Here is a 113138-nt window from a genome sequence, read left to right on the forward strand (position 1 = left end):
ACGGGACCCTCAACCCGTCCGGCACCGCAGCCCGGAGTTTGCCCGGCCGTCGGGTGTGCGGTCCCGCGGCCGTGGGGAGGACTCGGCGCAGTCAGGGCAGAGAGCGCCGGGTACCTCGATCCGCCCTCCTGTGCGGGGAGGGCGGAGGCTTCACTTGTGGCATTGTGGACTAGACCAATCTGGTCTGTCCATCGGTCTGCGATCGATAATCCATCGCCCATACTCCCTCACCCACCGGCAGAACACCAGGTGCGGGAGCGCGGGTACGCTCGCACCTGTGCCCTCCATGAACGACCTCGTACGCCAGCACACCGCTCTGAGTGAGTCCGACCTCGAGTGGCTCCACCTGCTGGTCTCGGAGTGGCAGCTGCTCTCCGACCTCTCCTTCGCCGACCTGGTGCTGTGGGTGCCCACCCTCGACGGCACCCGGTACGTCTCCGTCGCCCAGATGCGGCCCAACACCGGCCCCACCTCCTACCAGGACGACATGGTCGGCCACCTCGTGCCGCGGGGCCGCCGCCCGCTGCTCGACGCCGCCCTCGACGAGGGCCGGATCGTGCGCGAGGGCGACCCGGAGTGGCGCGAGGAGGTGCCGGTGCGCGTCGAGTCCATCCCCGTACGCCGCGAGGGCCGTGTACTGGGAGTGATCGCCCGCAACACCAACCTGCTCACCGTGCGCACCCCCAGCCGGCTGGAGCTGACCTACCTCCAGTCCGCCTCCGACCTGGCGCAGATGATCGCGGCCGGCTCCTTCCCCTTCCCCGGTCAACAAGTCGACATGGACGCCTCACCGCGCGCCGGTGACGGACTGATCCGCCTCGACGCGGACGGTGTCGTCCAGTACGCCTCGCCCAACGCCCTCTCCGCCTACCACCGCCTGGGCCTCGCCGCCGACCTGGTCGGCCAGCACCTCGGCCAGATCACCGCCGAACTGGCCCCCTCCCGGGGCCCCGTGGACGAGGCCCTGGTCAAGCTGGCCAGCGGGTACGCACCCCGCGAGGCGGAGGTCGAGGGCAACGGCGGCGTCATCCAGCTGCGCGCCATCCCGCTCAAGCCCAAGGGCACCCGGATCGGTTCCCTGGTCCTGCTGCGGGACGTCACGGAACTGCGTCGCCGCGAGCGCGAGTTGATCACCAAGGACGCCACCATCCGGGAGATCCACCACCGGGTGAAGAACAACCTCCAGACCGTCGCCGCCCTGTTGCGCCTCCAGGCCCGCCGGATGGACTCCGACCGGGGCCGCGAGGCGCTCGACGAGGCCGTGCGCCGCGTCGGCTCGATCGCCATCGTGCACGAGACGCTCTCTCAGAACCTGGACGAGCGCGTCGAGTTCGACGAGATCGCCGACCGGGTGATCTCGATGGTCGCCGAGATCTCGCCCGGCAAGGTCGTCTGCCGCCGCAACGGCCGCTTCGGCATCCTCGACGCCGAGGTCGCCACACCGCTGTCGATGGTGCTCACCGAAATCCTCCAGAACGCCCTGGAGCACGCCTTCGGCCCGGCCGAGCAGGGCACCGTGGAGGTGTCGGCGGTGCGCGGGGGCACCCGCGCCGACGACGCCCGGCTGCTGATCACCGTCCAGGACGACGGCCGGGGACTTCCCGAGGGCTTCGACCCCCAGCGGGCCGGCAACCTCGGGCTGCAGATCGTGCGGACGCTGGTGGAGGGGGAGTTGGGCGGCACGTTCGACATGCAGCCCGCTCCGGGGCGCGGCACGCGTGTGGTGCTCGACGTCCCCGTACGCGCGCAGAAGTGACCGCGGCGCGGGGACGCGGGCACAGCAGCGAGCCCCGGACCGTGGAAGACGGTCCGGGGCTCGAACGCTTGGGGTTACTGCTGCGCGCTGCGGCTCGGGAGGCGGGTCAGTGCGTACTCGCTGTACGCGCCGCCTGGCTCTGGCTCGTAGCGGGTGGCGTCGCTCAGGCGCTGGCGTTACGCGCCCGGTTGCGGGCGGCGCGGCGCTTCATGGCGCGACGCTCGTCCTCGCTGAGGCCACCCCAGACGCCGGAGTCCTGGCCGGACTCGAGCGCCCACTGCAGGCACTGCTCCATGACGGGGCAGCGTCGGCAGACAGCCTTGGCTTCCTCGATCTGCAGCAGCGCAGGACCGGTGTTGCCGATGGGGAAGAACAGCTCGGGGTCTTCCTCACGACAAACGGCGTTGTGACGCCAGTCCATGGCTGCTACCTCTCCTTGGTGTTGCATGCACGTTGCTTGTGAATGTGAACGCTTTCACGAATCCCTCAACAAGTGAAGGGCCGAACGCCAGATGAACTGGTGTGGTCCTGGATTTGAGGAGGGGTTCTGGCTCTCACTGGAGGCCGGTCTTGCGGGCCGTCCCGATCGCCATGTAGAGATTCGCAAACCTCGGCGGCGGATACAACCCCTTCTGGAAAGTTTTTTTTGATTCCTCGGTGTCGGCTAGGTCACAGCCGTACTTCTATGGGGTGGACCCTGGCCCATACGTTCGAGATAAAGGACCAAGGGCCCTTCCACTCACACAATCACACGCAGTGCACGACGAACGCCTGTGAACGTCACGCTGCTGCGCAGACCGAGGTGGTCTCCGTCCATCTGGAAGGGGAGCGGCACCTTCGAATGCAAGGCGAAGTCCGTCAGGTCGTGCAGGGAGACGGCGTGCTTGCCGTGGGGGCCGCGCTCCGGGCTGGAGGTCAGCAACTGGGTCGCCGCGCGGGCCACCGAAGCGGTCGTCAGCCGGCTGAGCGCGAGCACGTCCAGCGCGGTGTCGAAGGAAGCCCCCGGGGACGCGTACACCGGGCGATTGCCCAGGTAGGTCCAGGGGGAGGTGTTGCAGACTATCGACAGCGAGAGGTCGTGGACCGGGTCGTGACCCGGGCGCTCCAGCGTGATCGCCCCCCGGCCCCGGCGCGGCTCGCCCAGGAACTGGCGGACGGCCTGGCGGATGTACAGCGCGTGCGTCGATCTCTTCCCGCGCTCGCGCTGCTGTTCGACCCGGCCGATCACCCCCGCGTCGAACCCGAAACCGGCACAGAACGTGAACCACCGGGCCGGAACCGACTCGTCCTCCGTGCCGGGCGTACCCGCCGCGAGGCCCAGGCCCACGGTCCGGTCGCGCTTCTCGCGCAGCGCGTCCAGCAGCGCGCCCGTCGCCTCCACGGCGTCGTTCGGCAGGCCGAGCGCGCGGGCGAAGACATTGGTGGACCCGCCCGGCACGACCGCGAGGTGCGGGAGCCGGTCGGGGTCGGGGCCCCGGTGCAGCAGACCGTTGACGACCTCGTTGACGGTGCCGTCACCCCCGAGGGCCACCACGAGCTCGACGTCCTCGGACTCGGCGGCCCGCCGGGCCAGGTCACGGGCGTGGCCCCGGTACCCGGTCGTGACGGCCTCCAGCTTCATCTCGCTGGCCAGCGCGTGGATCAGCACGTCACGGGTGCGCGCACTGGTGGTGGTGGCTGCCGGATTGACCACGAGGAGTGCGCGCATGCCCGCCAGGTTACCTACCGCGCGGTACCGGGCCCAGCGGCTCCCCGCTCCGTCCACGGGCTGGACGCCCCCGCCGGCCGCCCGGCGGTTACGCTGCCGGGGTGAGCAGTACGGAGCAGACACCCGCCACCCCCTCCCCTTCCGCCCCGCGCCCGGCGAGGCTGACCGCCGCCGCGGCGGTGGCCGGACTGGAGGCGCTCGCCCTGATCGCCGGCGGTGTCTACCTGCTGGTGACGAGTCTCACGGGCCGGCCCGACGACCTGACTCAGGCCATGACCGGCGGCGTCACTCTCGTCGCGCTGGGTCTCATCCCGCTGCTGGCCGCGCGCGGGCTGCTGCGCCGCCGCAGCTGGAGCCGGGGCCCAGCGATCATCACGCAGCTGATGGCCCTGCCCGTGGCCTGGACGCTCCTGCGGGCGTCCGGCGCGGCGGTTCCGGCCGGCATCGTCCTGGCCGCCGCCGCCGTGACGGGGCTCGTCCTGCTGTTGCACCCGGCGACCGCGACGGCCCTGGGCGTACGCGGGCGGGCCTGAGGGCCGGAGCCGAAGGGGCCCGGCGCCCGAGGACCGGAGGGCCTGACGCCGGGAGGCCCCGGGGCCCGTCGGCGCGCGGGTCACGGGAGCACGGGCCGGCGAGTGCGGGCTGCGCGGGCCGGGGGCCCGGGACTCCGATGCCCACGACTCCGATGCCCACCGGCCCGGTGCCGGGCCCGGGTGTCCGCCGGCCCGGGTGTCCGGTTCAACTCCTCCACGAGGAGCTTCTCGCGCAGCTGCGCCAGCGTGCGGGCCAGCAGGCGCGAGACGTGCATCTGCGAGATGCCGACCTCCTGGGCGATCTGCGACTGGGTCATGTTCCCGAAGAAGCGCAGCAGCAGGATGCGCTTCTCGCGCGGCGGCAGGTCCTCCAGCAACGGCTTGAGGGACTCGCGGTACTCGACGCCCTCCAGCGCCTCGTCCTCCGCGCCGAGCGTGTCGGCGACCGCCGGGGACTCGTCGTCCGTGTCCGGGACGTCCAGCGACAGCGTGGAGTACGCGTTGGCCGACTCCAGGCCCTCCAGGACCTCCTCCTCCGAGATGCCGAGGCGCTCGGCGAGCTCGTGCACGGTCGGGGAGCGGCCGTGCAGCTGGGAGAGCTCGGCGGTGGCCGTGGTCAGGGAGAGGCGCAGCTCCTGGAGGCGGCGGGGCACCCGCACCGCCCAGCCCTTGTCACGGAAATGGCGCTTGATCTCGCCGACGACCGTGGGGGTCGCGTACGTGGAGAACTCCACGCCCCGGTCGGGGTCGAAGCGGTCGACGGACTTGATCAGACCGATGGTGGCGACCTGTGTCAGGTCGTCCAGCGGCTCCCCGCGGTTGCGGAAACGGCGCGCGAGGTGCTCGACCAGCGGCAGGTGCATCCGCACCAGCCGGTTGCGCAGCTCGGCCCGCTCCGGCGAACCGTCGGGCAGCGTGCGCAACTGGATGAACAGTGCCTTCGCGCCACTGCGGTCGTTCGGATCGTGGTGATGGTGGTGCTGCTGCTCGTTCATCCGGTCCGCCCGCTCATCCAAAAGACCGTCCACCGGGTGCGGCCGCGCCTGCTGTTCCGGGATCGAGCTCAGTGCCCGCGGGCCGCGCTCCTCGTCTCGCACCGGACCGTCCCCGTTCCTCACGCCGGCCCGGGTCCCGCGCCGCGCTGTTTGTACAGGCTGATGGAGACCGTCCGGTCGTCGGCGACGGACGAGTCGACCTTGCCGGCCAGTGCCGAGAGCACCGTCCAGGCGAACGTGTCGCGCTCCGGGGCCCTGCCGTCGGTGGTGGGCGCCGAGACCGTGACGTCCAGGGAGTCGTCGATGAGACGGAACACGCAGCTCAGGACCGAGCCGGGCACCGCTTGCTGGAGCAGGATCGCGCACGCCTCGTCGACGGCGATGCGCAGGTCCTCGATCTCATCGAGGGTGAAGTCCAAACGCGCCGCCAGGCCGGCCGTGGCCGTACGCAGCACGGACAGGTAGGCACCCGCAGCGGGCAGCCGGACTTCCACGAAGTCCTGGGTCCCGGGCTCGCCTGCGATCTGGGACACCCTCACCTCCAAGGTGGCACAAGCTCTTTCGGGGCTCCGGGAGGGCTGATCCTCCGCGGAACCGTGCGGTACGCAGGTATGCGCAGTCCGCCGTGACGCTATCGCGATAGGTGGTGCCGTGTCGCCGGGACCCCTCTTCCGGCGCCTGTCACTCATGGTAAGCACATGGGTACGCTCAGTGGCTAGAGGTCTGCGGGGCCCAATCGCGAGAAACCGGCGGAGGGTTGACGTACCCAGACCTCACACGATCGAACCGTCCACGAAGCACCAACGCCAGTTCTCCCCGGGCTCGAAGGTCCGCATCACCGGGTGCCCGGTGTCCTTGAAGTGCTTCGTGGCGTGCTGTCCCACGGAGGAGTCGCAGCACCCGACGTGCCCGCACCGCAGGCACAGCCGCAGCTGTACGGGGTGGGTCCCGTCGGCCGCGCACTCCGGGCAGGTCTCCGAGAGCGGGGCGGGCTCGGGCTGTGGCAGTTCGGCCAGGTGCAGGCACTCGCGCATGATGGCCAGGTTACGAGGTGCCGTCCCGGTGGCGCACCCGGGCCGAGGCAGCGGGGCGGTGAGCGCCCCGGACCGGTTCCACGCGGAGTGGGGAGACGATGGACGCACTGTCATTGGTGGCGTTGGTGGCGGTGAGCGCCGTCATCGCGGGGGCGGCCCGCAGGACGCCCGTACCGGCACCGCTGCTCCTGGTGGCGGCCGGGCTGGCCGCCTCCTACGTACCGGGGGTGCCGGACTACACCCTGGACCCGCACATCGTGCTGCCGCTGGTGCTGCCGCCGCTGCTCCACACGGCCGCGCTGGAGTCCTCCTACCTGGACCTGCGGGCCAATCTGCGGCCGGTCGCGCTGCTGTCGGTCGGCTATGTGCTCTTCGCGACGCTCGCCGTCGGGTACCTCGCCCACCTGATGGTGCCGGACCTGCCGCTGACCGCCGCCCTGGTGCTGGGAGCGGTGATCGCGCCGCCGGACGCGGTGGCCGCCACCGCCATCGCCCGGCGCCTCGGGCTGCCCGGCCGGATCACCACGATCCTCCAGGGAGAGTCGCTGGTGAACGACGCGACCGCGATCACCGCGTACAAGGTGGCGCTCGCCGCGGCGGTCGGTGAAGGGATCGGCTGGGCCGGCGGGCTCGCCGAGTTCGCGGTCGCGGCGCTCGGCGGGATCGGCGTCGGCCTGGTGCTGATGGTGCCCATCCACTGGCTGCGCCGCTCGCTGCGCGAACCGCTGCTCCAGAACACCCTGTCGCTGCTCATCCCGTTCGTCGCCTACGCGGCGGCCGAGCGCGTCCACGCCTCCGGTGTCCTCGCGGTCGTCGTGGTCGCCCTGTACCTGGGGCACCGCTCCTGGCAGGTCGACTTCGCCACCCGCCTCCAGGAGGAGGCCGTGTGGAAGATGGTCGCCTTCGTGCTGGAGACGTCGGTCTTCGCGCTGATCGGGCTCCAGCTGCCCCACGTGGTGCGGGAGCTCGGTACGTACGGGACCGGCGAGGCCATCCTGTACGCGGCCGGGGTGTTCGTCGCGGTGGTCGTCGTCCGGTTCGTCTGGGTCCTCCCGGCCACCTACCTGCCGCGGGCGCTGTCGCGCCGGGTGCGGGAGCGGGAGCCGGGCGTGGGCCTGGCCTCGCCGGTGATCGTGGGCTGGGCGGGGATGCGGGGCGTCGTGTCGCTGGCGATCGCCTTCTCGATCCCGGTGGCCGGCGCGGGCGAGGCGTTCCCGGCGCGGAACCTGGTGCTGTTCCTGACGTTCACCACGGTGATCGGCACCCTGGTGGTGCAGGGCCTGACCCTGCCGCCGCTGATCCGGGCGCTGAAGCTGCCCGGCCGCGACCCGCGGGCCGAGACGCTGGCCGAGGCGCAGGCGCAGAGCGAGGCGTCGCGGGCCGCCGAGCAGCGCCTGGAGGAACTGCTCGCCGACGAGCGCAACGCCCTGCCCCAGCCGCTCGCCGACCGGCTGCGCACGGTCCTGGAGCGGCGGCGCAACGCCGTGTGGGAGCGGCTGGGCGCGGCCAACCCGGTCACCGGGGAGTCGGCGGACGACACCTACCGCAGGCTCGCGCGGGCGATGATCGAGTCGGAGCGCGAGGTGTTCGTGAGGCTGCGCGACGAGCGCCGCATCGACGACGAGATGATGCGCACCCTGCTGCGCCGGCTCGACCTGGAGGAGGCGGCGGCCTACCGGGAGGCCGCCGACGGCTGACCGGGGTCCGGACGCCCGGTGATCACCGCGGCGAGGGTCGTCCCGGCCGGGAACGCGCCCTCCTCGGCCAGCGCGACGAGCCCGTACAGCAATTTGGCGACATATATGCGCTCGATGGCGAGTCCATGCCGTGCCTCGAAATCTTCGGCGAACGCCTCCAGATCGGGCGCGGTACGGGCGTAGCCGCCGAAGTGGAACCGTTCGTCCAGGCGCCAGTCGCCTGCCGGGCCGCCGAACGCCGCCTCCTGGAGCGCCCGTATCTCCCCGCCCAGGAAGCCGCCCTTGAGGACCGGCACGCCGACCGCCCGGCGTCCGCCGCCCAGCCCGGCGGCCAGCCCGGCGAGCGTGCCGCCCGTCCCGCAGGCGACCGCCGCCACGTCCACACCCCCGTCGCGCAGCTCGCGCCCCAGCTCCGCGCAGCCGCGCACCGCCTCGGCGTTGCTGCCGCCCTCGGGGACGACGAACGTGTCCGGGGGAGCGTGACGCAGCAGGCGCGCCAGCACCTCCGGCTCGCCCTTGGCGCGGTACGTGGCGCGGTCCGCGAACAGCAGCCGCATGCCGTCCGCCGCGCACCGGGCGAGGGACGGGTTCAGCGCCCGCCCGGCGAGCTCGTCGCCGCGTACGACCCCGGTCGTGGGGAAGCCCAGCAGGCGTCCGGCGGCGGCCGTGGCGCGCAGGTGGTTGGAGTAGGCGCCGCCGAAGGTGAGCACCGGGCGCCCGGCCGCCGCGGCCAGGTTCGGCGCGAGCTTGCGCCACTTGTTGCCCGGCAGGTCCGGGTGGATCAGGTCGTCGCGCTTGAGCAGCAGCCGCACGCCGTGCCGGGTGAAGCGCTCGTCCTCGACCGGCTCCAGGGGGGAGGGGAGGAGCGGGTCGAGGGAGGAGAGGGCGAGCGCGTTCACCCGGCCATTGTCACTTCAGCCGTTCCGCGACGCGTGCCCGCATCGTCTTCATGGAGAAGCCGCGCGGGTCGACCTTGCCCGGCTGCCACTCCAGGTGGCCGATGACCGAGCGGGCGGTCCACCCGTGCCGGCGGCAGATCGCGGCGGCGGCCTTCTCGATGGCCAGCAGTTGCGCCTCGGGCCACGGGTCCTTGCCGTTGCCGAGGTTCTCGCACTCGAACCCGTAGAAATGGGTGTTCCCGTCGACGTTCGCCTGGTTGTCGTGCGGCAGCGCCTTCTCGGCGATGACCGCGCGCAGTACGTCGCGGTCGCCCTGGCCGGCGTGGTTGGCGCGACCGTACCCGACCAGGTGGACGTGGCCGTCCTTGGTGATCACGCCGTGGCAGAGCGGGCCGGGCAGGCCGGGGCGGCCGTCCCGGCAGAGGCGGACGGTGTTGTCCCGGCCCTGGGTCACGGTGTGGTGGATCATCACACCGTGGACGGGCCCCCAGGGGCCCTTGTGGTCGCGGTTGTGGGTGCGCCAGTCGCCGACCTCGACGACGGTGAGGCCTTCGTCGCGCAGCGCGTCGAGAAAGCCGTTCGCGGACATGGGTGGGGCCATGCCGCCTCCTTCGGTTCGTTCCTGTGCGGGTCCTACCCGTGGGGTACGGAAGCGGCGCGCGGCGGACTCACCGTTCGGATGGCGTGCGAGCCGATCCGGACAATCGCTCCTGGGGCTGAAGTGGCGTGGGGAACGCAAGTCATGCCCAGTGAGTGGAGATCCATTCTCGCTCGTTTGTGTAATGGCGCCGGCACGTTGCGTGCTGAAAGGCTTTTCCTCAGAAGGTCAGACCATGATCGAGAGGGATGTTCATGTCGGTTGGTCCGGTTGGCGAGGAGATCCGTTCGGAGCAGGAGGCGCCGCAGCAGAGTCTCGGTACCGCCGCCGCGCGGAACCTGGCGACCACCACCAAGTCGGTTCCGCAGATGCAGGAGATCACCTCGCGGTGGCTGTTGCGGATGCTTCCGTGGGTGCAGGTGCAGGGTGGTACCTACCGGGTGAACCGGCGGCTCAGCTACTCGGTGGGCGACGGGCGCGTGACATTCGTGCAGACCGGCCCGCGGGTCGCGGTGATCCCGAACGAGCTGCGGGAGCTGCCGGCCCTGCGCTCGTACGAGGACGACGCGGCGCTCGCGGAGCTGGCCCAGCGGTGCGCGCAGCGGGAGTTCGCGGCGGGTGAGGTGATCGCCGAGGCGGGCACCCCCACCGACCGGGTGTTCCTGCTGGCGCACGGCCGCGTCGAGCAGGTCGGCACCGGCCCGTACGGGGACGAGGCGGTCCTCGGCTTCCTCGCCGACGGCGCGTACTTCGGCGACGGCTGCCTGACCGACCGCGACGCCACCTGGGACTGGACGGCCCGCGCCGCGACCGCCTGCACGGTGCTGGAGCTCACCCGCGCCGACGTGACGAACCTCGCGGAGCGCGCCGAGTCGCTGGCCGGACACCTGGCCGCCCTGGCGTCCCTGCCGCACCAGCGCACGAACAAGTACGGCGAGAAGGCCATCGACCTGTCGGCGGGGCACGTGGGCGAGGCGGTCGTCCCGCACACCTACGTCGACTACGAGGCATGCCCGCGCGAGTACGAACTGAGCGTCGCGCAGACCGTGCTGAAGGTCCACAGCCGGGTCGCCGACCTCTACAACCAGCCGATGAATCAGACCGAGCAGCAGTTGCGGCTCACCGTCGAGGCGTTGCGGGAGCGCCAGGAGCACGAGCTCATCAACAACCCGGAGTTCGGGCTGCTGTCCAACTGCGACTACGGCCAGCGCCTCCAGCCGCACGACGGCGTGCCCGGCCCGGACGACATGGACGAGCTGCTCTCCCGGCGCCGGGGCAACAAGCTGTTCCTCGCGCACCCTCGCGCCATCGCCGCGTTCGGCCGCGAATGCAACAGGCGGGGCCTGGTGCCCGGCTCGGTCGACGTGGCGGGCCACCAGATCCCGGCGTGGCGCGGGGTGCCGATCTTCCCGTGCAACAAGATCCCGATCTCCGACGCCCGGACGACCTCCATCCTCTGCATGCGTACGGGCGAGGCGGACCAGGGCGTCATCGGTCTGCACCAGACGGGCATCCCCGACGAGATCGAGCCGAGCCTGTCGGTCCGGTTCATGGGCATCAACGAGCAGGCGATCATCTCCTACCTGGTCACCGCGTACTACTCGGCGGCCATCCTCGTCCCGGACGCGCTCGGTGTCCTGGAGAACGTGGAGGTCGGCCGCTGGCACTGACGCCCGGCCGCGGCGCCCCCGCCGGCGCCGTACGGGTGCGGGGCCGGACCCGCGCGGGTCCGGCCCCGGCCTCACGCCCGCTCCCGGTCCTGCGCGGGGCCGGCGTACTCCGGTCCCGGTCCTGCGCGGGCGTCGAGCCGTGTCGGTTCGGGACCCGCGCGGGGCCGGCCCGTGCCGGCTCAGGACCCGCGGGGTCGGCGAACCCCGCTCCCGGGCCCGCGCGGGCCGGCGTACCCCTACTGCTCGCTGTGCGTTCTGCTGCCCGAAGGAAGTGATCGTGACCAGCACGGATACCGCGACGGCCGAGAGCCGGGGGGCCGCGGTGCTCCTCGACCGGACCCGGACGGTCGTCACCCCCCAGTTGCGCGCCACGGTGGAGACGCTGCCCGGCTCCATACGGCGCGTGGCGATGTACCACTTCGGCTGGGAGGACCCCGACGGCAGGCCCACCGCCGGGCAGGCCGGCAAGGCGATCCGGCCCGCACTGGTGCTCGCCGCCGCGCGGGCCCTCGGGGGCGAGCCGCACACCGCCGTCCGGGCGGCCGCCGCCGTGGAGCTCGCGCACAACTTCACGCTCCTGCACGACGACATCGTCGACGAGGACCCCACGCGCCGCAGCAGGCCCACCGCCTGGACCGTCTTCGGCATGCCGGACGCACTGATCGCCGGGGACGCCATGCTCGCCCTCGCGCTGCGGCTGCTCGCCGAGGACCGGCACCCGGCGGCGGCCGCGGCCTCCGCGCGGCTCGCCGCCTGCGTGATCGAGCTGTGCGCCGGCCAGCAGGCGGACTGCGCCTTCGAGGCCCGGGGGCCGCACGAGGTGTCGCTGGACGAGTGCCTCGCCATGGCCACCGCCAAGACGGGCGCGCTCCTCGGCTGCGCCTGCGCCCTGGGCGCGCTGTACGCGGGCGCCGGCGAGGAGGAGGTCGCCGCGATGGACGCGTTCGGGCGTGAGGCGGGCCTGGCGTTCCAGCTGATCGACGACCTGATCGGCATCTGGGGCGACCCGGAGCGCACGGGCAAGCCCGCCGGGGCGGACCTGGCCGCGCACAAGAAGTCGCTGCCCGTGGTGGCGGCCCTCGGCTCCGGCACGCCCGCCGGCGCCGAGCTCGCGGAGCTGTACGGACGGCCCGGCCTCGACGCCGCCGGCGTGCGGCGGGCGGCGGACGCGGTGGAGCGCGCGGGCGGGCGTGACTGGGCGCAGGCGGAGGCCGCGGACCGGATGGCGCGGGCGGTGCAGCAACTGTCGCGGGCGGTGCCGGACCTGACGGCGGCCGGTGACCTGCTGGCCCTCGCGGAGTTCGTCACCCGCCGCACCCGCTGAGCCGCCGCACCCGCCGACCCGGGCCCCGCGCGGTGTCCCGCCGGGCCGGGGCCGGTCGGCCCGCGCCGTCCCGGGCGCGCCCCGCCCCGGCCGGGGCCCGTCCCCGGCGTACCCCGGTAGCCCCGTCGCCGTAGCCCCGCCGCCCCCGTCGGGGCGCCGCCCGGTGGTGTCCGCCGCGACGGCCGGCGCGGCCGTACCCGGACGTACCGGATACGGCAGCGCACCGGCGCGACGGCCCACGGCGCCGGGCGTGCGCTGCTCGTGCCCGCCCGGGGCCCCGCGGCTACCGGACGCCGGCGGGCACGATCGCGTTCACCACCGTCTCCACGACCCGGTCCAGCTCCTCCTCGGACACCACCCCGGGCAGGGTGAAGTGCTCCAGCAGCAGGCCCGTCATGGCCAGATACAGCACCAGCACGGTGTCCGCGTCGCCCGGCAGCCCCGCGTCCTGGTGGAAGCGGACGTTCTCCTCCAGGTCGGCGCGGACCGCCCGGGTCAGCTCGGCCCGGAGGGCGGGCCGCCGGGTGGCCTCCAGCCGGAGCTCCAGCATCGCGAGGTACCCGGTGCGTTCCTCCGCGATACGCCGTACCAGCCACCGCATCAGCTCGGTCACCAGCTCGCGGCTGGGCTCGGGCCGCATCGCCGCGTCGACCGTCTCCGGCGCGGGCACCATGCGCGCGTGGATGCGCGTCCCCGCCTGGGTGAGCAGGTCGTCGCGGTCGGCGAAGTAGTTGGACGACGTGCCCGCCGGGACCCCCGCCCCGGCGTCCACCGCCCGGAAGGTCAGCCCGCGCGCACCGTCCCGCGCCAGGACGTCGATGGCGGCGTCCAGCAGCGCCGTTCTGCGTTCCGGGTTCCTCGCCATGCGGCGGCCTCCTGAAAAAATGCCCTTGCGCAACCACTACGTTTGGAGCACTATATCCGTCGTGGTCGCATCGCGGTCACGGCTTCCATCAGGTACACCACGGGGGACATCCGTATGCGCAAGCTCACCTACTTCGTCGCGTGCTCGATCGACGGGTTCATCGGCGATCCCGGCGGTGACGCCTCCTCGATGTTCCAGTTCGTCGGGGACGACTACCTGGCCTGGCTCTCCTCCGAGTACCCCGACACCATCTTCGGCCCGGGGCGGGAGGCGATGGGCATCGCCGATGTGGAGAACAGGCACTTCGACACCGTGATCCAGGGGCGCGGCAGCTATCAGCTGGGCCTGGACGCCGGTGTTCCCAGCCCCTACGGACACCTGCGGGAGATCGTGGTCTCGCGCAGCCTGGAGAGCTCCCCCCACCCCCACGTGGAGATCGTCTCCGACGACGTCGTCGGCCGGGTCCGCGAACTCAAGGCGGAGGACGGCGACCTGGGGATCTGGCTCTGCGGCGGCTCGCTCGTCGCGGGCGAGCTGCTCGACGAGGTCGACGAGCTGGTGATCAAGACCTATCCGCAGGTGTACGGCGCGGGCATGCCGATGTTCGGCGGCCGCGACTTCTCCGTGTCCGACTTCGCCCTGGACGCGGTGCGGTCCTTCGACAACGGCGTCGTGGTCCGCTGGTACACCCGCAAGCGGTGACCCGCCCGGCCGCCGCGGCCTGTCCGGTTCGCCCGCGGTGTCATATCCTGGGCGTATGGCCGGCGAAGAAGGCCGCACCGTACGCGGTCCCCAGGCCGGGCAGCGTGTGTGCCCCGCCTGCGGACGGCCCGTCGGTACGGCGGTGAGGCGACGCAAGATCCTCGGCGTGTGGGCGCCCGTCTGGGAAGCCCGGCCGTGCCGCCATCCCGGCTGCGTCCGGTACGCCGCCGGGGAAGCCGCGGCGGACGAGCCGGGCAAGAGTGCCGAGACCGGATGAAGTCCGGCTCCGGGGGTGACCGGCCGCACGCCGTGTGCGTCCTAGCGCTACAGTCCGCGCCATGTCATCGGAGTCGACGGAAGTCTGGACCGGCTGGTACCGGGACCGCCGTGGTGCGGAAGCGATCGTGATCAGGGCGGACGGGCGGCGGATCGCCACCCGCATCAGGGGCGTGGAGTACGCGGGCCCGAGCTTTGACGGGCTGCGTGCGGCGGAGGAGAACGGTGGCCTGCCCTTGGCCGGCTGCGTACTGGAGTGGGACCTGCCGCTGCCGGTCATCACCGACGGCACCGGCCAACAGGCCACGCTCAGCTGCCTGTTGGCGCTGGGCGAAGCCCTGTCCGACGGCTCACCCGAGCGAGTGGATCTTCAGCTGACCCTGCACTGCGGGGGAGCGGCGTACGAATCGGGCCTGGCCGGCGGCGACTTCGACCACGCCCTGGACCGCATCCTCCGCCAGCTGCCGCCCGGCACCCGGTTCGGCCGCTCGTTCCCGCAGGGCGCGGGGGCCGCCGCCTGAGATCCGGACCGGGTGACGCGGCGTTCCGGTGCTCCGGCGATGCGGCGTCACCGGTCCTTCGCCGTCTCCGGTGACTCCGGTGTCGCCGGCGCCTCCGGCGGGCAGGGCGGCACGGCTCGCCGTCCCGCCCTGCCAGCCTGGCACCCGTGTGCCGCTAGGAGACCCTGGCCAGGGCCGCCGCCAGGCCGTTGCGCCACAGGTAGTCGACGCGGGCGCGCTCCTGGGTGTTGGGCTGGGCGTTCTGGCACGACGGACCGGGACCGCCACCGGACATCAGCTCGCTGCACGGCCCGGAGTAGTGGTCGGGAAGGCCCAGGACGTGCCCGGTCTCGTGGGCGGTGACCCGGGTGGAGTTGTAGGTCTGGTTCTGCCGGTAGTCGAGGAAGATGTAGCCCCGCCCGTGGCCGTCGGTGCTGGCGTACGAGCCGCGTGAGTCGTTGCCCTCGTAGTACCGGAAGTCCGGGTTGCTGCCCTCCTGCAGCTTCACGTTGCTGACGGAGCTGTTCCAGATCTGGGTGGAGCGGGCTATCTGGGTGCGGAAGGTCGGGGCGCCCGTCGCCGAGTAGACGACGGTGACGGCCAGGGCGCCGGGGTTCGCGGCGCGCTTCTCGGCGACCGACTCCATGACCGCCTCGAAGAAGGCCCGGTTCGCCTTGGCGTCCTCGGCGGAACCGGCGTACGCCGCGTAGGAGGCGGGCGCCGGGGCGGCAGCCGCCGCGGGGCTCGCGGGGGCGGGGGCCGCCGCGGCGGGGGCGGCGGTCGCGGCCGGGACGGCCGCCAGGGCGGCGGCCAGGCTCAGGGCGGCGGCCAGCGAGGTCTTGGGGTGACGCATGGGGGGCTCCTCGTGTCCGGAACGGCTGGGTGGGCCGTTCGGTTGGGGAGAGTGTCGGGGAGCCCGAGGCCCGCGCGGATGATGCCAACGGGCGATAGCCCCGGCGCATCACCCGGCCCCCGACTCCCTTGCCGTCTCTGGTGGTACACCCGTCAACCGCCCTACTCTCGGGGCATGGAGCTGGAGGTGAGGCACCTGCGGGCGCTGTGCGCCATCGCCGACACGGGCAGCGTGCACAAGGCGGCGCGCCTGCTCGGCGTCAGCCAGCCGTCCCTGACGACCCAGCTGCGGCGCATCGAACACGCCCTGGGCGCCGAGCTGTTCGCCCGCGAGCGGACCGGCTGCCGGCCCACCCCGCTGGGCCACGCCGTCCTCAGCCGCGCCCGCCCCCTGGTGGCCCAGATGGCGCTGCTGGTCACCGAGACCAGGGCGGCCGCCGCCCGTGCCGACGGCGCCCGGCTGCGCGTGGGCTCCACCGCCAGCAGGGCACTGGCGGGCTGGCTGCGCCGGCTGCGGGACCGGCTGCCCGGCACCGACATCACGCTGCACATGGACGTCTCCGCGGGCGCCCTGCTGCGAGCCCTGGCGGCCGGTCAGCTCGACGTGGCCTTCGTGCACGAGGTGGAGGGCTGCCCGCTGCGCGTACCGGACGGGCTGGAGCGGCGCGTCCTGGTCGAGCGGGAGCCGCAGTTCATCTCCATGGCACGGGACCACCCGGCCGCCGCCGCGCCCGTCGTGGACCTCGCCGACCTGGCCGGCGACCGCTGGATGGTCGACCCGACCGTGGACGGCGAGTGGGACGGGCTGCGCCGGGTGCTCGGCGCGGCCGGGATCGACCCGCCCGTCCTGCACGGCGACTACCACACGGCGGCGTCGCTCATCGTGGCGGGCGAGGTGGTGGCGCCGTGCCAGCCGACCTCCGGGCCACGCGACGACATGGCGATCCGGCCGTTACGGGGCGACCCGCTGGCGGTCCGCCTGCTGCTGTACAGCCGCCCCGGGACGGACACCGACGCGGGCCACGCCGAACCGGCGTACGCGGACCTCGTGGCCGCCTACCGCGAGGCGGCGCTGCGCACCTCGGCCTACCGGCAGTGGCTGCTGCGCCACGGGAGCCCGCTCGCACGAGCGGCCTGACGGCGCCGCGGAAAGGCACCCCATGCGCCCCCTCACCCTCACCGACGGCCATGTCGTCCTGCGCGAGTGGACGGACGCGGACGTCCCCGCCATGAGCGAGCTGTTCGACGAACCCGCCGTCGCGTACCGCACCCCCCTCGCCTCCCCCTTCGACGAGGCCGCGGCGACCGCCTACCTGGCGGCCGTCCGCCGCGCCCGCGCCGACGGCACCCGTCTCCACCTGGCCATCACCCGGGACGGCGGTGCTCCGCTCGGCGAGGTCCTGCTCGGCGTCGCCGAGGGTGCCCTCGGGTACGCCGTCGGCGCCGCCCACCGCGGCCGGGGCCTCGCCAGCCGCGCCACCCGCCTGCTGACCGGCCACGCCCACGACGTACTGGGCCTGCGGCGGGTGGTGCTGCGGATCGAGCCGGGCAACGCCGCGAGCGAGGCCGTCGCCCACGCGGCCGGTTTCCGCCTCACCGACGAGCCGCCCGAGACGGTACGCGGCAAGGGCCGCACGCACACGCTCCTGACCTGGGCCCACGAAACCCCCGCCGCCCCCTGAGCCGGCCCCTCACCGGCCCCCGCGCCGCGCCCTGAGCCCCCGGGCCCCCGCCCCGCTCCGGCCCCGGGTGCCGTCCGTCCGGCAACGGCCGCGACTGCCCCGTCCAGCACCGCCGTTGCGCGGGGCGACGGCGCAACGCCACCGGCCGGGCCCGGCGTTGCGGTACGGACGCCCGGCCCGACCCGTCCGGGCATGGCGCGCCGGCGGTGCTGACGCACGAGGGGCGGACGCACGAGGGGCGGACGCACGAAGGGGCGGACGCACGACGGCCCGGCCGTGGCGTATGCCGCCGGGCCGGGCCGTCGCTCCGTTCCGCTTCGCTGCTCCTGATGAGCAGATCAAGCCTTCTTCGTCTCCTAGTAATAGGCCAGGTCGGTGACCTGCGGGGATGGCTGCCGCAGGTCGCTGACCTGGCCTTTTGGTGTTGGGTAGCGATGGGGTGCGACGGTCTCGATCGAGTGTCCTGCGGACTGTGTGCGGACCGAACGGTGTGGTGCTGCGACTTACAAGCTGTCTCAATTGGCCGGGCCAGCAGGAGTCCGACGTCGCCGCTTGATCGGGAGGCTCCTCGCGGACAGACTGCTCTCCATGGGATCAGTGGGCAGGGCCACCAAGGCGCGGATCGGGAAGCGGCGATGAGTGCCGGCCTGCCCTTCTTCCGCTATCACCCAGACCCCCTCGCGAGCGGGTCCATCCGCGCGGCCACCGAGACGTGCGCCTGCTGCGAGCGCAGCAGAGGCTGGATCTATACGGCGTCCTTCTACACCGCCCAGGACGGCACCGGACGTTTCTGCCCGTGGTGCATCGCAGACGGGAGAGCGGCAGAACGCTTCGCCGGGGAATTCACCGACTCCTACGGGCTCGATGGTGTCAGCGAGGACGTTTTGCGTGAGGTCACCTGCCGCACCCCTGGCTTCCATGCCTGGCAGGATCCGCACTGGCTCGTCCACTGCCAGGACGCGGCTGCCTTCGTGGGCGAAGTCGGACATACCGAGCTGGCGGCGCATCCCGAAGCCCTCGACCAGCTGCGGACCGACATGCGCCTCGACGGCTGGCACGACGAAGACCGGCTTGAGCACTTCCTGGCGAGCCTTGGCGAGGGGGCGACTGCCATGCTCTTCCGCTGCACCGTCTGCGGTGCCCACCTCGCCTACGCCGACGCATCTTAAGGATCGTCTGTCCTCACGAGTCTGCTGTAGCAGATGGGGGTGCAGGCGATGCTGGTGAAGGCCAGGAAGCGGCTGACCGTCATGCAGGTTCATGCCGGAGATGTCGACGGAGAGGGACAGACCGGTCTGCTTGTCGATCAGCTGGATCTTTGAGTCGCTGCTGCCACGTACAGCACTTCCCGATCACCGTGCCGGCAGGCTATCGAACTAGCCAAATAAGATGAGTTGTTAGACCCATGGCACAGCGGCAACGTCGCCGACCCAGCCACGGGTTTGTCTTAGGTCCCGGTACGGGCCGCAGTAGCCCAGCGAGTTGAGGATCAACAACACGAGGTAGTGCCGTGTCATCAACCACACCTCTGTTGTCAGGCCGTCCAGCCGGTAGACGGTTTCCTGAGCACCCTTCGGGTGGACGAGCCGATTGCGGATCTGCGTAACCACGTCTGCGCCGTCGAGGATCCTGCCTTGGCGATCAGGAGCAGCCTCGTCGGCCACGAATTTCGTCGTGACTGGCGAGAGTTTGGCGTCTATATCGATGGAGATACTCGCTTCCGTCAACACCTTGCGGAGCCGGTCGTGATTCCGGAGCATGGTGCCGTTATACGGCTGTCGGCCCTCGTATTGATTCTTTGTCATTTGGCCGCCGAGTACGAGGAGTTGCCACATGATGTGTTCCAGGCCGGCGGTACCCATCGTGATCCGCTGCTCTACAAAACCTCGATCGCTGATTGCCGTGATAGCGAACATCATTTGCAGCCGCAGGGAGGTGAGTCGATCGGGGTCCGAGAATGCCGGGATCACGTGATCCAGGAATTCTTCGAGGGGGCCACTGTCACGCTCGTGCCACCATCCGGGACTGATGCTCCGGGCAGGATCGCAGTGGTACGAACCCCAATCCTCCCATGCCACGTTCCCACTCGCGTCCACGCCAACAGGCAACATGGGAGCAGCCCAGCGCCCCAGGGCAAACGAAATGCCCACGTGCAAGGCAGTCAGCACCGGCTGAGCCTCGGTCGCCGTAAAGGTTCCGCCATCCATGCGGGTAAGTTCCATCACATGCGTCATCACATAGACGTGCGAACTGTGTAGGTCGGTCCAGATCCGGCTGTGATCCGGGCGAGCGTCCAGACGGATCCTCCATCCGTCGACCTCGTGAAGCCATCGATCCCGCGTCCTTGGTGGCTTGCCGCTGTTTGTGCCCGTCAGCAGGTCGATCGAGCCACGCCACCGTGGAAGGTTGAACCAATGCGCGATAACTCGCTTCAATGGAACTTCGCGATCGCCGAAGGTGCCACCGTTCGACCATCCTCCGCTCATCCCATGCGGCACTGCATGGACATGCATATCGCCGTCAGGCCGGCGAAGCTCCAAGCTCAATTCCGAGTGGTTTGCGAAATTGGGAGGCGTATCGGGGGAGACTCTCCAGTCGAAACTCAGTCCGGACGTGCAGGACAGTTCCATGACGCCAGCCACATCACCGGCGGCCAGCCCACCGATCAGTCCGTCGTGTAGCGCAATGGGCTGCCCGGGCTCGTTGAAGTCGTAAATTGGAGAGATCGGCGCCTCTGCCGTTGATCGGGATGTGTTTGACATGATTCCACTCTATGGCAGAGAGAGCAGCCGGGCCCTTGGTGTTGTTATTATCGTGCCGGTGTCGGGGGGTGATTGGTAGAATTCCCTCTTCAAGGTCTGCGCATGCCGAATGCGAGTGACCAAGGGGCCGCCAGTGCATCCGGTGGCGCCGCAGTTGATGCCCCTATTGCCAGCCATCCAGGGAGACCTGCGGACCGCCTCCGAGGTAGCGGTGGAGGGCGCTTGAGGTGGTGTCCACGAAGTTCTCGGGGATTGCGTCGGCGTCGACCCAGCGGACCTGGGAGTGCTTGTGCGGTTCGCGGTTTTCGGGTTCGCCGGTCCAGTCGTGGGCGGCGAAGACGACGGTGAGGAAGCCGTTGGGGGCTTCGACGCCCCAGGCGCCGTGGATGATGTGGGCGACCTTGAGGGACTCGGGCTTCACCGTGAGGCCGGTCTCCTCGTAGAGCTCGCGTGCGGCGGTCTCGGTGATCGGTTCGCCCGGCTCGCTCTTGCCGACGGGGAGGTCCCACATTCCCTGGGCGAACTTGGCGTTCTCGCTGCGCTGGAGGAGGACGACGCGGTTGGTGGCCGTGTCGTGGACGATGACGGCGGCGACCAGCAGGGTCATGGACTCCCGGGCCGGCTTGAGGGCCTTCGGCTGCTCGTCGGTCTGCTGGGCCACGGTGTTCCCTTCGTCGGGCGGGTTGTTGGGCATGTTAGGCGAGGGCCTCGCGCGCGCGGCGGGCGAGATCGGCCGCACCGGGCACTTTGCGGCGCTGGTAGACCGCGAGGGTGGAGCGGATCGACGTGATCGCCTTGCGGGTGCGGTCGGAGGTCATGCCCTCCATGAGGACCAGGGCCTGGGTCCAAGCGGCGACGGCCTCGTCGGCGCGGGCCTGGGCGGCGAGGCTGTCGCCGAGGTCTGCGTGGGTGAGGGCATGGACGCGCTTGTACGTCGCAGGGTCCCAGCGGGTGAGGGCGTCTCGGTGCTGCTGTTCGGTGCCGATGTGGTCCGCGAGGTCGGTCAGGGTGCGGGCGGTGTGGCTGGCCACGGTGCCGGCGGCGGGGCCGCTGACGCGGGAGTAGCTGGGCTGAGGACCGTCGTCCCGTAGGAGGGCGTCCTCGGCGGCGAGCAGGGCGCGTGCGGCCGACGAGTTCTCGTCGGTGGCGGCGTAGGCGCGGGCGTGGGTGATGTGGAGGAGTGCTTCCGTCTGGCCGTCGACGTGGCCGAGGCCGCGCTTCAGGGCCCCTTCGACGAGGTCGACGCAGTGGTGGGGCTGTTTGAGGCTGAGGGCCTGGTGGGCGAGGGCGCGCATCATCCAGGCGGCGTGGCCGTGGGGGTCGGCTTCGCACGCGAGCTTGTAGCCGACCTGGTAGTAGCGCTGGGCGGCGCCTTCCTGGCCGAGGTCGTGGTGCTTCCACCCTGCGAGGTAGGCGAGTTCGGCGACGGCACCGAAGGCGGCCCGGCGTAAGGCTTCGCTGGGGAAGCGTCCGCGCAGCATGGGGGCGGCTGTGTCGGCGAGGTACGCGGTGACGGTGGTCAGGCCGTGCCCGCCGCCAAGGCGCTCGTCGGCCGCGCTGAAGGCCGCGGTGATCTGCCGGACGACGTCCACGTCCTCCGCGCCGACCAGGGACGTGCCGGTGCGAGCGCGGAGCATGCGGGCGGTGGCTTCGTGGTCGTATCCGAGAGGCATGGCGACGCCGGCGGTGGTGAAGGCCGCGATGGCGAGGAAGCGGCGGCGCTCGACGTCGGCCCGGCCCAGGTCGGTGACCGCGAGGACGGGGTCGGATTCCGCCGGCTCTTCGTCATCACCGACGTGAAGGCCGATCTCGGTCTGGGTGATCGTACGCCCCGCCCGCCGGGACAGCGCCTCGGCCAGGTACTGACCTACCCGGCCCGACGGGGCACGGGTGCCGTTCACCCAATGCGAGATGGCCGACTTGTTGGTCTGGAGAATCTCGCCGTTCTCGGCGGCGATGCGCCGCACGTCTCTGGCGAGGCCCTCGTAGGTGCAGTCGACCGCCGCGATGACGTCACGCAGACGGAAGTTGGGTTCTCTCGGCGCCGCCACGATCGCCTCCGCCCTGGAGCTGTAAACCGCGTATACCGTTTCAACTGCCTTCCACCGTACCCACTAAGCGTGACCGCCGGTTCACTTATCAGCAGCCGCCCGGAACGGCGCGACCGTGATCCAGGCTCCCCCTTGGTCCGGGCGGCACCCCGAAGTTCCGTACGCCCACACCGGGCTCGGGCATTCCTGTGCCCGAACCCGGCCGATCAGAGACGGAGACACGGTGACCACCATCGACACCAAGGCCATCACGGTTGAGCTGCCCGAGGCGTTCGACCCGCGCTGGAGCCGCCTGCCCGGCATCCAGGTCGACGGCCGACGCATCACGATCGACCCGGCCGAGTACTTCTTCCGCTTCGAGTCGAGCACCTGGCTCGTCGCCGACTGGGAGCTGGTCAAGACCCAGCTCCTGGACGTGGACGAGACGACCGAGAGTGCGGTCGAGCAGCTCGCGCTCGACTTCATCAAGCAGCACGGCGAGTCCACGTCCGACGCGGCCCGTGTCCTGGCCACCGCGTACGAGGTGTACGCGTACCTCTTCCGTGACGAGCACCTGGCCGGCCTCGGCCTGCCGCAGATCACCGCCGACCACCTGCGGATGCTCCGCGAGGCCGCCACGCTCATGGCGCTCAACAAGGTCGAGCTGGACGGGCGCATCTCCAACGTCGGCCCGTGCTGGTTCTTCCCCGCCGCCACGTCCGTCGTCTTCGACCTGGACGACGACATGGGCGGGATGCTCGACGAGGTCTACCACGGCGGCTGGTTCAACGAGCACCGCCGAATCGAGTCCATCAAGGCTCACGCCGCCCTCGGCGGCCGGCTCGTGCACGGCTGCCAGTCCGTGCCGGACCAGTCCGGCGGCGTGGTCGCGCCCTACGGTGCCTCGATGGCGAACTTCCGTGACGACCTCGCCGCGTTCAAGGCGGGCTGGATCGAGCAGGTCTATGCCCACCGCGTGAACCCCGCCGCGTAACCCACCCGATCAGGCTCCGGGGCGGGCCGGCATCCCTCGCCCGCCCCGGACGCCACCACCCCTCCCCGGAGCCCTCACGTGACCACGAACCCCAGCGCCGAACTCCTGGACAACCTGCTCACCGCGACCGGACAGACCACCGCCGTACGGGAGGAGGTACGCGTGTGGTCCATGTCCGGCGTCGAGCGCGTGACCTTCCCCGACGGCTCCACGGCCATCTTCAAGTACGCCAAGAAGCCCTTCGACAGCGAGGACCAGGCCCTCCGCCTGGCCCACACCCTCGGCGTACCCGTCCCCCAGGTCCACGCCTCCGCCGTCCTGGACGGCTGGCTCGGCATGCTCATGGAGGACCTCGGATCCTCCGTACGCGAAGCCGACGACCTCGACGGCGTGGCCGCGGCCGTGGTTCTGCACCGCACCCGTACGGCTCCTCCCTTGCCGGTCCTCGACCAGGAGCGGCTGCGCACGCTGCCCACCCGGGCGCTGGAGCATCTCGAACGGCTGCACAAGGCCGACCGGTGGCAGGACGCCGACGGCGTCGAGGACGCGCTCGACCGTATCGCCCAGGCCGCCGAGGCCCGCTCGGCCGGAGCGACGCTGGAACCGTTCGGATGGGTGCACTCCGAGTTCCACCCCACCAGCCTCCACATCGGGGAGCGCGGCTGGCGGCTGCTCGACTTCGCCCGCGCCTTCACCGGCCCCGGTCTGCTCGACCTCGCCAGTTGGCACGGCACCATCGAGCCCCCGCACCCCGTGCGCCTCCGCGTCTTCCTTGAGCAGTACGTCACCGCCGGCGGCACCCCCGACGCCCTCGCCCCGCGCGGCGGGCTCACCGCCGAACACTGGGCCCTGGGCTGGCACCGCATGTGGGCCGTCGAGTGGTTCATGGAGCAGGCCATGCGCTGGATCAACGACCCGGCCACCGACCCTGCCTACATCAAGGCGGTCCGTCGCCACCTCACCGACGTCCTCCACCTCCTGGAGATCTGACGTGCTCGCCCAGGCATCCCCCTGGCACGCCCACGCCGCCCAGCGCACCGCCGCCGGCCTCGCCGAACCCCTGTCCGTACCCGCACGGATGGAATGGACCACGAGACCCGGCCAAGGTCCCGGCGCCGACGCCCTCGGCCCCGACCTGCGCGCCAAGCGACTCCTGGAACTCGGCTGCGGCCCCGGCCACAACGCCGCCCACCTCGCCACCCGCCACGGCGCCCACGTCACCGGCGTCGACCTGGTCGGCCTCCAGGTCCGCCGCGCCCGCTCCCACTACGGACGGCTCAACAACGTTTCCTTCGTCGCCGGCCACGCCCTGCACTACCTACACGCCACCGACGAGCAGTTCGACGCGATCTACTCCGTCTTCGGAGCCATCGGCCTCGTCGCCACCGAGCTCCTTCTCCCGGCCATCGCCCAACGCCTCACGCCCGGACGAGTGCTGGCCTTCTCTGTCCCCCACCCGCAGCGCGGCGGCCGCAGCCCCTCCGGCGACGACCGGCCCCGCCGCGACTACGTCACCCTTCCCGACCGCACCCGGCTCCCCATCGCCCGATGGGAGTTCGATACCGACCGTTGGGAGAGGCACCTCAGCCGGGCGGGCTTCTGGCTCACTTCGGCCCAGGAGTTCAACGACCCCCGCATGGGCCACTGGCCCACCACCCTGCTGATCCGCGCCCGCAAGCTCTGACCAGCCATTCGCCCCGGCTTCCCCCTGGAGGAACCGATGCGCCCGCCCTACCTGCTCCTCGACATCGACGGCGTCCTCATACCCTTCCCCGACGCGGACGGCTCGACCCCGGCCACCCACGCCCGCCACGACGTCGTCCCCACCGGCCGCAGCGCCGACAACCCGGTCACCGTCTGGCTCCACCCCGACCACGGCCGTCTGCTCATGGACGTGATCCGCACTGGCCTGGTCACCCCCGTCTGGTGCACCAGCTGGCGCCAGGACGCCACCACCCTCATCGGCCCGCTCCTCGGCCTCCCGCCTCTGCCGCACGTCGATCTCCCACGTCCGCAGATCACCACCAGCCACCCCAACGGCTACCTGTGGAAGCGCGACCACGTCGACGCATGGCTGGCAGACGCCCCCGCCGTCTGGATCGACGACGACTTCACCAGCCTTGACCACGCCTGGGCGGCGGAGCGCACCGCCAAGGGAACGCCGACCCTCCTTGTTCAGCCCGACCCACACCTCGGGCTGCAGCCCGAGCACCTGACCGAGGTCACGACGTGGGTCTCGCAGTTACCCACAGCCCGCGCCGCCTGACGACTGATGCCCTCGCTGCCACACGCAGCGAGGGCATCAGGACGTGCTGTGAGCCCTGACTGCCCGGGCAACCACTCAGCTGATCACCTCGGACCATTGGGTGTGACATTTCGAGATAGGTGACACCTGATCTTGATGGTTGACACCACCCCGGGAAGCGCCGGAACCGTACCGGTTTTCTGCCGTGCCCGTTTTCGCTGCCCGCACAGCGCTAGCGTTGGCTCCCGTGATCGTATGGCTCAACGGTACTCACGGCGCGGGCAAGACGACGACCAGTGCGCTCGTGCAGCAGCTGATCCCGGATTCGCGCGTGTTCGACGCCGAGAAGGTCGGCGAGACACTCATGGACATCAAGCCGGGGCTGCCCTGGACGGGCAACTTCCAGGACTGGCCGCCGTGGGGACCGCTCGTGGTTGAGACCGCCCGGCGCGTACTCGACTACACCGGTGGCACTCTGGTGATGCCCATGACTGTCCTGGTCGAGCAGTACTGGCGGGAGATCAGCACGGGCCTCGCCGAGCATGCGATTCCGGTACGGCACTTCGTTCTCCACGCTGACCAGGACACCCTCCGCCGGCGCATCGAGGGGGACACCGTTCTCGGCCCCTCCCCGTTCCGCCTCAAATACCTTGAGCCCTACGCCGAGGCGGCCCGCACGTGGCTGCACGGCGAGGCTGAGGTCGTCGACACCACGCACCTCACGCCCGCCCAGGCTGCCCTGCAGATCGCAGAGGCCGTCAAGGGTTGAGATGCCCCCGCCACGATGTGTGGCGAGGGCATCTGCCCGGGATCAGCGGCGTCGGCCGCGTTCTTCGGGCCTCAAGGCCACTGGTGTGGCCGGGGGGTGTGGCGTGGCGGACAGGGACGACGCCCCGTTGACGGCGCTTCGCCTGCGAGCCGCTTGAGCCCGCCGGTTCGGTTGAGCGGTGATGCGCCAGTTGAGGACCTCGGCGGGGTGCTCGGCGCTGTCGAGTTCCCGCTGGGTGCCCAGCTCGGCCAGGAGACGTCGGGGATTGTGGCCGGCGGTTTCGGCGTGGGCGAGGGTTGTGGTCAGGGCGGTCCAAGTGGGGTCGGCGAGGATCCGGTCGGCGTGGTCGGGGAGGGCCGCACGAACGTCCTGCTCGAAGCGGCGGGCGGTCGCGGCTCGCGGTGCGCGGCGGGCCAGGCCCGCCAGGACGGGTGGGGCGGCCCGCTGGTAGCCCGCCTGGAGGTGGCGGAAGGCTTCCTCGGCCGCCGCCGCCTGCTGTTCGTGGCCGCGTTGTTCGTGCCACTTGGTGGCGGCGCGGGCCAGATGCACGGTGGCGAAGAGCAGGGCGATGGCGAGTCCGCCCGGCTCGTTGGAGGCGTAGGCGAGTTCCTTGGCGGCCTTGCGCAGGGCGGTGGCGGCTTGGTGGTCGGCGCGGGTGGCGGAGCGGCGGGCGCGGTTGAACGCCATCGCCGCTGCCTGCAGTTCTGCCCGGTGTGGGCCGGTCGTGGCGCTGGCGATGTTGTACAGGGCGTCGCCGAAGGCGGCCAGGTGGCCCTGGGCGGCGGCATCGTCATCGGAGTCGAGGACGGTGCGTGCCGTGTGTATGGCGGTGGTGGTGTGACGCCATGGGTCGGTGGGGTCCGCCGCATACCGGGGGCGGTCGGCCACCCGCTGGTCGGGGAGGCGTTCGCGTAGGCGGTTGATGGAGAAGTCGGGGGCGAGTTTCGAGCCGCCGTACCAGACGGGTTCGCCGGCCGCGTTGGTGTCGCCGGGGGCGGCGAGGCTGTAGCCGATGACGTCGCCGGTCTCGGGGCCGAGTCGTGTCTTGACCTTGATGCCGAGGGACTGCAGCACGGTGAAGTAGTCGGCTTCGTTGTGTACGGCGGCGGCGACCGCGTACGCCTGCTCGCGCAGCCACTGCCGTGCCGTGACCGTCTGGCCCTGGCGCTCGGCCTTGGCGCGTTCGGCGCCTGTGGGGGTGCGGGGTGCAGTGAGGTCGCCGGACTTCAGGCGGCGCAGGCCGAACTCGGCTTCGATCTTGCGGCACTCAGCTTGGGCCCGCTGTCCGTCGCGGTGGGGGCCCGGGCGGCGTCCGTCGGCGCGGACGGTGGTGGCCATGATGTGGATGTGGTCGTCGGCGTGGCGTACCGCGATCCACCGGCATGCCTTCTCGTCGCCTTCGGGGGCGATGCCGGTGGCGTGGACGATGCGGCGGGCGACCTCGGCCCACTCGGCGTCGGTGAGGTAGCGGTCGCCGGGCGCGGTGCGGACCGGGCAGTGCCAGACGTGCCGAGGAGGCTTCCTGCCGCCCAGCTCGCGGGTGCGCAGGTCGACATGATGGTCGAGGCGCTTGGCGAGCTGGGAGTAGGTGGCTGCCGGGTCGCGGCCCGGGTCCGGGGCGCCGGCCATGTCCCAGGCGGCGACGATGTGAGCGTCGGTGTGTTCGTCGCGGCGGCCGGGGCCGAAGAGGTAGGCGATCAGTCCGCGGGTGTCGGAGCCGGTGGAGACGTCAGGAACCATGCGCGGTGCCTTCCGCCAGGAGCTGGTCGATCAGTCGGTAGCTGTTCTCGGCCGCTTGCTCGACGCGGTCCAGCACGGCCTCGGCGCGCTCGGGCACTGTTCCTCGGTGGATGGCTGCGGTGATCTGGTTGAGGTTGCCGCCGATGCGGTTCAGCGCGACCGTGTGTGCCTCGACGGCCTCGATCAGGGGACGGACCGGGTCGTCCTCCGGGCTGCCGACCAGTCCTGCCTTGCCCAGGGCGACGGCCAGGGCGGCGTCCCCGACGAATCCGGCGAACTTCTGACCGCGCTGATGAGCGGCGGCGCTGATCACGCCGACCGCGGTCCGCGTGAAGCGGATGGTCTTCTCCTGGTCGCGCTTCTCCACGGTGCGCTTGCGGTTCATCAGCGCGGGCAGGGCGGGGGCGTCGAGGTCCCGCCAGGAGGGCTGCTCGACTGGCGGTTGGACATCGGTCGGCGGCTGGGGGCGAGGGGCGACGGAGTCGGGTGCGGGCGGGCAGCTGGTCTCGGCTATGCCCTCCTCCGGCTCGGGCGCCCCCTGGCGCTCGGCCTTCTCCTCCGCCACCCCTGGGGCGGGGGCAAGCGCGGACGAAGCCTCGTTAGAGGCTCGTTCGCTCCAGCTTGCTGCTGATCGGCGGGTCAGGCCGAAGAGCTTCTTTCGGCGGCGGGTGGGCGAGTTGTCGGTGCTCGTTTCGGGCATGGTGGTGCTCCGGTGATCGTGTGCGGTGGGGCTTCGTCACGTCCGTTGCATCCGTCCCGTAGCTGGTCAGGACAGGTACGGAGGCGGTCGCAGGTACGGAGTGATCCGTATCGGCAAGGAACTCCGTCCCCGCGCTGACCTGCGCGGGGACGGATGCGACGGATTGATACGGAGCTGGGGTCAGAGAGTGAGCCTGGGGCCGGCAGGCCCGCCGGGCGGGCTGATGGGCAGCGTCCCGGTGGGTGGGGTCGGTGGCTTGCCCTGGGCTCGACGTGCGACCACGGTCTCGCCGGCTGCGGGTGCCGGTGGGACGGGGTCGGGGCAGTAGCGGGCCCAGGCGTCGAGGAACTGGTTGCGGGCGTACGCCTTGGCCTGCCTGCCGTTCTCGAAGCGGTGGTTGGCCGGGCTGATGCCGAAGTCGCGTAGCAGGTTGGCCAGGTGGTAGGCGTTCAGGCCCTTCGTCCCGTACTCGGCCCACGGTGCCTCGGCGTCCTGGATGAGGGCGGCGAGTAGGTCCTGGCTGCGCAGTGCCTCCCTGTGGCCCTCCTGCTCGAACACGCGGCGGACGTCTCGCAGCAGCCGCGTCTTCAGCGTCGTCTGCTCGTCCTGGACCACCTCGTTGCGCGTCATCGCCAGGCAGGCGGCACGGGCCTGGGCGGGCCAGTGTCCGCCGGCCAGGTCTGCGACGATCACCAGGGGCTCCCACGTGTCGGCGGCGCGGTCCTCGACCGGCATCTGCGGAACCAAGCCCTCTGCGGTGCTCCGCAGCGGGGCCAGCCAGGCAGTCAGCCGGTCGCGCAGCGCGTTCAGTTCCGGGACGGAGTAGCGGGAGCGGAAGGCAGCGACCTTCTCGCCGGGCTTGCGCTTCTGCATGCGGAGCACGACCGCCCGGTCCATGATCGTGTCCGGCAGGTCACCGATCCCGGCGAGCGCAGCCATGGCGAAGGTGGGGAACGCCGTCGGCTTGTGCTCCGGCCCGGAGATCCGCCAGGCGGGCCGGTTGCGCTGGTGCCCCGCGTTCAGCAGGCCCCGCAGGTCCTCCTTGTCGCCGGCCTTTGGGCCGAAGATGGTGTCGGCCTCGTCCACCAGCAGCGTCGGCGGGTTCTTGCCGATGACGCGGAACACCACCGCGGGCGACGTGTTCACCGTCATCATCGGCTGGTGCACGGTCTCGTGGAGCACGTCCAGGACGCGGGACTTGCCGCACCCCTTGGTCGGCCCCACCACCGCCAGCCGTGGCGCGTGCTGCAACGCGGGCTGTATGTGGGAGGCCGCCACCCACAGGGTGACCGCCGTCAGAGCCTCGTCGCTCGGCAGCACCACGTACCGGCCGATCGCCGCACGGAGGTCATCCAGCAGTGCGGCTCCTTCGTCGGCCGTCTCGCCGCTCGTGCCAGCGCGGTCCCCGGTCCCCGATCCACCATCGGGGACCACGGTCCCCGCAGATACGTGGGGACCGTGGTCCTCACCATGCGCTCGGGGCGCGTTGCGCTCGTCCGGGATTCGGGGACCGGGTTCGGGGACCGGCGGACCGGAAGTCTCTGTCCGGTCCCCGGCGTCCGGTTCGGCGGGACCGGTCCCCAGGGCGCTGACCTGCGCATGTTCCGCGTTGGGGGAATTTCGCTCCCCGACCGGAACACCCGTCGAAGCAGGGGACTGTGACTCCGGTCGGTCCCCGCTTCGGTCCCCGTTGCGCCAAGGGATGCCCTGGCCGGGGACCGCGGCGGTGGGCCAGACAACCTCGGATGCGTTCGAGGTGGCGGGGGACGTAGAGTCCTCCATAGACGTTCCTCTCAGGTGAGGGACGGGACGGGCAAGGTCCCACCGCTCACCGGTTCGTTCGTTCAGGGATGGGCGACGTGCAGGGGAATCTCCGGCCCTCGGCGTTGGCGCGCCGGGGGCCGTTGCTGTGTCCGGGGCTGCCGGCGGCTCATGAGGCCAGGCCCCACTCGTCTCGGCCGTCGATCAGCGTGCGCTCGTAGCGCAGCAGCTCCGCCTCGGGGTACAGCACCCGCTTGCCGACCTTGATGCCGCGCGGCCCCTTCTTGATCTGGCGCCAGTAGCGGACGGTGCTCTCGGCTGTGCGGTAGCGCTCGGCGACCTCGGCGGTGGTCAGGTATCGCATGCATTCCCATTCGGCTAGATTGCAATTCGTTCTGCATAGAGTTGTACCTCGCGATCGGCGGTTAGCCAAATCGGGAAGCTCATGTTTCAATTTGGATAGCGATGGTCGTGATGGAGGTTCGATGGCAGGCGACAGACCCGAAGGCGGCGAGGTGCCGGTGCTCTACAGCGAAGGGAACGTGGCCGCGCGCGTGGCACTGGAGCGCGAGGTCAGAGGGTGGAGCACGACCGAACTGGCTGAGCGGGTGACCAGAGCCGGCATCAAGATGAACCAGACAGCGGTCTGGCGCATCGAGAACGGCACCCCCCGCCGCCGCATCAACCTCGACGAGGCCCTCGCCTTCTCCCGCGTCTTCGAGCTCCCCCTCGAAGAACTGATGTCCCCGCCCCTGGAAGGGCTCGACATCGGCGGCCGGCGGCTCGTCCAAGAAGCCGTCGAGGCGTTCTACGAGGCCCGAGAAGCGCGCGACCGCCTGCACCGCGCGGTGGTCGCCATCGCCGACCACATCAAGGCCCACCCGGACAGCTCGCGGGCCATCCACGAGCAGTGCCTCCGTCTCATGGGCGACGAGCGCGACGCTCGCACCCTCAGCGGTGACATCGAGGACGGCGGCCACTACTGACAACCGACACGAAGGAGAAGCCACTTGGCCAACATCCAGAAGCGCCCCAACGGCAAATGGCGGGCCCGCTACCGCGACCTCGACGGCAAGGAGCACGCCCGCCACTTCGAGCGGAAGCTCGACGCCCAGCGCTGGCTCGACGAGGTCACGGCCAGCATCGTCACCGGCCAGTACGTCGATCCGCGTGCCGGCCGCGTCACCTTCGAGAAGTACGCCGAGAAGTGGGAGGGCTCGCTCATCGCCAGTGAGGCGGGCGAGCGCATCACCGACAACGCGCTGCGGCTGCACCTCGTACCGGCGCTGGGTGCCCGGTCCATGGCGGCGATACGCCGCAACGACATCCAGGTGCTCTTCAAGCACCTCTCCGACCAACTCGGCCCCGGCAGCGTGCGGAACGTCTACGACGTCCTCGTGCGCGTCATGACGGCGGCCGTGGACGACAAGGTCATTGCCTCCAGTCCGTGCTGCCGGATCACCCTCCCGGCCATGCCGGATGAGGAGGTCACCCCGCCCACGGTCGAGCAGGTCGAGGCGATGGCGCGCGTGATGCCGCCGTACATCCGCGCTGCGATCGTCACCCTTGCCGGATCAGGGCTGCGCATCGGTGAACTGCTCGGTCTGAAGGTGTCGGACGTCGACTTCAAGGCCGGCACCATCCGCGTCGAGCGGCAGCGGCTCCAGTCCGGGAAGATCGGCGCGCCGAAGACCGCGAAGTCCCGGCGTACCGTCCCGGTCGGAGAGGTCGTCACCGACGCGCTGCTCGGGCATCTCGCCGCACGCTCCTCCAAGGAGTGGCTGTTCACGATGGAGGAGGGGGAACCGCTCAACTACCGGCGGTGGAAGACCGAGTGGAATGGCGCCCGCAAGGCGCTCCAGGCGGCCGAGAACGGGGCCGCCGAGCGCGAGGGGCGTAAGCCCGTCGAGCTGCCGCACATGGTGACCCACGACCTGCGCCACTTCTACGCCTCCGCCCTCATCGCCGGCGGAGCGAGCGTCAAGCAGGTCCAGTTGGTCCTCGGCCACGCGTCCGCCGTCATCACGCTGCGGATCTACGCGCACCTGTGGCCGGGCGAAGAAGACCGCACCCGGACCGTCATGGACGCCGTTCTCGGCGGCCTGCGGACCGGGTGCGGACAGGTAGGCGATGAGACCCGCGAAACCGCAGGTCAAACGGCCTAGCCATAGATCAAGCCTTCTTGGTCTCCCAGAAGATCTTGTCGATCTGCGCGATGTAGTCCAGCGCCTTCTGGCCCGTCGCCGGGTCGGTGGACGCCTTGGCGGCCGAGAGGGCCTTCAGGGCGTCGTTGACCAGCTGGTGCAGCTCCGGGTACTTCTCGAAGTGCGGCGGCTTGAAGTAGTCGCTCCACAGCACCGACACGTGGTGCTTGGCGAGCTCCGCGCGCTGCTCCTTGATGACCGTGGCGCGGGCCTGGAAGTGCGGGTCGTCGTTCGCCTGCATCTTCTCCTGGGTGGCCTTGACGGACTCGGCCTCGATGCGGGCCTGGGCCGGGTCGTAGACACCGCAGGGGAGGTCGCAGTGCGCGCTGACCTTCACCTTCGGGGCAAACAGGCGGGAGAGCATTGAGCTGTCCTTCCTCGTGATCGTCTTCTCAGGTGGGACATTACTCCGTGACGGACGGGTTTACGCGGGTGCCCCCATGGGCTTACGACAAAAGTCCAGGGTGACCATGGGACTCGTGGAGGAAGGTCCAGGAGAGGTCCGGGAGGCCCCGGGAGGGCCCGGTGCGGGCCCGGGAGGGTTCAGGAGGTGTGCCGGATGACCGAGCAGGGCGGGGAGCGCGAACGAGGGCCCAGGGTGCCGTTCGGGATCGCGGAGGTGACCGGGCCGTCGATGGTGCCCACCCTCCACCACGGCGACCAACTGCTGGTGCACTACGGGGCGCCGCTGCGGGCCGGGGACGTGGCGGTGCTGCGGCATCCGCTGCAGCAGGACCTGCTCATCGTCAAACGGCTCGTGGAGCGGCGCGACGGCGGCTGGTGGGTGCTCGGCGACAACCGGGCCGCCGAGGCCGTGGACAGCCGGGCCTTCGGCCCCGTACCGGAGGACCTGGTGCTCGGGCGGGTGCGGGCGCGGTACCGGGGGATCCGGCCCGGTCGTCAGCGGTCGGTCGGCGTGGTGCTCTCCTGGCTGGTGTCCGCGGTGCGGCCGGTGCTCGCCGACCGCTCCGTCTCCAGGCGCTTGCGGGCCCGGTAGGCGGCCACGTTGGCCCGGGTCGCGCAGCGGTCGGAGCAGTACCGGCGGGACCGGTTGGTGGAGGTGTCGAGGTAGGCGTTGCGGCAGGGCGCCGCCTGGCACAGGCCGAGCCGGTCGGCGCCGAACTCGGTCAGGTGGAACGCCAGGCCCATCGCGGCGATCGCGGCGTACCCGGCGGTGGCGTTGGACGGGTGGTCCGCGAGGTGCATGTGCCAGCGCGGCCGGCCCTCGTCGTCCAGGAGTTCGTGACCGGAGATCTGCGGGCTGACCGGGAACTCCAGCAGGAGCGAGTTGAGCAGGTCCACGGCGTGCGTCTGGTCGCCCGCGTCGGCCGCGGTGAAGACCGCCCGCAGCCGGGCCCGGACCGAACGGAACCGGGTGACGTCCGCGTCGGTCGCGCGCCGCGCCATCTGCGAGGCCTCACCGCCGAACAGGTCGCGGACCGCCTCCACGGAGGTGAGGGCGTCCTTGTTGCGCGCCGGTTCCTCGGTGTTCACCAGACGTACGGCGTAGTCCGAGTAATAGGCCAGTTCCACTTGTAGTCCTTACGGCGGCGGTCTAGGGTCGGGAACAGAACGAGTAACGGACAGGTCTGATACGAGGGTATTACGGAGGTCGTGGTGACGGAGACGGCTGCGGGAACCGACTGGCGGGCCTGGCAGGAGAGCTGGGACCGGCAGCAGGAGTGGTACATGCCCGACCGCGAGGAGCGGTTCCGGGTCATGCTCGACATGGTCGAGGCGTTCACCGGCCCCGCGCCGAGGGTCCTCGACCTCGCGTGCGGTACGGGAAGTATCACGAAGAGGCTCTTCGACCGGTTCCCGGACGCGGTCAGCACGGGTGTCGACCTCGACCCGGCGCTGCTCGCCATCGCCGAGGGCTACTTCGCCGGCGACGGGCGGGTGACCTTCGTACGGGCGGACCTCACCGACCCGCGGTGGGTGGAGGCGCTGCCGTACGACTCGTACGACGCCGTCCTGACCGCCACCGCCCTGCACTGGCTCCGCGTCGAGCCGCTGGCCGCGCTGTACGGGCAGCTCGGCGGCCTCGTCCGGGAGGGCGGCGTCCTCATGAACGCCGACCACATGAGGGACGAGGCCACGCCCCGGATCAACGCCGCCGAGCGCGCCCACCGGCACGCCGCCATGGACCGCGCCAAGGAGGCCGGCGCCCTCGACTGGGCCGCCTGGTGGGACCTGGCCGCCAAGGACCCGGTGCTCGCGGCGCCCACGGCCGAGCGGTTCGCGATCTACGGCGAGCACGCCGAGGGCGACACGCCCTCCCTCGACTGGCACACGCGCACCCTGCGGGAGGCCGGGTTCGCGGAGGCCAGGGCGGTGTGGTCGTCGCCCTCGGACGCGCTGGTGCTGGCGCTGAGGTAGCGGCCGGGATCATGCGGAGGGGCGGTACGGGTGGACCCGTACCGCCCCTTCACGCGTCCGCTACAGCACCTTCGACAGGAACGCCTTCGTCCGGTCGTGCCGCGGGTTCGTCAGGACGTCGCGCGGGTGGCCGGACTCGACCACCACACCGCCGTCCATGAACACCAGCGAGTCGCCGACCTCGCGGGCGAAGCCCATCTCGTGCGTGACGACGACCATCGTCATGCCCGACTCCGCCAGGTCCCGCATCACGTCCAGCACGTCGCCCACCAGCTCGGGGTCGAGCGCCGACGTCGGCTCGTCGAAGAGCATCAGCTTCGGCTCCATCGCCAGCGCGCGGGCGATCGCCACGCGCTGCTGCTGGCCGCCGGAGAGCTGGGAGGGGTAGTTGCCGGACTTGTCGCCCAGACCCACCCGGTCCAGCAGCTTCAGCGCCCGCTCGCGGGCCACGGCCTTGGACTCGCCCTTGACCTGGACCGGGGCCTCCATGACGTTCTCGGTGGCCGTCATGTGGGGGAACAGGTTGAAACGCTGGAAGACCATGCCGATGTCCCGGCGCTTGAGCGCGACCTCGCTGTCCTTCAGCTCGTACAGCTTGTCGCCCTTCTGGCGGTAGCCGACCAGCTCGCCGTCGACGTACAGCCGTCCGGCGTTGACCTTCTCCAGGTGGTTGATGCACCGGAGGAAGGTCGACTTGCCGGACCCGGACGGGCCGATGAGGCAGAACACCTCACCCGGCGCCACCTCCAGGTCGATGCCCTTGAGGATGTGGGCCGCGCCGTAGGACTTGTGCACGCCCTCGGCCTTCACCATGGCGGTCATCGCGCCACCTCCGGGCGTCGCAGGGTCGACAGATTGGCCTTGACCTTCTGCCACGGGGTCTGGGGGAGGTCGCGGAGCGATCCGCGGGCGTAACGCCGCTCCAGGTAGTACTGGCCGACGCTGAAGATGCTCGTCAGGGCCAGGTACCAGAAGGAGGCGACGAACAGCATCTCCATCACCGCGTACGTACGGCCGGAGATGATCTGCGCGCTGCGCAGCAGGTCCGGGTACGAGACCACCGCCACCAGCGACGAGGTCTTCAGCAGGTTGATGAACTCGTTGCCGGTCGGCGGGATGATCACCCGCATGGCCTGCGGCAGCACCACCCGGCGCATGGTCTGCGCCTGGGTCATGCCGAGCGCGTGCGCGGCCTCCGTCTGGCCCTCGTCGACCGACTGGATGCCGGCGCGGACGATCTCCGCCATGTAGGCACCCTCGTTGAGGCCCAGGCCGAGCAGCGCCACGACCAGCGGGGTCATGACGTCCGTCATCTCGTCCTTGTAGATGAACGGGATCTCGAAGATGGGGAAGATCAGCGCGAGGCTGTACCAGAGCAGCAGCTGGACGTAGACCGGGGTGCCCCGGAAGACCCAGATGAAGAGCCAGGAAACACCGCCGGTGACCGGGTTCTTCGACATCCGCATCACGGCGAGGACGACACCGAGCACGAGACCGATGAGCATCGAGACGACGCTGATCATCAGCGTCCGGCCCGCGCCGGCGATGATGTTGCCGTCGGTGATGTAGTCGCCGACCGTGTTCCAGTTGACGTTGCCGCCGGCGAAGGCGGACACCAGCCAGACCAGGAAGGCCAGCACGAGCGCGCCGCTGACGTAGCGCCCGTAGTGACGGACGGGTATCGCCCGGATCGGCTCGGCGGCGTCGCCGTCCTCCTTGGCGATCCGGGGGGTGCCCCCAGAGCCGCTCCCGGCCCCGTCGGCGTCCCCGGCGGGCTCCTTGGTCAGGCTCGTGACCACGGCGTCCCGGGGGGCCTTGTCGGCCGTGGTCTCGGCCGTGGTGCCGGGCGTGGCGTCGGCGGGCTTCGAAGCCGGTGCGGTTTCGGCGGTCGCGGGTTCCTGGGTGGTCTTAACGGCCTCGGCCGCGGTGGCGACCGTCGCGGTGGCCTCGGCCGCCTCGGCGGCCTTGGTCGCCCTGGTGGCCGCCGTCGCGCGCTTGGCGGGGGCCTTCTTGGCGGCCGTCGTCGCCTTGCGCGCGGTGGTGGTCTTCTTGGCGGCCGTCGTCTTGCGCGGCGTGGCCGCCTTCTTGGCCGCCGTCTTCCTCGGAGTCGTGGTCTTCTTCGCGGCAGCGGCCTTCGCCGGGCCGCTGCCGGAGTCCTCCGACGGGATGTCGGAGGATTCCGGGTTGAGCTTTTCAGTCACGATGACTGCCTTTCACAGAGCGCGAGGTGGATCACTTGCCGCCGTTGATGACGGCCTTGTCGATCGCACTCTGCGAAGCACCCCACTTGTCCAGGATCTTCTGGTACGTACCGTCCGCGATGATCGCGTCCAGCGCTTCCTTCACCGCGTCGCGCAGCTGGGCGTTGCCCTTGTCGACTGCGATGCCGAACGGACCCGCGTCGACCGGCTCGCCGGCCACCTCGAACGCCTTGCCCGCGTCCGCGGTCTTCGCGACGTGGACGGCCACCGGGTAGTCGTTCAGGTCGGCGTCCGCGCCGCCCGACTTCACGCGGACCTGCGCCTCGGCGTCCGTGTCCGGGGTCTCGATGGCGATCTTGGCCTTGCCGTCCTTCTCGCACTTCGCGGACTGCGCCTTGGCGGCGTCCGCGTACGTGGTGCCGAGCTGGACCGCGACCTTCTTGCCGCACAGGTCGTCGAGGGTCTTGATCCCCTTGGGGTTGCCCTTCTTGACCAGGATGGCCGTGCCGGACTGGAAGTAATCGACGAAGTCGACGCCCTTGCCGGTCTTCTTGCCCTCGTCCAAGCCCTGCTGGCGGTCCTTGTTGTCCGTCATGCCGGACATCACGAGGTCGACGCGGCCCGAGTAGAGGGAACCGACGAGACCGTCGAACTTGCCGTTCTCGAACCTGAACGTCACGCCCAGCTTCTTGCCGAGCGCCTCACCGATCTCCGGGTCGATGCCGACGATCTTGTTGCCCTCCATGGACTCCATGGGGGCGTACGCGGCATCCGTGCCGACCTTGACGACGCCGGACTTCTTGTACTTTTCGGGGAGCTTCGCGAACAGCGGGGCCGAGCTGCCCTGGGAGACGGCGCCCGAGTCCTTCGCCTTGCCGGCCTCGGTCTGGTCACCGCAGGCGGTCAGCAGCATGGAGCCGGCGACCGCGATCGCGGCGACCGCGGCTATCCGGGACGTCCGGGACGTCCCGGGCTTCGCGGCGGTCGTACAGCGGGTGGTGCTTGCGGTCATGGTCGGGTTCCTCCGGCGGGTGAGGGAGTTGCCAAAGCGGACGAGCACGCACCATCGGGTGCTTCGACCGCGTGTGATTACGGCATCTTGCCATTCGGACTGGCCCGAACAGGGGGCCGCGCATGTCAAAATCGGATAACGGGACACCCCCGAACCCCAACAGGCCGGTACATCAAGGCCGGACCTCTTACGGGTTTGCCTTCTTCTCGCCGGAAAATCTCCGGTTGATCTCGTCATTCGGACGCGATAGCAGCCGCAAAACGGGCCGCGTACTGACTTGTCCAGAATTTCAGCTATGAGTCATGTCACCGGATCCCGGCTGTGGTCGGGGTCGAGGCTCATATGAGATACCGACTCGTCGACAGAGCGGTCCGTCCGGTAAGAAGGATCCTTACACCCCTCATCCGGGGCTCAGGGCGCGTGTGCGGCGCGCCCGACGCGTACGTACCTCCCCTGCCCGGGCGGGCCAACCACCTGGCGCAGGCACGGACGCGGTGCCCGCCCACCCCTCCTCAACCAGGAGTGGCCACCCTCGAACGAAATGACTTAAGGGGTCAACACATGGCAGCGGAGATCGTCAATCCTCGCAGCGACAGTGACAACACCACCGAGAGCGGCGCCGACGAGCCCTTCGATCCGGCGTTCGCGCTCCACCGCGGCGGCAAGATGGCCGTCCAGGCCACCGTCCCGATCCGCGACAAGGACGACCTGTCCCTCGCGTACACGCCCGGTGTCGCGAAGGTGTGCAGCGCCATCGCCGAGCAGCCGGAGCTCGTGCACGACTACACCTGGAAGTCCCAGGTCGTCGCCGTCGTGACGGACGGTACGGCCGTGCTCGGACTCGGTGACATCGGCCCGGAGGCATCCCTCCCGGTCATGGAGGGGAAGGCGATCCTCTTCAAGCAGTTCGGCGGCGTGGACGCGGTGCCCATCGCGCTCGCCACGACCGACACGGACGAGATCGTCGAGACCGTCGTCCGCCTCGCGCCGTCCTTCGGCGGCGTCAACCTGGAGGACATCTCGGCGCCCCGGTGCTTCGAGATCGAGCGCAGGCTCCAGGAGCGGCTCGACATCCCGGTCTTCCACGACGACCAGCACGGCACCGCCGTGGTCACCCTGGCCGCCCTGCGGAACGCCGCGAAGCTCACCGGCCGGGGTCTCGGCGACCTGCGCGCCGTGATCTCCGGCGCCGGCGCGGCCGGTGTGGCCATCGCGAAGTTCCTGCTGGAGGCCGGCCTCGGCGACGTGGCGGTCGCGGACCGCAAGGGCATCGTCAGCAGGGACCGCGAGGACCTCACGCCCGTGAAGCGCGAGCTCGCCGAGCTCACCAACCGGGCCGGGCTCTCCGGCTCCCTGGAGAGCGCGCTCGCCGGCGCGGACGTCTTCATCGGCGTCTCCGGCGGTACGGTGCCGGAGCCGGCGGTCGCGTCGATGGCGCCGGGCGCCTTCGTGTTCGCGATGGCCAACCCGAACCCGGAGGTCCACCCCGACGTCGCGCACAAGTACGCGGCCGTCGTGGCCACCGGCCGGTCGGACTACCCGAACCAGATCAACAACGTCCTCGCCTTCCCCGGCATCTTCGCCGGCGCCCTTCAGGTGCGGGCCTCCCGCATCACCGAGGGGATGAAGATCGCGGCCGCCAACGCGCTGGCGGACGTGGTCGGTGACCAGCTGGCCGCCGACTACGTGATCCCCTCGCCGTTCGACGAGCGCGTCGCCCCGGCGGTCACGGCCGCCGTGGCCGCCGCCGCCCGCGCGGAGGGCGTCGCCCGCCGCTGACGCCAGGCCGGGTGCCCGCTCCAAGGGCCCCGTTCCGATCCCCACCGGGAGCGGGACGGGGCCCTTCGGCGTACCGCCGGTCCTGGACTTTCCGCAGGGATCCTTGGACCGCCCGCCCAATGTTCGCCGGGGCTCTTCCGGAGGTTCACACGAGGCTGCTGTGATGCGCGCGCCACCCCACCCCGCGCAACGACAACACAGGAGGCGCCGCGTGAACCTGGTCGTCAACGGAGACGCCGAGAGCGGTCCCGGAGGTACCGCCGAGCCCGTCGGGACGGTCACCGGCTGGCGGGTCGTGCAGGGCGCGCCCGCCCTCGTCGCGTACACCCTCGGCGGGGGATACCCCACCGCCGCCGACCCGGGCCCCGCCCGGCGCGGGAGCCGGTTCTTCTCCGGAGGCACCTCGCCCCGCACCGCCCTCCTCCAGGACGTCGCCCTGCCCGCCGCCGGCACCACCGGCCACGCGGCCGTCGACGCCGGCCGGGTGCGGTACGCGGTGAGCGCCTGGCTCGGCGGCTACGCCTCCCAGGAGGACGGCGCCCGGCTGTCGGTGGAGTTCCGGGACGGCCGGGGCACCCCCGTCGCGCTCAGCGTGCTGGGGCCGGTGACGGCGGCGGAGCGCCAGGGGCGCACCGGGCTGCTGGAGCGCGCCGCCGGGTCGCTCGTGCCGCCCGGCGCCCGTACCGCGCGGGTGCTCCTCGTCCTCACCCGCACCGGCGGTGGCACGTCGAACGACGGCTACGCGGACGGGATCGCACTCACGCTCACCGCGGCCACGGGGGTACGGACATGACGCTCGACCGACGCAACCTGCTCAAGGCCGCCGGCGCGGCCGGCGCGCTCAACCTGGTGTGGCCGCTGAGCGCCGGTCTGTCGCCCGCGCAGGCGCGCGAGGCCGCCGAAGCGCTCGGCGCCGACTACGACCCGGCGCCCTTCACCCTCGGGGTCGCCTCCGGGGACCCCCAGCCCACGGGCGTGGTGCTGTGGACGCGCCTCGCGCCCGAGCCGCTCGCCGCCGAGCAGCGGCTCCCGGAGGTGGTCGAGGTCGGCTGGGTGGTGGCGGAGGACCAGGCGCTGAGCCGGGTCGTGGCCCGGGGCACGGCGCCCGCCTCCGCGACGCTCGGCCACAGCGTCCACGTACCCGTGGGCGGGCTGGCCGCGGGGCGCCACTACTGGTACGCCTTCACCGCGCTGGGCAGGACCAGCCGGGTCGGCCGGACGCGGACCGCCCCGGCCGGCGCCGTCTCCCGCGTACGCTTCGCCGCCGCGAACTGCCAGGCCTTCCACGACGGCTACTACGCCGCCCACCGGGGCATCGCCCGCGAGGACGTCGACTTCGTCGTGCACCTGGGCGACTACATCTACGAGCACGGCCCGGCCGGCGGCGACCACGTCCGGGACCACGAGGGGCCGGCCGTGCTCACGCTCGCCGACTACCGCCGCCGTCACGCCCTGTACAAGGGCGACGCGTCCCTGCGCGAGGCCCACGCCGCGCACCCCTGGTTCCTCACCTGGGACGACCACGAGGTCGCCAACGACTACAGCGGTACCGGAGGCGGGGCGCCGTTCCTCCAGCGGCGGGCGGCGGCGTACCAGGCCTGGTACGAGAACATGCCGCACCGGGACGCCTCCGCCACCTCCGCGCTGCCCGACCCGGAGATCCACCGCGTCCGCCGCTGGGGCGACCTGCTGGAGCTCACCGTCCTGGACCTGCGCTCCCACCGGTCCGCGCAGAACCTGCCGAACGGCACCATCCTGGGCGCCGGCCAGAAGGACTGGCTCAAGGGGACCATCGACCGGGCGCCCGACTCCTGGCACGTGTGGGCCAACTCGATCATGCTCAGCCAGCTGCGGAGCCGGCCGGGCGGCCCGTACATGTTCACCGACCAGTGGGACGGCTTCCTCGCCGAGCGCAAGGAGGTCCTGAACCACGTCCACACCAGCGGCCTGGAGGACCTCGTCGTCATCACCGGCGACTGGCACTCGGCGTTCGTCGACGACATCCGCACCGACTTCGACGACACGTCCTCACCGCTCGTCGGCACGGAGTTCACGGCCCACTCGGTGACCTCGGGGGCGTACTCCGCCGACTGGAACGCGGCCAACGGCCCCCTCATGGGCAAGGCCAACCCCCACCTGAAGTACTTCGAGGGCAATCGGTACGGCTACGACGTGTACGAGGTCACGCCGGAACGATTCAGCGCGCACATGCGGGTCATCGCCGACCGCCGAGACCCCGTCTCCCCCGTCACCACGCTCACCACCTTCCACGTGGACCGGGGCAGGCCCGGGTCGTACGAGGACCCGGCGACGAGGAACAGCCCGGCCCAGTGGCGCCGGGACTGAGACCCGCCCGGCCGGGAGGCTGACGCACGTCACACCGGTGCGCGGTTCCGCCGCGCACCGGTGCCGCCCTAACCTCAAGGTCATGTTCGCTGCCTACGCCGCCCGAATCGACCGCGACCAGCCCCTGAACGGCCTGGAGCTGGGCGAACGCCCCGCGCCCGAGGTACTTCCCGGCTGGACCACCGTCACCGTCAAGGCCGCCTCCCTCAACCACCACGACCTGTGGTCGCTGCGGGGGGTCGGGCTCGGCGAGGACAAGCTCCCGATGATCCTCGGCTGCGACGCCGCCGGCCTCGACGAGGACGGCAACGAGGTGGTCGTCCACTCCGTCATCGGCCAGACCGGCCACGGCGTCGGTCCGGACGAGCCCCGCTCCATCCTGACCGAGCGCTACCAGGGCACGTTCGCCGAGAAGGTCGCCGTCCCCGCCTGGAACGTGCTGCCCAAGCCGAAGGAGCTGTCCTTCGCGGAGGCCGCGTGCCTGCCGACCGCGTGGCTCACCGCGTACCGCATGCTCTTCACCAACGCGGGCGTGCGCCCCGGCGACTCCGTCCTGGTGCAGGGCGCGGGCGGCGGGGTCGCCACGGCCGCGATCGTCCTCGGCAGGGCGGCCGGGCTGCGGGTCTTCGCGACCAGCCGCGACGAGGCCAAGCGCAAGCGGGCGGTCGAGCTCGGGGCGCTGGAGGCGTACGAGCCGGGCGCCCGGCTGCCGCAGCGGGTGGACGCGGTGATCGAGACCGTCGGCGCGGCCACCTGGTCGCACTCGGTCAAGTCGCTGCGGCCGGGCGGCACGCTGGTGATCTCCGGCGCGACGAGCGGTGACCGGCCCTCGCACGCCGAACTGACCCGCATCTTCTTCCTGGAGCTCAAGGTCGTCGGCTCGACGATGGGCTCGAAGGACGAGTTGGAGGACCTGCTCGCGTTCTGCGCGGCGACCGGGGTGCGGCCGGTCATCGACGAGGTGCTGCCGCTGGACCGGGCGCGCGAGGGCTTCGAGAAGATGGCGGCCGGCGACCTGTTCGGAAAGATTGTCCTCACCACGTCTTGATGAGCCGTCAGGTCCGCTGATGGGATCTCCGGCACCGTCCACCGTGCCGGAGGTCCCGTCATGCGCACCCTCGCACTCGCACTCTCCGCCCTGCTGGCCCTCGCCCTCGCCCCCGCCGCCCCGGTGGCGGCCGCCGAGCCGGACATACCCCGCCTCACCGACGACCGCGGCCGTGTCCTGACCCTGCGCGGCTGGAACGTCGAGGACAAGACGCACCGCGGTGAGGCGGCCCTGTCCGCGATCACCGAGAAGCACTTCCGCGACATGCGGGCCCGGGGCTTCGGCTTCGCCCGGCTGCTGATCTTCTGGGACGACCTGGAGCCGGTGCGCGGCCGGTACAGCGAGGGCTACCTCCGCAGGATCGAGCGGATCCTGGACTGGGCACACACGTACGACATGCACGTGGTGATCGACGCCCACCAGGACGTCTTCGGCCCCGCCTTCGGCCACCGGGGCATCCCGGAGTGGGCCACCCGCACCGACGGCCTGCCGTTCACCCCGCACCCGGACGACTGGTTCGCCGAGTACTTCGAACCGGCCGTGCAGCGGGCCTTCACCCACCTGTACGAGGACGAGGACCTGCGGCGCGCCCAGGCCCGGATGTGGCGGGTGCTCGCCGATCGCCTCGGAGACCACCCGGCGGTGCTCGGCTACGACCTCGTCAACGAGCCCATGGGCGAGCCGCGCCGGGGCGAGGACCTCGCCACGGCCGCCCGCCGGATCGAGCGCGACCAGCTCACGCCCATGTACAACCGTCTCGCGGACGCGGTTCGTTCGGTCGACGACGACACCTGGCTGTTCGTGGAACCGACCCCGATCGTGGGGGAGGGCGTCCCGACGGGCCTGGGCCGGATCGAGGACCACAGGGTCGTCTACGCCCCGCACTTCTACAACACCGCGATGGAGGCGGGCGCGGACTACGACCCGTCGGCCGGCTGGATCGAGGCGTACGAGGCGGCGGTGACGCAGTACCCGAAGAAGTACCGGGTGCCGGTGGTGGTGGGGGAGTGGGGCCCGCTGAACAACTCCCTGCCCCACATGGGCCGCTTCTACCGCGAGGCGCTCACGTCCCTGAACCGCTACAGCTCGGGCTGGGCGGGCTACGTCTGGTGCTACGGGGGCGGCTACTGCGCGCTGGACGCCTCCGGCGACTGGCGTGCGAACAAGGAGCTGACGGCCGCGCCCTACGCGGAGGCGGTCGCCGGCCGGGTGGTCGAGCAGGGGCCGTCCCGGCTGGTCTACGTCGCCGGTCGGGGCGGCGCGACGGAGCTGTCCCTGCCCACGCGCCCCGGCGGCTGGAGCGTGACGGTACGCGGACGGGCCCGGCTGGTCCCGAGCCCCGCCGGCCGCGTCGTGATCCGCGCCGTCCCGGGCGCGACGGTCACCGTGACGGTGACCCCGGCCGCCCGCTGAGCCCCGGCACCGCGTGGCCGCGCCACGCCGGGGCGGACCGCCCGTGCCGGGATGGCCGGCGCCATGCCGGGCGGGCCGGCCACCGCGCTGGTCCGGCCCGGGGCGTCCGTCGGCCGGCCCCGGCCCCAGGGCGACGCGCTCCCGCCGGAGCGGTGACCCGGGGCCGGGAAGGCCGGGCGGCGGGGTTCAGCCCCTCGTGAGGCGGACGGCGACCGTCTCGGAGACGGTCACCTGCCGGTCGTAGTCGGGGTCCGTCGCCGTGGCACGGGCCTCGACCTCGACGTCACCGCGCTGGAAGGGCACGTCCCCGGAGGGAACGGCCGCCGCGGTCCACGCGACGGGCGCGCCCGGCGCGCACGCCACGGAGGTGGCGTACGAACCCCGGATGATCCTCTGCCTCTTCACCTGCGTCACCTCACCCGCGACGTCCACCCGCACCGGCTTGTCGCAGCTCACGGTCCCGTGCAGGACCGCCTTGCCGTTCAGCGTGTTCGCGGTGCCGTCCAGCGCGACGGCGAGCCCCAGGCCCAGCTCGGCCGGCGGGGCCGGATTGGTGACGTGGATCTCCCCGCGGGCCGCGGTGGCTCCGCCCTCGCAGTGCTGCTCGAAGGTGGCGTCGAGCGTCTTGACGTACCCCTGCGGACCGAACTCCAGGGCCGCGATGGTGAAGCTGCCGGTCAGGGTGTTGCAGCCGCGTCCGTTGCCGCTCAGGGAGAGCCCGGGACCGGCCTCGTTGAACGGGTGGCGGGTCGCGTCGGTGTACGTCCCCGTGGTCAGGGGCCTGCCCTCCGGCGCGGAGAGGTCCAGGTGCCACCAGTCGCCGTTGACGCCGTCGACGGCGACCGAGACGACCCGGTTGTCCGTGGACCCGGTGACGCTCATACGGTCCTGGGACGCGGTGCCGTAGGCGTAGGACCCGCCGTTGCTGATCCAGTCGCCCTCGTCGCCGGAGAAGGCGAAGGTGCCCTCGGTGACCGGCTGGGCGTGGGCGGCGGGGCCGGCGACGAGGCCGGTCGTACCGGCCGCCATGGCCAGGGCCAGAGCGAGCACGGCGGTGGCGCGGGCGACGACGCGCCCAGGTGCTTGACGTCTCACGGGTGTCCCCCCTCAAGAGTGCTGACGTGGGGAGTCTGTCAACCGGAGTGACGGGAGACAACGCCGTTTCAGGAGGGCTTGGTTGACCTTTCAGCCAACGTCGGGTGTCGCCGGTCGCGGCACCACCCAGGGGCCAGGGCCTGTCTTCCGGACCCTGCCGGGCTCGCGCGCGCCGGCACGCGCGTTCCCCGCGTTGTCGCCGGCCGCCGACGCCCCCGTCGCCCCTCGGGGGAGGTCCCTCCTCCGCCTTGCGCCCGCACGCGCCGGACCCCGCTCCCTGATCCGGCCTGATCCGAAAGACAGACCCTAGGCGGGGGGCCGCCGCAGGAGCGCGACGATGTGGGTGGCGGCGGTGGAGAGGTGGCGGCGCGCCTCGGCGAGCTGGGGGCCCGTCACGCCGTGGTCGCGGGCCGCGTCGCGGACGTCGTCGCGGAAGCGGTCCAGCAGGCGCTCCAGGTCGCGGGCCGGGTCGGCGGACGGGGCCTCGTCCCGGGCCCACTCGGGGGTGTCGGCCGGGTCCGGCTTCGCGCACGAGGGCGCCGCCGGGGCCGTCAGGCCGCCCAGCAGGGAGCCCAGCCGGCCGACCAGGTCGGCCGGCCCCTCGCCCCGCATCACGTGGTCCTGGACCTGCTGGGCCATGCGGAGCATCTCCTGGCGCGCCTTCTCCTGCGCCTCCTTGGCCTGCCGGCGCGCCGACTGCGCGTCCTCGCGGGCGCGCCGCGACTCCTCCTTGGCCTGCCGCGCCTGGTCCTTCCACTCCTGCTTGGCCCGGCGCCACGCGGCCCACTCGTCGCCCTCCGGCGGCGGGGTGCGCCGGGACTCGCCCGCGGCGGCCCGCATCTCGCGGCGCAGCGTGCCGGCCGCGCCGCGGACGTCGTCGCGGATCTCGGCGGCGAGCTCGGAGACCGAGTCGCGGATCTCCCGTTCCAGGTCGGCGAGTTCACCGCCGCGGTCGGCGAGCTCCGCGCGGCCGGCGTCGGTGATCGAGTACACCTTGCGGCCGCCCTCGGAGGCGTGTGTGACCAGGCCCTCGGCCTCCAGCTTGGCCAGGCGGGGGTAGACGGTGCCGGCGGACGGCGCGTACAGGCCGTGGAAGCGCTCCTCCAGCAGGCGGATCACCTCGTAGCCGTGGCGCGGTGCCTCGTCGAGAAGCTTCAGCAGGTAGAGGCGGAGGCGGCCGTGGGCGAAGACGGGGGACATGTCAGAGCACCTTTCCGGTGGGGGCTTCCTCCGGCCGGCGGAGCAGCGCGATGGACCCGGAGACCGTGGTGGCCCTCAGCGTGCCCCTGCCCTCGCCGAGGGTGCCGGTGATCTTCTTGGCGCCCCACTGTCCGGTGACCCGCAGGTCGTCGAAGGCGTTGGAGACGGCGCCCCCGACGGTGTTGGCCTCGACCTGGGCGTTCGCCGGGTGCGGCAGCCGGATGGCGACCTCGCCGGAGACGGTGGTGAGCCGGATGTCGGCGGGCTCGTCGGCGGGGTCGAGGTCGATGACCATGGCGCCGCTGATCGATTCGGCGCGTACGGAGGTGCCGGCGCCTTCGACGACGGTCAGGTCGCCCGACACGGACTTGAAGCGGAGGGCCCCGGTGACCGCCTGCGCCTCCACACTGCCCGAGACGGTGTCGGCGCGGACCTCGCCGGAGAGCCCGACGAGCGTGGTGTCGCCGGAGACGCCGCGTACGTCCGTACGCCCCCGGATACCGGAGACCACGGCACCGGCACCGATCACGCCGACCTCGACGCGGGCGCCGGCCGGGACGGCGAGCGAGACGACGGCGCTGCGGTGCCGCCCCTTGGGGTCGAGCCAGGCCAGCAGCCCGTGCCAGGGCAGGTCCTCGTAGCCGATCGTCAGGGTGGAGCCCTCGCGGGTCACGGTGAGCGGCGGGCCGGCGATCTCGGAGATCTCCAGCCGGGCCGGGCCCTCGTCGGTGCCCACCACGTTCACCGTCCCGTTGACGAGACGCACGTTCAGCGCCGTTACGGGCTCCTCGTCGAGGGTCATCTTCGTCGGCTCGGTGACGGACCACTCCGGCATGGGGCCTCCCTGGGACGGGACGCGATACGCAACATATCGCGTCTGGTGAACACACGATATATCGCGGACAGGGGAAGTCAAGGGCGCCGGAACCGGACAAATTGCCCTAGCGTAAGGCCCATGAACGCGAGAATCCCGGGCGCGCTGCTGTTCTGCCGGGCCGACCCGGCGTCGGTACGGCCACCGGCGCCGCTGCTGCGCGAGCGTCTGCTCCTCGTCCCGGCGGGGCCCGACTGGACCCTGCTCGTCCCCGCGGGCACCCCCTGGTGCGACGGAGCCGAACCGGTCGACCGGGTCGTCGCGGGCTGGGCCGGCGCCCTGGCGGTCGGCGTGCCGTGGCCGGTGGTGGCCCTGTGGTGGGACGCGGACCGCGCCGGGTGCGTCCTCGCGACCGGCTTCCGCCGCCCCGTCGCCTACACCTGGCTCGCGGACGGCACCCCCGCCGGCGAGGACGAGGCCATGCACACCTTCGCCGCCCGCCTCGGCCTCGACCCCGTCCTGGACGTCCGCGACCTCGAACCCCTCACCCGACCCGACCCGCACGCCGACGCCCCCGCCCGTCTGCTGGGCCTGACGGCCGTCCTGACCCGGCACGGCCTGACCCTCCCGCCGGGCCTCACGCCCGGCGAACCGGCCACCCGCCTGTGGGCGACCGCCGAGGTCCACGGCGCGGAGCCGGTCGTGTGGCAGGGCCGGCACGCCGCCGTGCGCGCCGAACCGGACGCCGCCGGGGAGGGCCCCCTCGGCCCCTGGCTCCGGGGCCCCCGCGCCCGCACTCTCGCCGTGGCCCAGCTGGCCGCGGGCCTGCCCCTGCTGGCCTGGGCGGCAGGCCGGCGCAGCCCCGGCTGGGCGACAGCCGCCGCGCTGCTCATCGCCCAGGGCGCGCTGGGCCTCGCCCTCGACCGTCCGCGCACCCCGGCCGGACGGTGACTATTCCTCGTCGTCCTCGTCGTCGAGCCGGGCCAGCCAGGTGGCCAGGCGCTCGACGGGCACCTCGAAGTCGGGGTTGAGGTCGACGAACGTACGCAGCTGCTCGGCGAGCCACTCGAAGGTGACCTCCTCCTCGCCGCGCCGCTTCTCCAGCTCCTCGATGCCACGGTCGGTGAAGTACAAGACGTGCTCCTGATGCCTGCTCGGTGTTCCCCCCAGGGTAGGACGTCCCCCCGCCCGCCCTCCCCGCCCGGGTACGCCGGAGGGCCCGGCCCCGCGTCGTGCGGGGACGGGCCCTCCGGATCGTACGGGCGCCGGTCAGGCGTCGAAGACCTCGCTGACCAGCTGCGCCTGCTCGGCCTGGTGGCGCTTGGCCGAGCCGACCGCCGGCGACGAGCTGTGCGGGCGCGAGATGCGGCGCAGGCGCTCGCCGTGCGGGATGTCGGCGCCGACCGCCAGGTCGAGGTGGTCGATCAGGTTGAGCGCGATGAACGGCCAGGCACCCTGGTTCGCCGGCTCCTCCTGGGCCCACAGGTACTTCTCGGCGTTCGGGTACTTGGAGATCTCCGCCTGGAGCTCCGCACCCGGCAGCGGGTAGAGGCGCTCGAGGCGGATGATCGCCGTGTCCGTGACGCCGCGCTTGACCCGCTCGGCCTCCAGGTCGTAGTAGACCTTGCCGGAGCAGAAGACGACCTTGCGGACCGCTTCGGCCGCCGCCGACTCGTCACCGATCACCGGGCGGAAGCCACCGGTGGTGAACTCCTCAGCCTTCGACGCGGCGGCCTTCAGGCGCAGCATCGACTTCGGCGTGAAGACGACCAGCGGCTTGTGGTGCGGGTTGTGCACCTGCCACCGCAGGAGGTGGAAGTAGTTCGACGGCAGGGTCGGCATGGCGACCGTCATGTTGTTCTGCGCGCACAGCTGGAGGAAGCGCTCCGGGCGGGCCGAGGAGTGGTCCGGGCCCTGGCCCTCGTAGCCGTGCGGCAGCAGCAGCGTGACGCCGGAGGTCTGGCCCCACTTCTGCTCCGCCGAGGAGATGAACTCGTCCACGACGGTCTGCGCGCCGTTGACGAAGTCACCGAACTGGGCCTCCCACATCACCAGGGCGTCCGGGCGGGCCAGCGAGTAGCCGTACTCGAAGCCCATCGCCGCGTACTCGCTGAGCAGCGAGTCGTAGACGTTGTAGCGGGCCTGGTCCTCGGAGAGGTACTGGAGCGGGGTGTGGTCCTCGCCGGTCTCCTGGTCCACCAGCACCGCGTGCCGCTGGCCGAAGGTGCCGCGGCGGGTGTCCTGGCCGGCGAGCCGGACCGGGGTGCCCTCCATCAGCAGCGAACCGATGGCGAGGGTCTCGCCCATGCCCCAGTCGATCGTGCCGTCGTCGATGGAGGCGGCGCGGCGCTGGAGCTGCGGCATCAGGCGCGGGTGCACCTTGACCCGGTCGGGGATGTTCACCTGCGACTCGGCGATCCGCTTCACGACCTCCTGGGAGACCGCGGTGGTGACGGCGACCGGGAACTCGGCCTGCGGCTCCGGGCTGTTCGCCGTACCGGGCTGCGAGGTGGCCTCACGGACCTCCGCGAACACCTTCTCCAGCTGGCCCTGGAAGTCCTGGAGCGCCTGCTCCGCCTCTTCCAGCGTGATGTCGCCGCGGCCGATCAGCGACTCGGTGTACAGCTTGCGCACCGAGCGCTTCTTGTCGATGAGGCTGTACATCTGCGGGTTGGTGAACTGCGGGTTGTCGCCCTCGTTGTGACCGCGCCGGCGGTAGCAGATGAGGTCGATCACGACGTCCTTGTTGAACGTCTGGCGGAACTCGAAGGCGAGCCGCGCCACGCGGACCACGGCCTCCGGGTCGTCGCCGTTCACGTGGAAGATCGGCGCCTCGATCATGCGGGCCACATCGGTCGCGTACATCGAGGAGCGCGACGACTCCGGGGCGGCGGTGAAGCCGACCTGGTTGTTGATGACGATGTGGACCGTGCCGCCGGTGCGGTAGCCGCGCAGCTGAGACATGTTGAGCGTCTCGGCGACGACGCCCTGGCCGGCGAAGGCCGCGTCACCGTGCAGGGCGACGGGCAGGACCGTGAAGTCCGTGCCGCCCTTGTTGATGATGTCCTGCTTGGCGCGGACGATGCCCTCGAGGACCGGGTCCACCGCCTCCAGGTGGGAGGGGTTGGCGGCCAGCGAGACCTTGATCTGCTCGCCGTCCAGGCCGGTGAAGGTGCCCTCGGCGCCCAGGTGGTACTTCACGTCGCCGGAGCCGTGCATCGACTTCGGGTCGAGGTTGCCCTCGAACTCACGGAAGATCTGCGCGTACGACTTGCCGACGATGTTCGCGAGGACGTTCAGCCGGCCGCGGTGGGCCATGCCGATGACGACCTCGTCGAGGCGGGACTCGGCGGCCGAGTCGATGACCGCGTCCAGCAGCGGGATGACGGACTCGCCGCCCTCCAGCGAGAACCGCTTCTGGCCGACGTACTTGGTCTGCAGGAACGTCTCGAACGCCTCGGCGGCGTTGAGGCGGCGCAGGATGCGCAGCTGCTCCTCGCGCTCCGGCTTGGAGTGCGGGCGCTCGACGCGGTCCTGGATCCACTTGCGCTGCTTGGGGTCCTGGATGTGCATGAACTCGATGCCGGTGGTGCGGCAGTACGAGTCGCGCAGCACGCCGAGGATGTCGCGCAGCTTCATCATGGACTTGCCGCCGAAGCCGCCGACCGCGAACTCCCGCTCCAGGTCCCAGAGCGTCAGGCCGTGCTCGGTGATGTCCAGGTCGGGGTGCTTGCGCTGGCGGTACTCCAGCGGGTCGGTGTCGGCCATGACGTGGCCGCGGACCCGGTAGGAGTGGATGAGCTCGAAGACGCGCGCGGCCTTGGTGACGTCGTCGTCGTGCGACGCGTCGATGTCCTTGAACCAGCGGACCGGCTCGTAGGGGATGCGCAGCGACTCGAAGACGTCGTCGTAGAAGCCGTCCTCGCCGAGGAGGAGGTTCGCCACGATGCGGAGGAACTCGCCCGAGGCGGCACCCTGGATGACCCGGTGGTCGTACGTCGAGGTGAGGGTCATCACCTTGGAGATGCCCAGCTTGTTCAGGGTGTCCTGCGACGTGCCCTGGAACTCGGCCGGGTAGTCCATCGAGCCGACGCCCATGATGACCGACTGACCGGGCATCAGGCGCGGCACGGAGTGGACGGTGCCCAGGCCGCCGGGGTTGGTCAGCGAGACGGTGACGCCGGTGAAGTCGTCCATCGTCAGCTTGTTGTTGCGGGCGCGGCGGACGATGTCCTCGTACGCCTGCCAGAACTCGAAGAAGCCGAGCGTCTCGGCCTTCTTGATGCCCGCGACGACCAGCTGGCGCTCGCCGTTCGGCTTGACCAGGTCGATCGCCAGGCCGAAGTTGACGTGCTCCGGCTTGACCAGGACCGGCTTGCCGTCCTTCTCGCCGTAGGAGTAGTTCATCGACGGCATGGCCTTGATGGCCTGCACCATCGCGTACCCGATGAGGTGCGTGAAGGAGATCTTCCCGCCGCGGGCGCGCTTGAGGTGGTTGTTGATGACGATGCGGTTGTCGAACAGCAGCTTCACCGGGACGGCGCGGACCGAGGTGGCGGTCGGCAGCTCCAGCGAGGCGTTCATGTTCTTGGCGACCGCGGCGGCCGGGCCGCGCAGCGGCACGTACTCGGGGCCGGCGGGGGCCTCGGTGGCGGCCTTGGCGGCCGGCTTGGCGGCGGCCGGCTTGGCGGCGGGCGCGGGCTTCGAGGCAGGGGCGGCGGCCGGGGCCGGGGCCGCGGCCTGGGCCGTGGCCGGGGCGGGCGCCGGCGTCGCGGCGGGGGCCTGGGCGGCAGCGGCCTGTGCGGGTGCCGCTGCCGCCGGCCGCGCCGGGGCGGCCGGGGCCGGGTTCTGTGGAGCCGGGGCCTGGGCGGCGGCAGCGGAGGGCGCGGCCTCGGCCGCTCCGGTGCTCGCAGCCCCCGCGGCTACGGCACCCTCGCCCGCGGGCTTGTCCGCCGAGCCGGACGCGGAGCCCGGCTTGTAGTCGGCGAAGAAGTCCCACCAGGCACGGTCGACCGAATTCGGGTCCTGGAGGTACTGCTGGTAGATCTCGTCGACGAGCCACTCATTGGCACCGAACGCGGCGGCAGGGTTCGAAGGACCCTGCCCGTCTTGGTCGGTCGAGATACTCGAGTTACTGGGGGACTGAGACGACACGGCGGCAACCGCCCTCTTCCGCTTCACAAGGTGATGGACAGCGGAAATAAAGGCTACGCCTCCCCGGCCTGGACGTGCAGGCCGGGCATGCCATCGTCGCGTAGATCACATCTGAAGACGTGTTTCGGCGCTGGAAATGGCGGGAAACAAGCGTGGTTGCCCTGCGAATGGGTACACGAAGGCGCGACTGCGGCCCGCCAGGGCGCGCAGCCTCGACCACGTCCCGCACATGTATACGCAGAACGCGCGCTTCCGGTTCGAACCCTACGTCAACCGCGTGGCGGCGGAATCCCTGGAAGAGTGACCTGGATCCGGCATCCACGTGCGGATTCGGCCACCCCGATGCGCCCGCCGTGCAGATCGACCGCCCACCGGGCGATCGCCAGGCCCAGCCCCGTGCCGCCGTCGCTGTCCGGGCCGTGCGGCGAGGGGACACCACCCCGGTTGAACCGCTCGAAGACCTTGTGCCGCTCCGACTCCGGAATGCCCGGCCCCTCGTCCACCACTTCCAGGTCCAGCGACTCCGGCTGCCGCCCGCGCCGGGCCCGTACCGTCACGCGGCCGTGCGGCGGCGAGTGCTTCACCGCGTTGTCGATCAGGTTCGCCACCACCTGGTGCAGTCGCTCGCTGTCGGCGTGCGCGGTCAGCTCGGGCGGCGACACGTCCAGATGCAGGTGCACGTCGGTACGGGTGTGGCTGCCCGAGCCGGAGGACAGGCCGCGCTGGGCGGCGGCCAGATTGGCCTCCTTGAGCACCCCCGACAGGTACGGCCACACCTCGAAGCGGCGCGACCGGAGCGGTACGACACCGTTGTCCAGGCGCGACAGATCCAGCAGCGTCTCCACCAGCCGCCCCAGCCGCTCCGTCTGCTTCAGGGCGGTGCGCATCGTCTCGGGATCGGCGGCGGAGACCCCGTCCACCACGTTCTCCAGCACCGCCCGCAGCGCGGCGATCGGGGTGCGCAGCTCGTGCGAGACGTTGGCCACCAGCTCCTTGCGGTGCCGGTCCACCGCCTCCAGGTCGTCCGCCATGCGGTTGATGGTGGAGGCCAGGTCGCCCAGCTCGTCCCGGCGGTCGGCGCCGCGCACCCGGCGGGTGTAGTCGCCGTGCGAGATGGACTTCGCCACCGTGTTCATCTCGTCCAGCGGCGCGGTCAGGCCGTGCGCCACGAACTGGGTGATCAGCAGTGTCGCGATCACCGAGAAGACGGTGATGAAGCGCAGCTCGGTCTCCGTCCGCAGGGCCACCATCAGCAGCCCGGTCGTGATGAAGACCGAGACGACGACGAGTGTGCCCAGTTTGGTCTTGATCGAGACCGAGACCGAACGCAGCCGGGACCGGAGCGACGTCATGGGGCGGGCGTCTCCAGCGCGTAACCGACACCGTGGACGGTACGGATCCGCTCGGCGCCGATCTTGCGGCGCAGCGCCTTGATGTGGCTGTCCACGGTCCGGGTGCCCGACGCGTCCGCCCAGTCCCAGACCTCCGCGAGGAGCTGCTCGCGCGAGAGGACCGCGCGGGGCGTGTTCGCCAGGCAGACCAGCAGGTCGAACTCGGTCGGCGTGAGGTGGACGTCCTCGCCCCTGACCCGGACCCGCCGCTGCGCGTGGTCGACCTCCAGCTCGCCGAGCCGCAGGATGCCGCTGCGCGGGGTGACGGCCGCCTGGGCCGCCCGCTCGACGCGCCGCAGCAGCACGTGCACCCGGGCCGCCAGCTCCCGCATGGAGAACGGCTTGGTCATGTAGTCGTCGGCGCCGACCCCCAGGCCGACCAGCATGTCGGTCTCGTCGTCGCGCGCCGTCAGCATCAGCACCGGCACCGGCCGCTGCGCCTGGACCCGACGGCACACCTCCAGGCCGTCGAACCCCGGCAGCATGATGTCGAGCACCATCAGGTCGGGCTGCCACGCCTCGGCGGCGTCCACGGCCGCCGGCCCGTCGGTGGCCGTCTGCACCAGGAAGCCCTCGGCCCGCAACCGGGCGGAGATGGCCTCGACGATGGTGGTGTCGTCCTCGACGACCAGCACGCGGCGCTGCGTTCCCGGCGCTACCGCCGTGCCGGTTTGGCTGGTGTGTGTCTGCTCCATCGCCCCGCCCCTGTCGCGTCCTGCGCGAGCGTGTAGATCCGTGTGTTCGGTCAGCAGCGTAAAGGCACCGACCGCGTCCCGGCTACGCAGGGCGAACGGCGAGGTGGACCACGTCCGGTACGCCCCGGGCAACCGGCACCTCTTCGGTTCTTACCCCGCTGAACCCGGCATTCCGCAATGACTCTTCGAAATCGGCGGACGGCCGGGCGGACCAGACGGCGAGCACTCCGCCGGGGTTCAGCCGGGCCGCGCAGGCCGCCAGACCGGCGGGCGAGTACAGGTGGTCGTTGTCCTCCGTGACGGTCCAGTCGGGGCCGTTGTCGATGTCCAGGCAGAGGGCGTCGAACGTGTCGGGGGAGCTGCGGACGTACGCGACCAGGTCGCCGTGGACCAGCACCGTGCGGGGGTCGGCGAGCGCCTCGCCGGAGATCCGGGCGAGCGGCCCCCGGCGGTGCCAGTCGATGATCGCCGCCTCCCGCTCGACGACCGCGATGCGACCCCAGGCGGGCTCGGCGGCCGCGTGGGCGAGCGAGAACCCGACGCCGAGACCGCCGACGAGGACCGCCGGGTGCGGGCGGGCCCCGAGGGCCCGCAGGGCGGCGTCGACCAGCAGCCGCTCCGACCGGCCGTCGGAGGTGTCCATCAGGAAGGTGCCGTTGGCGATGATCTCGAAGTCCTCGCCGCGCCGGCGCAGCACCACCTCGCCGTACGGTCCCTCCCGGCGGTCGAGCGTCACGGGCGCGGGCGCGGGCGGGGTCATGGGCGTGGTCGCGGGCGGGCTGACCGGTGCGGTCACGGGAGTCGTCACAGCCATGATCCTCAGCGTAGCGACGGGGGTGGGGCGGGCACCGGGCATTGGCCGACTCCCGCCACCGCCGGCCGGGGACGCCCCGCCGGCGGCGCGCCGACGGGTGCGCGGCGGGAGGTGTGATCCATGTCATGGACGGCGGCGGACATGATCGCGTCGGCTGGGGCAACGGGTGATCCGGGGGCGTTGCGCGCGGGGTTCGGCGACGAGGAAGGACGGCACGGTGCTCCAGCTCCCGACGCGGGGAACGGACGACGGCGCCGCCGCGACCGTACGCACGGCCTCGGGCCGGGCTCCCGGGCGCCTGGGGCGCGCCGGGCGGCTGCTGCCCACGCCGGCCGGGACGCCCTTCACGTTCGGCTACACCCTGGTCCTGGTGGCCACGTCGCTGTTCGCCGAGTACGGCGACCCCGGCACCGTCGCCGGCCTGCTGCACGCCTCCAGCACCGACGTCGCCCACCTCTCCCGTACGCCCCTGCTGGTGCTGGTCACCAGCGCGCTGTGGGTGGCGGGCGGGCTCTTCTCGGCCTGCGCCGTCGGGTTCGTCTTCGTCCTCACGGCGCTGGAGCGCCGCATCGGGGCGTGGCGGACGGCGGCGGTGTTCCTGGTGGGGCACGTGGTGGCGACGCTCGCCACGGAGATCCCGGTGGGGCTGTCCGTCCTGGCCGGGCACCTGCCGGACACGTCGCTGCACCGGCTGGACTACGGCATCAGCTTCGGAGTGCTGGCGTCCGTCGGGGCGCTGGCGGGGCTGCTCGCCCCGGTGGCGCGCGGCACGGTGCTGGCCTGGGTGTCGGCGATGCTGCTCCACGACCTGGTGGCCTTCGAGGACCCGCTCACCGACTGGGGCCACCCGCTCGCCCTGCTGATCGGCGTCGGTTTCTGGCCGCTGCTGCGCCGGGTGGCGCGTGGGCCCCGTCCCACCGGGCCGCGCCACCCTGCGAGCGGGTGATCGCTCAGAGCGAACAGCGGCGGGGAACACCCCGGCTGTCATAAGCATTGAGTGTGTACAGCTCAACTTGACTGCCGAAGGGGAGATCATGGCTTCGACGTCCTCACCGCTCACCCTGCCCGTGCTGCCGCTCGACGACGAGGTCGTGCTGCCCGGGATGGTGGTGCCGCTGGACCTGTCCGACACCGAGGTGCGCGCCGCGGTGGAGGCCGCCCAGGCGGCGGCCCGGTCCTCCGGGACCCAGGGCGGCAAGCCCAAGGTCCTGCTGGTGCCGCGCATCGACGGGACGTACGCGGGCATCGGCGTCCTCGGCACCGTGGAGCAGGTCGGGCGGCTCTCCGACGGCGACCCCGGCGCCCTCATCCGCGGCCGCGGCCGGGTGAAGATCGGCGCCGGTACGACCGGCCCGGGCGCCGCTCTGTGGGTCGAGGGCACCACCGTCGAGGAGACGGTGCCCGACCCGCTGCCCGGCCAGCTCGCCGACCTGGTCAAGGAGTACAAGGCGCTGGCCACCAGCTGGCTGAAGAAGCGCGGCGCCTGGCAGGTCGTGGACCGGGTCCAGCAGATCGACGGCGTTTCCGCCCTCGCCGACAACTCCGGCTACTCACCCTTCCTGACCGTCGGCCAGAAGGTCGAGCTCCTGGAGACCGAGGACCCGGTCGCCCGCCTGAGGCTCGCCACCGAGCAGCTGCGCGAACACCTCGCCGAGCAGGACGTCGCCGAGTCCATCGCCAAGGACGTCCAGGAGGGCGTCGACAAGCAGCAGCGCGAGTTCCTGCTGCGCCGCCAGCTGGAGGCCGTCCGCAAGGAGCTGCGCGAGCTCAACGGCGAGAAGGACGGCGAGGAGTCCGACGACTACCGGGCCCGCGTCGAGGCCGCCGACCTCCCCGAGAAGGCGCGCGAGGCGGCCCTCAAGGAGGTCGACAAGCTGGAGCGCTCCAGCGACCAGAACCCGGAGACCGCCTGGATCCGCACCTGGCTCGACACGGTCCTGGAGATGCCGTGGAACGAGCGCACCGAGGACAGTCACGACATCAAGGGCGCCAAGGAGGTCCTCGACGCCGAGCACGCCGGCCTGGAGGACGTGAAGGAACGCATCACCGAGTACCTCGCGGTGCGCAAGCGGCGCGCGGAGCGCGGGCTGGGGGTCGTGGGCGGGCGGCGCGGCGGCGCGGTGCTCGCGCTGGTCGGGCCCCCGGGCGTCGGCAAGACCTCGCTCGGCGAGTCGGTCGCGCACGCGATGGGCCGGAAGTTCGTGCGGGTCGCCCTCGGCGGCGTACGCGACGAGGCGGAGATCCGCGGCCACCGGCGTACCTACGTGGGCGCCCTGCCGGGCCGGATCGTGCGGGCGATCAAGGAGGCCGGGTCCATGAACCCGGTCGTCCTGCTCGACGAGATCGACAAGGTCGGATCCGACTTCCGGGGCGATCCGGCGGCCGCGCTGCTGGAGGTCCTCGACCCGGCGCAGAACCACACCTTCCGCGACCACTACCTGGAGGTCGAGCTCGACCTGTCCGACGTGGTCTTCCTCGCCACCGCCAACGTCCTGGAGGCCATCCCCGAGGCCCTGCTGGACCGTATGGAGCTGGTCCGCCTCGACGGCTACACCGAGGACGAGAAGGTCGTCATCGCCCGGGACCACCTGGTCCCGCGCCAGCTGGAGCGGGCGGGCCTGGAGAGCGGTGAGGTGACGCTGGACGAGTCGGCGCTGCGCAGGCTCGCGGGCGAGTACACCCGCGAGGCGGGCGTCCGGAACCTGGAGCGGTCGATCGCGCGGCTGCTGCGCAGGGTGGCCGCCCAGAGCGAACTGGGCGACCGGGAGCTGCCCCTCACCATCGGCGGGGGCGACCTGCGGGAGCTGATCGGGCGGCCGCACCACGTGCCCGAGTCCGCCCAGGACCCGGCCGAGCGCCGCACCTCGGTGCCCGGTGTCGCCACCGGACTCGCGGTCACCGGCGCGGGTGGCGACGTCCTGTTCGTCGAGGCGTCGCTGGCCGACCCGGAGACGGGCGCGGCGGGGCTGACGCTGACCGGTCAGCTCGGTGACGTGATGAAGGAGTCGGCGCAGATCGCCCTCAGCTTCCTGCGCTCGCACGGCGCCGAACTGGAACTGCCCGTCACCGGCCTGAAGGACCGGGGCGTGCACATCCACTTCCCGGCCGGAGCGGTGCCCAAGGACGGGCCCAGCGCGGGCATCACCATGACCACCGCGCTCGCCTCGCTGCTGTCGGGCCGCCTGGTCCGTACGGACGTGGCGATGACCGGCGAGGTGTCCCTGACCGGGCGGGTGCTGCCGATCGGTGGTGTGAAGCAGAAGCTGCTGGCCGCGCACCGGGCGGGCATCACGACCGTGATCATCCCCAAGCGGAACGAGGCGGACCTGGACGACGTCCCGGCCGAGATCCTCGACAAGCTGGAGGTCCACCCGGTCACCGACGTCCGCCAGGTCCTGGACCTGGCCCTCGCCCCGGCGACCACGGAGGTGCCGCTGGCGGCCTGACCCCGGCCGCCCCGCCCCGGGGACGGACCCCGTGAGGGCCCGTCCCCGGAGGCTCGCCGTCCCCGGGGGCTGCCCGGGGCGGCGGCCGGTCCGGGCGGCGGCCTACGCGCCGGAGGCCCTGACGGCGCGGTCGTACAGGGCGCGGGTCCTCGCGTCGAAGAGGACCGCCGTCGACTCCGCGTCCGTCTCGCCGCCGCTCAGCACGCCGATCAGCCGGCCGCCGGCCAGCCAGGGGCTGCCGCTCGTGCCGTCGAAGAAGCCGTCGCACTCCATCAGCATGGAGCCGGCCAGATCCGGGTCCGCGCGGGTGTCGGTGGTGCAGGAGATCGGCCCGTCGGACGGGTTGCGGTCCTTGTTCGGGTAGCCGACGACCGTCACCCGCCGCTCGGGAGCCGACGCCCAGTCCGGCCGGGCGGCGCCCACGACCTGCTGGACCTGGCGCCCGCGGGCGTCCGCGTCCAGGGTCAGGAAGGCGTAGTCGTGGGCGTCCGCGTCGTCACCGGCGGCCTTCCACGCGTCGGCCACCTGCACCGTACGGACCTTCCAGGTGCCGTACGGTGCCGGGTTCGCGCCGCCGCCCCGGTAGCCGGGCGCGAACGAGAAGCCGGAGCTCGCCGAGCCGTCCGCGAACACGCAGTGCGCGGCGGTCGCGACGACGTTGCCCCCGGGGCTGTCGACCACGCTCGCCGTGCACCAGTGCCCGTCCCCGTCGAGCAGCACCCCCACCGACCGCGAACCGGCGGACGGCACCGCCGACCGCTGCGGGGCCGGCCGGGCGCCCGCCGCGTCCCCGGCCGCGTCCCGGGCCGTCGTGTCCGGGCGCGGGGCCGAATGGGACGGACCCCCGCACGCGGTGGCGGTGGTCACGACGGCGACGATCCACAGCAACGGCCTCATCCAGCGCATGCGGCACATCCTTTCCCATGGGCCGGCCGGTCAGCCATCCAGCCAGCCCCGCGACGACGCCCGGGCCCCCGCCTGGAACCGCGTCCTGGCGTCCAGCGACTCCAGCAGCCGGCTGATCCGCCGCCGGGCCGTGTGCACATGGACGCCCAGGCGGCGCGCGATCGCCTCGTCCTTGAGCCCCGCCGCCAGCAGGGCCAGCAGCTCCCGCTGCGCCCCGGCCGGCCCCGCCGCCCCATCGCCCGTCGTCCCGTCGCCCGCCGCGCACAGCGGCTCGGCCCGCTCCCACACCGCCTCGAACAGCGGCAGCAGCACCCCGCACAGCAGCCCGTCGCCGACCACCAGCGCCGCCGCCCGCGGACCGGCGGCCTCCGTCGGCGGCAGCAGCGTGACGCGCCGGTCCACCGCGACCAGCTTCGCCGGGACGTCCGGGGCCACCCGCAACAGCAGCCCGCGCCCCACCAGGCCGGTCAGGGCCCGTACCCGCCCGGGGTCGGTGAGCCCCGACCGGTCCAGCACCGCCCGCACCCGCACCCCCCGGGCCAGCAGCGACTCGACGTCCAGCGCGGTGAACGGCGGCCGGTCCAGGACGACGACCTCCCGTTCCGCGCCGTCCAGCAGCCGCGCGGCCCGCTCGGCGATGGCCCGCCGCCCCGTCACCGCGTCGACGCGTCCCCGTCCCCCGCCCCGGTCGCCGGCGTCCCCCGCGAACCGGTCCGCGGCCATGCGTAACCGGGCCAGCTCGGCCGACTTGAGGTGCAGTTCCGCCTGGCGGCGGTGGATCAGCGTGCGGATGGCGGCGGCCGGCGCGGCCGGGTGCGGCAGCGCGTCACCCTGGTCGGACGGATCGGGCGGCCGGGCGAAGCCGTGCTCGACGAGCCGGTCGAGCGCGGCGTCCAGACGCTCGCGCGGCAGATCGAGCAGCCGCGCCAACTCGTCCGCCCCGTCCGCCTGTTCGGCCAGCAGCGCCTCATAGGCGCGCTCCTCGGTCCTGCCCAGGCCGAGAGTGGTCAGTTCTCCCTGGATCATGCGTCGGATTCTCACTCCGCCTTCACAGGCCACACAAGTGTGCGTGTCCACTTCTCAACCCTCCGTGACCGTTGCCCCGCCCGTTGCCCACGGATTGCATGGCCATGACCAGCTGAACGGCTGACCAGCACGTGGGAGGGATACGGACCGTGCGCGAACCCAGCACGCCCCGCACGCATTCGGGGACATCCGGCATACGGGCGGGAGCCCGGGCGGCGGCTCTGCTCGCCGCCGCCGGGCTCCTGATCACCGCGGTACCGGCGTCGGCGGCGACCCCGCCGGCCGCCGAACCGCCGGCCGACGTCATCCCGGGGGCGCGGACCGCGACCCCCGCGCTCGTCGACGGCCTCCACGAGGCGGTGGACGCGAAGGCGAGGCCGGCGGACGCGGCGCGCGAGCACCTCGCCGCCCAGGAGAGCCGCTACAAGATCACCGAACCGCGGCGTGATCTCGCCCCCCTGCAGACGCTGACGCGCGGCACGGAGGAGACCGTACGGCTCCAGCAGAAGCACCGGGGCGTGCCCGTTCTCGGCGGGCAGTACGTGGTCCGGATGGAGCGGAAGGGCGGCGAGCGGGTCGTCACCGGCACGTCCGGCAAGTACTTCACCGGTCTGACGACCGGGGTGGAGCCGGCCGTGGCCGAGGACGTCGCGGTGCGGCGCGCGGTGACCGCGACCGAACGGCGGCTCGGCGGCCACCGGCTCGCCCTCACCGACGCGCGACGTGCCGAGGAGCGCGTGCGGCCGCTGAGCGGCAGCGCCGGGGGGCTGGTCGTCGTCCCGCGCGGCGAGGGCGTGCTGACGTACCACGTGACGGTGCGCGGCAGCCACCCGGTGACCGGAGCGCCGGTGCTCCAGCACGTGTACGTCGACGCGCGGGCCGGGTTCCCGGTCCTCCAGTACAGCGGCATCAAGTCCGTCGTACCGCCGGAGGCGCCGGCCGGGACGGCGGCCGGGCGGCAGGCCGACGACCCCGCCGTCCCGCCCACCGGCACCACCGGCAGCGGCACGCTGCTGAGCGGCGCCACGGTGGACCTCAACGTGAGCCGGGCCGGGGACGACCGGTACGTGCTGGCCGACCGCGCCCGGATGGCGGACGGCAGCAAGGCCGCGCTCACCACGTGGGACGCGCGGGACAAGGACGTCTACGAGGTGCTCGGCGGCTGGCCGGCCGACCTGAAGGAGTTCGGCTCGCCCACCGCGCGGTTCGGCAAGGACGCCACCGAGGCCGGTGCGGTCGACGCGCACTGGGCGGCCGGGCAGGTCTACGACTACTACCGGAAGCACCACGCCAGGGACGGCCTCGACGGCCGGGGCTCGGCGGTGAACAGCCTGGTGGGCGTCACCCAGTTCGGCATGCCGTACGTCAACGCCTTCTGGGACGGCACCAAGATGGTGTACGGCTCCGGCGACGCCGACCACAAACCGCTGTCGGCCGACCTCGACGTGGTCGGGCACGAGATGACCCACGGCGTGGTCGAGAACACCGCCAACCTGGTCTACGCGGGACAGTCCGGCGCCCTCAACGAGGCCGTGGCCGACTACTTCGGCAACGCCATCGACGTCACGGCCTCGGGCGTGGCGATGGACCACCCGGACGCCGGCCTCATCGGCGAGGACCTGTGCCGCACCAAGGCGCCCCGGGACTGCGCGTTCCGCGACCTCGACGACGGCGCCACCACGTCCGGCGACTTCCTCGGCGCCACCTTCGGCACCGACAACGGCGGGGTGCACCTCAACTCGACGATCTTCTCCGGGGCGCTGTGGGACCTGCGCCAGGACCTGGGCGCCGACCTGGCCGACCGTATCGTGTACAAGGCGCTGACCGAGTACATGACCCCGCTGGACGGCTTCACCGACGGCCGCAACGCGGTCCTCGCGGCGGCGAAGGACCTGGGTGTCACCGGGCAGCGGCTGAACGCGGCCAAGCGGTCCTTCAACGCCCACGGCATCGTCGCCGGCTGGGAGGAGGCCCTGGGCGTCGACTCCGACGAGCTCTTCGGCAAGCTGAACGTCGCCGGCACCGGTGTGGGGGCGGGCGGCGGCTGGTGGACGGCCGCCAAGTCCAACGACGACGGCACCGAGCCGTACTCGGTCTACGCCGGCCGCGCGGACGGCAAGGGCGCCCCGAAGCTCATCAGCCCCAACGACGGTCGCTACCACGTCTACCCGGCCACGGACGGGAAGACCGTCGTCTGGGCGGCGTACGGCGCGGCGAGCGTGGACGTGCTGTCCCGCCCGATCGCGGGCGGCCCCGTCAGGAAGCTGTACTCGTCCACGGCCGAGGACGTCGCCGGACTGCGGGTGGACAACGGCGTCACGGTCTTCGAGACGCTCGGCCTGTTCACCCGGCACGTCGTCCACCTGCGCCCGGGCGACCGCGCGCCCACGTACGTGGACGGAGGCGGCGACGACGTCCTGACCGGCCTGCCGTCGATCGCGCACGGGAGGGTCGCGTACGTCAAGCTGTACCCGGAAGGCGGTGAGTACCGGCTCGGGGTGGAGCTGCTCGACCTGCGGACCGGGCGCCGGACCCTGACCGAGCCGCTGGACGAGCCGCAGACCCTCGGCCAGACGGGCATCAACGGCAGCAACGTCTTCTGGCTGACCGACGCCGACTCCGCCGACGAGGGCCGGACGGGCATCCGCCGGGCGAACCTCGACGGCACCGGCACCTACGACATCAGCGGCGAGGGCAAGCCCGGCGCTCTGATCGCCACCGACCTGACCGTCTCGGAGAAGGCGGTCACGGTCAACGCGCTGCTGCCGGACACCGCGTACCGCAACGAGACCCTGCCGAAGAACTGGCAGCTGACGACCGACGGCACGCGCAAGGAGCGCGTCTCGTGCAACCGCGGCGAGCAGCTGTCCCCGGCGGCGCTCGAAGGCACCGGGGTGGTGTGGATCGACGGCACCACCGGCTGGACGAACCTCGTCACCCGCGCCCGCCCGGCGGGCCGCTGCGCCTGAGCCCGCCTCCCCCCGAACCCCCCGGCGCCCGCGCGCCGGGGGGTTCCCCGCGGGTATGGCGTGCCTCCGAAAGCGCTCGGTGGGGGTGGTGCCCGGGGACAACGGCGGCATGGCCATGCCGGACTCGGGTGCCGACGCCACGCACGGAGAACCGGGACACCCGAGAGGGTCGCGATGCCGCCGCCGGTCCCCGCCTGCGAAATACTGGACGAGCTGCGGCGATGCCCGCCGCCGGGGACAACTTTCAAGCCGGGGAAAGCGCGCGAGGGGTACTGACGTGCAGGGAAGCCGTACGGGGAACGACGCCGCAGCCGGCGGGGAGCACGGTGTGGACCACGAGATCCTCGCCCTGGAGCGCGAGTTGGCCGTCTTCCTGCGCCGCGCCCGCGCCTCCTCCGGCGAGATGGCCCGCGAGGTCCACCCGGAGCTCGAACCCGCCGCCTACGGCCTGCTCGTCCGCCTGGAGGAGGCCGGCACCCAGCGCGCCACCGCGCTCGCCGCGTACTTCGGCGTCGGCAAGGCCACCATGAGCCGCCAGCTGCGCGCCCTGGAGGACCTCGGGCTGGTCGCGCGCGACCCCGACCCGGCCGACGGCCGCGCCTCCCTCGTGCGCCTCACCGACGAGGGCCGCGGACGCTTCCGCCGGGTGCGCGACGCCCGCCGCGCCCGCTACGTCCGCAAGCTCGCCGGCTGGGACCGCGCCGAGATCGCCGAGCTGGCCCGGCTGCTGCACCAGCTCAACGCGGGCGGCGACGACCGGAGCCCGGCGCGGCCACCGGGACCCGACCCGCGCTAGGGCCCGCCCGCGCCCGGTCCGCGCGCCGGACGCGCCGGGGCCGGCAGCGGGGCCGGCAGGCGGGGCCCGGAGACCCGGAGACACCCGCCTCAGAGCTCGACGTGCACCACCGTCGCGTCGTCGTGCCGCTTCCAGCGGTACGCGTACGAGGGCGACGCCTCCAGCTCCCGCACCCGGGCGATCAGGCCGCGCGGGCCCTCCTTGGCCACCACCGCGAAACAGTCCGCCCAGTCGCCCATCCCGAACACCTCCGTCCAGCGCGCCGCGCCGTCCGTCATCGCCACCAGCGCCCGCACCTCGGCCGCCGGCACCCGGCCGGTGACCGCGCGGGCCGCCACCGACGGGTCGGCCGCCGCCGTGAAGAACCCGCCCTCCCTGTTCCGCACGGTGGCGTCCGTGATCGCGTGCGACGTCAGCGAGCCGGGCGGCAGCCGGTCGAGCCGGTCGTCCAGCACCGCCCGTACCGCCCCCTCCGGGGACCGGAGCAGCAGCACCGAGTCGGACAGCACGAGGTACTCGACGTACGCCGCGCCCCAGCGGGCCATCACCACGGTTGCCTGGGGAGTGCGTACGTGAGAAAGGTCACATGTGCCGCGGTGGGTGTCCGCGGTGCGCCGGATCGCCTCGGACAGGATCCCGGCCAGGGTCAGGTCCGGGCGGGAAGCGGACAGTTCGGTCAGCGCGCCGCCCAGGGCCGCCGTGAACCAGGGCACCGAGTGCACACACCCGTCGTCGTCGATCGGGGGCGTGACCCCGTCGAGCACCACCAGCGCGCCGCCCTGACCGGAGGCGGGAACCACCACGGAGGCCCAGTCCTCGTTGGCGCGTTCCGGCGAGCCCGGGAGGGAGGAGATCTCGCTCTGCATGGGCCCAGTCTGCATGACTTCTCCACATCGCCCACAGAAGGCCGAAATCGGCCCGTACCGGCAGGTCAGCGTGCGGGTAATCGCCGGAAGCCGGACCTCCGGCAAGGTGCGGGCGGGCATCCTGCCAAAGCCCGCGTAGATCTTTCAACCCGCCCGCCCGTACGTCCCCCGGGCATGTGCCCGGGAGAGTTGTTCGCCAACTCAGGAGTGTTGTTCACTCGTTCGGGTGGCGGAGTGGTCGACGTGTCTCCCCTTCGACAACGGCGCTGGGATGGTCGAGGCCGTACCAGGGGTCGGGGGGCTGTTCGCGTGCGTGACCGGTCGTCACCTCTGCTTCATGGGCGGACGAGTTCGAGAATGTGAGCACCGGTGCAGAAGCGCAGTGAGACTCCCGGCGACGCCCAGGCACCGGGCGGCCGCCGCGTACGCGTACGCAGCCGGCTCGTCGCCGGCGTCGCGCTGGTCGGCATCACCGTCATAGGAGCGGGCGCCCCGGCCGTCCTCACCGCCTCCGGCGACCTCAACGACTCCCAGCGGCTCGTCAACCTCGCCGAGCTCAACCGGCAGGCGGTCACCCTCGCGCACTCCCTCGCGGACGAGCGCGACCAGGTGACCGCGTACATCGCCGCCGGGCGGGGCACCGGCAGGGGCGACACGGGCAACGGCGGCGCGGACGACGGCACCGGCGGCGAGGCCCGGGACGGCGGCAAGGCCCCCGGCAAGGGCGCCCCCGGCATCGACGCCGACCACCGCGCCCGCGTCGACCGGCAGATCGACGAGATCCACGCCGAGGCCCCGGCCGGCCTCCGCGGCGAGCTCGCCGGCCTCCCCGGCATCCGGCGCTCCGCCCTCACCGGCAAGGGCACCGCCCTGGAAGCCCACCGGGCGTACACCGCCGTCATCGCCAAGCTCCGGGCCCTCTCCGCCGAACTCGCCGACAGGACCCCCGCCCGCGCCGCCGACGCGGGCGCCGGCACCCGCGCCCTCACCGAACTCGGCCGCGCCGTCGACCAGGCATCCGCCACCCGCGGCCTGCTCCTCGGCGCCCTCGCCGTACCCGGGAAGAAGGACGCCGACCCGGTCTACGACCCGGTCACCGGCCGGTACACCGAGCCGGAGGACCCCGCCGGCGACGAGGCCGACCGCACGCGCGGCGCCCTCAGCGCCGCCGCGCAGACGGCCCGCGTCCGCGAACAGGCCGCCCTCGCCGACTTCGACCAGGCCGCTCCGCCCGCCTCCCGCGACTCCCTCGCCGCCACCGTCACCGGCCCCGAGGTCAAGAGCGCCGAGACGTACCTCGCGGGCCTCACCGACCGGCCCGAGCTGTCCGAGGACGAGCGCCGCACCGACCAGGACGAGCTGCGGGCCGCCCTCACCGCCCGCGTCGAGCAGATGCGCGGCGTCGAGTCCTCCCTCGCCACCGCCGAGGTGCGGCGGACGGAGCGGCTCCGCGACGACGACGTCACCGCGCTCGAACTGCGCGTCGCGCTCCTCGGCGGCTGCCTGCTCGTCGCGATCGGCGTGTCGACCGCCGTCGCCCGCACCCTCACCCGGCCGCTCGCCGTCCTGCGCATCGGCGCCGCCCGCCTCGCCGCCTCGCCGGAGACCGAGGAGCCGGTCGGGTTCACCGGCCGCAACGACGAGTTCGCCCAGGTCGTACGCTCCCTCAACACCCTGCACGGCAGGCTGTGGGAGCTCGGTGCCCGCGCCGAGCGGCTGGACGCCGAGCGCGCGGACGCCGTCGCCGCCCGCGAGACCCTCACCGCCGAGCTGGCCGGGCAGCGCGCCGAGCTGCGGGAGCGCACCGCCGAGCTGGGCGCCGAACTGGAGGCGCTGCGCGGCAGCGTCCACCACACCTTCGTCAACCTCTCCCTCCGCACCCTCGGGCTCGTCGAGCGGCAGTTGGCCGTCATCGAGAAGCTGGAGGAGCGCGAGCAGGACCCCGAGCGGCTCGGCACGCTGTTCAAGCTGGACCACATGGCCACGGTCATGCGGCGGCACAGCGAGAACCTGCTGGTCCTCGCCGGCCACGAGCACAACCACGCCCACCAGGGCCCCGTTCCGCTGGTCGACGTGCTGCGCGCCGCCGTCAGCGAGATCGAGCGGTACGAGCGGGTCACCATCCAGTCGCTGCCGCCGCACGCCCATGTGGCCGGGTTCGCCGCCGACGACCTGAGCCACCTGCTCGCCGAACTGCTGGAGAACGCCACGTCGTTCTCGCCGCCGGACGCGAAGGTGCAGCTGTCCGGCTGGCTGCTGGAGAGCGGTGAGGTGATGCTCTCCGTCGAGGACGAGGGCATAGGGATGACCGCGTCCCGGCTCGCCGAGCTGAACGCCCGCCTGGCCGACCCGGAGGCGGAGGCGCCGTCCGGGGGCGACCGCGACGGCGAGGGCCTCGGCATCCGGGTGACCGCGCTCCTCGCGGCGCGGCACGGGGTGCGCGTCCAGCTGCGGGAGCACAAGCAGGGCGGTGTGGCGGCCGTCGTCGTGCTGCCCGCGGCCCTGCTGCCGGACGCCCCGCCGACCGCCCTGCCCCCCTCGGTCACCCTGGCCGGGACGGCGCCCACGCTGAACCTCCCGGGGTCGGTCGCGGAGGCCAACTCCAACTCCCTGCCGGGCGCGCGCACGGCCCGCGACCCCCTGGTCGCCGCCGCCGAGGCGACGCTGAGCGCCACGCCCGCCGCCGCGGATGCCGCTCCGGACGCCCCGGCCCCGGCGGACGACACACCCGGCGGACCGGCGCCGGACGCGCCCGAGGCGCCCGTACCGGACGAGCCGAACGGGCCTGCGCCGGACGCGCCCGAGGCGCCGGAGGCGCCCGTCCCCGCGCAGGACGTGCCCGGGCCCGAGACCACCCTCCAGGTCCGCGCACCGCGCGCACCGGAGCCCGAGCCGACGCCCGCGCCCGAGCCGACGCCCGCGCCCGGGGCGGCGGCCGGGGCGACGGAGCCCACGGCGGAGGCGAGCGAGCCCGAGGCGCACGAGCGGGCCGCCGCACCGGCCGACGACGACGCCACCGAGCCCCGCGCCCGCGAGCCCAAGTGGGAACGGGTGACCGACAAGGGCCTGCCCAAGCGGACCCCGAAGCTGGTCGAGCCCACCGCGCCGCCCGCCGGGCGGACCCGCGGGGTCGACGCCGAGGCGCTGCGGCGCCGGCTCGGCGGGTTCCACCAGGGCGCGGTGGAAGGCCGCCGCGACGCCGAGGCGGAGATCGCGGAGAGCACCCAGCAGATGGAAGCGGTACGTACCGAAGAGACGGGGGACACAGTCGAGGAGGCACGCAGTTGACCGCGACGACCGGCAGCACCACGGGCACCGCAACGTTCGGACTGAGCAGCGAGGCCAAGAACCTGCACTGGCTGCTCGGGAACCTCGTCGAGGAGGTGCCAGGGGTGCGCTCCGTAGCCGTCGTCTCGTCCGACGGCCTGCTGCTGCTCTCCTCCGACCCGGCGGACCGCAAGACCAGGGGCGAGGCGGGTGGGACCCGCTCCGACGGCCCCCGCGGGGCGGCCGCCGACCTCGCCACCATCGTCTCCGGCGTCGGCAGCCTCACCATCGGCGCCGCCAAGCTCATGGACGGCGGCAACGTCAAGCAGACGATGGTCGCCATGGAGGAGGGCAGCGTCTTCGTCATGTCGATCAGCGACGGCTCCCTCCTCGGTGTGCACGCCACGCCCGACTGCGACATGAGCGTCGTCGCGTACCACATGGCGCTCTTCGTCGGCCGTGCCGGACACGTACTCACGCCCGAACTCCGCAGCGAGCTGCGCAAGTCGATGGAGAGTGCCGAATGACCTCCGCATCCGCCGCCGGCCGGCTGCCGGTCCGGGGCGGCGGGCGGCGGCCCGCACGCGTCCGGCCCTATTCGCTCACCGGTGGCCGCACCCGCTTCGGCCACGTCCTGCTCGTCGAGACGTTCGTCGCAGCGCTCGAAGCACCCGAGGAGCGCAAGGAGCTGACGAACGGCGGCCTCGCCTCCCGCGTCATGCCGGAGATGCGGGCCATCGTCGAGATCTGCCGCCGCATGCGTACGGTGGCCGAGATCTCCGCGCTGCTGAAGATGCCGCTGGGTGTCGTCCGGGTGCTGCTCAGCGACCTGGCCGACCAGGGGAGAATCCGCGTGTACGGCACCGGCCACGGAACCGGCCAGCCCGACCGCGCACTGCTCGAAAGGGTGCTGAGTGGCCTCCGCCGTCTCTGAGATACCCGTGGACGAGTCCGAGGCCCAGGCCTGGCAGCTCGACCACACCCGCGCCCCCATCGCGACGAAGGTCGTGGTCGCGGGCGGCTTCGGCGTCGGGAAGACGACCTTCGTCGGGTCCGTCTCCGAGATCACGCCGCTGCAGACCGAAGCGCTGATGACACAGGCGAGCGAGGACACCGACGACCTGTCCGCGACGCCGGAGAAGCTCACCACCACCGTCGCCATGGACTTCGGGCGCATCACGCTCGACGACGACCTGGTGCTGTACCTCTTCGGCACGCCGGGGCAGCAGCGGTTCTGGTTCATGTGGGACGACCTGGTGCGCGGGGCGATCGGCGCGGTCGTGATGGCCGACACCCGGCGGCTGACCGACTGCTTCCCGGCGCTGGACTACTTCGAGAGCTGCGGCCTGCCGTACGTGGTGGCGGTCAACCACTTCGAGGGGTCCGAGCTGTTCGAGGCCGAGGACGTGCGCGAGGCGCTCACGGTGCCGAAGGACGTACCGATCGTGATCATGGACGCGCGGAACCGGATCACGGTCGTCGAGTCGCTGCTGGCGCTCGTCGCCCGGGCCCTCGAAACCACCCCTGAGTAAGGAAAAGAGACTCTTCGATGCGGAAGATACTCATCGTCGGAGCCGGGCAGTCCGGCCTCCAGCTCGCCCTCGGACTCCAGTCCCAGGGGTACGAGGTCACCCTGATGTCCAACCGCACCGCGGACGAGATCCGGGCCGGCCGGGTGATGTCCACGCAGTGCATGTTCCACACGGCGCTCCAGCACGAGCGGGACCTCGGCATCAACTTCTGGGAGTCCCAGGCCCCGCGCATCGAGGGCCTCGGCGTCTCGGTCGCCGCGCCGGACTCCACCCGCGCCGTCGACTGGGTGGGCAAGCTCGACGGGTACGCCCAGTCCGTCGACCAGCGTGTGAAGATGGCCGGCTGGATGGAGACCTTCGCGCAGCGCGGCGGCCAGCTGGTGATCCACGGGGCGGCCGTCTCCGACCTGGACTACTTCTCCCGCACGTACGACCTGGTGCTGGTCTCGGCCGGCAAGGGCGAGCTGGTGTCGATGTTCGGCCGCGACGCCTCCCGCTCGCCGTACAGCGAGCCGCAGCGCGCGCTGGCCGTCGCGTACGTCCACGGCCTCGGCCCCCGGCCCGAGCACCCGGACTACGACGCGGTCCGCTGCAACCTGGTGCCGGGCGTCGGCGAGTTGTTCGTCATGCCGACCCTCACGATCAGCGGCCGGGCGGACATCCTGTTCTGGGAGGGCGTCCCGGGCGGCCCGCTGGACGTCTTCCAGGGCGTCAAGGACCCCTCCGAGCACCTGGCGCTGACGCTGGAGCTGATGGAGAAGTACACGCCCTGGGAGTACGCCCGCGCCACCAAGGTCGAGCTGACCGACGCCAACGGCACCCTCTCCGGCCGCTACGCCCCGACCGTCCGCAACCCCGTCGGCCGGCTCCCCGGCGGCGGCCTGGTCCTCGGCGTCGCGGACGTGGTCGTCGCCAACGACCCGATCACCGGCCAGGGCTCCAACTCCGCCTCCAAGTGCGCGGCGTCGTACCTGTCGTCCATCGTGGAGCGGGGCGACCAGCCGTTCGACGAGTCCTGGATGCGGCAGACCTTCGACCGCTACTGGGACACCGCCCAGCACGTCACCAAGTGGACCAACGCCATGCTCGGCGTCCCCCCGGAGCACGTCCTCGGCCTCATCGGCGCGGCGGGCCAACTCCAGCCGGTCGCCGACCGCTTCGCGAACGGCTTCAACAACCCGGCCGACTTCGAGAACTTCTTCTACGACCCGGAGAAGACCGCCGCCTACCTCGCCTCCGTCACGGGGGCGTGACGCCGTCCCGGCCGGCGCCCCGGCCCCCCGGGCCGGGACGAGGCCGGCCGGGGCATCCTGCGAACGACGGCTCCGTACCGTCGCGAGCGGGTGCCGGCCGTGCGGGGCACCCGCCCACGAGGGCAATGCCCGGCAACGCCGGTGGCGCCGGGCGTCACGCGCGCGTGCGGGTGAGGCGGGTGCGGACCGCGAGGGCCGCCGAGGCGATGACGGTGAGGCCGCCGAGGACGGTGGGCCAGGTGAGCCGCTCGCCGAGGAGCAGGGCGGCCCAGCTGATGGTCAGCACGGGCTGCACCAGCTGTATCTGGCTGACCTGCTCCATGGGCCCGATGGCGAGGCCGTGGTACCAGGCGAAGAAGCCGAGGAACATGCTCACCACGCCGAGGTAGGCGAACGCGGCCCACTCGGTCGCCGTGCCGACCGGGGGGCGCTGCGCCATCGAGAGGCCGGCGAGGGTGACCATCAGCGGGGCGGAGAGCACCAGCGCCCAGGAGATGGTCTGCCAGGCGCCCAGCTCCCGGGCGAGGAGCCCGCCCTCGGCGTAGCCGACGCCGGCCGCGAGGACAGCGCCGAGCAGCAGCAGGTCGGACCAGTGCGGGCCGCCGAGGCCGCCGCCCTGGACGGAGGCGAACCCGACCGCCGCGACCGCGCCGACGGCCGCCATGGCCCAGAACCGGGCCGGGGGCCGCTCGTGGCCCCGCAGCACGGCGCACACCGCCGTCGCGGCGGGCAGCAGCGCGATCACCACGGCGCTGTGACCGGCCGAGGCGGTGGTCAGCGCGTAGGACGTCAGCACCGGGAAGCCGACGACCACGCCGCCCGCGACGACCGCCAGCCGGGCCCACTGGACTCCGCGCGGCAGACGCTGCCTCGTGACGGCGAGCGCGACGGCGGCGAGGAGCGCGGCGACGACCGCGCGGCCGGAGCCGATGAACAGCGGGGCCAGGCCGCCGCTCGCGACGGCGACCCGGGTGAACGGGACGGTGAACGAGAACGCCGCGACACCGAGCAGGCCCCAGGAGAGGCCGGTGCGGGCCGGTGATAGCACCGGGGCCGGAAGGAGAGTAGCGCTACTGTTGGTCTTCATGAACCACGATAGCAGTGCGCGGATCGTCGCCGGCCTGGACGAGTGGATCGCCACCGCCGCGCCCGGTGCCAGGCTGCCCTCCACCCGGTCGCTGGTCGCGCGGTACGGGGCGAGCCCGGTCACCGTGCAGAAGGCGCTGCGCACCCTGGCGGCGCGCGGGGCGGTGGAGAGCCGGCCCGGCGTGGGCACCTTCGTCCGGGCGGTCCGCGTGGCCCGGCCGAACGACCACGGGTGGCAGACGGCGGCGCTGGGCGCGCCCCGGCACCGCGTCCCGCACCTCGCCCCGGCGCTGCGGACCTACCCCAACGACGTCATCGCGCTGCACTCCGGCTACCCGGACCGGGACCTGCTGCCCGAGCGCCTGGTCCGGGCGGCGTTCACCCGCGCGGCGCGGGGCGACTCCACCGTGAGCCGCCCGCCCGCCGCCGGGCTGCCCGAGCTCCAGGCGTGGTTCGCGTCCGAGCTGGGCGCCGCGATGCCCGCCGGGCTCACACCCCCGGACCCGAGCGACGTCATCGTCTTCCCCGGCAGCCAGAGCGGGCTCGGCACCATCTTCCGCGCGGTCGTCGGGGCGGGCCGCCCGCTGCTGGTGGAGTCACCCACGTACTGGGGCGCCATTCTCGCCGCCGCGTCGGCCGGCGTGCGGCTGGTGCCGGTGCCCAGCGGGCCGGACGGCCCCGACCCCGACGAGCTGGAGCGGGCGTTCGCGCGCACCGGGGCGCGGGCGTTCTACGCGCAGCCCAACTTCGCCAACCCCACCGGCGCCCGCTGGTCCGCCGGGCTGGCCGACCGGGTCCTCGGCACCGTCCGCGCGCACGGCGCGTTCCTCATCGAGGACGACTGGGCGCACGACTTCGGCATCGACGCCGAGCCGGTCCCGCTCGCCGCCCGGGACGACAGCGGGCACGTCGTCCACCTGCGGTCGCTCACCAAGAGCGTCTCCCCGACCGTCCGCATCGCCGGGATCACCGCCCGCGGCCCCGTCCGCGAGCGCATCCTGGCCGACGCCCAGGCCGAGTCCATGTACGTCAGCGGCATCCTCCAGGCCGTCGCGCTGGACGTCGTCACCCAGCCGGCCTGGCGCACCCACCTGCGCCACCTGCGCCACCAGCTCGCCGCCCGCCGCGACCTGCTCGCCGGCGCGCTCCGCGAGCACGTGCCGGCCGCCGACCTGCCGGCCGTTCCCCGGGGCGGGCTCAACCTGTGGGTGCGGCTGCCGGACACCACCGACCTGACCCGGCTCGTCCGGGACTGCGAGACCGCCGGGGTGATCATCGCCCACGGCAACCCCTGGTTCCCCGCGGAACCGACCGGGGCGTACCTGCGCCTCAACTACTCGGGCCCGAACCCCGGCGCCTTCCCCGAGGGCGCCCGAGTCGTCGGGCAGGCGCTGGCCCGGCAGTAGGCCCGGCGGTGGGGCGCGCCGTCACCCCTCGTCGTACCCCTCGTCGGAGCCGCCCGCCGCGCCGGTGGGCAGCGGCGGAGGGGTGTAGGAGCGCAGGGGCCGGGCGGCGGGGTCGGGGCGGACCGCGCCGAGGAGGGGGTTCGCGGCGATGGGGGAGACCTTGACCCGGGCACCGGGGCGCGGGGCCTGGATCACCAGGCCGTCGCCCAGGTAGATGGCCACGTGCGTCGCCTTGGGGAAGTACACCACCAGGTCGCCGGGGCGCAGGGCGCGCAGCGGCACCTTGGGCAGGGTGCGCCACTGCTCCTGGCTGGTGCGGGGGATGGAGCGGCCCGCCCGCGCCCACGCCCGGGACGTGAGGCCCGAGCAGTCGAAGGACTCCGGGCCCTCGGCGCCCCACACGTACGGTTTGCCGATCTGTTCGGCCGCGTACGCCAGGGCCTCGCGACCCGGCTCGGAGGGGGTCCTGGCGCCCTCCAGCTCGCCGGTGGCGAGGAGTTCGCGCTGGGCGTCGTCCGTCTCCGCATCCTCCAGGGCGGTCAGCTCCTCGACCTCCTCGTCCGACAGGGCGGCGAGGGTCTCCTCGACCTCCTTCAGCCGGGCCGTGACCCGGTCCCGGGCTTCCTTCTGCTTCTCCGCGAGGGTCTGCTCCCGGTCCAGCGCCCTGCGGGACGCCGTGGCGAGCCGGTCCGCCCGTTTCTCGCCCTTCTCCAGCCGGGCCACCGTCGCCGACCGCTCGCGGGCCGCGCGGCGGAGCACCTGGTGCTGGTCCAGCGCGTGGTCGGGGTCGCGGGCGAGCAGCAGCCGCAGGGCGGAGGAGAAGTCCGTACGCCCCTGGTACTGGGCGCGTGCCAGCCGGCCGGCGTCGGCGCGGGCGCGGGCGAGGGAGTCGCGGGTCCGGGCCAGGTCACCGGTGAGCCGTTTCGTCTCGGCGGCGAGCGCCTTCCGTTCCTCCTCGGTGGCGTTGTACGTCTCGGTCGCCTCCTCCGCCTGCTGGTAGAGGGTGCGCAGCCGGCCCAGCAGCTCCGGCACGGTGGCCGGTCCGGCGGTCTCCGCCTCCGGCGCGGCGGACGATTCGGCCGTCTCCGGGTCGGGTGCGGTGGACGATTCGGCCGGCTCCGGTTCGGGCGCGGCGACCGCCGGCGCGGCGGGCAGTGCGGCCAGCAACGCGGCGGCGCAGACGGTCCGCAGCAGTCTTCCTGACATGTCATCACCTCCGCCCCCATCATGGGGCGGAGAATGATATGACAAGCGTATTAAGTGCCTGAGTGGGAGGTTCGTCCTCGCAGGGTCACCCGTCCTGGCTACTCGACCGGCAGTCCGTAGAACGTGCGGCCCCGGCGGACCACCGCCCCCGCCGCCCCCACGGCCGGCACGCCGTACGCCGCCGACGTGTCCCCGGCGCCCGGTTCCTGGACCCCGGCGTCCTGGAACTGCCACAGCCGCCGCCCGTCACCAGCCGCGAACGCCGTGACCTGCGCGGCGTCCGCCGCGAGGACGGTGCGGCCACTGGCGCTGACCGTCACGCCCGGGGCGTCACCGCCCGCGGCGGACTCCGTACCGCGCCGCCAGCGCGCCCTGCCGGTCGCCGGGTCGACGGCGTACACGGTCCGGGAGCGGTCGGCGACGTACAGCGCGCCAGCCGCGACCTGGGCGCGCCCGAAGGCGGCGGTGGCGCGCAGCCGCCACAGCGGCCTGCGGGTACGCGTGTCGAAGGCGTGCAGGCCGCCCTCGGCCGCCGTGTACAGCCGCCCCGACGCGTCCCCCGACACCGCGTCGCCCGGACGGGCCGCGCCGAACGGGCGGAACCACCGGCGCGCGCCGGTCGCCCGGTCGTGCGCGTAGAAGACGGCGAGGCCCTTGGCGGCCTTGACCTGAGCGGCCGTCAGCGACCGCGGGTCCTGGCGGAAGACCAGCGCGTCCGGCCGGAGGGCCAGGACCTCGTGCACGGGGGTGAACGGGGGCCGGCCGTTGGGCACCTGGACCCGCCACAGCTCCCGGGCCCGTGCCGTGTCGTACGCGAAGAGGTACGTACGGGAGGCCAGCGTGCCGGTGAACCACACGACCGTGCCGGAATTCCCGGCGACCGACGACAGGCGCACGCCGTCCGGGTACGGCATTCGGCGCGCGGCCGAGCCGTCCGCCGGCGTGAGGAGCCGGAACCCGTCGCCGCCGGCGACCAGCAGCCGGCCGTCCGCGAGGGGCACGGCCCGGTGCGCCGAGGCGGCCTCGGCGCGCTGCCAGAGGCGCCGGCCGGTGGCGAGGTCGACGGCCGTGGCGTGGGCGTCGGTGGTGAGCACCAGGATCCGGTCGCGCCAGGCGGCGGCGTGCAGCACGGAGCGCGCGGTCGCGGGGTGTTGGTACGCCCAGCGGGGCTGCGGCGGTACCCCGGGGACGGCGGGGCGTGGCCGGGCGGCGGGCTTGGCGTCGGTACGCGGCGGCGCGTCGTCCCCGGACGTGAGCGCGAGGACCCCGCCCCCGCCGAGGACGGCTCCGGTCACGCCGGCGGCCAGCCCGGTGAGCAGCCCGCGCCGGGAGGGCGCGGTGGGCGCGGACGCCGGGGCGGCCGCTCCCGGGGACGCGGCGTCCGGCCCCCGCCCACCGCCCAGCGGGCCGGGCGGCAGCGCGGGAGCGGGCGGCGCCGCGGACGCCGGCGCCGACGCGGGCGGGGCCGCGGGGGCGGGCACTCCGGCCGGCCGCGCCACGACGAGCCCGCCCGGCGCCGCGTCCCGCCGGGCCTGCCGCCCCACGCGCACGGTCCGCCCCTCGGCGTCCTCCTCCGGCATCCGCAGGGCCGCCACCCGCGCCGCCTGCCCGTCGAGCGCCTCCACCAGCCGGTCCGGCAGCCAGCCGCCGCGGGCGAGCGCCGACGCGCCCTCCAGCGCCAGGGCCGCGGCGGCCTCCCCGGCACCGGGGCGGTCCTCCGGGGCCTTGGCGAGGCACCGCGCGATCAGCGGGCACAGGTCCTCCGGGACGTCACCGAGGGCCGGTTCGGCGTCCGCGATGGCGTCCGCGTCCGCCAGCGGAGGGGTCCCGGTCGCGGCGTACGCCAGCAGCAGCCCGAGCACGAAGACGTCCGACGGCGGGCCCGGCTCGTGGCCGGCCACCTGCTCGGGGGTGAGGTAGCCGAGCCGTACCGACAACTGCCCGCCCGCGCGGGCCTCCGCCGACTCCGCCGCGCCCAGGGCGCCGAACGCGGTCAGCCGGGGTCCGTCGGCCGCCAGCAGCACGGTGCCGGGAGCGAGGCCGTGCAGGACGGCACCGGTGGCGTGCACCCGCGCCAGCGTCTCGGCGAGGCCCGCGCCCAGCACCCGTACCGTCCGCCCGGGCAACGGCCCGGCCAGGGCGACGGCCTCGCCGAGGGTGAGGGCGGGTACGTAGGGCGTCGCGGTCCACGGGAAGGGGCCGTCGACGGCGGTCGCCAGCGGCTCCGGCACCCAGCCCCCGGCCAGCCGCTCGGCCGTGCGGGCCTCGGCGGCGAACCTCCGCCGGAAGGCGGGGAGTTCCGCGAGCGACGGCTGCGGCGCGGTCACCACGACCGGGGCGCCCGCGCCGTCCCGGGCGAGGTACCGCACCGCGCTCGCCGACTCCCGTACGCGGGCCAGCAGGGTGTACGGCCCGCAGCGGCGGGGGTCACCGTCCCGCAGCGGTCCGATCGGCTGGAGCGGCGACGACGGTCCCATGCGGCGGTTCCCCCTCTGGCGGCGCGAATGCCCGTGATCCTACGACTTCTGTGACCAGGGCCACTTCACCTCGCGCCGCTCACGGCCCTCGGGGGCGTACTCGTACTTCCAGCCGCGCTGGAGCCCGAGCCGCTTGGTGTAGCCGGCCGGGACGCGGCGGTAGGCGTGGACGGCCGGCGGGCCGCCGTCCTCCGCCGGGACGGGGACCGTGTACCACTTGGGCGGGTGGCCGGTGGGGCCGGTCAGCACCGGCAGGACCCGGCCGTCCAGGGGGCCGCCGTGGAACGGCGTGTTCTCGCTTCGCACGCCCCCAGTCTCACACCCGGGTCACAGCAGATGCGCGGCGTCGCCGACCACCGGGAGCACGCCGCGCGCCAGGATGCCCACCGGCCCCTCGGGCCGCTCCTGCGCCAGCAGCGACGCCACCGCTCCCGCCGTCCGGGCGTCGGTCGCGGCGGTCGCCGTCAGCAGCGCGACCAGGTGGTCGACCAGCCAGACCCGCAGATCGGCGGCGGGCGGCTGCTTGTCCTCGTCCAGCCAGATGAGTGACGCCGCCTCGACCGCCGCTATCCACGTCCGCACCATCATCCGCAGCCGCGGCCCCGGGTCCGGCACGCCCAGGTGCAGCAGGATCTGCTCGGCCGCCGCGCGCCGCACCTCGTCGACGATCGCGGTCGCCCGGGACGTCTCGGCGACGCTGCCGCCCCGCAGCAGGGCGCTGAACCCGGTGTCGTGCTCGTCGACGAAGGCCAGGTACCGGTCCAGGACGCGGGCCAGCCGCTCGGTGGGCGGCCCCACGTGCGGCTCGGCGAAGCACCGCTCCAGTTCGTGGGCGGCCGAGCGCAGCGCGGCCTCGTACAACTCCTGCTTGCCGCCCGCGAAGTACCGGTACACCAGCGGGCGCGAGACCCCGGCCGCCTCGGCGACGTCGTCGAGCGACACCTCCTCCGGCGCCCGGTGCGCGAAGAGCGAGAGGGCGACGCGGAGGAGCTGCGTACGGCGCTCCTCGACGCTGAGCCGTCGGTACGCGGGAGCGGGCGTGGCGGCACTGGTCATGCCCGCAGCGTAACTCCGCCCCGCCCCCCGTGGCGCCGGCCTCAGGCGAGGAGGCCGGAACTCCGCCAGAGCCTGCGGCCCGGGCCGCGCAGCACCCCGATGTCGTCGAGGAACTCCGTCAGCCGCCGGGCGCCCGACTGCATGACCTCACGGCGGTGGCCGCTGGCCCTCACCTGGGCGACCGCCTCGCGCCGGTCCAGGCCGACGTTCTCGTACACCCGGGGGTTGACGAAGCAGACGGAGAAGACCCGGGCGGCCTCGCCGCAGCTGACGCGTGTGAGCTCCTGCTCCCAGCGCGGGGCGGTGACCATCTGCCGGCGCAACTCCTCGCGGGCGTACCGGACGTGCCGGGCCTCCTCCACCACGTGGATGCGGGTCACGCCGCGCACCAGGGTCTGGACGCGCTCGTCGGGGAAGGTCAGGCGCTGCATCCAGTCGAGGATCTCCTCGCCCAGCAGCGTCGCCGCGAACGAACCGGGCGTGGTGGACACGGTCTTCAGGACGCGCGCCATGTTGTGGTACCTGCGCGGCACGGGGTACGCGGGTGCCCCGCCCTTCTGGATCATCCTGGCGAACATCATGGAGTGGCGGCACTCGTCCGCTATCTCGGTGAGGGCGTACCGGACGTGGTTGCTGGTCACCGACTTGTCGTAGATGTGGCGGACCAGCAGCTGCATGAGGATGATCTCGAACCAGATGCCGAGCGAGGCGAGCGAGGCGGCCTCGTGCCGCGCCAGGTCCATCCGCTGCTCCTCGGACATCCTCCGCCACAGCGGGGTGTCGTAGAGGGAGACCAGCTCGGGCGGCCAGAACCACTTGCCGTCCTCGGCGGGAGCGTCCCAGTCCAGCTCCTTGTCGGGGTCGAAGGAGTGCTTCGCGGACGACTCGAGCAGCCGCTCCGCGACCTGTTCACGGTCCCGGAGCGGACCGAGCGCGTCGCGGAGCAGACGGATGTCGCGTTCGGACACGGTGGTCATGGGCGGGCACCTCGCGCAGTTGGCGTTACCGGTGGTCATCCCTTATAAGACTGCTTGTCAGCAAGGCCGTCAATCCCCTGTGCCCGACTTGTTGACCCGGCGTCTACCAACGTGTGAGCCTGCCAACCACCCGTCCGCGCACAGGCGAAGGAGCCGTCCGTGTCGACGCACGATCTCTACACCAGGGACCCGGGAGACCAGGTCTGGCAGGTACCGGCCACCGGTTCGGCGCGTTTCAGCTGGGAGTACGACGACGGCCGCGACCGGCTGCTCGCCCTGTACCAGAAGGGCAAGGACAAGCAGTGGGACGGCGCCCGGCGCATCGACTGGGACCTGGAGGTCGACCCCCACGACCCCCTCGGCACCCCGGACGAGGCGCTGACGCTGTACGGGACGCGCCACTGGGCCAAGATGACCAACAAGGACAAGGCCGAGCTGCGCCGGCACTACGCCTCGTGGCAGTTCAGCCAGTTCCTGCACGGCGAGCAGGGAGCGATGATCTGCGCCGCCCGGATCGTCGAGTCCGTCCCCGACATGGACGCCAAGTTCTACTCCGCGACCCAGACCATGGACGAGGCCCGGCACGCCGAGATCTACGGCCGCTTCCTCCACGAGAAGATCGGGATGCTGTACCCGATCAACGACAACCTCCAGGGCCTGCTGGGCGACACGCTCCGCGACTCCCGCTGGGACATGCCCTACCTCGGCATGCAGGTCCTGATCGAGGGCCTCGCGCTCGCCGCGTTCGGCATGATCCGGGACACCACCGACAAGCCGCTGCCGAAGCAGATACTCGCGTACGTCATGCAGGACGAGGCCCGGCACGTCGCCTTCGGCCGCATGGCGCTGCGCGACTACTACCAGCAGCTCACCGACGCCGAACTGCGCGAGCGCGAGGACTTCGTCATCGAGGGCTGCTACCTCATGCGCGACCGGCTGCGCGGCGTCGAGGTGCTGGAGAACTTCGGCGTCTCGAAGAAGGAGGCGGAGGAGTTCTCGGAGCAGTCCGAGTTCCTCCACCTGTTCCGCAAGCTGCTCTTCAGCCGGATCGTGCCGTGCGTCAAGGACATCGGCCTGTGGGGCGAGCGGCTCCAGAAGGCATACGTGGACATGGGCGTCTTCGAGCTGGGCGACTCGAACCTGGACCTGCTGATGACCCAGGACGAGGAGATCGCCGAGCAGCTCGACCGCGAGCGGTTCGCCGCGGAGGAGGCCGAGCGGGTCGCGGAGGTGACGGAGGCCATCGCGGAGGGCGGAGCATGATCGGGCGCCGCATCCCGTGACGTAGATTGGCGGTCATGACCATGCCGCCTCCGCCCCAGCAGCCGCCCGGTCCCCACGGCGCGTACCCCGGCCCGCAGCCCGGTCCCTACGGTGCGCAGCCCGGCCCGTACGGCGCGCAGCCGGGGCCGTACCCCGGCCCGCAGGCGGGGCCGTACCCCGGCCCGCAGCCGGGCGTGCCGCAGCAGTACCCGGGCCCCTACGGCGGTCCGGTGCCCGGTCCGTACGGCATGCCGCAGCCACCGCGGAAGAAGCGCACCGGGCTGGTCGTCGGCCTGGTCGCCGGGGCGCTCGTCCTGTTCGGCTGCCTCGGCTACGGGGTCAAGATGGTCTTCGACGCGGCCGGCGGCGACACGCCCTTCCCGGCCGCCACGCACAAGCTCACCGTCCCGCGGAAGCTGGTGGACGGCCAGTACACGCTCGCCCAGGACATGTCCGGCACCGAGGGCAAGAAGCTGCTGGACGAGTCGTACAGCCCGTTCGCCCGTACGGACGGGGCGGCCGTGGCGCAGTACACCGCCGAGCAGGACGGTGCCGTCAAGGCCCTGGTCGTCTCCGGCTACTACGGGCAGATCAAGCGCCCCGACACCGAGCGCGGCAGCCTGCTGCGCGGGGCCGGCACCGCGCAGAACGCGAAGATCGAGATACCGGCGAAGGACGTCACGCCCGCCGGCGCCGAGGTGAAGGTCGAGTGCGAGGTGCTCAGCAACACCGAGGCCGGCAACAAGGTGACCTTCCCGATGTGCGCCTGGGCCGACGGCAACACCGCCGTCGGGGTGGGCGTCGTCGACGGGGCGACCCTGGCGCGCGAGCCCGGTGACATCGACCTCGCCGCGGCGGCCGAAGTGACGCTGAAGGTCCGCGCCGAGATGCGCACGCCGATCGGCTGACCGCCCCGGTCGCCTCACCAACCGCCCGCCCCGGGGCCCCCGGCGCCGCGCCGCTCCTCCTCCCGCAGCGCCTCCTCCATCACCGAACGGGCGATCGGGGCCGCGCTGCCGCCGCCGCTGATGTCCTCCCGGTTGGCCGAGGCGTCCTCCACGACCACCGCCACAGCCACCGCCGGACGGCCCGTGCCCTCCGCCTGCGCCCAGCCGATGAACCAGGCGTACGGCGTACCGGCGTTGCCCACGCCGTGCTGCGCCGTGCCGGTCTTGCCGCCGACCCGCGCGCCCGCGATGGCCGCCTTGCTGCCCGAGCCGCCGTCGACGACGTCCACCATCAGCTGCTGGAGCCGCAGCGCGGTCGGCGGCAGCATGGCCTGCCGGTAGGTGCGGCGGACGTGCTGCGCCACGGTGTCGCCGTCGGAGGTCGTCGTCCGGTCCACCAGGTGCGGCTGGGCGATCTCGCCGCCGTTGGCGACCGCCGCGGCGACCATCGCCATCTGGAGCGGGGTGGCCCTGGTGTCGTACTGGCCGATGGCCGAGAGCGCGAGCCGGTCCGTGGTCATGCCGTTGTCGAAGTTGGAGCGGGCCACGACCGAAGGCACCCGCAGCGAGTCGTCGTTGAAGCCGAATCGCGTCACCGCGTCGAGCATCCCGGCGGCCCCCACCCGCACCCCGAGGTGGGCCATCACGGTGTTGCACGACCAGCGGATGGCGTACGCCAGCGAGGCGTTGCCGCACCCCTTCGCCTCGTTGGGCAGCACGGTCCGGGTGCCCGGCAGGAGGTACGGCTCGGGGGCGCCGGTCGGGGCGTCGACGTCCGTGACGATCCCGGCGTCCATCGCGGCGGCCGCGGTCACGATCTTGAACGTGGAGCCGGGCGGATAGGTCTGCCGCAGGGCCCGGTTGAGCATCGGCTGGTCGGGCGCCGCGTTGAGCCGGTCCCACGCCGCGGCCACCGCGCGGCCGGTCCCGGACAGCAGGCCGGGGTCGTACGACGGGCTGCTCACCAGCGCCAGGATGCGACCGCTGGACGGTTCGAGGGCGGCGACCGCGCCGCGCCGGCCGCCGAGTCCCTCGTACGCGACGCGCTGGAGCGACTCGCGGATCGTGGTGACGACGTTCCCGCCCGGCGGCCGGGTCCGGCTGAGGTCGTGCCAGAAGGGCAGGAGCGCGAGCGTGGGGCTCGTACCGGACAGGACCGCGTCCTCGGCGTGCTCCAGCAGCGTGGTCCCGTACGTCTGCGAGGCGTGCCCGGTCACCGGGGCGTACAGCGGTCCGTCGGTGTACGTGCGCTCGTGGCGCAGCTGCTCACCGGTGTCCTTGGAGCCGGTGACCGGCGTGCCGTCGACGACGATGTCGCCGCGCGGTTCGGCGTACCGCGCCATGACGGGACGCCGGTTGGCCGGGTTCTTGTCCAGCGACGCGGCCTCGAAGACCTGGACGCGGGCGGCGTTCACCAGCAGGGCGGCCAGCAGGAGCAGACACAGGAGGGCGGCGTGCCGGATGCAGGGGATCACCGGACCTCCGTGGTGACGGGCAGGATGGCGCCGGGTTCGACGCCCACGGGTTCGGGGACGCGGGCGGAGTCGCTGACGCGGATCAGGAGCGCCACGATGATCCAGTTGGTGACGACCGAGGAGCCGCCCTGCGCGAGGAACGGCATGGCCATGCCGGTCAGTGGGATCAGGCCCATGACCCCGCCGGCGATGACGAACACCTGGAGCGCCGGGATGGAGGAGAGGCCCGTCGCCAGGAGCCTGCCGAACGGGTCGCGCAGCGCGAGGCCGGTACGGAAACCGCGGGCCACGAGCAGGGCGTAGAGCAGGAAGACGGCCGTCAGCCCGGCCAGGCCCAGCTCCTCGCCGGCGGTCGCCAGGATGAAGTCCGACTTGGCGGCGAAACCGATCAGGACGGAGTCGCCGAGCCCCAGGCCCGTGCCGAGCACCCCGCCGGCGGCGAAGGCGAACAGCGACTGGGCGAGCTGGCCGGGGCCCCGGCCGGCCTCGATGGAGGCGAACGGGTGGAGCCAGTCCTCGACCCGGCCGTGGACGTGCGGTTCGAGGCCGCCCACCACGAACGCCCCGGCCGCCGCCAGCAGCAGCCCGACGGCCACCCAGCCGGTACGGCCGGTGGCCACGTACAGCAGGATCACGAACAGCCCGAAGAACAGCAGCGAGGTGCCGAGGTCCCGCTCCAGCACCAGGACCCCCACGCTCACCAGCCAGATCGCGACGATCGGCCCGAGGACCCGCCCGGTGGGCAGCTGCACGCCCCAGACGCGGCGGCCGGTGTACGCGAGGGCGTGCCGGTTGGCGGCGAGGTACGCGGCGAAGAAGACGGCCAGCAGGATCTTGGCGAACTCGCCGGGCTGGAACGAGAAGCCGCCGAGCCGGATCCAGATCTTCGCGCCGTTGACGGCCGGGAAGAAGATCGGCACCAGCAGCAACAGCAGGGCGGCGGCGACCGACACGTACGCGTAGCCCTGCAAGGTCCGGTGGTCGCGCAGCAGGACGACCACCGCGATGAAGAGCGCGACGCCGAGGGTGGACCACACCAGCTGGGTGGGCGCGGCGTGGTCGGCGGGGGTCTCCAGGTCGAGCCGGTAGATGAGCACCAGACCGAGGCCGTTGAGCAGGACCGCGATGGGCAGCAGGAGCGGATCGGCGTACGGGGCGCGGAGGCGGACCGCCAGGTGCGCGAGCAGCGCGAGGAACCCGAGCCCGGCGCCGTACGCGGCGGCGTCCGGCGGGACGGCGCCGTTGCGCGCCAGGCCGACGTCGACGTACCCGAGCACGGAGATGAGGACGCCCCCGATGAGGAGCGACAGCTCCACCCCCCGGCGCTTGTGCAGACGCACCCCGGGCGGCGGGGCGTCGGCCCTCGTTGCGGTCATGCACGGCAACGTAGCAAGCGGTGGGGCGTATGTCCCTTATGTCAGACCTGACACGGTCCGCCGACGTACCCCCGGGGCGGGCCCTCCCACCGCCCCGTATCCGACGCACCACCGGGCGCGCCGTGAGGGCTCCCCGGCCAGGGCGTGAGGCCGCCGGCCCCGGGGAGGCCGGGCCCGGAGGCCCCGCCCCTCCCACCCACGGGCATGCCCCGCCGGTGCGGCCACCGCGCCGCCGGGCACCGTGGACGGGGCGCCGCCCCGGTCCCGTCGTGCCCACCCGTCCCGCCCGAGCGGGACGACTGCCCCCAACGAGCTCCGGCGGGGCGACCGGCCACGACGGGGGCGGGGCGTCAGGTGGGGGCGGGGCCGCCGGGGCCCGGGGCGGCGTCCCGGCGCTCGGCGTACTCCGTGCACTCCGCGCCCCCGGTGTACTCGGCCAGCGTCAGGCGGGCCTCCGCGCCGCCGTCGGGGGCGTTGCCGAAGCGCAGCTCCGCGCCGATGACCGACGCCTGGCCCGCCGCGATGGTCAGGCCCAGGCCGTGGCCCTTGCTGCCGCTCTCCGTGCGGAACCGCTGCGGACCGTGCTCCAGGAGGTACTCCGGATACCCCGGCCCGTGGTCGCGGACCGTCAGCACCGGGCCGTCCACCGTCAGCGTGACCGGCGCCCGGCCGTGCTTGTGGGCGTTGGCCACCAGGTTCCCCAGCACCCGCTCCAGGCGCCGTTTGTCGGTCTCGACCCGGGCGTCCCGCGGGATCCGCACCTCCGTGTCGGTGCCCGACGCCCGCACCACCCGACGCGCCAGCGGGCCGAGCTCGTGCACATCGAGGTCCACCTTCTCGGTACGCGTGTCCAGGCGCGAGATCTCCAGGAGGTCCTCGGTGAGCGCCCGCATCGCCTTCACCCGGTCCCGGACCAGCTCGGCGGGCCGTCCCGGCGGCAGCAGCTCGGCCGCCGCCGACAGCCCGGTCAGCGGCGTGCGCAGCTCGTGCGCCACGTCCGCGGTGAAGCGCTGCTCGCTCAGCAGTTTGCCCTGGAGGCTGGACGCCATCGTGTCCAGGGCGCCCGACACCGTCGCGACCTCGTCCTCCGGGTGGGCCGGGTCCCGGGTGCGCGGGTCGTTGACCCGCGCGTCCAGGTCGCCCGCGCTGATCCGCCGTGCCACCTGCGCCGTCAGGTGCAGCCGCCGGGTCACCCGGGTCACCGCGAACGAGCCGACCAGCAGCGTCGCCCCGATGGCCAGGACGGAGGAGCCCACGATCGCCTTGTCCAGGCCGCTGATCGTGCCCGCGCTCAACGAGTAGTCCACGCGCACCGCCAGCGCCCGGCCGTCGGCGGGGCCCGCCGCCCACATGGCGGGCCGCCCCGCCGGGTCGTCGGCGACCACCGTGCCGCGCTGGCCCCGGACCGCCATGGCCCGCAGCGCGGCCGGCATGCCAGCGGGGTCGACGCCCGCGTACGGCGGCAGCGGCTCGCCCGCCTCGTACGCGCGCGTCACCTCCTCCAGGCGGCCCAGCGCCTTCTCGCGCGCCGTGTCCACCGTCTGCCGGGTCACCGACACGTGCACCAGCGCGCCCAGCAGTGCGGCCAGCGCACAGCACATCACCGTGATAAAGACCCCGGCCTTCCAGGTCAGGGTCGCCATCCAGGCCGGCGGCCGGGGGCGCCGCATCACGCACCGCCCGAGGGGGAGGGGGAGCCCTGCCCCGGCGGCACCGGCTTCACGCGCACGATCTCGTCCCGCGTCGGCAGCAGCGACCGCTGCTGGGCGTCCCACGACCAGGCGGTGCGGTACTCGTAGCCGGGGATGCCCGCGGACACCACCCGTACGACCAGGTCGCGTCCGGCGAGCTGCACGCCCACCACCTGGTCGACGGTCGACATGATCCGCGTCAGGCCGCCCTTCTCGGGCATGTAGACGCGCAGGCCGGTCTGCTGGTCGGGCATGCGGATGCCGACGACCAGCTCGTCCTTGCCGTCCCCGGTGAGGTCCCGGTAGTACGGGGTCATCACCGGGCACTGCCTCGGCCGGCTGCCGCACGCGCGGATCCGCGCGGCCGTCTCCTGGTACATGCCGTCGGGACCGGTGTACTCGTCGGGGTTCGCCGCCACCTCGGCCTGTACGACCGCGACCGGGTCGACGCGGTGGGCGTCGTCGCCGGGGGCCACGACGCCGGGCACCCGCGCGGTGTCGCTCTCGCCGTAGTCGTACGGCGGGGCCGTGACCGGCGGCATGTCGGGCCACAGCCGGACGGGCCCGACGGCCGTGGGCGTGGGGCCCGCGCTCCGGAGCTCACCCGCGTTGCCGCACCCCGCCAGCAGCAGCGCGGTCACGGCCGCGCCGGGCAGCAGTGCCGCGTACACGGCCGGGCGGTGCGGGCTCACGGTGCTCCTGTCTGTGCGGCGCCGGCGCCGCGGGGCGGCGGGTGGTCGTCGCGTCAACCTTATTCGGACGGAAGTCCCTTTTGTCGACCAGACCCGTCCGCCCCCACGCACCGCCGGCCACACACCCAGCCCGCCGCCCGCCCGCCACCCCCACCGCCGGCCGCCCGTCGCCCGCGCCGCGCGCACGCGCCCGTCACCCCCGTCACGCGCCGCGTCACCGCACGCGCCCGTCACCCCCGTCGCGCGCCGCGTCACCGCGCGCGCGTGCCGCCCGACAGCATCCGGTCGGCCTGGTCCCGGGTGACCCGCTGCTCCGCGCCGCAGAACGCGCACTGCGTCATGTACGACGTGGACACCGGGAACAGCGGCACGAAGAACAGCGTGAACTTGGTGGTCTTCTTCCGCAGCACGTGCGCGGCGGAGTTGCCGCACCGGCCGCACACCAGCGTCAGCACCGCCAACTGCCGGAGGTACCCCTTCATCCCGAAGATGATCATTCGGTGCTCTCCTCTCAGCGGTGGCCCAGCGCCCGCCGGCACAGCGCCAGCAGCTTCTCGTCGTGGTGCACGTCGTGGGCGCCCGAGGTGCCCTCCGACACGTTGTGCCGGCGCGCGCGGGCCAGCTCCGCCCGCAGCAGCGGGGCCGCCTCCGCAGGGACGTACCCCAGCTCCGCGAGGCACCCGGCGATCTCCACGCGCGTGTGCCGGTTCTCCTTCCAGGTTCCCACCAGCACCGGCCCCGCCTCCCGCACCTCACCGGTCACCCGGCACAGCGCCACGGCCGCGTCCACCCGCAGCCACACCCCCGGCGCCGCCAGGCAGGCCCGCAGCTCCGGCACCGCCGTCCCGGCCGCCCGCCCCATCGCGCCCACCGCCCAGGCCGCCCCCCGGCGGTCCGCCGCGTCCGGCGCCAGCAGCAGGCCGCGCAGCCGTGGCAGCACGGCACCGGCGTCGCCCTCCACCGCCCACAGCGCGCGCGCCGCCGACGTCGCTACCGCGACCGAGCGGTCGTCCAGCAGCGCCCGGAGGTCACCCGCCGCCCCGGCCGCCAACGGCCCGAATGCGGCCAGCGCCCGCAGGGACGCCTCCATCACCCACTCGCGGCGGAACGCCGGCGCGCCGCGCAGCACCCGCAGCACCTCGGGCAGCGCCTCCGAGGCGCCCGGACGCGCCAGCGCCACCAGCAGCGGGCCGGCCTCCTCGCCGAGACGCTCGTCCAGCGGCAGCGCACCGAGCCGGCGCCGCAGCGCGGGCACCAGCGGCGCGGCGGCCTCGCCCAGATGGGTGATCGCGTAGCCGAGCCGGCCGTCCAGGCCCGGCTGCTCCAGGGCGCGGGCGAGCGCCGGCACCGCCCGCGCGTCACCGGTACGGGTGAGCGCGAGCAGCGCGCCGCCCGTCCCGGTCCGGCAGCCCGTCCGCTCCGGCGCCCAGGGGACCGGGTCGGCCGCCACCCGGGCCGCCAGGGCGTCCGCCGCCGGGCGGGCCACCTCGAACAGGCCCTCCAGCCAGCCGGTGGCCGCCTCGCGCAGCCGGGGCTCGGGGTCGTCCAGCTGCGCCCCGACGAGCCGCACCACCTCGTCGTACGCCCCCCGCCAGGTACGCACCAGGCCGCCGCACATCCACACCGCGTCCGCCCGCTGGTCCCGGTCGGGGCTGCGCAGCTGGGCGGTGACGAGCGCGATCCGGTCCGCCACCCGGTCGTCCAGGGCGCTGTGCAGGGTCCGCAGCAGGTCGTCGGCCCAGGCCGAGCCCCGCCCGGCCCGCTGCTCCTCGCGCAGCTCCCGCAGCCGGCCCACCAGGATGGGCGAGCCGGGCCGTGGTTCGGCAGCGTCCGGCAGGTCGGGCGGCGCGTCCGGCAGCTCGGTCAGCTCCGCGAGGACGGCCAGGTCGGTGAGGTCGGGGCGGCCCGCGACGGCGGCCAGATCCTCCAGGCCGCCCAGGGGCGCCGCCCGCCCGCCGCGCCGCCCCGGTGCCTCGCGCAGCTGGTCCAGCAGGTCCGTCACCGTCACCACGACGTCCCGGGGGAGCCGGGCCGGGGCGCACCGGGCCAGTTGCGCGAGGGCGGCGAGGCGCAGGGCGGGGTCCTGGGCGGCGTCGGTGAGCCAGCCGAGCCAGTCGGCGATCTCGTCCCGCAGCGACTCGTACCGCAGGGCGATCCGACCCACGGCCTCCACCAGCGCGAGCCGCACCTCGGTGTCCGTCTCGGTGGTCAGCCGTTCGCGCAGCAGGACCAGTACCCGCGCGGGGTCCCGGTGCAGCGAGGCGAGCGCGCCCGGGGCCGCGAGGCGCACCTCCCGGTCCGCGTCCCCGACGAGCGCGAGGAACACGTCGGCGCCGGCGGCGACGGCGGCGGCCGCCATCGCGTAGTTCGCGGCGTCCTCGAACTCCTCGTCCTCCGGGTCGAGTTCGTCCAGCTCGTCGTCGCCGCCCAGGTCGATGCCGCCGATGCTGGTCAGCAGCTCGACGACGCACCCGCGGTCCCGGACCTCCGGCCGGGCCACCAGCTCCAGCAGGAAGGGGATGCAGGCCAGCGTCGAGTCGTACACGTCGCCCTGGTGGTGCACCGTCCCGTACATGCCGTCGAGCGCGACCTCGCGCTCCACCGGATCGGGAGAGGCGAGCCCGCGCAGCAGGCCGGGCACGTCGCCGGCCGGACCGTGGGCATGACCCAGCGAGGCCCAGTCGACCTCGTCGATCCCCGTGAACATGCCGTCCCTCCCCGCGAAACACTGCACTTGGGGGCAATAGTGCACCACACCGCCGAGGGTGGTGCCCCGGCAATCGGACACGCTCCGGCACGGTCGCCCACCCCGCTCCTGCCCGCCTCCCGCCCTCGTAAGGCCCGTTCCGGTCCTCTCGCGAGCCGTCGTCGTCCGCCCCCGTGAGGCTCCTCGTCTTGCTCCCGCGAGGTCGGGCTGTTCCCATGGGCGTGGGGGTGATGGGGCATGAGCGCGCTGCGCGTCACACCGGCCCGCCGGGGAGGCCGCGACCGGCTGTGGGTCAGCCTGCCGGACGGCCGGAGCGTCGCCTGGTACGACCCGGCCGGTAACCGGATCAGCCTGCTGTCCGAGGGGTACGAGGACGAGGTGCTGGACGCGCTCGCGCCCTATGTCACCGGCAGGGTCACCGTCGGCCCGCCGCCCGTCCCCACCGCCTCCGAGCTGGCCCGTCTGGCCCTGCACCCGGACGACGACCTGGCCCCCAACCGCCCCGGCGAGGTCCTGCGCGGCGTGCTCGACGGGCTCGTCCGGCACCGCTTCGCGCGCCCCGACCCGCGGCCGGCGGAGCTGGCGGCCCAGCAGCGGGTGGGCGACGCGCTCGACGGGCTGGAGGGGGCGGGCTGGCGGGTCCTGCACTGTGTGCCCCTGCCGGGCGCCGCTCGGATCGACCACCTGGCGATCGGCCCGGCCGGGGTGTTCGTGGTGCGTACGGTCGCGGCGCGCGGCCGGCGGGTGCGGATCGCCGACCCGGTGGTCGCCGTCGGCCGCGCGGAGCCGCAGCCGCACCTGCGCCGGCTGCGCCAGGCCGCCGACCGGGCCGCGCACGTGCTGGCCACCGGCGTGCGGCCGGTCCTCGCGGTCGCCGGTCCGGGGCGGCTGGAGGTGCCGCGCGGCCCCGACGGCGTGACCGTGCTGAGGGACGGCGAGATCCCGTCCCTCGGGCGTCTGGGCGGGGTACTGAAACCGGCGGAGGTGGACTCCTTGTACGCGGCGGCCCGCGACCGCCGGACGTGGCTGGCGGCGTAGGGACTCCCGCGCGGCGGACGTCCGGCGGACCTCGGGGGCGGGCGCCCGGCCGCGAGGGCACGGCCTAGGGGCCGCGCGGCTCGTCCTTCAGCCGCAGCACGGTCGTCACGGTGTGCCGGGTGGTGCCGGTGGCGACCTCGGCCGTCAGGTCCGGCGGTACGGACCGGTAGGGCACCTCGCCGAGGCCGACGGCCGTCGCGGTGCCCGGCGCGCCGGGCGTCAGCGCGGCGAGGGCGACCCCCGCGCGGGCGCGCAGGGCGGGTGTCAGGGGGCTGGAGACCACCGGGGTGTCGTCGTCGGGCAGGACCAGCACCAGGGAGGAGGGCCGCTGCCTGCTGCCGGTGAAGCCCACCACGACCGCGTCCCGGGTGTCGGTGTGCCGGAGCTTGCGCCACGCGCGCGTGCCCGCCTTGTAGGGCTGGTCCAGGCGCTTGACGACCAGCCCCTCCACACCGATCTCCGGCAGCGTCTCGTACCAGGTCGCGGCGAGCTCCGGGTCGGTGGTCATCGGGACGGGCTGGATGGGCGGGCCCAGGTCCGCGAGCAGCTCCACCAGCCGTTCGCGGCGCACCGCGTACCGCCGTGGGCGCAGGTCGGTGCCGCCGGCCGCGAGGACGTCGAAGGCGGCGTACGAGGCGGGCAGCCGCGCGGCGAGCCCCGGCGCCCGGCCGGGGGTGGCGGCGGCCCGGCCCTGCACGGCGGCGAAGTCGATGCGCCCCTCGCGCCAGACGACGACCTCGCCGTCCAGCACCGTGCCGTCCGGCAGTTCCCGGGCGGCGGCGGCCAGGTCGGGGAACGCGGCGGTGACGATCCGTCCCGAGCGGGCCTGGAGGACGACCCCGTCGCCGTCCCGGAAGACCACCATCCGGTGGCCGTCGAACTTGGGCTCGTACGCGAGTCCCGGCTCGCGCGGCAGTGTGCCCACCGTCCGCGCGAGGGCGACCCTCAGCGGCGGTCGCAGGGCCGGTCCCGGTGTCACGGCAGCCGCCCGGCCAGGTCCGGGTCCAGCAGGGGCGCCAGCAGGTCGCCGTGGTCCCGGAGGCGGGGGGCCATGTCCGCCATGAGGAACGTGAGCCGCGCCGGGTCGCCGCAGGACTCGACCTCCTCCCAGGTCACCGGCGCGGAGGCGGCCGGTTCGCGGCGGGCGCGCAGGGTGTAGGGGGCGGCGGTGGTCTTGGCGGCGTTGTTCTGGCTGTGGTCCACGAACACCTTGCCCGGCCGCAGCGCCTTGGTCATCCGGTGCACGACCAGCGCGGGGAGCTCCGCCTCGGCCTCGACGGCGAGCCGCTTCGCGTACGCCTGGACCCGCTCGGAGGGGGCCGGTTCCAGCGGCACGTACAGGTGCAGGCCCTTGGCGCCGGACGTCTTGGCGTACGCCTCCAGCCCGTCCGCCGCGAGGCGCTCCCGCAGCCAGAGCGCGACCTCGCAGCACTCGACGACGGTCGCGGGCGGCCCGGGGTCCAGGTCGAGGACCAGCCGGTCGGCGAGGGCGGGGGCGCCGGCCAGCCACTGGGGAGTGTGGAGCTCCACGACCAGGTTCGCCGCCCACATCAGGGACGGCAGGTCCTGGACGAGCACTTGGCGGGCGGTGGCGTCCTCCGACCGGGGGACGGAGACCGTTTTCACCCAGGAGGGTGTGCCGGGCGGCGGGTTCTTGGTGAAGAACAGCTGGCCGTCGGGCCCGTCGGGGTAGCGGAGGAACGACAGGGGGCGGTCCAGCAGGTGGGGGAGGAGGCAGGGCGCGACGGTCGCGTAGTAGTGCAGGATCTCGCCCTTGGTGGTCCCGGTGGCGGGATGGATGACCTTCTCCAGGTTGCTGAGCGCCAGGCGCCGCCCCTCCACCTCCGTGATCGGCGTCATACGATGAGAATCCCACGAATCAGGACGAAAGGGATGAAACGTGCGATCCATCTGGAATGGCGCCATCTCATTCGGTCTGGTCAGCATCCCCATCAAGCTGGTGAACGCGACCGAGAACCGGTCGATCTCCTTCCGGCAGATCCACACGGAGGACGGCGGCCGGATCCGCTACCGCAAGGTGTGCGAGCTGGACGGCGAGGAGGTGTCGTCGGACGAGATCGGCAAGGCGTACGAGGAGGCCGACGGGACCATGATCCCGATCACCGACGAGGACCTGGCCTCCCTGCCGCTGCCGACCGCGAAGACGATCGAGATCGTCGCGTTCGTCCCGGCGGCGCAGATCGACCCGTTGCAGATCGACACGGCGTACTACCTGTCGGCCAACGGTGTGCCGGCCGCGAAGCCCTACACGCTGCTGCGGGAGGCGCTCAAGCGCAGCGAGCGGGTCGCGATCGCGAAGTTCGCGCTGCGCGGGCGCGAGCGGCTGGGGATGCTGCGGGTCGTCGACGACGTCATCGCCATGCACGGGCTGCTGTGGCCGGACGAGATCCGCCGCCCCGAGGGCGTCGCCCCGGACACCTCCGTGACGGTCCGCGAGGCCGAACTGGACCTGGCGGACGCACTGATGGACACCCTCGGCGAGGTCGACATCGAGTCGCTGCACGACGACTACCGGACGGCGGTGGAGGAGATGATCGCCGCGAAGGCGGAGGGCACCGAGGTCGCGGCGCCCAGGGAGGAACGGCCAGGCGGCCAGGTCATCGACCTGATGGCGGCGCTGGAGAGCAGCGTCCGGGCGGCCCGGGAGGCCCGCGGCGAGGGCGAACCCGAGGCACAGGTGCACGAGCTGTCGGGCCGCAAGAAGACCGCCGCCGCCCGCAGCGCGCCCAAGGAGAGCGGTACGAAGAAGTCCACGGCCAAGACGGCCGCGAAGAAGGCGGCGCCGGCCCGCAAGTCCACCTCCAAGTCCGCTGCGGGCGGCAAGGCGGCGGAGAAGAAGACCACCGCGAAGAAGGCCGCCCCCAAGAAGACCCCGCCCCGCAAACGCGCCTCCTGACCCCGAGTCCCCCGCCGCCGCCCCCCCGCTCCCCCCTCCGCCGCCGGCCACCCGCCGGGGCCGCCCCGCCCACCGGGTTCCGGGGCGCCGTGGGGGCGGCCGGATTGGCTACCGTCCGAAGCAGGGGGACCGCGGCGGGGGAACGACCGCCCCGCCGTACCGCCGCCGTGGGCCCTCCGCAGTCGCCGCGCCCCCGAACAGGGCGCGGAAGCACCGTCTTTCAGGCCCTCGACGTCAGGAAGTACGCATGAATTCCGCAGCACCCCGCACCCCTCCCGCCATACGCGCCGACCTGCTCACCCGGGAGTACCCGCCCGAGATCTACGGCGGCGCCGGGGTCCACGCCGGCGAACTCGCCCAGGAGCTGCGCGCGCTGGTCGACCTGCGGGTGCACTGCTTCGGGGAGCCCCGCACCGCGCCCGGCGTGACCGCGTACCGGGAACCCGAGGCGGTCGCGGGCGCCAACCCGGCCCTGCGCACCCTCGCGGTGAACGTGGAGATGGCCGCCCGCTGCGAGGGCGCCGACGTGGTGCACAGCCACACCTGGTACGCCAACGCCGCCGGGCACCTGGCCCAGGTCCTGTACGGCGTACCGCATGTGATGACCATGCACAGCCTGGAGCCGCTGCGGCCCTGGAAGGCCGAGCAGCTGGGCGGCGGGTACGCCCTGTCCTCGCTGGTGGAGCGGACCGCGATCGAGGCCGCGGACGCCGTCGTCGCCGTGTCGCGGGGGATGCGCGACGACATCCTGCGCGTCTACCCGGACGTCGACCCCGAGCGCGTCCACGTGGTGCACAACGGCATCGACACCGCCGTCCAGCGCCCCGACCACCGGGTGGCGGCCCTGGAGCGGTACGGCGTCGACCCGGCCCGGCCCATCGTGCTCTTCGTGGGCCGGGTGACCCGCCAGAAGGGGCTGCCGCAACTGCTGCGCGCCGCCTTCGAGCTGGACCCGGCCGCGCAGCTGGTGCTGTGCTGCGGGCAGCCGGACACCCCCGAGATCGCGGCGGAGACGGCCGCGCTCGTCGACGAGCTGGGCCGGGTGCGGGGCGGGGTGGTCCGTGTCGACGGCATGCTCGACCCGGAGTCGCTGCGCCAGTTCCTCACGCACGCGACGGTGTTCGTCTGCCCCTCGCTGTACGAGCCGATGGGCATCGTCAACCTGGAGGCCATGGCGTGCGGCACGGCGGTCGTCGCCACCGCCACCGGCGGCATCCCGGAGGTCGTCGCCCACGGGGAGACCGGGCTGCTCGTCCCGATCGAGCAGGAGCGGGACGGCACCGGCACACCGCTCGACGAGAAGCGGTTCGCCTCCGACCTGGCGGCGGCCGTCAACCTGCTGCTCGCCGACCCGGCCCGCGCGGCCGCGATGGGCGCGGCCGGGCGCGCCCGGGCGGAGGAACGGTTCAGCTGGCGGGAGGCGGCCCGCCGGGTGCACGCCGTCTACCAGGGGCTGCTCCACTCCTGACCCGCCGCGCGCCACCGGTACCGGCCGCCGCCCGGTGCCCCCTCGCGCCACCCGCCGCACCGGAACCACGCCTTCACGGGTACCCGCCGAGCCGCCCGGCGGCCGCTCCCGGCCGACCTCATGTTGTCGCGCCGGAAGCTTTGACCCCGCCGTACCGGGCGCCGTTAGCGTCGTCGTCATGTCCCACGCGCCGCACACAATCCGCACCGCGCTGGTCACCGGCGGCAACCGGGGTATCGGCCTGGAGACCTGCCGTCAGCTGGGCCGGGCCGGCCTCGACGTCGTCCTGGCCGCGCGCGACCCCGCGCGCGGCCGGGCGGCGGCCGACCGGCTCGCCCGGCAGGGCCTGGCCGTACGGTTCGAGCAGCTCGATGTCACCGACGGCGAGAGCGTGCGGGCGTGCGCCGACCGGCTGGCGCACGACGGCGTGGAGGTCGACGCCCTCGTCAACAACGCGGGCGTCTACCCCACCGAGTCGTTCTTCTCGCTCGACGAGGAGACGATGCGCCAGTCGCTCGACGTCAACCTGATGGGCGCGTTCCACACCTGCCGGGCCTTCGTCCCGGACATGGTCCGGCGCGGCCGCGGCCGGGTCGTGAACGTGTCCTCCGGCCTCGGCGCGATGACCGACAACGTCCCTTCCCCGGCCGCGTACGGCATCGCCAAGGCCGCGCTCAACGCGCTCACGCTCGTCGTCTCCGCCGCCGTCCCGCCCTCGGTCAAGGTCAACGCCGTCTGCCCCGGCTGGGTCCGCACCGACATGGGCGGCTCCTGGGCTCCGACGAGCGTGGAGAAGGGGGCGGACACGGTCACCTGGCTGGCGCTGCTCCCGGACGAGGGTCCCACCGGCGGATTCTTCCGCGCACGCCGGCGGATCCCGTGGTGAACGGCCCCCCACACACGAAGGGAAGAACGATGAAGCTCTCCTCCCGCGGCCGAGGGCGCCGCACGGCGGGCATCGTGACCGCCGCCGTCCTGATCTTCGGCATCGGCGCCGCCTTCAGCAGCGACTACGTCCAGGCCGCGGCGAGCGAGGCGCTGCGGGCCACACCCCAGGCGCACGAGCCGAAGGCCCTGTCCTCCCTCGACCCCGCCGTCCGCGCCTACGTGGACGCGGTCGACGACGCGGACGCGGACGCCCTGGCCGCCGCGTTCCACGAGGACGGCACGGTCACCGACACCGGGCGCCGGTTCCAGGGGCGGGACGCCATCCGTGCCTGGGCGGCGGACGAGGTGATCGGCGGCAAGGTCACCGTGCTCGGTCACACGCCCGGCGAGAACGGCACGACCGTGCTGCTGCGGTTCGACCCCGCGGGCCTGCTCGCCGGGTTCCGGGCCCGCTACGAGTTCACGGTCGTGGACGGGCTCATCCACCGCGTGTCCATGAGCTACGCCTGACCACCGACCCCCACAGGGAGAAATGTCATGAGAAAGCGTGTGATACCTCCGGTCGCCCTCACCGCCGCCCTGCTCCTGGGCGCGACCGCCTGCTCCGGCGACGGCGACGGCGCGGGCACCCCGAGCGCCACCACCGCCACCGGCGGCGCGCAGGACCGGGCCGCCGCCTCCCCCGCGCCCAGCGACACCGTCTCGCGGGTACGGGAGTCCGCCCCGGCCGGCGACGACAGCGACGCCGTCGACCCCGCCGCCCAGGCATACGTCGACGCCGTGGCCGCCGAGGACCTCGACGCGCTCGTCGCCGCCTTCCACCCGGACGCCGAACTCACCGACGTCGGACGCCGGTTCGACGGACACGACGAGATCCGCCGGTGGGCGGACAACGAGGTGATCGGCGGCAGGCTCACCGTCCTGAAGAACACCCCCAAGAGCAACGGCACCACCCTCCTCGTCCGCTTCGCCCCCGGCGGCACCGGCGGCTTCGAGGCCAACTACGAGTTCGACGTCCGCGACGGACGCATCGAGAAGCTGAACCTCCAGTACGCCTGACCGGCCCGAGCAGAGTCGAAGCACAGCTGAAGAAGAAGGGCTCCCGCATGAGCACCGCAACCCACACCGGGCCCGGCCCGACCCGTAACAAACTGGCGCTGGCCGCGCTGGGTCTCGGCGCGTTCGTCATCGGGACCGCCGAGCTCGTCATCGTCGGCGTGCTCAGTTTGATCTCCGACGACCTGGACATCTCCGTCAGCACGGCGGGCCTGCTGGTCACCGCCTACGCGCTCGGCGTCTCCCTGGGCGGGCCGGTCGTGAGCGCGGCGACCATCCGGCTGCCCCGGCACACCCTGCTGTGGGCCGCCCTCGCCGTCTTCATCGCCGGCAACCTGGTCGCCGTCTTCTCCGCCGCCTTCGGGCTGCTGCTGGCCGCCCGGGTGCTGTGCGGCGCCATCCACGGCCTGTACCTCGGCGCCGCGTCCACCGTGGCGACCGGTCTGGTGGCGCCCGAGCACCGGGGCCAGGCCGTCGGTCTGGTCTTCGGCGGCATCTCCGTCTCCACCGTGATCGGCGTGCCGCTGGGCACCCTGATCGGCCAGGGCCTCGGCTGGCAGGCCACCTTCGGCAGCGTCGTCGTGCTCGGCGCGCTGGCGCTGGTCGCCACGCTGGTGTGCGTGCCGCGGGTCGAGCACCGCGGCGGCGAGAGCCTCGGGGCGCAGGCCCGGCACGCCTTCCACCCCCGGGTGCTGGCGATGCTGGCGGCCACGGTCCTGCTGATGGGGTCCCAGTTCATCGCCTTCACCTACCTCACCCCGTTCCTGGAGGACGTCACCGGCATCTCCGGCGGCGCGGTGGGCGCCTTCCTGCTGATCTTCGGTGTCTTCAGTGCCATCGGTACGTTCGCGGGCGGCCGGTTCGCCGACATCAACGCCTCCGCCACCCTCCTGGTGGGCAACCTGGTGGTGATCGTGGCCATGGCGGCGCTGTGGGCGTTCGGCTCCAACGCCTGGCTGGTGGCGCTGGCCCTGGCCGGCTGGGGCATCGTCGGTTTCGGCGTCACCCCGTCCTTCCAGCTGCGCGTCATCTCGCTCGCCGGCGAGGGCGCCGACCTGGCGGCCACGCTCGGTGCCTCGGCCGCCAACGTGGGGGTCGCCGCCGGCGCGGCGGTCGGCGGCTGGGCCCTGGCCGCCTTCGGCACGGGCGAGGTGCCGGTCGTCGCGCTGGTCGCGGCGGTCGTCGCCCTGCCGGTGGTGTGGGCCACCCGCTTCCTGAAGGTGCCGCGGGTCCCGGCACCCGGCCCCGCCGTGGCCGGTGAGGACGGCGTGAGCGGCACCGTGCCGGTGGCGACGGCCGGCTGAGGCCGGCCGCCGGACGGGCGGCGGGGGAACCGGGGCGGAACCCGGTTCCCCCGCCGCCGCGCGTCAGAACCCGGTCACGTCGGCGATGGTGAACGGGAGCTCGGCCGTACCGCCGGCCATCTTGCCGAACTGCGAACGCACCACGTACAGGTGGCTGTTGCGGCGCACCAGCGTCGTGGGCATCTCCAGGGTGGCGTCGACGACCTGGCGCTCCACGGTGAACGACGTGGCGTCGGCGTTCAGCCGCAGCCGGCTCAGGGTGTCGTTGCCGTAGTGCGCGAGCCACACCCGGCCCGACTCCAGGTGCAGCCCGTCGCCGTACTTGAGGCTGACGGTGCCCGTCACCTTCTGCATCGCCCCCGATCTCAGGTCGATCCGGTACAGCCCGCCGCCGGCCGAGTCGACCGTGATCAGGTAGCCGCCCGCCGCGTCGGCCTCGATGCCGTTGAGCGTGACGGTCCTCGCCGGCTGCGGCGGTATGACGCCGGTGAGGTTGTACGCGGTGGTCAGCGTTCCCCCGGTGCCCCCGGCCGCTATCGCCGTCTGGAGCTGTGCCGGGGTGACGCGATACACCACCGCCAGGTACGAGTCGGTCACGTACGCCGTCCCGTCCGGGGCGATGTCCAGGTCGTTGAGCAGCGACGCCTCGGGGGCGGACACGGTGAAGTGCGCGACCCGCTTGCGGGTGGCGATGTCGTAGACCATCACGCCTTTGGGGTCGGTGACCCACAGCCGGCCGGCGGCGTCGACCTTGAGCCCGGCCGCCGTCGTACGGCCGTCGGCGCCGTCCGGAAGGAAGACCTCGGCGGCCTTCTGGCCGGCCGGGGTGCGGTAGATGGCGCCCGTGGCGTACGAGCCGACGTAGAAGTCACCCGTCTTGCTGTCCACGGCGATGCCCTCGGGGAACGCGCGGGCGCCCGGCAGCGTGAAGGCGGTTCCCGCCACGTACTTGGCGCCGGCCATGTCGTCGTCGTCGGCGGCGGCGGCCGTACCGGCCAGGCCGGTGAGGGAGAGCACGCCGGCCAGGGAGAGCCCGGCCGCCATCAGGGAACGGAAAGGACGAATGCGGTGCACGTGTGTCTCTCTTCTCTCGAAGGGCGGCTTCGGGCCAACCCGCCCGGGTGCGAGAGACCTTATGTTTCGGACGGCGGACCACGGCTCGACCGGAATACCTCGCGGAAAACCTTCCGGGCGGCCGGAAAGCTCAGGTGGGGACGGCGGCGACGGCCGGAAAAAGGGCCCTCATCCTGATGCCGAGGACAGGCAGACTTTCTTATGTCAAGTGCGGATTTTGCCGTTCCGCCGGAGGTGCCGCGGAAATGCGCGACACGCACCCCGCGTCCCCCCGGGGGAGTGCGACCTCATGATGTCCGACCGAACTTTTCGACCCCCGCCGAACGGGCCGTTAACGTCACGACCATGTCCACGGAAGCCGTTCCGAAAGGCACCCGGGGAGCCGGCGACGACGCGCCGCTGGATGACAAGGCGCGGGTCACCACCCTGGAGCTCTTCTTCGACCTCGCGTTCGTCTTCAACTTCACCCAGCTCGCCCGTGTCTTCAGCGACCGCATGACCCCCGTCGGGGTCCTGCAGATCCTGCTGATCTTCTGGCTGCTGTGGTGGATGTACGGCGGGTACGCCTGGCTCACCAACCACGTACCGCCGCACGGCAAGCACCAGCGGCTGCTGCTGCTCCTCGGCATGGCGTCGTTCCTGGTCATCGGGCTCACCACACCCAACGCCTTCGACGGCGACGGCGTCGCCTTCGGCGTGGGCTACCTGCTGATCGTCAGCGTCCACGCCGCGCTGTTCGCCTTCAGCGGGCCCAGCGCCGCCCGGAACATGCTGCGGATCGCCCCCTTCCACGTCACCGGAGCGGTTCTGATCATCTGCGCCGGGTTCCTCGACGGGGTGCCGGTCTACCTGTGCTGGGGTGGCGCCGTACTGCTGGAGATCCTCGCGCCGGTCATCACCGGGGTCTCCGGATTCGACCTGAAACCCGGCCACTTCGTGGAGCGCCACGGCCTGCTGATGATCATTGCCCTGGGCGACTCCTTCCTGGCGCTGGGCATCGGCACCGACGGCGCCCCGGCGGGACTGTCCGTCGTCACCACGGCCGTGCTCATCTTCGTCATCCCGGCCTGCCTGTGGTGGGTGTACTTCAACGAGTCGGAGAAGGCGCGGCGCGCCGAGGTCGCCCTGGAGCGGCAGGACGCCGCCACCCGGTCCCGCATGGCGCTGTCCGCGTTCTTCTACGCCCACGTCCCAATGCTGCTGGGGCTGATCCTCATCGCCGCGGCCGTGAAGAAGACGATCGCGCACCCCTTCGCCCAGCTGCCGCTCGCGCCGTCCCTGGCACTGGCCGGCGGCGTGGCGCTCTACCTGGCGGGCATCGCCTGGTTCCACGGAATCCTCAAGATCGGCCCGCAGCGGTTCCACTTCGCCGCCGCCGCGCTGGCCTTCCTCACCGTGCCGGCCGGCCACTTCGGCGCGGCCGTCGGCGAGGTGATGTCCCTCGGGGCCCTGATCGTCTGCGCGCTGTTCATCGAGCACCGGTGGACCAAGCAGTCGGGCCACACCTGTTACGCACCCACGGAGAAACTGGAGGTGGTCGGCCGATGAGTACCACGGCGGACCGACTTGACGTCATCGACACCTGCACCCGGATGGGCTGGTACACCGACCAGCGCGACTGGGAGGCGCTGGAGCGGGTGTTCACCGACGAGGTCCGGCTCGACTACACCAGCCTCAACGGCGGCGAGCCGGCCGTCGTCCCGGCCAAGGGCCTGGTGAGCGCCTGGGCCGGGCTGCTCGGCGCCTTCACCGCCACCCAGCACGTGTTCAGCAACTTCCTTGTCGACCTCGACGGCGACTCGGCGGTGTGCACGGCCATGTTCCAGGCCACGCACCGGCTGCCCAACGAGCACGGCGGTCCGCTGTGGACCCTGGGCGGCCACTACCGCTTCGCGCTCGTGCGCACCGATGACGGCTGGCGCATCGGCGACGTCGTCATGACGGCGACGTGGGCCGACGGCAACCAGCAACTGCTCACGCTCGCCTCCCGGTCGCAGGAATCCTGAACCCGCGGTTTCCGCGCACGGAATCTCAGGAAGTCGGCGGCACATTGTTGGCGAGCGGCCGGAAACGGAATCACTATCTTCTGGGAATTCTCTCGGGCTTATCGAGGAGTACACATGAGTGACCTCACCGCAGCGACCCGCGCGGTCGCCCAGCGCTGGTTCGACGCGCTCGCCTCCGGTGATTTCGAGACGTGTCTCGGACTGCTCGCCGACGACGTCGAGTGGATCAATTACACGCCGGTCCCCGGCTACAACGACGACATGAAGTGGATCGGCGCGATCCGCGGCCGTGACGCGGTCCTCGCCAGTCTCCAGGTCTTCACCGGGGAGTGCGAGGTCAAGTTCGAGAAGCTCGTCGACCTGGTGGTCGACGGCGAAAAGGCCGCCGGCGTCATCCACGAACTCTCGGCGGTCAGGAACAACGGCGTCGAATTCGAGATCGAGTTCGTCCAGTGGCTGACGGTCCGCGACGGACGGATCGTCCGCTGGAAGTCGTACACCGACCCGTCCCCGATCGTCCGCGCCCTGCGCGGGGACACCTCCGGACAGGTGGCCGCCTGATGAGCGCCGACCTCATCGCGGCCGTCCGCGACCGCGACACCGCCAACGTGGCGGGGCTGCTGTCCGCCGGCGCCGATCCCTCCACCCGCGAGGCGGCCAGCGGGCTGACCGTCCTGATGATCGCCGCCGGGCAGGCCGACGCGCCGACCGTGCGGGCGCTGATCGGGGCGGGCGCCGACGTCCACACCGCCGACACCCGCGCCGGGGCGACCGCCCTGCACAAGGCATGCCAGGGCGGCAGCCTCGACGTGGTGCGCGCGCTGGTCGAGGCGGGCGCGTTCGTCGACGCCGTCGCCCCCACCACCGGCCACACCGCCCTGATGGACGCCCTCTGGTACAAGTACCCGGACATCGCCGAGTACCTGCTCGCCAAGGGCGCCTCCCTCAAGGTGTACACGCACTACGGCTTCTCGCTGGAGCAGCACTTCGCTTACGAGCTGAACGTCAACACCTTCGGCAAGGACAAGCTCCTCAAGGCCGAGGAGCACCTCAACGCGCGGCGCGAGAGCGACGAGGCGGCGGTGTCCCGGCAGGAGCTGATGGCCGCCACCGCGGAGGGTGACACCGAGCGCGTCCGCAAACTCCTGCACGAGGGCGCCGAGGTCGACGAGCGGGCCCCCTTCCTGGGCGGGTTCAACGACTGGCACACCCCGCTGCTGGTCGCCTCCCGCGACGGGCACGGCGAGATCGTCGCGCTGCTGCTCGCGGCGGGCGCGGACGTCAACGCGGTGGAGCCGACGTTCGGCGCCGTACCCCTGCACAAGGCGGTCTACAACGGCCACGCCGACATCACCGCCCAGCTCGTCGCCCGGCCCGGCATCGACCTGGACTTCCAGGGCGCGACGAACGGATACACCCCCCTCCACGACGCGCTGTGGCACGGCTACGAGGAGTGCGTCCGCATCCTCGTCGGGGCCGGCGCCCGGCTCGACCTCGTCGGCCACGACGGCAAGACGCCGCTCGACCTGGCCGTCGAGGTGTTCGGCGCCGACCACGCGCTCACCGCACTGATACGCGACACCGACGGGAAGTGACCCATGCTGTTCTACGTCCAGATGAAGTGGAAGCACGAGGGACGCCTCACGCTCGACGAGCTGTGGGAGCTGGAGCAGGACGAGGCCGTCCACGCCCAGGAGACGCTCGACTCCGGATTCTGCGTGGGGATCTGGAAGGTGGCCGCCCAGAAGCGGGTCATCGCCATCATCGACTCCCCGGACGCCGAGGAGCTCGACCGCACCGCCCTGGGGCGCCTCCCCATGCGCGAGTACCTGGAGTTCGAACAGGTCTGGCCCCTCCGCGACTACCTCGGCTTCGCCGAGGACGTCAAGCAGCGCTACAAGGTCTGACCCGCGGGGCCCCCGCCCCGCCTCCCTCCCCCCCACAGGGGCGCGCCCCCACCCCCACGCGGGCGCGCCCCCCGGGCCCCCGCCCCACGGCCGGCGGGCCGGCCACCACGTCCGCACGGAAGACAGAAGGAGGGGCTCGCCGATGAGCGGGACCCGGAGCAGTACCTACGCGCTCGCCGCACTCGGCCTCGGCGCGTTCGTCATCGGCACCGCCGAGTTGGTCATCGTCGGCGTGCTCAGCCTCATCGCCGGCGACCTGGACGTGTCCGTCGGGACGGCCGGGCTCCTGGTGACCGCGTACGCGCTGGGCATCTCGCTCGGCGGGCCCGTCGTCACCGCCGCGACCATCAGGCTGCCCCGCCGCACGCTGCTGGGGCTCGCCCTCGCCGTGTTCGTCGCGGGCAACCTCGTCGCCGTGTTCGCGTCCGCGTTCGGGCTGCTGCTGGCCGCGCGGGTCGTCACCGGCGCCATCCACGGGCTGTTCATCGGCGTGGCCTCCGCCGTCGCCGCCGGGCTCGTACCGGCCGAACGCCGCGGGCAGGCCGTCTCCATGGTGTTCGGCGGCATCGCGGTCTCCACCGTCATCGGGGTGCCGCTCGGCACGCTCGTCGGCCAGTCCGTCGGCTGGCGCGCCGCGTTCACCGGCATCGTCGTCCTCGGCGCCCTCGCGCTCGTCGCCGTCCTCGCCCTGGTGCCCGCCGTCGAGGGCAGCGGCTCCGGAGGGCTGCGCGCGCAGGCCCGGCACGCCTTCGCGCCCCGCGTGCTGGCCATGCTGGGCATCGGACTGCTGCTGCTCGGCGGCCAGTTCACCGCCTTCACCTACCTCGCGCCCTACCTGGAGGACGTCACCGGCATCTCCGGCGGCGGCGTCAGCGCCTTCCTGCTGATCTTCGGCCTCGCCAGCGCCGTCGGCACCTTCGCCGGCGGCAGGTTCGCCGACCGGAACGCCGACCTCACCCTCCTCGTCGGCAACACCGTCCTCGTCCTCGCCCTCGGCGCGCTCCACCTCACCGGCTCCCAGCCGGTGCTCGCCGCGCTCGCCCTGGCCGCCTGGGGCCTCGTCGGGTTCGGCATCGTGCCGTCGCTCCAGCTGCGGATCATCTCCCTCGCCGGGCCGGGCGGTGACCTCGCCGCCACCCTGGGCGCCTCCGCCGTCAACGCGGGCATCGCCGCCGGCGCCGCCATCGGCGGCTGGGCGGTCGCCACGTACGGCGTCGGCCGCGCGCCCCTCGTCGCGCTGATCGTCTGCGCCCTCGCCCTGCCCGCCACCTGGGCCGGGCGCAAGCTCACCCTTCCCATCGCCCTGGCGGCCCCCGCCAGCCGACCCACCCCCGTAGGAGACATGCCGTGACCGAGGCAACCGGCCACCGGACCGTACGCGACGAAACGCTGGACGTGCTGCGCCGGCTGGGGCTGACGACCATCTTCAGCAACCCCAGCCACACCGAGATGAAGCTCTTCGAGGCCTGGCCGGACGACGAGTTCCGGTTCGTCATGGGCCTCCAGGAGGCGTCCGTCGTCGGCATGGCGGACGGCTACGCCCAGGCCACCGGTGAGCCCGCGCTCGTCATCATCAACGGCGGCCCCGGCCTCGCCAACGCCATGGGCAGCGTCTACACGGCCGCCTCCGCCAAGACCCCCATGGTCATCCTGGGCGGCCAGCAGGCCCGCAAGATGCTCCTCGGCGACCCGTTCCTCATCGCCAAGGACGCCACGCAGCTACCCAAACCGTACATCAAGTGGGCCGCCGAACCCGCCCGCCCCCAGGACGTGCCGGCGACCATCGCCCAGGCGTACCGGATCGCCAAGCAGGCGCCCCAGGGACCGGTGTTCGTGGCCGTCCCCGAGGACGACTTCGTCCGCCCCGCCGACCCCGAGCCGGTCCGCATCCCCACCGTCGAGGACGCCACCGTCCCGTCCCCCGCGGCCCTGGACCGCATCGCCGCCGCCCTCAACGGCGCGCGCCGCCCCGGCCTGATCGCCGGCGGCCCGGTGGACGCCCAGGGGGCGCGCGGCGCCCTGGTCGAGCTGGCCGAGAAGCTCAACGCCCGCGTCTGGGGCGCACCCGTCTGGAACCGCGGCGCGTTCCCGGAGGACCACCCGCTGTTCGCCGGCGTCCTGCCGCCCATCCCCGAGCTGATCAACGAGCGGCTGGCCGCGCAGCACGACGTGGTCGTCGTCCTCGGCGGACCCGCGTTCACCCTGTTCACGGCCTGGGACCTGTTCTCCACCGCGCCGGCCGACCTCGACCGCAGCCCCCGGCCCACGCTCACCGCCGACGTCGAGTTCCTGCACGTCACCGACGACCCGCAGGCCGCCGCCGCCACCCTGGCCGACTCGGCGTTCATCGCCCGGCCCGGCGACGTCGTCAAGGCCCTGGTCCCGCTGGTCGAGCAGCGCGAACGAGTCGAACTGGCCCCCGTGCGCGAGCCCGTCCCCGTCCCGGAGCCCACCACGCCGCTCACCCAGGCGTACCTGTTCCACCTGCTGTCGAAGGAGCTGCCCGAGACGGCGGTCCTGTTCGAGGAACTGCCCATCGCCCGCGCCGACTTCCACGAGCAGATCCCGCTCGGCTCGGGCAACGGGTACTTCGCCACCGCCAGCGGCGCCCTCGGCTTCCCCTTCGCGGGTGCCGTCGGCTACGCGCTCGCCCGCCCGGACCGCCGCGCGGTCGTGGTCGTCGGCGAGGGCTCGGCCCAGTACACCCTGCACTCCCTGTGGACCGCCGCCCAGCACAACCTGCCGGTGACCTTCGTCATCCCCGACAACGCCGGCTACCTGTCGCTGAAGTACTACCTCCAGGACCAGAAGTCCTGGGAGAAGGGGTACGACCTCAGCGGCGTCGACATGGCGCAGCTGGCCCGCGGCTTCGGTGTGCGCGGCGAGCGCGTCGAGACCCCCGAGGGCCTCCAGGCGGCGCTGCGCGAGGCGCTGACCGCCGACGGCCCCGTCCTCCTCGACGTCGTGGTCGCCGACCCCGGCCTGTTCCGCCTCTGACCCCCGGGAGACCCAGATGACCACCACCGCACGGCCCACCACGGGGGAGACCGGCCCCCACCCCGAGGGCGCCGTCGTCCATCACCCGGCGGGCACCGGCCCGACGTACTGGTTCGGCGACGCCGTCTACACCTTCAAGGCCACCCGCGAGAACACGGGCGGCTCGCTGACCTTCGCCGAGGCGTCCGTCCCGCCCGGCGGCGGCCCGCCGCCGCACATCCACCCGCACGCGGACGAGGCGTTCTACATCCTCAACGGCGACATCGAGTTCCTCAACGGCGAGAAGACCTTCACCGCCCACGACGGCGACTTCGTCTTCGTGCCGCGCGGCACCCGCCACCGGTTCCGCAACGTCGGACTGCACGTCAGCCGGATGCTGTTCCTGTTCACCCCGGCCTACCTGGAGAAGTTCTTCATGGAGATCGGGCACGAGGCGCGGGCCGGCGAGGCCCCGGTCCCGCTGACCGACGAGCAGAAGCGGCAGATCGTGGAGTTCGCGCCCAAGCACGACCTGCGCCTCGCGCCGTGACGCCGGCCGTCATGCGCGCGGCGGTCGTCGACGCCTTCGGTACGCCGGACACCCTCCGGGTGCGCGAGGTACCCGTCCCCGTGCCCGGCGAGGGCGAGGTGCTGATCCGCGTCCACGCGGCCGGCGTCAACGCCATCGACCAGGCGACCCGGGCCGGCCGGGGCGTCGGCGTCGAGCGGTTCCCCGCCGTGCTCGGCTGGGACGTCTCGGGCACGGTGGCCGCCACCGGCCCGGGCGTCCGGCGGTTCGCCGAGGGCGACAGCGTGTTCGGCATGCCCCGCTTCCCCGCGCTCGCGGGCGGGTACGCCGAGTACGCCGTCGCCCCGGAGGCCGAACTCGCCGCCAAACCGGACGGCGTCGACCACGTGGTGGCCGCGTCGCTGCCGATGGCCGGCCTCACCGCCTGGCAGACGCTGTTCGAGCACGGCGGGCTGCGCCCGGGGCACCGCGTCCTGGTGTCCGGGGCGGCCGGGGGAGTCGGGCACATCGCGGTGCAGCTGGCCGCCGACGCGGGCGCCGAGGTCATCGGCACCGCGTCCCCCGCCAACCACCCGTTCGTCCGCTCCCTCGGCGCCCGCCGGGCCGTCGACTACCGGACCGTCCCCCTCCAGAAGGAGGTCGGGGACGTGGACCTGGCCGTCGACCCCATGGGCGGCGCCGAGTTCTTCCGGCTGCTCGACGTCGTGCGCCCCGGCGGGATCGTGGTCACCCTCAAGGGCGAGGGACCCGACCACCGCCGGACCGCGCGGGACCGCGGCGTCCGGGCCGGCTTCACCTACGTGCACCCCGACGGCCCGGTCCTCGACCGGCTCGCCGGCCTCCTCGCCACCGGCGGCGTCCGCCCCGAGATCCAGCGGGTCTTCCCGCTCGACGAGGTGGCACGGGCGCACGCGCTCGGCGAGGAGGGCCACGTCCGTGGCCGCCTGGTGCTCGACCTGACGTCCTGAGGCGAGGAGACCCCCATGATCCTGGTGACCGGCGCCACCGGCCACGTCGGCGGCGAGCTGACCACGAGGCTCGTCCGCTCCGGCCGGCCGGTGCGCGCCCTGGTCAGGAACGGCGCCGAACCCCCCGCCGGGGCGGAGGCGGCCGTCGGGGACCTCGACCACCCCGAGTCGCTGCGCCCCGCCCTCGACGGCGTGCGCGCGGTGTTCCTGCTGCCCGGCTACGCGGACATGCCGGGCCTGCTCGGCGAGTGCGCCCGCGCCGGGGTCGAGCACGTGGTGCTGCTCTCCAGCATCGCCGCCCCCGACGGCGACATGGACAACGCCATCTCCCGGTTCATGATCCTCTCCGAGGAGGCGGTACGGGCCTCCGGGCTGCCCTGGACGATCCTGCGGCCCAGCGGCTTCATGTCCAACACCTTCCAGTGGACCGCGCAGCTGGCGGCCGGGGACGTGGTGCGCGCCGCGTTCCCCACCGTGGCGGTCGCCATGATCGACCCGTACGACATCGCGGCCGTCGCCGCGCGCGTCCTGCTCGACCCGGACCACCACGGCCGCGCCCACGCCCTGAGCGGGCCCGAACCGCTGCTCCCCGTCGACCGGGTGCGCGTCCTCGGCGAGGTCCTCGGGCGCCCCCTGCGCTTCGAGGGCCTGACCGACGAGGAGGCCCGCGAGGAGATGGAGGCGGGCGGCACACCGACCGCGTACGTCGACGCCTTCTTCCGCTACTACGCGGACGGCACCCTCGACGACTCGCGGGTGCGGCCCACGGTCACCGAGCTCCTCGGCCGGCCGCCCCGCACCTTCACCCAGTGGGCCCGTGCCCACGCCAACGCCTTCCAGGAGGAAAGATGAGCACCGTGGAAACCGTCAGGTTCAAGCTGGTCCCCGGGACCGACACCACCGCCTTCGAGAGCCTCGACCGGGCGGTCGAGGACGACTACATGGCCAAGCGGCCCGGCTTCCTGTCCCGCGAGGTCACCCGCGGCGACGACGGCGAGTACCTGGTGATCGTCCACTGGGCCACCCCCGAGGACGCGGACGCCACCATGAGCGGCTTCTTCTCCGCCGCCGAGACCCAGGACTTCCTCGCGGCCATCGACAAGACCACGGTCCAGTCAGGCCGTTACGTCCGGATCGCCCGCTGATCCGCTGACCCACAGGCCCCGCCGGGGCCGCACCACCACCCAGGGCGTCCGGCCTGACCGGGCGCCCTTCGGCTTCCCCGACCCGACCGAAGGAGCACCCCCGATGACGGACGGCCGGTTCCTGCTGGCCCTCGCGTGCCTGCTGCTGCTCACCCGCACCGCGGGCCGGCTCGCCCGCCGGGCCGGCCAGCCCCCGGTGATCGCGGAGCTGGCCGCCGGGCTGCTGCTCGGGCCGTCCCTGCTCGGCGCGGTCGCCCCCGCCGCACACCGCTTCCTGTTCGGGCCGGACGTCCTGCCCGCCCTGGGCGCCCTCGCCGAACTGGGCCTGGTCCTCTACGCCTTCGGCATCGGCCGCCACCTGGCCGGCCCGGCGGCGGCCAGGGCCGCGGCCCCGGCGGTCACCGCCGTCAGCGCGGCCTCCGTCCTGCTGCCGATGGCGGCCGGAGCGGTGCTGGCGCTCGCCCTGGACGGCGCCCACGCCGGCCCCCGGGCCACCCCCGCGGCCTCCGCCCTGTTCCTGGGCTGCGCCCTGTCCGTCACCGCGCTGCCGGTCCTCGCCCGCATCCTGGACGACGAGGGCCTGACGGCCACCCCGGCGGGCCGTACCAGCCTCGCCGCGGCGGCCGTCGGCGACGCGGTGGCCTGGTGCGTCCTGACCGCCGCGCTGATCGCCTCGGGCAGCCTCGGCGCCCGGCACCTGGCCCTGACGGCCACCGGCCTGGTCGCGGTGGCCGTCCTGCTGCGCGCCCGCCCGGGCCCCACGCGCCGGGGCACCGACCTCGCCCTGACCGTCGCGGGCTGCGCGCTCGCCGCGGCGGCCTCCTCCGCGACCGGGCTCCACCAGCTGCTGGGCGCGCTGCTCTTCGGCTTCGTGTACGGCCGCCACCGTCCGGCCCCGGCCGGCGAGCCGGCCCTGAAGGCGCTCGACACGGTCGCCGCCACCATCCTGCTGCCCTGCTTCTTCCTCGGCTTCGGCCAGCGCCTCGACCTCGGCGCGGCCCCGTGGGACGGCCCGCTCACCGCGGTGCTGCTGCTGGTCGCCGTCCTCACCAAGACGGTGGGATGCGCGGCGGCCGGCGCCCTCGGCGGTCTGCCGCGCCGCGAGTGGCTGCGTGTCGGGGCGCTGATGAACTCCCGGGGACTGACCGAGATCGTCGTCATCTCCGTCGGCCACGAGGCCGGGCTCATCGACCGGGCGCTGCTGATCGCCCTCACCGTCGTCGCCCTGGCCACCACCGCGATGACCGCCCCGGCGCTCCGCCTGGCGGAGCGCCTGGCGGCCCGCCCTCAGTCCGGCACCGGGACCGGCTCGGGCACCGCGTCGACCACCGGCGCCACACCGCGCCGCTGAGCCCGGCGACCCGTCAACCACAGCGCCACCGGCTCGGTGAACCGGGCCGTCACCGGGCCGAGCACGACCAGCAGCAGGACGTACGCCGTCGCCAGCGGCCCCAGCGCCGGCTCGACACCCGCGGTGACCGCGAGGCCCGCGATGACGATGGAGAACTCGCCCCGCGCCACCAGCGCCCCGCCCGCCCGCCACCGCCCCCGCTCGCCGATCCCGGCGCGCCGGGCCGCCCAGTACCCCGTGGCGATCTTCGTCAGGGCGGTGAGCAGCGCCAGGGCCAGCGCGGGCAGCAGCACGGGCGGGATGGTCGACGGGTCCGTACTGAGCCCGAAGAAGACGAAGAAGACGGCGGCGAACAGGTCCCGCAGGGGCATCAGCAGGTGGTGGGTGTTCTCGGCGACCTCCCCGGACAGCGCGATGCCCACCAGGAACGCGCCCACCGCCGCCGACACCTGGAGCTCCTGGGCGAAGCCGGACACCAGCAGCGTCAGGCCCAGGACGACCAGCAGCAGCTTCTCCGGGTCGTCGCTGGAGATGAACCGCGAGATGTGCCGCCCGTAGCGGACCGCGACGACCAGCACCACACCGACCGCGCCCAGCGCGATCGCCAGGGTCACCCCGCCCGCCGCCCAGCCGGCGCCGGCGAGCAGCGTCGTCAGGATGGGCAGGTACACGGCCATCGCCAGGTCCTCCAGGACCAGCACGCTCAGGATGGCGGGCGTCTCGCGGTTGCCGATCCGCCCCAGGTCGCCCAGCACCTTGGCGATCACCCCGGACGACGACACCCAGGTCACCCCGGCCAGCACCACCGCGGCCACCGGGCCCCAGCCCATCAGCACCGCGACGGCCGCACCCGGCACGGCGTTGAGCACGAAGTCCACCGCCCCGGCCGGGGCGTGCGTCCTCAGATGTCCGACCAGGTCACCGGCCGTGTACTCCAGCCCCAGCATCAACAGCAGCAGTACGACCCCGATCTCGGCGCCGATCTCGATGAACTCCTCGCTGCCGCCCAGCGGGACGACCCCGCCGTGCCCGAAGACCAGCCCGGCCAGCAGGTACAGCGGGATGGGGGAGAAGCGCACCCGGGCGGCGAACCGGCCGAGCAGCCCGAGCGCCAGGACGACCGCGCCGAACTCGATCAGGAAGACAGCGGAATGCACGGCGTCACTTCCGATCCAGGATGGCGTGTGCCGCGTCCACGCCCTCGCGCGTGCCGACGACGATGATCGTGTCCCCGCCGCGGAGCCGGAACTCCGGCCCCGGGGAGGGGATCGGGTGCGCGCGGCGCATCACGGCGACGATCGACGCGCCCGTCGCCGTCCGCATCCTCGTCTCGCCCAGCCGCCGGCCGTTCCAGTACGAGTCGCCGGTCACCGTGACCCGCTCCGCCAGCAGCCCGAAGTCGCTGGTGTGCAGCAGGTTCGGGTTGTTGTGGCCGGGCAGCAGCGCCTCGGTCAGGGTGAGCGCCTCCGCGCCGGTCAGCCGCATGGACAGGCCGCACGAGTCGGGGTCGTCGTCATGGTGGACGTTGAGGGTGCGGGTGCCGTCGCGGTGGGCGACGACCGACAGGGTGTCGTGCCGCCGGGTGGTGAGCTCGTACTGCACGCCGATCCCGGGCAGCGGGGTGGTCCTCAGTCGCGGTGCGGGCATGGCGGGTGGCCTCCCTCTCCAGTCGTTGTCAGCTGTGCGGGCGGAGCCAGACGGCGCCGAGCGGCGGCAGGGTGAGCTCCGCGCTCGCGGGCAGCCCCTGCCAGGGCACGTCCTCCGCCCGGACCGGCCCCGGGTGGGTGACGCCGCTGCCGCCGTACGCCGCCGCGTCGGTGCTCAGCACCTCGGTCCAGTCGCCCGCCCGCGGCAGGCCCACCCGGAAGCCGGGGCGCGTGGCGGGCTGGAAGTTGAAGACGCACACCAGCGGCCCGCCCGGCTCCCCGTACCGCACGAACGCGTACACGTTGTCCTGCGCGGCGTCCGCCTCGATCCAGCGGAACCCCTCCGGCCGGGTGTCCCGGCTCCACAGCGCCGGGTCGGCGAGGTAGTGCCGGTTGAGGTCGCGCACCAGGTCGCGGACGCCGGCGTGGGGGGCGTACCCGGTCAGCGACCAGTCCGGGCCCCGGTCGTGGGACCACTCGCTGTCCTGGGCGAACTCCTGCCCCATGAACAGCAGGTGCTTGCCGGGGAAGGCCCACATCCACGCCAGGTAGGCGCGCAGGTTCGCGAACCGCTGCCACCGGTCGCCGGGCATCTTGCCGAGCAGCGACCCCTTGCCGTGCACCACCTCGTCGTGGCTGACCGGCAGCAGGTGGTTCTCGGCGTACGCGTACATCATCGCGAACGTCATCGCGTGGTGGTGGTACTGCCGGTGCACGGGGTCGTTGGCCATGTACGACAGCGAGTCGTGCATCCAGCCCATGTTCCACTTGAGGTCGAAGCCCAGTCCGCCGCGGTCGGTGGAGCGGG

106 protein-coding genes and 1 pseudogene (1 of these 107 only partly in view) are annotated in these 113138 nt (G+C 73.0%); 57 read left to right on the forward strand and 50 right to left on the reverse strand.

From position 1 onward, the window contains the following. Positions 1-286: 286 nt before the first annotated feature. Positions 287-1756 (forward strand): sensor histidine kinase, encoded by a 1470-nt coding sequence (locus IE109_RS23665; protein ID WP_189553281.1) that lies wholly within the window; start codon positions 287-289, stop codon positions 1754-1756. Positions 1757-1919: 163 nt separating this feature from the next. Here IE109_RS23665 and IE109_RS23670 read toward each other — a convergent pair whose 3' ends face one another. Together IE109_RS23670 and IE109_RS23675 are read right to left on the reverse strand one after the other, a co-directional pair. Further along, the gene (locus IE109_RS23670; RefSeq protein ID WP_003953983.1) at positions 1920-2177 is read right to left on the reverse strand and encodes a WhiB family transcriptional regulator; all 258 of its coding nucleotides are present in this window, start codon (positions 2175-2177) and stop codon (positions 1920-1922) included. A gap of 318 nt (positions 2178-2495) precedes the next feature. Next, positions 2496-3464, reverse strand: coding sequence for a diacylglycerol/lipid kinase family protein (locus IE109_RS23675; RefSeq protein ID WP_189553063.1), 969 nt, complete (start codon positions 3462-3464; stop codon positions 2496-2498). Between the two features lie 101 nt (positions 3465-3565). Here IE109_RS23675 and IE109_RS23680 point away from each other — a divergent pair, with 101 nt between their 5' ends. Next, on the forward strand, positions 3566-3997 hold the full coding sequence (locus IE109_RS23680; RefSeq protein WP_189553065.1) for a hypothetical protein: 432 nt from the start codon (positions 3566-3568) through the stop codon (positions 3995-3997). Positions 3998-4206: 209 nt separating this feature from the next. Here IE109_RS23680 and IE109_RS23685 read toward each other — a convergent pair. The 3 genes and pseudogenes from IE109_RS23685 to IE109_RS23695 form a co-directional block, all read right to left on the reverse strand. Then, positions 4207-5094 (reverse strand): annotated as a pseudogene (locus IE109_RS23685) (RNA polymerase sigma factor SigF); the annotation flags it as partial. 17 nt (positions 5095-5111) lie between these two features. Next, positions 5112-5525, reverse strand: coding sequence for an ATP-binding protein (locus IE109_RS23690; protein ID WP_073754203.1), 414 nt, complete (start codon positions 5523-5525; stop codon positions 5112-5114). 240 nt (positions 5526-5765) lie between these two features. After that, positions 5766-6026 (reverse strand): UBP-type zinc finger domain-containing protein, encoded by a 261-nt coding sequence (locus IE109_RS23695; protein WP_189553067.1) that lies wholly within the window; start codon positions 6024-6026, stop codon positions 5766-5768. Between the two features lie 98 nt (positions 6027-6124). Between IE109_RS23695 and IE109_RS23700 the strand changes: the two genes are divergently transcribed. Then, positions 6125-7723, forward strand: coding sequence for a Na+/H+ antiporter (locus IE109_RS23700; RefSeq protein WP_189553068.1), 1599 nt, complete (start codon positions 6125-6127; stop codon positions 7721-7723). Here IE109_RS23700 and IE109_RS23705 read toward each other — a convergent pair. Continuing rightward, on the reverse strand, positions 7699-8622 hold the full coding sequence (locus IE109_RS23705; RefSeq protein ID WP_189553070.1) for a 1-aminocyclopropane-1-carboxylate deaminase/D-cysteine desulfhydrase: 924 nt from the start codon (positions 8620-8622) through the stop codon (positions 7699-7701). The two genes, IE109_RS23700 and IE109_RS23705, sit on opposite strands and share 25 nt — an antisense overlap. Positions 8623-8632: 10 nt before the next feature. Beyond that, a complete protein-coding gene (locus tag IE109_RS23710; RefSeq protein ID WP_189553072.1) occupies positions 8633-9223 on the reverse strand; it encodes an N-acetylmuramoyl-L-alanine amidase in 591 nt (196 codons plus the stop codon). Positions 9224-9474: 251 nt separating this feature from the next. Between IE109_RS23710 and IE109_RS23715 the strand changes: the two genes are divergently transcribed. Next, positions 9475-10890 (forward strand): family 2B encapsulin nanocompartment shell protein, encoded by a 1416-nt coding sequence (locus IE109_RS23715; protein ID WP_189553283.1) that lies wholly within the window; start codon positions 9475-9477, stop codon positions 10888-10890. 271 nt (positions 10891-11161) lie between these two features. Further along, positions 11162-12214, forward strand: coding sequence for a family 2 encapsulin nanocompartment cargo protein polyprenyl transferase (locus IE109_RS23720; RefSeq protein WP_373297760.1), 1053 nt, complete (start codon positions 11162-11164; stop codon positions 12212-12214). 283 nt (positions 12215-12497) lie between these two features. Here the strand turns inward: IE109_RS23720 and IE109_RS23725 are convergent, their stop codons facing one another. Continuing rightward, a complete protein-coding gene (locus IE109_RS23725; RefSeq protein WP_189553076.1) occupies positions 12498-13079 on the reverse strand; it encodes a TetR/AcrR family transcriptional regulator in 582 nt (193 codons plus the stop codon). A gap of 114 nt (positions 13080-13193) precedes the next feature. On the opposite strand from IE109_RS23725, the gene IE109_RS23730 reads away from it, so the two are divergent. From IE109_RS23730 to IE109_RS23740, 3 genes are all read left to right on the forward strand, one after another. Continuing rightward, positions 13194-13781 (forward strand): dihydrofolate reductase family protein, encoded by a 588-nt coding sequence (locus tag IE109_RS23730; protein ID WP_189553078.1) that lies wholly within the window; start codon positions 13194-13196, stop codon positions 13779-13781. A gap of 55 nt (positions 13782-13836) precedes the next feature. Next, positions 13837-14058: a hypothetical protein gene (locus tag IE109_RS23735; RefSeq protein WP_189553080.1), complete on the forward strand. Its 222-nt coding sequence runs from the start codon at positions 13837-13839 to the stop codon at positions 14056-14058. A gap of 61 nt (positions 14059-14119) precedes the next feature. Continuing rightward, the gene (locus IE109_RS23740; protein WP_189553082.1) at positions 14120-14578 is read left to right on the forward strand and encodes a DUF6304 family protein; all 459 of its coding nucleotides are present in this window, start codon (positions 14120-14122) and stop codon (positions 14576-14578) included. Between the two features lie 154 nt (positions 14579-14732). Here the strand turns inward: IE109_RS23740 and snpA are convergent, their stop codons facing one another. Further along, the gene (snpA, locus tag IE109_RS23745; protein ID WP_189553083.1) at positions 14733-15410 is read right to left on the reverse strand and encodes a snapalysin; all 678 of its coding nucleotides are present in this window, start codon (positions 15408-15410) and stop codon (positions 14733-14735) included. 174 nt (positions 15411-15584) lie between these two features. Here snpA and IE109_RS23750 point away from each other — a divergent pair, with 174 nt between their 5' ends. The 3 genes from IE109_RS23750 (at position 15585) to IE109_RS23760 (ending at position 18260) form a co-directional block, all read left to right on the forward strand. After that, positions 15585-16547, forward strand: a complete 963-nt coding sequence (locus IE109_RS23750) for a LysR family transcriptional regulator (RefSeq protein ID WP_189553086.1) — start codon at positions 15585-15587, stop codon at positions 16545-16547. Between the two features lie 22 nt (positions 16548-16569). Further along, positions 16570-17091 carry a GNAT family N-acetyltransferase gene (locus IE109_RS23755; RefSeq protein WP_189553088.1) on the forward strand — a complete coding sequence of 174 codons (522 nt, stop codon included), beginning with the start codon at positions 16570-16572 and terminating at the stop codon, positions 17089-17091. A gap of 635 nt (positions 17092-17726) precedes the next feature. Then, entirely contained in the window at positions 17727-18260 is a 534-nt protein-coding gene (locus IE109_RS23760) for a CbrC family protein (RefSeq protein WP_189553090.1), read from the forward strand. A gap of 228 nt (positions 18261-18488) precedes the next feature. On the opposite strand, the gene IE109_RS23765 is transcribed toward IE109_RS23760, so the two are convergent. The 3 genes from IE109_RS23765 to IE109_RS23775 form a co-directional block, all read right to left on the reverse strand. Continuing rightward, positions 18489-19853: a YopA family protein gene (locus tag IE109_RS23765; RefSeq protein WP_189553092.1), complete on the reverse strand. Its 1365-nt coding sequence runs from the start codon at positions 19851-19853 to the stop codon at positions 18489-18491. Positions 19854-20016: 163 nt separating this feature from the next. Further along, on the reverse strand, positions 20017-20547 hold the full coding sequence (locus IE109_RS23770; protein ID WP_189553093.1) for an NUDIX domain-containing protein: 531 nt from the start codon (positions 20545-20547) through the stop codon (positions 20017-20019). A gap of 1 nt (position 20548) precedes the next feature. After that, positions 20549-21904, reverse strand: coding sequence for an NsdA family TPR-like regulatory protein (locus IE109_RS23775; protein WP_189553095.1), 1356 nt, complete (start codon positions 21902-21904; stop codon positions 20549-20551). Positions 21905-22127: 223 nt separating this feature from the next. Here IE109_RS23775 and IE109_RS23780 point away from each other — a divergent pair, with 223 nt between their 5' ends. The 5 genes from IE109_RS23780 (at position 22128) to IE109_RS23800 (ending at position 25891) form a co-directional block, all read left to right on the forward strand. Further along, positions 22128-22877 (forward strand): hypothetical protein, encoded by a 750-nt coding sequence (locus IE109_RS23780; RefSeq protein ID WP_189553097.1) that lies wholly within the window; start codon positions 22128-22130, stop codon positions 22875-22877. Positions 22878-22955: 78 nt separating this feature from the next. Then, positions 22956-23867, forward strand: a complete 912-nt coding sequence (locus tag IE109_RS23785; RefSeq protein WP_189553099.1) for a phosphotransferase family protein — start codon at positions 22956-22958, stop codon at positions 23865-23867. Position 23868: 1 nt separating this feature from the next. Further along, entirely contained in the window at positions 23869-24561 is a 693-nt protein-coding gene (locus IE109_RS23790) for a class I SAM-dependent methyltransferase (protein WP_189553100.1), read from the forward strand. 36 nt (positions 24562-24597) lie between these two features. Continuing rightward, the gene (locus IE109_RS23795) at positions 24598-25143 is read left to right on the forward strand and encodes an HAD domain-containing protein (protein ID WP_189553102.1); all 546 of its coding nucleotides are present in this window, start codon (positions 24598-24600) and stop codon (positions 25141-25143) included. Positions 25144-25369: 226 nt separating this feature from the next. Further along, positions 25370-25891 carry a P-loop nucleotide/nucleoside kinase family protein gene (locus IE109_RS23800; protein ID WP_189553104.1) on the forward strand — a complete coding sequence of 174 codons (522 nt, stop codon included), beginning with the start codon at positions 25370-25372 and terminating at the stop codon, positions 25889-25891. A 42-nt stretch (positions 25892-25933) separates the two neighbouring features. On the opposite strand, the gene IE109_RS23805 is transcribed toward IE109_RS23800, so the two are convergent. From IE109_RS23805 to IE109_RS23820, 4 genes are all read right to left on the reverse strand, one after another. Beyond that, a complete protein-coding gene (locus IE109_RS23805) occupies positions 25934-27631 on the reverse strand; it encodes a relaxase/mobilization nuclease domain-containing protein (protein ID WP_189553106.1) in 1698 nt (565 codons plus the stop codon). Next, a complete protein-coding gene (locus IE109_RS23810; protein WP_189553284.1) occupies positions 27621-28196 on the reverse strand; it encodes a MobC domain-containing protein in 576 nt (191 codons plus the stop codon). Before IE109_RS23810 ends, IE109_RS23805 begins: the two co-directional genes overlap by 11 nt. Before the next feature lie 315 nt (positions 28197-28511). Beyond that, entirely contained in the window at positions 28512-29765 is a 1254-nt protein-coding gene (locus tag IE109_RS23815) for a DUF3631 domain-containing protein (protein WP_189553108.1), read from the reverse strand. A 496-nt stretch (positions 29766-30261) separates the two neighbouring features. After that, positions 30262-30456 carry a helix-turn-helix transcriptional regulator gene (locus tag IE109_RS23820; RefSeq protein WP_030207232.1) on the reverse strand — a complete coding sequence of 65 codons (195 nt, stop codon included), beginning with the start codon at positions 30454-30456 and terminating at the stop codon, positions 30262-30264. 121 nt (positions 30457-30577) lie between these two features. Between IE109_RS23820 and IE109_RS23825 the strand changes: the two genes are divergently transcribed. Both IE109_RS23825 and IE109_RS23830 read left to right on the forward strand, forming a co-directional pair. After that, positions 30578-31078, forward strand: coding sequence for a helix-turn-helix transcriptional regulator (locus tag IE109_RS23825; RefSeq protein WP_189553109.1), 501 nt, complete (start codon positions 30578-30580; stop codon positions 31076-31078). Positions 31079-31102: 24 nt separating this feature from the next. Then, positions 31103-32257: a tyrosine-type recombinase/integrase gene (locus IE109_RS23830; RefSeq protein ID WP_189553111.1), complete on the forward strand. Its 1155-nt coding sequence runs from the start codon at positions 31103-31105 to the stop codon at positions 32255-32257. 7 nt (positions 32258-32264) lie between these two features. On the opposite strand, the gene sodN is transcribed toward IE109_RS23830, so the two are convergent. Next, positions 32265-32660 (reverse strand): superoxide dismutase, Ni, encoded by a 396-nt coding sequence (gene sodN, locus IE109_RS23835; RefSeq protein WP_064068537.1) that lies wholly within the window; start codon positions 32658-32660, stop codon positions 32265-32267. A 195-nt stretch (positions 32661-32855) separates the two neighbouring features. Between sodN and sodX the strand changes: the two genes are divergently transcribed. After that, positions 32856-33293 carry a nickel-type superoxide dismutase maturation protease gene (gene sodX, locus IE109_RS23840; RefSeq protein ID WP_189553113.1) on the forward strand — a complete coding sequence of 146 codons (438 nt, stop codon included), beginning with the start codon at positions 32856-32858 and terminating at the stop codon, positions 33291-33293. On the opposite strand, the gene IE109_RS23845 is transcribed toward sodX, so the two are convergent. Then, a complete protein-coding gene (locus IE109_RS23845) occupies positions 33197-33829 on the reverse strand; it encodes a CGNR zinc finger domain-containing protein (protein ID WP_189553115.1) in 633 nt (210 codons plus the stop codon). The two genes, sodX and IE109_RS23845, sit on opposite strands and share 97 nt — an antisense overlap. Positions 33830-33913: 84 nt before the next feature. On the opposite strand from IE109_RS23845, the gene IE109_RS23850 reads away from it, so the two are divergent. Beyond that, entirely contained in the window at positions 33914-34675 is a 762-nt protein-coding gene (locus IE109_RS23850; RefSeq protein ID WP_189553117.1) for a class I SAM-dependent methyltransferase, read from the forward strand. A 60-nt stretch (positions 34676-34735) separates the two neighbouring features. Here IE109_RS23850 and IE109_RS23855 read toward each other — a convergent pair whose 3' ends face one another. The 3 genes from IE109_RS23855 to IE109_RS23865 all read right to left on the reverse strand — a co-directional run bounded on the left by IE109_RS23855 (position 34736) and on the right by IE109_RS23865 (position 37888). Beyond that, positions 34736-35497: an amino acid ABC transporter ATP-binding protein gene (locus IE109_RS23855; protein ID WP_308431387.1), complete on the reverse strand. Its 762-nt coding sequence runs from the start codon at positions 35495-35497 to the stop codon at positions 34736-34738. Then, on the reverse strand, positions 35494-36474 hold the full coding sequence (locus IE109_RS23860; RefSeq protein WP_189553287.1) for an amino acid ABC transporter permease: 981 nt from the start codon (positions 36472-36474) through the stop codon (positions 35494-35496). Before IE109_RS23860 ends, IE109_RS23855 begins: the two co-directional genes overlap by 4 nt. A 433-nt stretch (positions 36475-36907) precedes the next feature. Further along, entirely contained in the window at positions 36908-37888 is a 981-nt protein-coding gene (locus IE109_RS23865) for an ABC transporter substrate-binding protein (protein WP_189553119.1), read from the reverse strand. 561 nt (positions 37889-38449) lie between these two features. Here IE109_RS23865 and IE109_RS23870 point away from each other — a divergent pair. The 5 genes from IE109_RS23870 to IE109_RS23890 all read left to right on the forward strand — a co-directional run bounded on the left by IE109_RS23870 (position 38450) and on the right by IE109_RS23890 (position 44474). Next, the gene (locus IE109_RS23870) at positions 38450-39667 is read left to right on the forward strand and encodes an NAD(P)-dependent malic enzyme (protein ID WP_189553121.1); all 1218 of its coding nucleotides are present in this window, start codon (positions 38450-38452) and stop codon (positions 39665-39667) included. Positions 39668-39878: 211 nt separating this feature from the next. Beyond that, on the forward strand, positions 39879-40460 hold the full coding sequence (locus tag IE109_RS23875; RefSeq protein ID WP_189553122.1) for a phosphoesterase: 582 nt from the start codon (positions 39879-39881) through the stop codon (positions 40458-40460). Further along, positions 40457-42013, forward strand: coding sequence for an alkaline phosphatase D family protein (locus IE109_RS23880; RefSeq protein WP_189553124.1), 1557 nt, complete (start codon positions 40457-40459; stop codon positions 42011-42013). The genes IE109_RS23875 and IE109_RS23880 overlap by 4 nt, the downstream gene beginning before the upstream one ends. Before the next feature lie 82 nt (positions 42014-42095). Continuing rightward, positions 42096-43061 (forward strand): zinc-binding dehydrogenase, encoded by a 966-nt coding sequence (locus tag IE109_RS23885; protein WP_189553126.1) that lies wholly within the window; start codon positions 42096-42098, stop codon positions 43059-43061. Positions 43062-43121: 60 nt separating this feature from the next. Beyond that, the gene (locus IE109_RS23890) at positions 43122-44474 is read left to right on the forward strand and encodes a glycoside hydrolase family 5 protein (protein ID WP_189553128.1); all 1353 of its coding nucleotides are present in this window, start codon (positions 43122-43124) and stop codon (positions 44472-44474) included. A 186-nt stretch (positions 44475-44660) separates the two neighbouring features. Here the strand turns inward: IE109_RS23890 and IE109_RS23895 are convergent, their stop codons facing one another. The 3 genes from IE109_RS23895 to IE109_RS23905 all read right to left on the reverse strand — a co-directional run bounded on the left by IE109_RS23895 (position 44661) and on the right by IE109_RS23905 (position 47604). After that, entirely contained in the window at positions 44661-45569 is a 909-nt protein-coding gene (locus IE109_RS23895; protein ID WP_189553130.1) for a hypothetical protein, read from the reverse strand. Positions 45570-45875: 306 nt separating this feature from the next. Further along, positions 45876-46769 carry a PadR family transcriptional regulator gene (locus tag IE109_RS23900; protein WP_189553132.1) on the reverse strand — a complete coding sequence of 298 codons (894 nt, stop codon included), beginning with the start codon at positions 46767-46769 and terminating at the stop codon, positions 45876-45878. Between the two features lies 1 nt (position 46770). Further along, complete coding sequence (locus tag IE109_RS23905; protein WP_189553133.1) at positions 46771-47604, reverse strand: DUF4097 family beta strand repeat-containing protein; 834 nt, start codon at positions 47602-47604, stop codon at positions 46771-46773. Between the two features lie 120 nt (positions 47605-47724). Here IE109_RS23905 and IE109_RS23910 point away from each other — a divergent pair, with 120 nt between their 5' ends. Continuing rightward, positions 47725-48534 (forward strand): hypothetical protein, encoded by an 810-nt coding sequence (locus IE109_RS23910; RefSeq protein ID WP_189553135.1) that lies wholly within the window; start codon positions 47725-47727, stop codon positions 48532-48534. On the opposite strand, the gene IE109_RS23915 is transcribed toward IE109_RS23910, so the two are convergent. From IE109_RS23915 to IE109_RS23935, 5 genes are all read right to left on the reverse strand, one after another. Next, entirely contained in the window at positions 48535-48717 is a 183-nt protein-coding gene (locus IE109_RS23915) for a DUF6104 family protein (protein ID WP_005312030.1), read from the reverse strand. It lies immediately after the preceding gene. A 135-nt stretch (positions 48718-48852) separates the two neighbouring features. Next, positions 48853-52737: a multifunctional oxoglutarate decarboxylase/oxoglutarate dehydrogenase thiamine pyrophosphate-binding subunit/dihydrolipoyllysine-residue succinyltransferase subunit gene (locus IE109_RS23920; protein WP_189553137.1), complete on the reverse strand. Its 3885-nt coding sequence runs from the start codon at positions 52735-52737 to the stop codon at positions 48853-48855. 269 nt (positions 52738-53006) lie between these two features. Further along, complete coding sequence (locus IE109_RS23925; protein WP_189553139.1) at positions 53007-54089, reverse strand: HAMP domain-containing sensor histidine kinase; 1083 nt, start codon at positions 54087-54089, stop codon at positions 53007-53009. Next, the gene (locus tag IE109_RS23930) at positions 54086-54823 is read right to left on the reverse strand and encodes a response regulator transcription factor (protein WP_189553141.1); all 738 of its coding nucleotides are present in this window, start codon (positions 54821-54823) and stop codon (positions 54086-54088) included. Before IE109_RS23930 ends, IE109_RS23925 begins: the two co-directional genes overlap by 4 nt. An 82-nt stretch (positions 54824-54905) precedes the next feature. Continuing rightward, the gene (locus IE109_RS23935; protein ID WP_189553289.1) at positions 54906-55583 is read right to left on the reverse strand and encodes a spermidine synthase family protein; all 678 of its coding nucleotides are present in this window, start codon (positions 55581-55583) and stop codon (positions 54906-54908) included. A gap of 271 nt (positions 55584-55854) precedes the next feature. Between IE109_RS23935 and IE109_RS23940 the strand changes: the two genes are divergently transcribed. Further along, positions 55855-56583 carry a rhomboid-like protein gene (locus IE109_RS23940; protein WP_189553143.1) on the forward strand — a complete coding sequence of 243 codons (729 nt, stop codon included), beginning with the start codon at positions 55855-55857 and terminating at the stop codon, positions 56581-56583. A gap of 88 nt (positions 56584-56671) precedes the next feature. After that, a complete protein-coding gene (gene lon / locus IE109_RS23945) occupies positions 56672-59083 on the forward strand; it encodes an endopeptidase La (RefSeq protein ID WP_189553145.1) in 2412 nt (803 codons plus the stop codon). A gap of 102 nt (positions 59084-59185) precedes the next feature. Here the strand turns inward: lon and IE109_RS23950 are convergent, their stop codons facing one another. Together IE109_RS23950 and IE109_RS23955 are read right to left on the reverse strand one after the other, a co-directional pair. Then, positions 59186-59989 (reverse strand): trypsin-like serine peptidase, encoded by an 804-nt coding sequence (locus IE109_RS23950; RefSeq protein ID WP_189553147.1) that lies wholly within the window; start codon positions 59987-59989, stop codon positions 59186-59188. A gap of 30 nt (positions 59990-60019) precedes the next feature. Then, positions 60020-61015, reverse strand: a complete 996-nt coding sequence (locus tag IE109_RS23955) for a helix-turn-helix domain-containing protein (protein ID WP_189553149.1) — start codon at positions 61013-61015, stop codon at positions 60020-60022. Positions 61016-61164: 149 nt separating this feature from the next. Between IE109_RS23955 and IE109_RS23960 the strand changes: the two genes are divergently transcribed. Both IE109_RS23960 and IE109_RS23965 read left to right on the forward strand, forming a co-directional pair. Beyond that, a complete protein-coding gene (locus IE109_RS23960; protein WP_373297761.1) occupies positions 61165-63984 on the forward strand; it encodes a M4 family metallopeptidase in 2820 nt (939 codons plus the stop codon). Between the two features lie 277 nt (positions 63985-64261). Further along, complete coding sequence (locus IE109_RS23965) at positions 64262-64780, forward strand: MarR family winged helix-turn-helix transcriptional regulator (protein ID WP_189553151.1); 519 nt, start codon at positions 64262-64264, stop codon at positions 64778-64780. A gap of 89 nt (positions 64781-64869) precedes the next feature. On the opposite strand, the gene IE109_RS23970 is transcribed toward IE109_RS23965, so the two are convergent. Beyond that, positions 64870-65661: a hypothetical protein gene (locus IE109_RS23970; protein ID WP_373297763.1), complete on the reverse strand. Its 792-nt coding sequence runs from the start codon at positions 65659-65661 to the stop codon at positions 64870-64872. A 354-nt stretch (positions 65662-66015) separates the two neighbouring features. Here IE109_RS23970 and IE109_RS23975 point away from each other — a divergent pair, with 354 nt between their 5' ends. The 5 genes from IE109_RS23975 to IE109_RS23995 are packed head-to-tail and all read left to right on the forward strand — an operon-like array spanning position 66016 to position 71698. Beyond that, positions 66016-68934 (forward strand): sensor histidine kinase, encoded by a 2919-nt coding sequence (locus IE109_RS23975; protein WP_189553152.1) that lies wholly within the window; start codon positions 66016-66018, stop codon positions 68932-68934. Next, positions 68931-69440 carry a roadblock/LC7 domain-containing protein gene (locus IE109_RS23980; protein ID WP_189553154.1) on the forward strand — a complete coding sequence of 170 codons (510 nt, stop codon included), beginning with the start codon at positions 68931-68933 and terminating at the stop codon, positions 69438-69440. Before IE109_RS23975 ends, IE109_RS23980 begins: the two co-directional genes overlap by 4 nt. Beyond that, on the forward strand, positions 69437-69847 hold the full coding sequence (locus IE109_RS23985) for a DUF742 domain-containing protein (RefSeq protein WP_189553156.1): 411 nt from the start codon (positions 69437-69439) through the stop codon (positions 69845-69847). The genes IE109_RS23980 and IE109_RS23985 overlap by 4 nt, the downstream gene beginning before the upstream one ends. Further along, the gene (locus IE109_RS23990) at positions 69828-70445 is read left to right on the forward strand and encodes a GTP-binding protein (RefSeq protein ID WP_189553158.1); all 618 of its coding nucleotides are present in this window, start codon (positions 69828-69830) and stop codon (positions 70443-70445) included. Before IE109_RS23985 ends, IE109_RS23990 begins: the two co-directional genes overlap by 20 nt. 17 nt (positions 70446-70462) lie before the next feature. Then, positions 70463-71698: a styrene monooxygenase/indole monooxygenase family protein gene (locus tag IE109_RS23995; protein ID WP_189553160.1), complete on the forward strand. Its 1236-nt coding sequence runs from the start codon at positions 70463-70465 to the stop codon at positions 71696-71698. 154 nt (positions 71699-71852) lie between these two features. Here IE109_RS23995 and IE109_RS24000 read toward each other — a convergent pair whose 3' ends face one another. After that, complete coding sequence (locus tag IE109_RS24000) at positions 71853-72785, reverse strand: DMT family transporter (RefSeq protein WP_189553161.1); 933 nt, start codon at positions 72783-72785, stop codon at positions 71853-71855. Here IE109_RS24000 and IE109_RS24005 point away from each other — a divergent pair. Continuing rightward, a complete protein-coding gene (locus IE109_RS24005) occupies positions 72784-74190 on the forward strand; it encodes an aminotransferase-like domain-containing protein (RefSeq protein ID WP_189553163.1) in 1407 nt (468 codons plus the stop codon). The two genes, IE109_RS24000 and IE109_RS24005, sit on opposite strands and share 2 nt — an antisense overlap. 21 nt (positions 74191-74211) lie before the next feature. Here the strand turns inward: IE109_RS24005 and IE109_RS24010 are convergent, their stop codons facing one another. The 5 genes from IE109_RS24010 to IE109_RS24030 form a co-directional block, all read right to left on the reverse strand. Continuing rightward, the gene (locus tag IE109_RS24010) at positions 74212-75396 is read right to left on the reverse strand and encodes a C40 family peptidase (RefSeq protein WP_189553166.1); all 1185 of its coding nucleotides are present in this window, start codon (positions 75394-75396) and stop codon (positions 74212-74214) included. 98 nt (positions 75397-75494) lie between these two features. Further along, positions 75495-77873, reverse strand: coding sequence for an outer membrane protein assembly factor BamB family protein (locus tag IE109_RS24015; RefSeq protein WP_229891480.1), 2379 nt, complete (start codon positions 77871-77873; stop codon positions 75495-75497). A gap of 39 nt (positions 77874-77912) precedes the next feature. Further along, entirely contained in the window at positions 77913-78179 is a 267-nt protein-coding gene (locus tag IE109_RS24020) for a DUF8847 domain-containing protein (protein WP_189553168.1), read from the reverse strand. Positions 78180-78200: 21 nt separating this feature from the next. Next, on the reverse strand, positions 78201-78929 hold the full coding sequence (locus IE109_RS24025) for a TetR/AcrR family transcriptional regulator (protein ID WP_189553170.1): 729 nt from the start codon (positions 78927-78929) through the stop codon (positions 78201-78203). Positions 78930-78970: 41 nt separating this feature from the next. Further along, entirely contained in the window at positions 78971-79906 is a 936-nt protein-coding gene (locus IE109_RS24030; protein ID WP_189553172.1) for an AurF N-oxygenase family protein, read from the reverse strand. Between the two features lie 159 nt (positions 79907-80065). On the opposite strand from IE109_RS24030, the gene IE109_RS24035 reads away from it, so the two are divergent. Together IE109_RS24035 and IE109_RS24040 are read left to right on the forward strand one after the other, a co-directional pair. Next, complete coding sequence (locus IE109_RS24035; protein WP_189553174.1) at positions 80066-81169, forward strand: ferritin-like domain-containing protein; 1104 nt, start codon at positions 80066-80068, stop codon at positions 81167-81169. Between the two features lie 35 nt (positions 81170-81204). Next, a complete protein-coding gene (locus IE109_RS24040; RefSeq protein ID WP_189553176.1) occupies positions 81205-82077 on the forward strand; it encodes a hypothetical protein in 873 nt (290 codons plus the stop codon). Positions 82078-82091: 14 nt separating this feature from the next. Here IE109_RS24040 and IE109_RS24045 read toward each other — a convergent pair whose 3' ends face one another. The 6 genes from IE109_RS24045 to IE109_RS24070 all read right to left on the reverse strand — a co-directional run bounded on the left by IE109_RS24045 (position 82092) and on the right by IE109_RS24070 (position 90057). Beyond that, positions 82092-83591 carry a penicillin-binding transpeptidase domain-containing protein gene (locus IE109_RS24045; RefSeq protein WP_189553177.1) on the reverse strand — a complete coding sequence of 500 codons (1500 nt, stop codon included), beginning with the start codon at positions 83589-83591 and terminating at the stop codon, positions 82092-82094. After that, complete coding sequence (locus IE109_RS24050; protein WP_189553179.1) at positions 83588-84967, reverse strand: FtsW/RodA/SpoVE family cell cycle protein; 1380 nt, start codon at positions 84965-84967, stop codon at positions 83588-83590. The genes IE109_RS24045 and IE109_RS24050 overlap by 4 nt, the downstream gene beginning before the upstream one ends. A 350-nt stretch (positions 84968-85317) precedes the next feature. Further along, positions 85318-86637 (reverse strand): ATP-binding protein, encoded by a 1320-nt coding sequence (locus IE109_RS24055; RefSeq protein WP_189553181.1) that lies wholly within the window; start codon positions 86635-86637, stop codon positions 85318-85320. Next, the gene (locus IE109_RS24060) at positions 86637-87350 is read right to left on the reverse strand and encodes a hypothetical protein (RefSeq protein ID WP_373297764.1); all 714 of its coding nucleotides are present in this window, start codon (positions 87348-87350) and stop codon (positions 86637-86639) included. Before IE109_RS24060 ends, IE109_RS24055 begins: the two co-directional genes overlap by 1 nt. Positions 87351-87601: 251 nt before the next feature. Continuing rightward, positions 87602-87847, reverse strand: coding sequence for a zinc-ribbon domain-containing protein (locus IE109_RS24065; protein ID WP_189553183.1), 246 nt, complete (start codon positions 87845-87847; stop codon positions 87602-87604). 14 nt (positions 87848-87861) lie between these two features. Continuing rightward, positions 87862-90057, reverse strand: coding sequence for a PBS lyase (locus IE109_RS24070; RefSeq protein ID WP_189553185.1), 2196 nt, complete (start codon positions 90055-90057; stop codon positions 87862-87864). A 237-nt stretch (positions 90058-90294) separates the two neighbouring features. Here IE109_RS24070 and IE109_RS24075 point away from each other — a divergent pair, with 237 nt between their 5' ends. Next, entirely contained in the window at positions 90295-91095 is an 801-nt protein-coding gene (locus IE109_RS24075; protein WP_189553187.1) for a nuclease-related domain-containing protein, read from the forward strand. 64 nt (positions 91096-91159) lie between these two features. Here the strand turns inward: IE109_RS24075 and IE109_RS24080 are convergent, their stop codons facing one another. Continuing rightward, positions 91160-92074 (reverse strand): ATP-dependent DNA ligase, encoded by a 915-nt coding sequence (locus tag IE109_RS24080; protein ID WP_229891482.1) that lies wholly within the window; start codon positions 92072-92074, stop codon positions 91160-91162. Then, on the reverse strand, positions 92071-92955 hold the full coding sequence (gene ligD / locus IE109_RS24085; protein ID WP_189553189.1) for a non-homologous end-joining DNA ligase: 885 nt from the start codon (positions 92953-92955) through the stop codon (positions 92071-92073). Before ligD ends, IE109_RS24080 begins: the two co-directional genes overlap by 4 nt. A gap of 40 nt (positions 92956-92995) precedes the next feature. Here ligD and ku point away from each other — a divergent pair, with 40 nt between their 5' ends. The 6 genes from ku to IE109_RS24115 all read left to right on the forward strand — a co-directional run bounded on the left by ku (position 92996) and on the right by IE109_RS24115 (position 98728). Beyond that, positions 92996-94012: a non-homologous end joining protein Ku gene (gene ku / locus IE109_RS24090; protein WP_189553191.1), complete on the forward strand. Its 1017-nt coding sequence runs from the start codon at positions 92996-92998 to the stop codon at positions 94010-94012. 247 nt (positions 94013-94259) lie between these two features. Beyond that, positions 94260-95480, forward strand: coding sequence for a glycogen synthase (glgA, locus tag IE109_RS24095; RefSeq protein ID WP_189553193.1), 1221 nt, complete (start codon positions 94260-94262; stop codon positions 95478-95480). 178 nt (positions 95481-95658) lie between these two features. After that, positions 95659-96366: an SDR family oxidoreductase gene (locus IE109_RS24100; RefSeq protein WP_189553194.1), complete on the forward strand. Its 708-nt coding sequence runs from the start codon at positions 95659-95661 to the stop codon at positions 96364-96366. Positions 96367-96395: 29 nt separating this feature from the next. Beyond that, the gene (locus IE109_RS24105; RefSeq protein ID WP_189553196.1) at positions 96396-96878 is read left to right on the forward strand and encodes a nuclear transport factor 2 family protein; all 483 of its coding nucleotides are present in this window, start codon (positions 96396-96398) and stop codon (positions 96876-96878) included. A gap of 27 nt (positions 96879-96905) precedes the next feature. Next, a complete protein-coding gene (locus tag IE109_RS33745) occupies positions 96906-97427 on the forward strand; it encodes a nuclear transport factor 2 family protein (RefSeq protein ID WP_189553198.1) in 522 nt (173 codons plus the stop codon). Between the two features lie 47 nt (positions 97428-97474). After that, positions 97475-98728 (forward strand): MFS transporter, encoded by a 1254-nt coding sequence (locus IE109_RS24115; RefSeq protein WP_189553200.1) that lies wholly within the window; start codon positions 97475-97477, stop codon positions 98726-98728. Between the two features lie 63 nt (positions 98729-98791). Here the strand turns inward: IE109_RS24115 and IE109_RS24120 are convergent, their stop codons facing one another. Next, positions 98792-99772, reverse strand: a complete 981-nt coding sequence (locus IE109_RS24120; RefSeq protein WP_189553202.1) for an SMP-30/gluconolactonase/LRE family protein — start codon at positions 99770-99772, stop codon at positions 98792-98794. A 375-nt stretch (positions 99773-100147) separates the two neighbouring features. Here IE109_RS24120 and IE109_RS24125 point away from each other — a divergent pair, with 375 nt between their 5' ends. The 12 genes from IE109_RS24125 (at position 100148) to IE109_RS24175 (ending at position 110684) form a co-directional block, all read left to right on the forward strand. Next, positions 100148-101350 carry a low temperature requirement protein A gene (locus IE109_RS24125; protein ID WP_189553204.1) on the forward strand — a complete coding sequence of 401 codons (1203 nt, stop codon included), beginning with the start codon at positions 100148-100150 and terminating at the stop codon, positions 101348-101350. After that, entirely contained in the window at positions 101347-101808 is a 462-nt protein-coding gene (locus IE109_RS24130) for a nuclear transport factor 2 family protein (RefSeq protein WP_189553205.1), read from the forward strand. Before IE109_RS24125 ends, IE109_RS24130 begins: the two co-directional genes overlap by 4 nt. A gap of 114 nt (positions 101809-101922) precedes the next feature. Next, a complete protein-coding gene (locus tag IE109_RS33320) occupies positions 101923-102369 on the forward strand; it encodes a nuclear transport factor 2 family protein (RefSeq protein ID WP_229891484.1) in 447 nt (148 codons plus the stop codon). Continuing rightward, complete coding sequence (locus IE109_RS24135; RefSeq protein WP_229891486.1) at positions 102369-103403, forward strand: ankyrin repeat domain-containing protein; 1035 nt, start codon at positions 102369-102371, stop codon at positions 103401-103403. The genes IE109_RS33320 and IE109_RS24135 overlap by 1 nt, the downstream gene beginning before the upstream one ends. A gap of 3 nt (positions 103404-103406) precedes the next feature. Continuing rightward, positions 103407-103715 carry a muconolactone Delta-isomerase gene (locus IE109_RS24140; RefSeq protein WP_064071883.1) on the forward strand — a complete coding sequence of 103 codons (309 nt, stop codon included), beginning with the start codon at positions 103407-103409 and terminating at the stop codon, positions 103713-103715. 142 nt (positions 103716-103857) lie between these two features. Further along, complete coding sequence (locus tag IE109_RS24145) at positions 103858-105066, forward strand: MFS transporter (RefSeq protein ID WP_189553207.1); 1209 nt, start codon at positions 103858-103860, stop codon at positions 105064-105066. Then, positions 105063-106712, forward strand: a complete 1650-nt coding sequence (gene mdlC, locus IE109_RS24150) for a benzoylformate decarboxylase (protein ID WP_189553209.1) — start codon at positions 105063-105065, stop codon at positions 106710-106712. Before IE109_RS24145 ends, mdlC begins: the two co-directional genes overlap by 4 nt. 16 nt (positions 106713-106728) lie before the next feature. Then, positions 106729-107241 (forward strand): cupin domain-containing protein, encoded by a 513-nt coding sequence (locus IE109_RS24155; RefSeq protein WP_189553211.1) that lies wholly within the window; start codon positions 106729-106731, stop codon positions 107239-107241. After that, positions 107238-108188, forward strand: a complete 951-nt coding sequence (locus IE109_RS24160; protein WP_229891487.1) for an NADP-dependent oxidoreductase — start codon at positions 107238-107240, stop codon at positions 108186-108188. Before IE109_RS24155 ends, IE109_RS24160 begins: the two co-directional genes overlap by 4 nt. Before the next feature lie 15 nt (positions 108189-108203). Then, a complete protein-coding gene (locus IE109_RS24165) occupies positions 108204-109040 on the forward strand; it encodes an NAD(P)H-binding protein (RefSeq protein WP_189553213.1) in 837 nt (278 codons plus the stop codon). Then, the gene (locus IE109_RS24170; protein ID WP_189553215.1) at positions 109037-109333 is read left to right on the forward strand and encodes an antibiotic biosynthesis monooxygenase family protein; all 297 of its coding nucleotides are present in this window, start codon (positions 109037-109039) and stop codon (positions 109331-109333) included. Before IE109_RS24165 ends, IE109_RS24170 begins: the two co-directional genes overlap by 4 nt. A gap of 103 nt (positions 109334-109436) precedes the next feature. Further along, on the forward strand, positions 109437-110684 hold the full coding sequence (locus tag IE109_RS24175) for a cation:proton antiporter (RefSeq protein WP_189553216.1): 1248 nt from the start codon (positions 109437-109439) through the stop codon (positions 110682-110684). Here the strand turns inward: IE109_RS24175 and IE109_RS24180 are convergent. The 3 genes in view from IE109_RS24180 to glgB are tightly spaced (at most 28 nt apart) and all read right to left on the reverse strand, a layout consistent with a single transcriptional unit that may run on beyond the window. Further along, on the reverse strand, positions 110621-111841 hold the full coding sequence (locus IE109_RS24180) for a cation:proton antiporter (protein WP_189553218.1): 1221 nt from the start codon (positions 111839-111841) through the stop codon (positions 110621-110623). The two genes, IE109_RS24175 and IE109_RS24180, sit on opposite strands and share 64 nt — an antisense overlap. Before the next feature lie 4 nt (positions 111842-111845). Further along, positions 111846-112331, reverse strand: a complete 486-nt coding sequence (locus IE109_RS24185) for a cation:proton antiporter regulatory subunit (RefSeq protein WP_189553220.1) — start codon at positions 112329-112331, stop codon at positions 111846-111848. 28 nt (positions 112332-112359) lie between these two features. Continuing rightward, positions 112360-113138 carry the 3' portion of a 1,4-alpha-glucan branching protein GlgB gene (glgB, locus tag IE109_RS24190; protein ID WP_308431388.1) on the reverse strand. Its footprint extends 1408 nt past the window's final position, so the window shows 779 of its 2187 coding nt (coding positions 1409-2187); its start codon lies beyond the right edge, outside the window; its stop codon occupies positions 112360-112362.

It is taken from the genome of Streptomyces lavendofoliae (assembly GCF_014649735.1).
GTDB lineage: Bacteria > Actinomycetota > Actinomycetes > Streptomycetales > Streptomycetaceae > Streptomyces > Streptomyces lavendofoliae.

Bases quoted from the DNA above. Each gene is read 5' to 3' on its own strand.
- IE109_RS23665 (WP_189553281.1), top strand. From the start codon at position 287: ATGAACGACCTCGTACGCCAGCACACCGCTCTGAGTGAGTCCGACCTC.
- IE109_RS23670 (WP_003953983.1), bottom strand. From the start codon at position 2,177: ATGGACTGGCGTCACAACGCCGTTTGTCGTGAGGAAGACCCCGAGCTG.
- IE109_RS23675 (WP_189553063.1), bottom strand. From the start codon at position 3,464: ATGCGCGCACTCCTCGTGGTCAATCCGGCAGCCACCACCACCAGTGCG.
- IE109_RS23695 (WP_189553067.1), bottom strand. From the start codon at position 6,026: ATGCGCGAGTGCCTGCACCTGGCCGAACTGCCACAGCCCGAGCCCGCC.
- IE109_RS23700 (WP_189553068.1), top strand. From the start codon at position 6,125: ATGGACGCACTGTCATTGGTGGCGTTGGTGGCGGTGAGCGCCGTCATC.
- IE109_RS23710 (WP_189553072.1), bottom strand. From the start codon at position 9,223: ATGGCCCCACCCATGTCCGCGAACGGCTTTCTCGACGCGCTGCGCGAC.
- IE109_RS23715 (WP_189553283.1), top strand. From the start codon at position 9,475: ATGTCGGTTGGTCCGGTTGGCGAGGAGATCCGTTCGGAGCAGGAGGCG.
- IE109_RS23725 (WP_189553076.1), bottom strand. From the start codon at position 13,079: ATGGCGAGGAACCCGGAACGCAGAACGGCGCTGCTGGACGCCGCCATC.
- IE109_RS23730 (WP_189553078.1), top strand. From the start codon at position 13,194: ATGCGCAAGCTCACCTACTTCGTCGCGTGCTCGATCGACGGGTTCATC.
- IE109_RS23735 (WP_189553080.1), top strand. From the start codon at position 13,837: ATGGCCGGCGAAGAAGGCCGCACCGTACGCGGTCCCCAGGCCGGGCAG.
- IE109_RS23740 (WP_189553082.1), top strand. From the start codon at position 14,120: ATGTCATCGGAGTCGACGGAAGTCTGGACCGGCTGGTACCGGGACCGC.
- snpA (WP_189553083.1), bottom strand. From the start codon at position 15,410: ATGCGTCACCCCAAGACCTCGCTGGCCGCCGCCCTGAGCCTGGCCGCC.
- IE109_RS23750 (WP_189553086.1), top strand. From the start codon at position 15,585: ATGGAGCTGGAGGTGAGGCACCTGCGGGCGCTGTGCGCCATCGCCGAC.
- IE109_RS23755 (WP_189553088.1), top strand. From the start codon at position 16,570: ATGCGCCCCCTCACCCTCACCGACGGCCATGTCGTCCTGCGCGAGTGG.
- IE109_RS23760 (WP_189553090.1), top strand. From the start codon at position 17,727: ATGAGTGCCGGCCTGCCCTTCTTCCGCTATCACCCAGACCCCCTCGCG.
- IE109_RS23765 (WP_189553092.1), bottom strand. From the start codon at position 19,853: ATGTCAAACACATCCCGATCAACGGCAGAGGCGCCGATCTCTCCAATT.
- IE109_RS23770 (WP_189553093.1), bottom strand. From the start codon at position 20,547: ATGCCCAACAACCCGCCCGACGAAGGGAACACCGTGGCCCAGCAGACC.
- IE109_RS23795 (WP_189553102.1), top strand. From the start codon at position 24,598: ATGCGCCCGCCCTACCTGCTCCTCGACATCGACGGCGTCCTCATACCC.
- IE109_RS23805 (WP_189553106.1), bottom strand. From the start codon at position 27,631: ATGGTTCCTGACGTCTCCACCGGCTCCGACACCCGCGGACTGATCGCC.
- IE109_RS23820 (WP_030207232.1), bottom strand. From the start codon at position 30,456: ATGCGATACCTGACCACCGCCGAGGTCGCCGAGCGCTACCGCACAGCC.
- IE109_RS23825 (WP_189553109.1), top strand. From the start codon at position 30,578: ATGGCAGGCGACAGACCCGAAGGCGGCGAGGTGCCGGTGCTCTACAGC.
- sodN (WP_064068537.1), bottom strand. From the start codon at position 32,660: ATGCTCTCCCGCCTGTTTGCCCCGAAGGTGAAGGTCAGCGCGCACTGC.
- sodX (WP_189553113.1), top strand. From the start codon at position 32,856: ATGACCGAGCAGGGCGGGGAGCGCGAACGAGGGCCCAGGGTGCCGTTC.
- IE109_RS23855 (WP_308431387.1), bottom strand. From the start codon at position 35,497: ATGACCGCCATGGTGAAGGCCGAGGGCGTGCACAAGTCCTACGGCGCG.
- IE109_RS23865 (WP_189553119.1), bottom strand. From the start codon at position 37,888: ATGACCGCAAGCACCACCCGCTGTACGACCGCCGCGAAGCCCGGGACG.
- IE109_RS23870 (WP_189553121.1), top strand. From the start codon at position 38,450: ATGGCAGCGGAGATCGTCAATCCTCGCAGCGACAGTGACAACACCACC.
- IE109_RS23880 (WP_189553124.1), top strand. From the start codon at position 40,457: ATGACGCTCGACCGACGCAACCTGCTCAAGGCCGCCGGCGCGGCCGGC.
- IE109_RS23885 (WP_189553126.1), top strand. From the start codon at position 42,096: ATGTTCGCTGCCTACGCCGCCCGAATCGACCGCGACCAGCCCCTGAAC.
- IE109_RS23890 (WP_189553128.1), top strand. From the start codon at position 43,122: ATGCGCACCCTCGCACTCGCACTCTCCGCCCTGCTGGCCCTCGCCCTC.
- IE109_RS23900 (WP_189553132.1), bottom strand. From the start codon at position 46,769: ATGTCCCCCGTCTTCGCCCACGGCCGCCTCCGCCTCTACCTGCTGAAG.
- IE109_RS23905 (WP_189553133.1), bottom strand. From the start codon at position 47,604: ATGCCGGAGTGGTCCGTCACCGAGCCGACGAAGATGACCCTCGACGAG.
- IE109_RS23910 (WP_189553135.1), top strand. From the start codon at position 47,725: ATGAACGCGAGAATCCCGGGCGCGCTGCTGTTCTGCCGGGCCGACCCG.
- IE109_RS23925 (WP_189553139.1), bottom strand. From the start codon at position 54,089: ATGACGTCGCTCCGGTCCCGGCTGCGTTCGGTCTCGGTCTCGATCAAG.
- IE109_RS23930 (WP_189553141.1), bottom strand. From the start codon at position 54,823: ATGGAGCAGACACACACCAGCCAAACCGGCACGGCGGTAGCGCCGGGA.
- IE109_RS23935 (WP_189553289.1), bottom strand. From the start codon at position 55,583: ATGACCCCGCCCGCGCCCGCGCCCGTGACGCTCGACCGCCGGGAGGGA.
- lon (WP_189553145.1), top strand. From the start codon at position 56,672: ATGGCTTCGACGTCCTCACCGCTCACCCTGCCCGTGCTGCCGCTCGAC.
- IE109_RS23950 (WP_189553147.1), bottom strand. From the start codon at position 59,989: ATGCGCTGGATGAGGCCGTTGCTGTGGATCGTCGCCGTCGTGACCACC.
- IE109_RS23955 (WP_189553149.1), bottom strand. From the start codon at position 61,015: ATGATCCAGGGAGAACTGACCACTCTCGGCCTGGGCAGGACCGAGGAG.
- IE109_RS23970 (WP_373297763.1), bottom strand. From the start codon at position 65,661: ATGCAGACTGGGCCCATGCAGAGCGAGATCTCCTCCCTCCCGGGCTCG.
- IE109_RS23985 (WP_189553156.1), top strand. From the start codon at position 69,437: ATGACCTCCGCATCCGCCGCCGGCCGGCTGCCGGTCCGGGGCGGCGGG.
- IE109_RS23995 (WP_189553160.1), top strand. From the start codon at position 70,463: ATGCGGAAGATACTCATCGTCGGAGCCGGGCAGTCCGGCCTCCAGCTC.
- IE109_RS24005 (WP_189553163.1), top strand. From the start codon at position 72,784: ATGAACCACGATAGCAGTGCGCGGATCGTCGCCGGCCTGGACGAGTGG.
- IE109_RS24000 (WP_189553161.1), bottom strand. From the start codon at position 72,785: ATGAAGACCAACAGTAGCGCTACTCTCCTTCCGGCCCCGGTGCTATCA.
- IE109_RS24010 (WP_189553166.1), bottom strand. From the start codon at position 75,396: ATGTCAGGAAGACTGCTGCGGACCGTCTGCGCCGCCGCGTTGCTGGCC.
- IE109_RS24015 (WP_229891480.1), bottom strand. From the start codon at position 77,873: ATGGGACCGTCGTCGCCGCTCCAGCCGATCGGACCGCTGCGGGACGGT.
- IE109_RS24025 (WP_189553170.1), bottom strand. From the start codon at position 78,929: ATGACCAGTGCCGCCACGCCCGCTCCCGCGTACCGACGGCTCAGCGTC.
- IE109_RS24030 (WP_189553172.1), bottom strand. From the start codon at position 79,906: ATGACCACCGTGTCCGAACGCGACATCCGTCTGCTCCGCGACGCGCTC.
- IE109_RS24040 (WP_189553176.1), top strand. From the start codon at position 81,205: ATGACCATGCCGCCTCCGCCCCAGCAGCCGCCCGGTCCCCACGGCGCG.
- IE109_RS24050 (WP_189553179.1), bottom strand. From the start codon at position 84,967: ATGACCGCAACGAGGGCCGACGCCCCGCCGCCCGGGGTGCGTCTGCAC.
- IE109_RS24055 (WP_189553181.1), bottom strand. From the start codon at position 86,637: ATGCGGCGCCCCCGGCCGCCGGCCTGGATGGCGACCCTGACCTGGAAG.
- IE109_RS24065 (WP_189553183.1), bottom strand. From the start codon at position 87,847: ATGATCATCTTCGGGATGAAGGGGTACCTCCGGCAGTTGGCGGTGCTG.
- IE109_RS24070 (WP_189553185.1), bottom strand. From the start codon at position 90,057: ATGTTCACGGGGATCGACGAGGTCGACTGGGCCTCGCTGGGTCATGCC.
- IE109_RS24075 (WP_189553187.1), top strand. From the start codon at position 90,295: ATGAGCGCGCTGCGCGTCACACCGGCCCGCCGGGGAGGCCGCGACCGG.
- ligD (WP_189553189.1), bottom strand. From the start codon at position 92,955: ATGACGCCGATCACGGAGGTGGAGGGGCGGCGCCTGGCGCTCAGCAAC.
- glgA (WP_189553193.1), top strand. From the start codon at position 94,260: ATGAATTCCGCAGCACCCCGCACCCCTCCCGCCATACGCGCCGACCTG.
- IE109_RS24100 (WP_189553194.1), top strand. From the start codon at position 95,659: ATGTCCCACGCGCCGCACACAATCCGCACCGCGCTGGTCACCGGCGGC.
- IE109_RS24105 (WP_189553196.1), top strand. From the start codon at position 96,396: ATGAAGCTCTCCTCCCGCGGCCGAGGGCGCCGCACGGCGGGCATCGTG.
- IE109_RS33745 (WP_189553198.1), top strand. From the start codon at position 96,906: ATGAGAAAGCGTGTGATACCTCCGGTCGCCCTCACCGCCGCCCTGCTC.
- IE109_RS24115 (WP_189553200.1), top strand. From the start codon at position 97,475: ATGAGCACCGCAACCCACACCGGGCCCGGCCCGACCCGTAACAAACTG.
- IE109_RS24120 (WP_189553202.1), bottom strand. From the start codon at position 99,772: ATGGCGGCCGGGCTCTCCCTGGCCGGCGTGCTCTCCCTCACCGGCCTG.
- IE109_RS24125 (WP_189553204.1), top strand. From the start codon at position 100,148: ATGTCCACGGAAGCCGTTCCGAAAGGCACCCGGGGAGCCGGCGACGAC.
- IE109_RS24130 (WP_189553205.1), top strand. From the start codon at position 101,347: ATGAGTACCACGGCGGACCGACTTGACGTCATCGACACCTGCACCCGG.
- IE109_RS33320 (WP_229891484.1), top strand. From the start codon at position 101,923: ATGAGTGACCTCACCGCAGCGACCCGCGCGGTCGCCCAGCGCTGGTTC.
- IE109_RS24135 (WP_229891486.1), top strand. From the start codon at position 102,369: ATGAGCGCCGACCTCATCGCGGCCGTCCGCGACCGCGACACCGCCAAC.
- IE109_RS24140 (WP_064071883.1), top strand. From the start codon at position 103,407: ATGCTGTTCTACGTCCAGATGAAGTGGAAGCACGAGGGACGCCTCACG.
- IE109_RS24145 (WP_189553207.1), top strand. From the start codon at position 103,858: ATGAGCGGGACCCGGAGCAGTACCTACGCGCTCGCCGCACTCGGCCTC.
- IE109_RS24155 (WP_189553211.1), top strand. From the start codon at position 106,729: ATGACCACCACCGCACGGCCCACCACGGGGGAGACCGGCCCCCACCCC.
- IE109_RS24165 (WP_189553213.1), top strand. From the start codon at position 108,204: ATGATCCTGGTGACCGGCGCCACCGGCCACGTCGGCGGCGAGCTGACC.
- IE109_RS24170 (WP_189553215.1), top strand. From the start codon at position 109,037: ATGAGCACCGTGGAAACCGTCAGGTTCAAGCTGGTCCCCGGGACCGAC.
- IE109_RS24175 (WP_189553216.1), top strand. From the start codon at position 109,437: ATGACGGACGGCCGGTTCCTGCTGGCCCTCGCGTGCCTGCTGCTGCTC.
- IE109_RS24185 (WP_189553220.1), bottom strand. From the start codon at position 112,331: ATGCCCGCACCGCGACTGAGGACCACCCCGCTGCCCGGGATCGGCGTG.